The 115,343-nt window shown below is 36.6% G+C and carries 110 protein-coding genes and 2 tRNA genes (1 of these 112 cut by a window edge); 48 read left to right on the top strand and 64 right to left on the bottom strand.

The genetic code is table 11. The annotated features are described in order from the left end of the window. The 4 genes from FW781_RS15405 to FW781_RS15390 form a co-directional block, all read left to right on the top strand. Positions 1-256: the final stretch of a PfkB family carbohydrate kinase gene (locus FW781_RS15405; protein WP_149388236.1), read on the top strand. It extends 668 nt beyond the left edge of the window; the window shows 256 of its 924 coding nt (coding positions 669-924); its start codon lies off the left edge, out of view; it ends in the stop codon at positions 254-256. Between the two features lie 86 nt (positions 257-342). Continuing rightward, on the top strand, positions 343-1,710 hold the full coding sequence (locus FW781_RS15400; RefSeq protein ID WP_149388235.1) for a peptidylprolyl isomerase: 1,368 nt from the start codon (positions 343-345) through the stop codon (positions 1,708-1,710). 123 nt (positions 1,711-1,833) lie between these two features. Continuing rightward, complete coding sequence (locus FW781_RS15395) at positions 1,834-2,823, top strand: NAD(P)H-dependent flavin oxidoreductase (RefSeq protein ID WP_228720208.1); 990 nt, start codon at positions 1,834-1,836, stop codon at positions 2,821-2,823. 15 nt (positions 2,824-2,838) lie between these two features. After that, complete coding sequence (locus FW781_RS15390; RefSeq protein WP_149388234.1) at positions 2,839-3,615, top strand: alpha/beta fold hydrolase; 777 nt, start codon at positions 2,839-2,841, stop codon at positions 3,613-3,615. Between the two features lie 92 nt (positions 3,616-3,707). On the opposite strand, the gene FW781_RS15385 is transcribed toward FW781_RS15390, so the two are convergent. After that, positions 3,708-4,325, bottom strand: a complete 618-nt coding sequence (locus FW781_RS15385) for an HD domain-containing protein (protein ID WP_149388233.1) — start codon at positions 4,323-4,325, stop codon at positions 3,708-3,710. A 28-nt stretch (positions 4,326-4,353) separates the two neighbouring features. Continuing rightward, positions 4,354-4,653: a rhodanese-like domain-containing protein gene (locus FW781_RS15380; protein ID WP_149388232.1), complete on the bottom strand. Its 300-nt coding sequence runs from the start codon at positions 4,651-4,653 to the stop codon at positions 4,354-4,356. A 175-nt stretch (positions 4,654-4,828) separates the two neighbouring features. Between FW781_RS15380 and queG the strand changes: the two genes are divergently transcribed. The 8 genes from queG (at position 4,829) to FW781_RS15340 (ending at position 14,305) form a co-directional block, all read left to right on the top strand. Next, positions 4,829-5,767: a tRNA epoxyqueuosine(34) reductase QueG gene (queG, locus tag FW781_RS15375; RefSeq protein ID WP_149388231.1), complete on the top strand. Its 939-nt coding sequence runs from the start codon at positions 4,829-4,831 to the stop codon at positions 5,765-5,767. Positions 5,768-6,125: 358 nt separating this feature from the next. Then, a complete protein-coding gene (locus FW781_RS15370) occupies positions 6,126-6,809 on the top strand; it encodes a TIGR02117 family protein (RefSeq protein WP_149388230.1) in 684 nt (227 codons plus the stop codon). 3 nt (positions 6,810-6,812) lie between these two features. Beyond that, positions 6,813-7,460 (top strand): murein L,D-transpeptidase catalytic domain-containing protein, encoded by a 648-nt coding sequence (locus tag FW781_RS15365; RefSeq protein ID WP_149388229.1) that lies wholly within the window; start codon positions 6,813-6,815, stop codon positions 7,458-7,460. 51 nt (positions 7,461-7,511) lie between these two features. Then, a complete protein-coding gene (locus tag FW781_RS15360) occupies positions 7,512-7,964 on the top strand; it encodes an SRPBCC family protein (RefSeq protein WP_149388228.1) in 453 nt (150 codons plus the stop codon). 280 nt (positions 7,965-8,244) lie between these two features. Further along, positions 8,245-8,577 carry a hypothetical protein gene (locus tag FW781_RS15355; RefSeq protein WP_172625736.1) on the top strand — a complete coding sequence of 111 codons (333 nt, stop codon included), beginning with the start codon at positions 8,245-8,247 and terminating at the stop codon, positions 8,575-8,577. Positions 8,578-8,636: 59 nt separating this feature from the next. Then, positions 8,637-9,725, top strand: coding sequence for an efflux RND transporter periplasmic adaptor subunit (locus FW781_RS15350; protein WP_149388226.1), 1,089 nt, complete (start codon positions 8,637-8,639; stop codon positions 9,723-9,725). 28 nt (positions 9,726-9,753) lie between these two features. Next, positions 9,754-12,876 (top strand): efflux RND transporter permease subunit, encoded by a 3,123-nt coding sequence (locus tag FW781_RS15345; protein WP_149388225.1) that lies wholly within the window; start codon positions 9,754-9,756, stop codon positions 12,874-12,876. Then, entirely contained in the window at positions 12,857-14,305 is a 1,449-nt protein-coding gene (locus FW781_RS15340) for a TolC family protein (protein WP_149388224.1), read from the top strand. The genes FW781_RS15345 and FW781_RS15340 overlap by 20 nt, the downstream gene beginning before the upstream one ends. Positions 14,306-14,542: 237 nt before the next feature. On the opposite strand, the gene FW781_RS15335 is transcribed toward FW781_RS15340, so the two are convergent. Then, positions 14,543-14,965 carry a cold shock domain-containing protein gene (locus FW781_RS15335; protein ID WP_047432903.1) on the bottom strand — a complete coding sequence of 141 codons (423 nt, stop codon included), beginning with the start codon at positions 14,963-14,965 and terminating at the stop codon, positions 14,543-14,545. A 738-nt stretch (positions 14,966-15,703) separates the two neighbouring features. Here FW781_RS15335 and FW781_RS15330 point away from each other — a divergent pair. After that, positions 15,704-16,459 (top strand): SDR family oxidoreductase, encoded by a 756-nt coding sequence (locus FW781_RS15330; protein ID WP_149388223.1) that lies wholly within the window; start codon positions 15,704-15,706, stop codon positions 16,457-16,459. A 72-nt stretch (positions 16,460-16,531) separates the two neighbouring features. Here the strand turns inward: FW781_RS15330 and lgt are convergent, their stop codons facing one another. Further along, positions 16,532-17,524 carry a prolipoprotein diacylglyceryl transferase gene (gene lgt, locus FW781_RS15325; protein ID WP_449386659.1) on the bottom strand — a complete coding sequence of 331 codons (993 nt, stop codon included), beginning with the start codon at positions 17,522-17,524 and terminating at the stop codon, positions 16,532-16,534. A 62-nt stretch (positions 17,525-17,586) separates the two neighbouring features. Between lgt and FW781_RS15320 the strand changes: the two genes are divergently transcribed. After that, a complete protein-coding gene (locus FW781_RS15320; RefSeq protein WP_149388222.1) occupies positions 17,587-18,282 on the top strand; it encodes a VIT1/CCC1 transporter family protein in 696 nt (231 codons plus the stop codon). A gap of 148 nt (positions 18,283-18,430) precedes the next feature. Beyond that, complete coding sequence (locus FW781_RS15315; protein ID WP_172625735.1) at positions 18,431-20,068, top strand: S41 family peptidase; 1,638 nt, start codon at positions 18,431-18,433, stop codon at positions 20,066-20,068. 108 nt (positions 20,069-20,176) lie between these two features. Here the strand turns inward: FW781_RS15315 and FW781_RS15310 are convergent, their stop codons facing one another. The 3 genes from FW781_RS15310 to FW781_RS15300 all read right to left on the bottom strand — a co-directional run bounded on the left by FW781_RS15310 (position 20,177) and on the right by FW781_RS15300 (position 22,427). Beyond that, the gene (locus tag FW781_RS15310; RefSeq protein ID WP_149388220.1) at positions 20,177-21,247 is read right to left on the bottom strand and encodes an acyltransferase family protein; all 1,071 of its coding nucleotides are present in this window, start codon (positions 21,245-21,247) and stop codon (positions 20,177-20,179) included. Between the two features lie 239 nt (positions 21,248-21,486). Further along, a tRNA-Leu gene (locus FW781_RS15305) sits at positions 21,487-21,566 on the bottom strand. Between the two features lie 93 nt (positions 21,567-21,659). Next, positions 21,660-22,427 carry an MBL fold metallo-hydrolase gene (locus FW781_RS15300; RefSeq protein ID WP_149388219.1) on the bottom strand — a complete coding sequence of 256 codons (768 nt, stop codon included), beginning with the start codon at positions 22,425-22,427 and terminating at the stop codon, positions 21,660-21,662. 54 nt (positions 22,428-22,481) lie between these two features. Between FW781_RS15300 and FW781_RS15295 the strand changes: the two genes are divergently transcribed. After that, positions 22,482-23,909 carry a nicotinate-nucleotide adenylyltransferase gene (locus FW781_RS15295; RefSeq protein ID WP_105683909.1) on the top strand — a complete coding sequence of 476 codons (1,428 nt, stop codon included), beginning with the start codon at positions 22,482-22,484 and terminating at the stop codon, positions 23,907-23,909. A 12-nt stretch (positions 23,910-23,921) separates the two neighbouring features. Continuing rightward, complete coding sequence (locus FW781_RS15290; RefSeq protein WP_149388218.1) at positions 23,922-24,371, top strand: GAF domain-containing protein; 450 nt, start codon at positions 23,922-23,924, stop codon at positions 24,369-24,371. A 53-nt stretch (positions 24,372-24,424) separates the two neighbouring features. On the opposite strand, the gene FW781_RS15285 is transcribed toward FW781_RS15290, so the two are convergent. The 8 genes from FW781_RS15285 to FW781_RS15270 all read right to left on the bottom strand — a co-directional run bounded on the left by FW781_RS15285 (position 24,425) and on the right by FW781_RS15270 (position 29,092). After that, positions 24,425-24,892 carry a cupin domain-containing protein gene (locus FW781_RS15285; RefSeq protein WP_149388217.1) on the bottom strand — a complete coding sequence of 156 codons (468 nt, stop codon included), beginning with the start codon at positions 24,890-24,892 and terminating at the stop codon, positions 24,425-24,427. A gap of 55 nt (positions 24,893-24,947) precedes the next feature. Next, positions 24,948-25,688 (bottom strand): ABC transporter substrate-binding protein, encoded by a 741-nt coding sequence (locus FW781_RS15280; RefSeq protein ID WP_149388216.1) that lies wholly within the window; start codon positions 25,686-25,688, stop codon positions 24,948-24,950. A gap of 26 nt (positions 25,689-25,714) precedes the next feature. Continuing rightward, a complete protein-coding gene (gene mgtE / locus FW781_RS15275) occupies positions 25,715-27,037 on the bottom strand; it encodes a magnesium transporter (RefSeq protein ID WP_149388215.1) in 1,323 nt (440 codons plus the stop codon). Between the two features lie 346 nt (positions 27,038-27,383). Beyond that, positions 27,384-27,533 carry a bacteriocin-like protein gene (locus FW781_RS22495; RefSeq protein ID WP_156121080.1) on the bottom strand — a complete coding sequence of 50 codons (150 nt, stop codon included), beginning with the start codon at positions 27,531-27,533 and terminating at the stop codon, positions 27,384-27,386. 147 nt (positions 27,534-27,680) lie between these two features. Beyond that, a complete protein-coding gene (locus FW781_RS22490; protein ID WP_172625734.1) occupies positions 27,681-27,827 on the bottom strand; it encodes a bacteriocin-like protein in 147 nt (48 codons plus the stop codon). Positions 27,828-27,866: 39 nt separating this feature from the next. Beyond that, positions 27,867-28,007: a bacteriocin-like protein gene (locus FW781_RS22485; RefSeq protein ID WP_172625733.1), complete on the bottom strand. Its 141-nt coding sequence runs from the start codon at positions 28,005-28,007 to the stop codon at positions 27,867-27,869. A gap of 161 nt (positions 28,008-28,168) precedes the next feature. Continuing rightward, positions 28,169-28,324 carry a hypothetical protein gene (locus FW781_RS22480; RefSeq protein WP_172625732.1) on the bottom strand — a complete coding sequence of 52 codons (156 nt, stop codon included), beginning with the start codon at positions 28,322-28,324 and terminating at the stop codon, positions 28,169-28,171. Positions 28,325-28,543: 219 nt separating this feature from the next. After that, positions 28,544-29,092 (bottom strand): pyruvate decarboxylase, encoded by a 549-nt coding sequence (locus tag FW781_RS15270; protein ID WP_149388214.1) that lies wholly within the window; start codon positions 29,090-29,092, stop codon positions 28,544-28,546. Between the two features lie 173 nt (positions 29,093-29,265). Between FW781_RS15270 and rpsO the strand changes: the two genes are divergently transcribed. Further along, positions 29,266-29,535 (top strand): 30S ribosomal protein S15, encoded by a 270-nt coding sequence (rpsO, locus tag FW781_RS15265; protein ID WP_045494446.1) that lies wholly within the window; start codon positions 29,266-29,268, stop codon positions 29,533-29,535. A 325-nt stretch (positions 29,536-29,860) separates the two neighbouring features. Here rpsO and FW781_RS15260 read toward each other — a convergent pair whose 3' ends face one another. Further along, on the bottom strand, positions 29,861-30,220 hold the full coding sequence (locus FW781_RS15260; protein WP_149388213.1) for a DUF4260 domain-containing protein: 360 nt from the start codon (positions 30,218-30,220) through the stop codon (positions 29,861-29,863). Between the two features lie 123 nt (positions 30,221-30,343). Further along, the gene (locus tag FW781_RS15255; RefSeq protein WP_149388212.1) at positions 30,344-31,765 is read right to left on the bottom strand and encodes a sugar MFS transporter; all 1,422 of its coding nucleotides are present in this window, start codon (positions 31,763-31,765) and stop codon (positions 30,344-30,346) included. A 430-nt stretch (positions 31,766-32,195) separates the two neighbouring features. Between FW781_RS15255 and FW781_RS15250 the strand changes: the two genes are divergently transcribed. Next, positions 32,196-34,454 (top strand): polyribonucleotide nucleotidyltransferase, encoded by a 2,259-nt coding sequence (locus FW781_RS15250; RefSeq protein ID WP_149388211.1) that lies wholly within the window; start codon positions 32,196-32,198, stop codon positions 34,452-34,454. Between the two features lie 138 nt (positions 34,455-34,592). Here FW781_RS15250 and FW781_RS15245 read toward each other — a convergent pair whose 3' ends face one another. From FW781_RS15245 to FW781_RS15220, 6 genes are all read right to left on the bottom strand, one after another. Beyond that, a complete protein-coding gene (locus FW781_RS15245; protein WP_149388210.1) occupies positions 34,593-37,010 on the bottom strand; it encodes a TonB-dependent receptor in 2,418 nt (805 codons plus the stop codon). Between the two features lie 5 nt (positions 37,011-37,015). Beyond that, positions 37,016-37,456 (bottom strand): MarR family winged helix-turn-helix transcriptional regulator, encoded by a 441-nt coding sequence (locus FW781_RS15240; RefSeq protein WP_149388209.1) that lies wholly within the window; start codon positions 37,454-37,456, stop codon positions 37,016-37,018. Positions 37,457-37,575: 119 nt separating this feature from the next. Further along, on the bottom strand, positions 37,576-40,800 hold the full coding sequence (locus tag FW781_RS15235) for a M1 family aminopeptidase (protein WP_149388208.1): 3,225 nt from the start codon (positions 40,798-40,800) through the stop codon (positions 37,576-37,578). 2 nt (positions 40,801-40,802) lie between these two features. Continuing rightward, positions 40,803-41,675 (bottom strand): ABC transporter ATP-binding protein, encoded by an 873-nt coding sequence (locus FW781_RS15230; RefSeq protein WP_149388207.1) that lies wholly within the window; start codon positions 41,673-41,675, stop codon positions 40,803-40,805. A 157-nt stretch (positions 41,676-41,832) separates the two neighbouring features. Then, positions 41,833-42,036: a helix-turn-helix domain-containing protein gene (locus FW781_RS15225; protein ID WP_002980904.1), complete on the bottom strand. Its 204-nt coding sequence runs from the start codon at positions 42,034-42,036 to the stop codon at positions 41,833-41,835. 1 nt (position 42,037) lies between these two features. Continuing rightward, a complete protein-coding gene (locus FW781_RS15220) occupies positions 42,038-42,553 on the bottom strand; it encodes a DUF2975 domain-containing protein (protein ID WP_149388206.1) in 516 nt (171 codons plus the stop codon). A gap of 166 nt (positions 42,554-42,719) precedes the next feature. Between FW781_RS15220 and FW781_RS15215 the strand changes: the two genes are divergently transcribed. Next, a complete protein-coding gene (locus FW781_RS15215; RefSeq protein ID WP_149388205.1) occupies positions 42,720-43,061 on the top strand; it encodes a TfoX/Sxy family protein in 342 nt (113 codons plus the stop codon). 86 nt (positions 43,062-43,147) lie between these two features. On the opposite strand, the gene FW781_RS15210 is transcribed toward FW781_RS15215, so the two are convergent. The 5 genes from FW781_RS15210 to FW781_RS15190 are packed head-to-tail and all read right to left on the bottom strand — an operon-like array spanning position 43,148 to position 46,907. Beyond that, complete coding sequence (locus tag FW781_RS15210) at positions 43,148-44,221, bottom strand: nucleotidyltransferase domain-containing protein (RefSeq protein WP_149388204.1); 1,074 nt, start codon at positions 44,219-44,221, stop codon at positions 43,148-43,150. A 5-nt stretch (positions 44,222-44,226) separates the two neighbouring features. Then, positions 44,227-44,754, bottom strand: a complete 528-nt coding sequence (locus FW781_RS15205) for a hypothetical protein (RefSeq protein ID WP_149388203.1) — start codon at positions 44,752-44,754, stop codon at positions 44,227-44,229. A 5-nt stretch (positions 44,755-44,759) separates the two neighbouring features. After that, positions 44,760-45,491: an ATP-grasp domain-containing protein gene (locus FW781_RS15200; RefSeq protein WP_149388202.1), complete on the bottom strand. Its 732-nt coding sequence runs from the start codon at positions 45,489-45,491 to the stop codon at positions 44,760-44,762. Between the two features lie 19 nt (positions 45,492-45,510). Further along, entirely contained in the window at positions 45,511-46,146 is a 636-nt protein-coding gene (locus FW781_RS15195; RefSeq protein ID WP_149388201.1) for a hypothetical protein, read from the bottom strand. Between the two features lie 11 nt (positions 46,147-46,157). Beyond that, entirely contained in the window at positions 46,158-46,907 is a 750-nt protein-coding gene (locus FW781_RS15190) for a nucleotidyltransferase domain-containing protein (protein WP_149388200.1), read from the bottom strand. A gap of 233 nt (positions 46,908-47,140) precedes the next feature. On the opposite strand from FW781_RS15190, the gene cobT reads away from it, so the two are divergent. After that, complete coding sequence (gene cobT / locus FW781_RS15185) at positions 47,141-48,148, top strand: nicotinate-nucleotide--dimethylbenzimidazole phosphoribosyltransferase (protein WP_149388199.1); 1,008 nt, start codon at positions 47,141-47,143, stop codon at positions 48,146-48,148. 58 nt (positions 48,149-48,206) lie between these two features. Here cobT and FW781_RS15180 read toward each other — a convergent pair whose 3' ends face one another. After that, positions 48,207-49,223 carry a hypothetical protein gene (locus FW781_RS15180; RefSeq protein WP_149388198.1) on the bottom strand — a complete coding sequence of 339 codons (1,017 nt, stop codon included), beginning with the start codon at positions 49,221-49,223 and terminating at the stop codon, positions 48,207-48,209. 180 nt (positions 49,224-49,403) lie between these two features. On the opposite strand from FW781_RS15180, the gene FW781_RS15175 reads away from it, so the two are divergent. Together FW781_RS15175 and cobC are read left to right on the top strand one after the other, a co-directional pair. Next, positions 49,404-50,186: an adenosylcobinamide-GDP ribazoletransferase gene (locus FW781_RS15175; RefSeq protein WP_149388197.1), complete on the top strand. Its 783-nt coding sequence runs from the start codon at positions 49,404-49,406 to the stop codon at positions 50,184-50,186. After that, on the top strand, positions 50,171-50,725 hold the full coding sequence (gene cobC / locus FW781_RS15170) for an alpha-ribazole phosphatase (RefSeq protein WP_149388196.1): 555 nt from the start codon (positions 50,171-50,173) through the stop codon (positions 50,723-50,725). The genes FW781_RS15175 and cobC overlap by 16 nt, the downstream gene beginning before the upstream one ends. Positions 50,726-50,783: 58 nt before the next feature. Here the strand turns inward: cobC and FW781_RS15165 are convergent, their stop codons facing one another. From FW781_RS15165 to FW781_RS22820, 4 genes are all read right to left on the bottom strand, one after another. Continuing rightward, positions 50,784-51,989 carry a DUF1566 domain-containing protein gene (locus tag FW781_RS15165; protein ID WP_149388195.1) on the bottom strand — a complete coding sequence of 402 codons (1,206 nt, stop codon included), beginning with the start codon at positions 51,987-51,989 and terminating at the stop codon, positions 50,784-50,786. Positions 51,990-52,141: 152 nt separating this feature from the next. Then, the gene (locus FW781_RS15160; RefSeq protein WP_149388194.1) at positions 52,142-53,896 is read right to left on the bottom strand and encodes a hypothetical protein; all 1,755 of its coding nucleotides are present in this window, start codon (positions 53,894-53,896) and stop codon (positions 52,142-52,144) included. A 241-nt stretch (positions 53,897-54,137) separates the two neighbouring features. Then, a tRNA-OTHER gene (locus FW781_RS15155) sits at positions 54,138-54,248 on the bottom strand. Between the two features lie 157 nt (positions 54,249-54,405). Next, positions 54,406-55,206: an RtcB family protein gene (locus FW781_RS22820; protein ID WP_394349734.1), complete on the bottom strand. Its 801-nt coding sequence runs from the start codon at positions 55,204-55,206 to the stop codon at positions 54,406-54,408. 750 nt (positions 55,207-55,956) lie between these two features. Between FW781_RS22820 and FW781_RS15145 the strand changes: the two genes are divergently transcribed. The 3 genes from FW781_RS15145 (at position 55,957) to FW781_RS22475 (ending at position 57,580) form a co-directional block, all read left to right on the top strand. After that, positions 55,957-56,292, top strand: coding sequence for a HopJ type III effector protein (locus FW781_RS15145; RefSeq protein WP_172625731.1), 336 nt, complete (start codon positions 55,957-55,959; stop codon positions 56,290-56,292). Positions 56,293-56,360: 68 nt separating this feature from the next. After that, positions 56,361-57,380: a helix-turn-helix transcriptional regulator gene (locus FW781_RS15140; protein ID WP_149388192.1), complete on the top strand. Its 1,020-nt coding sequence runs from the start codon at positions 56,361-56,363 to the stop codon at positions 57,378-57,380. A 62-nt stretch (positions 57,381-57,442) separates the two neighbouring features. Then, positions 57,443-57,580, top strand: coding sequence for a hypothetical protein (locus tag FW781_RS22475; RefSeq protein ID WP_164723343.1), 138 nt, complete (start codon positions 57,443-57,445; stop codon positions 57,578-57,580). Between the two features lie 379 nt (positions 57,581-57,959). On the opposite strand, the gene FW781_RS15135 is transcribed toward FW781_RS22475, so the two are convergent. After that, entirely contained in the window at positions 57,960-59,144 is a 1,185-nt protein-coding gene (locus FW781_RS15135; protein WP_149388191.1) for a DUF1501 domain-containing protein, read from the bottom strand. 174 nt (positions 59,145-59,318) lie between these two features. After that, positions 59,319-60,701 carry a DUF1800 domain-containing protein gene (locus tag FW781_RS15130; protein ID WP_149388190.1) on the bottom strand — a complete coding sequence of 461 codons (1,383 nt, stop codon included), beginning with the start codon at positions 60,699-60,701 and terminating at the stop codon, positions 59,319-59,321. Between the two features lie 331 nt (positions 60,702-61,032). Between FW781_RS15130 and FW781_RS15125 the strand changes: the two genes are divergently transcribed. The 6 genes from FW781_RS15125 to FW781_RS15100 all read left to right on the top strand — a co-directional run bounded on the left by FW781_RS15125 (position 61,033) and on the right by FW781_RS15100 (position 66,394). After that, on the top strand, positions 61,033-61,596 hold the full coding sequence (locus FW781_RS15125; RefSeq protein ID WP_047377098.1) for a membrane protein: 564 nt from the start codon (positions 61,033-61,035) through the stop codon (positions 61,594-61,596). A gap of 116 nt (positions 61,597-61,712) precedes the next feature. Then, positions 61,713-62,762, top strand: coding sequence for a glucokinase (locus FW781_RS15120; RefSeq protein ID WP_149388189.1), 1,050 nt, complete (start codon positions 61,713-61,715; stop codon positions 62,760-62,762). A gap of 143 nt (positions 62,763-62,905) precedes the next feature. Next, entirely contained in the window at positions 62,906-63,472 is a 567-nt protein-coding gene (locus FW781_RS15115; RefSeq protein ID WP_149388188.1) for a YceI family protein, read from the top strand. A gap of 78 nt (positions 63,473-63,550) precedes the next feature. After that, positions 63,551-64,177 (top strand): YceI family protein, encoded by a 627-nt coding sequence (locus FW781_RS15110; RefSeq protein ID WP_149388187.1) that lies wholly within the window; start codon positions 63,551-63,553, stop codon positions 64,175-64,177. A gap of 124 nt (positions 64,178-64,301) precedes the next feature. Then, positions 64,302-64,952, top strand: a complete 651-nt coding sequence (locus tag FW781_RS15105) for an alpha/beta hydrolase (protein WP_149388186.1) — start codon at positions 64,302-64,304, stop codon at positions 64,950-64,952. Between the two features lie 98 nt (positions 64,953-65,050). Continuing rightward, on the top strand, positions 65,051-66,394 hold the full coding sequence (locus tag FW781_RS15100) for an ammonium transporter (RefSeq protein WP_149388185.1): 1,344 nt from the start codon (positions 65,051-65,053) through the stop codon (positions 66,392-66,394). 191 nt (positions 66,395-66,585) lie between these two features. On the opposite strand, the gene FW781_RS15095 is transcribed toward FW781_RS15100, so the two are convergent. Continuing rightward, positions 66,586-67,209 carry an FMN-dependent NADH-azoreductase gene (locus FW781_RS15095; RefSeq protein WP_149388184.1) on the bottom strand — a complete coding sequence of 208 codons (624 nt, stop codon included), beginning with the start codon at positions 67,207-67,209 and terminating at the stop codon, positions 66,586-66,588. Positions 67,210-67,268: 59 nt separating this feature from the next. Next, complete coding sequence (locus FW781_RS15090; RefSeq protein WP_149388183.1) at positions 67,269-67,847, bottom strand: Crp/Fnr family transcriptional regulator; 579 nt, start codon at positions 67,845-67,847, stop codon at positions 67,269-67,271. A 180-nt stretch (positions 67,848-68,027) separates the two neighbouring features. Here FW781_RS15090 and FW781_RS15085 point away from each other — a divergent pair, with 180 nt between their 5' ends. Next, the gene (locus FW781_RS15085; protein ID WP_149388182.1) at positions 68,028-69,446 is read left to right on the top strand and encodes an L-serine ammonia-lyase; all 1,419 of its coding nucleotides are present in this window, start codon (positions 68,028-68,030) and stop codon (positions 69,444-69,446) included. A gap of 111 nt (positions 69,447-69,557) precedes the next feature. On the opposite strand, the gene FW781_RS15080 is transcribed toward FW781_RS15085, so the two are convergent. From FW781_RS15080 to FW781_RS15050, 7 genes are all read right to left on the bottom strand, one after another. Further along, positions 69,558-70,400, bottom strand: a complete 843-nt coding sequence (locus FW781_RS15080; RefSeq protein ID WP_149388181.1) for a prephenate dehydrogenase — start codon at positions 70,398-70,400, stop codon at positions 69,558-69,560. Between the two features lie 310 nt (positions 70,401-70,710). Continuing rightward, complete coding sequence (locus FW781_RS15075; protein ID WP_149388180.1) at positions 70,711-71,181, bottom strand: hypothetical protein; 471 nt, start codon at positions 71,179-71,181, stop codon at positions 70,711-70,713. Positions 71,182-71,276: 95 nt separating this feature from the next. Further along, the gene (locus FW781_RS15070) at positions 71,277-71,870 is read right to left on the bottom strand and encodes a hypothetical protein (RefSeq protein WP_149388179.1); all 594 of its coding nucleotides are present in this window, start codon (positions 71,868-71,870) and stop codon (positions 71,277-71,279) included. Between the two features lie 2 nt (positions 71,871-71,872). Then, on the bottom strand, positions 71,873-72,613 hold the full coding sequence (locus tag FW781_RS15065; protein WP_149388178.1) for a hypothetical protein: 741 nt from the start codon (positions 72,611-72,613) through the stop codon (positions 71,873-71,875). 11 nt (positions 72,614-72,624) lie between these two features. Beyond that, entirely contained in the window at positions 72,625-75,372 is a 2,748-nt protein-coding gene (locus FW781_RS15060; protein ID WP_149388177.1) for a hypothetical protein, read from the bottom strand. Between the two features lie 3 nt (positions 75,373-75,375). Next, entirely contained in the window at positions 75,376-76,227 is an 852-nt protein-coding gene (locus FW781_RS22470) for a DUF4280 domain-containing protein (RefSeq protein WP_172625730.1), read from the bottom strand. A gap of 1 nt (position 76,228) precedes the next feature. Further along, on the bottom strand, positions 76,229-77,248 hold the full coding sequence (locus tag FW781_RS15050; protein WP_149388176.1) for a LysM peptidoglycan-binding domain-containing protein: 1,020 nt from the start codon (positions 77,246-77,248) through the stop codon (positions 76,229-76,231). A 457-nt stretch (positions 77,249-77,705) separates the two neighbouring features. On the opposite strand from FW781_RS15050, the gene FW781_RS15045 reads away from it, so the two are divergent. Further along, the gene (locus FW781_RS15045; RefSeq protein WP_149388175.1) at positions 77,706-78,350 is read left to right on the top strand and encodes a hypothetical protein; all 645 of its coding nucleotides are present in this window, start codon (positions 77,706-77,708) and stop codon (positions 78,348-78,350) included. Between the two features lie 7 nt (positions 78,351-78,357). Here the strand turns inward: FW781_RS15045 and FW781_RS15040 are convergent, their stop codons facing one another. The 8 genes from FW781_RS15040 to tsaE all read right to left on the bottom strand — a co-directional run bounded on the left by FW781_RS15040 (position 78,358) and on the right by tsaE (position 85,636). Continuing rightward, positions 78,358-78,882, bottom strand: a complete 525-nt coding sequence (locus FW781_RS15040; protein ID WP_317133404.1) for a hypothetical protein — start codon at positions 78,880-78,882, stop codon at positions 78,358-78,360. A gap of 49 nt (positions 78,883-78,931) precedes the next feature. Continuing rightward, positions 78,932-79,417 carry a hypothetical protein gene (locus FW781_RS15035; RefSeq protein ID WP_149388173.1) on the bottom strand — a complete coding sequence of 162 codons (486 nt, stop codon included), beginning with the start codon at positions 79,415-79,417 and terminating at the stop codon, positions 78,932-78,934. A gap of 104 nt (positions 79,418-79,521) precedes the next feature. Further along, positions 79,522-81,810, bottom strand: coding sequence for a cation:proton antiporter (locus tag FW781_RS15030; RefSeq protein ID WP_228720206.1), 2,289 nt, complete (start codon positions 81,808-81,810; stop codon positions 79,522-79,524). Positions 81,811-82,125: 315 nt separating this feature from the next. Next, on the bottom strand, positions 82,126-82,836 hold the full coding sequence (locus FW781_RS15025) for a LytR/AlgR family response regulator transcription factor (RefSeq protein ID WP_149388172.1): 711 nt from the start codon (positions 82,834-82,836) through the stop codon (positions 82,126-82,128). Next, positions 82,811-83,584, bottom strand: a complete 774-nt coding sequence (locus FW781_RS15020; RefSeq protein WP_149388171.1) for a histidine kinase — start codon at positions 83,582-83,584, stop codon at positions 82,811-82,813. Before FW781_RS15020 ends, FW781_RS15025 begins: the two co-directional genes overlap by 26 nt. A 15-nt stretch (positions 83,585-83,599) precedes the next feature. Continuing rightward, positions 83,600-83,971, bottom strand: coding sequence for a DUF4258 domain-containing protein (locus tag FW781_RS15015; protein ID WP_077415436.1), 372 nt, complete (start codon positions 83,969-83,971; stop codon positions 83,600-83,602). Continuing rightward, entirely contained in the window at positions 83,971-85,161 is a 1,191-nt protein-coding gene (locus tag FW781_RS15010) for an alanine dehydrogenase (RefSeq protein ID WP_047381225.1), read from the bottom strand. Before FW781_RS15010 ends, FW781_RS15015 begins: the two co-directional genes overlap by 1 nt. A 67-nt stretch (positions 85,162-85,228) precedes the next feature. Next, positions 85,229-85,636: a tRNA (adenosine(37)-N6)-threonylcarbamoyltransferase complex ATPase subunit type 1 TsaE gene (gene tsaE / locus FW781_RS15005; RefSeq protein ID WP_149388170.1), complete on the bottom strand. Its 408-nt coding sequence runs from the start codon at positions 85,634-85,636 to the stop codon at positions 85,229-85,231. 103 nt (positions 85,637-85,739) lie between these two features. On the opposite strand from tsaE, the gene dnaG reads away from it, so the two are divergent. The 3 genes from dnaG (at position 85,740) to FW781_RS14990 (ending at position 90,246) form a co-directional block, all read left to right on the top strand. Further along, complete coding sequence (gene dnaG / locus FW781_RS15000) at positions 85,740-87,728, top strand: DNA primase (RefSeq protein ID WP_149388169.1); 1,989 nt, start codon at positions 85,740-85,742, stop codon at positions 87,726-87,728. A 112-nt stretch (positions 87,729-87,840) separates the two neighbouring features. Next, positions 87,841-88,527 (top strand): ATP-dependent Clp endopeptidase proteolytic subunit ClpP, encoded by a 687-nt coding sequence (gene clpP, locus FW781_RS14995; protein ID WP_034726592.1) that lies wholly within the window; start codon positions 87,841-87,843, stop codon positions 88,525-88,527. A 450-nt stretch (positions 88,528-88,977) separates the two neighbouring features. After that, entirely contained in the window at positions 88,978-90,246 is a 1,269-nt protein-coding gene (locus FW781_RS14990; protein WP_149388168.1) for an esterase-like activity of phytase family protein, read from the top strand. 77 nt (positions 90,247-90,323) lie between these two features. Here the strand turns inward: FW781_RS14990 and tpiA are convergent, their stop codons facing one another. Genes tpiA through FW781_RS14965 form a run of 5 tightly spaced genes read right to left on the bottom strand, consistent with a single transcriptional unit; the run spans position 90,324 to position 93,845 of the window. Further along, positions 90,324-91,082: a triose-phosphate isomerase gene (gene tpiA / locus FW781_RS14985; RefSeq protein ID WP_149388167.1), complete on the bottom strand. Its 759-nt coding sequence runs from the start codon at positions 91,080-91,082 to the stop codon at positions 90,324-90,326. Positions 91,083-91,120: 38 nt separating this feature from the next. Beyond that, positions 91,121-91,468: a TerB family tellurite resistance protein gene (locus FW781_RS14980; RefSeq protein WP_149388166.1), complete on the bottom strand. Its 348-nt coding sequence runs from the start codon at positions 91,466-91,468 to the stop codon at positions 91,121-91,123. A gap of 4 nt (positions 91,469-91,472) precedes the next feature. Next, a complete protein-coding gene (locus FW781_RS14975; RefSeq protein ID WP_149388165.1) occupies positions 91,473-92,153 on the bottom strand; it encodes a DUF6058 family natural product biosynthesis protein in 681 nt (226 codons plus the stop codon). Positions 92,154-92,167: 14 nt separating this feature from the next. After that, on the bottom strand, positions 92,168-93,277 hold the full coding sequence (locus FW781_RS14970; protein WP_149388164.1) for a BT_3928 family protein: 1,110 nt from the start codon (positions 93,275-93,277) through the stop codon (positions 92,168-92,170). 1 nt (position 93,278) lies between these two features. Then, positions 93,279-93,845, bottom strand: a complete 567-nt coding sequence (locus FW781_RS14965) for a DUF1599 domain-containing protein (RefSeq protein WP_149388163.1) — start codon at positions 93,843-93,845, stop codon at positions 93,279-93,281. Between the two features lie 293 nt (positions 93,846-94,138). On the opposite strand from FW781_RS14965, the gene folP reads away from it, so the two are divergent. The 7 genes from folP (at position 94,139) to ilvA (ending at position 102,497) form a co-directional block, all read left to right on the top strand. Further along, positions 94,139-95,005, top strand: coding sequence for a dihydropteroate synthase (folP, locus tag FW781_RS14960; RefSeq protein WP_149388162.1), 867 nt, complete (start codon positions 94,139-94,141; stop codon positions 95,003-95,005). Positions 95,006-95,372: 367 nt separating this feature from the next. Then, positions 95,373-96,245, top strand: a complete 873-nt coding sequence (gene ilvE, locus FW781_RS14955; protein WP_149388161.1) for a branched-chain-amino-acid transaminase — start codon at positions 95,373-95,375, stop codon at positions 96,243-96,245. A 180-nt stretch (positions 96,246-96,425) separates the two neighbouring features. Next, complete coding sequence (gene ilvD, locus FW781_RS14950; RefSeq protein ID WP_149388160.1) at positions 96,426-98,108, top strand: dihydroxy-acid dehydratase; 1,683 nt, start codon at positions 96,426-96,428, stop codon at positions 98,106-98,108. Positions 98,109-98,114: 6 nt separating this feature from the next. Further along, positions 98,115-99,839: a biosynthetic-type acetolactate synthase large subunit gene (ilvB, locus tag FW781_RS14945; protein WP_149388159.1), complete on the top strand. Its 1,725-nt coding sequence runs from the start codon at positions 98,115-98,117 to the stop codon at positions 99,837-99,839. 10 nt (positions 99,840-99,849) lie between these two features. Continuing rightward, a complete protein-coding gene (locus FW781_RS14940; RefSeq protein ID WP_052184688.1) occupies positions 99,850-100,131 on the top strand; it encodes an ACT domain-containing protein in 282 nt (93 codons plus the stop codon). Between the two features lie 45 nt (positions 100,132-100,176). Further along, positions 100,177-101,223, top strand: coding sequence for a ketol-acid reductoisomerase (ilvC, locus tag FW781_RS14935; protein WP_149388158.1), 1,047 nt, complete (start codon positions 100,177-100,179; stop codon positions 101,221-101,223). 11 nt (positions 101,224-101,234) lie between these two features. After that, positions 101,235-102,497 (top strand): threonine ammonia-lyase, encoded by a 1,263-nt coding sequence (ilvA, locus tag FW781_RS14930; protein WP_149388157.1) that lies wholly within the window; start codon positions 101,235-101,237, stop codon positions 102,495-102,497. A gap of 102 nt (positions 102,498-102,599) precedes the next feature. On the opposite strand, the gene FW781_RS14925 is transcribed toward ilvA, so the two are convergent. The 4 genes from FW781_RS14925 to alaS form a co-directional block, all read right to left on the bottom strand. After that, complete coding sequence (locus FW781_RS14925; protein ID WP_149388156.1) at positions 102,600-104,069, bottom strand: M20/M25/M40 family metallo-hydrolase; 1,470 nt, start codon at positions 104,067-104,069, stop codon at positions 102,600-102,602. An 8-nt stretch (positions 104,070-104,077) separates the two neighbouring features. Beyond that, the gene (locus tag FW781_RS14920; protein ID WP_149388155.1) at positions 104,078-104,314 is read right to left on the bottom strand and encodes a hypothetical protein; all 237 of its coding nucleotides are present in this window, start codon (positions 104,312-104,314) and stop codon (positions 104,078-104,080) included. 74 nt (positions 104,315-104,388) lie between these two features. Beyond that, a complete protein-coding gene (locus FW781_RS14915) occupies positions 104,389-106,716 on the bottom strand; it encodes a hypothetical protein (RefSeq protein WP_228720205.1) in 2,328 nt (775 codons plus the stop codon). A 688-nt stretch (positions 106,717-107,404) separates the two neighbouring features. Further along, the gene (gene alaS / locus FW781_RS14910) at positions 107,405-110,008 is read right to left on the bottom strand and encodes an alanine--tRNA ligase (RefSeq protein WP_149388153.1); all 2,604 of its coding nucleotides are present in this window, start codon (positions 110,006-110,008) and stop codon (positions 107,405-107,407) included. A gap of 281 nt (positions 110,009-110,289) precedes the next feature. Between alaS and FW781_RS14905 the strand changes: the two genes are divergently transcribed. The 4 genes from FW781_RS14905 to msrB all read left to right on the top strand — a co-directional run bounded on the left by FW781_RS14905 (position 110,290) and on the right by msrB (position 112,757). Continuing rightward, positions 110,290-110,844, top strand: coding sequence for an RNA polymerase sigma factor (locus FW781_RS14905; protein WP_149388152.1), 555 nt, complete (start codon positions 110,290-110,292; stop codon positions 110,842-110,844). 5 nt (positions 110,845-110,849) lie between these two features. After that, positions 110,850-111,119 carry a hypothetical protein gene (locus FW781_RS14900; RefSeq protein WP_149388151.1) on the top strand — a complete coding sequence of 90 codons (270 nt, stop codon included), beginning with the start codon at positions 110,850-110,852 and terminating at the stop codon, positions 111,117-111,119. A 79-nt stretch (positions 111,120-111,198) separates the two neighbouring features. Further along, positions 111,199-111,642 (top strand): DUF417 family protein, encoded by a 444-nt coding sequence (locus tag FW781_RS14895; RefSeq protein WP_149388150.1) that lies wholly within the window; start codon positions 111,199-111,201, stop codon positions 111,640-111,642. Between the two features lie 17 nt (positions 111,643-111,659). Further along, on the top strand, positions 111,660-112,757 hold the full coding sequence (gene msrB, locus FW781_RS14890; protein ID WP_149388149.1) for a peptide-methionine (R)-S-oxide reductase MsrB: 1,098 nt from the start codon (positions 111,660-111,662) through the stop codon (positions 112,755-112,757). Positions 112,758-112,798: 41 nt separating this feature from the next. On the opposite strand, the gene FW781_RS14885 is transcribed toward msrB, so the two are convergent. From FW781_RS14885 to FW781_RS14875, 3 genes are all read right to left on the bottom strand, one after another. Beyond that, a complete protein-coding gene (locus FW781_RS14885) occupies positions 112,799-113,428 on the bottom strand; it encodes a hypothetical protein (RefSeq protein WP_149388148.1) in 630 nt (209 codons plus the stop codon). A 118-nt stretch (positions 113,429-113,546) separates the two neighbouring features. Next, positions 113,547-114,392, bottom strand: a complete 846-nt coding sequence (locus tag FW781_RS14880; RefSeq protein WP_149388147.1) for an ABC transporter permease — start codon at positions 114,390-114,392, stop codon at positions 113,547-113,549. A gap of 2 nt (positions 114,393-114,394) precedes the next feature. Further along, on the bottom strand, positions 114,395-115,297 hold the full coding sequence (locus FW781_RS14875) for an ABC transporter ATP-binding protein (RefSeq protein WP_149388146.1): 903 nt from the start codon (positions 115,295-115,297) through the stop codon (positions 114,395-114,397). Between the last annotated feature and the right edge of the window lie 46 nt (positions 115,298-115,343).

Genomic DNA, 115,343 nt, shown 5'->3' with positions numbered 1-115,343 from the left:
GCTTCCATTAGAAGATGTTTTCGATCCAACAGGAGCAGGAGATACATTTGCGGGAGGTTTCGCGGCTTATCTTGCCAAAAAAGGGAAAATAGATTTCGAAACAATGAAATCGGCTCTTATTGTAGGATCTGCTATGGCTTCATTCACTGTAGAAAAGTTTGGAACAGAAAGAATAGAGGAAGTAAGCGAAGCAGATATGTTCAGCAGATTGAGACAATTCAAAGAATTAACGACTTTTGATGTTGAACTGCAGTAAATAAGTCTTTTTAAGAAATATTTATAATAAAAAATTGAGTGAAATTCGTTAAGAATTCTAAATTTGCAACTTGTTAAAATAGTAAAATGACAAATAAACTAAAAATCACTTTTCTTCTTGGGATTTTCATCATGATATTCTCTTCAAATATGATGAATGCCCAGCTAAAACAAGGAGATTTGGTGGATGGTATTGCAGCTGTTATCGGGGATGAGATTGTTTTGGAATCTGATGTACTTGAGCAAATGAATTATGGGAAACAGCAGGGAGCTGCCAACACAGACAAATGTGAGTTCCTGGAAAACCTTATCAGCAACAAGCTTCTTGTATACGAAGCAAAAAAAGATACCTTAATTGAAAACCGTTCTGCAGCAATCAAAGAACAGGCTAACGCAAAATACCGTCAGTTGCTTTCTCAATTTCCGGATGAAAAAACATTGCTTGCCGCTTATAAGTTCAGAAATGCTTATGAAATGAAAAATGCTATCGAAAAGATAGATACTGACCAGTATTACGGACAGGCAAAATACCAGAGAGTTACAGAGAAAGCTGATGTAACGCCAAATGAGGTAACTGACTTTTATAATATGTATAAATCACAGCTGCCACAGGTAAAAGACGAAGTTACTTTAGCTCAGATTATGATCTATCCTACATTAACGGAAGCTCACAAACAAGAACTTATCAACAGATTGAAAAAGATCAAGCAGGATATTCTTGGAGGGGAAACTTTTGAGAGCCAGGCTAGAATTTATTCTGAAGATGAAGGATCGGCTGCTAACGGAGGATTGTATAAAAATATTAATAAAGGGCAGATGGTGAAGCCATTTGAGGCCGCTGCACTGAACCTTCAGGAAAATGATATCTCAGATCCTATTGAATCAGAATTCGGATTCCACATTATCCAGTTGCTGAAAAGATCAGGTAAAGTGTATGATGCAAGGCATATCCTGCTAAAAGGAGTACCTACTGATGATGAGCTTAAAACTGCAAAAGCAAAATTAGACAGTATCAGAGGTCTTATCGTGGATGGTAAAATGACTTTTAAAGATGCTGCCTTTAAATTCTCAGATGATAAAAGAACAAAATTCAACGCAGGGATAATTCCTGGAGCAGATGGTTCTGATAAGATTGAAAGAGAAAGTATTCCGGGAACAATCAGCTACGAATTAGCAGGATTGAACAAAGGAGACATCACTACAGCTTTTGAAGATGAAGAAAACAAGAGAAAGGAGATCAAAATCATCAAAGTGGAAGATGTGATTCCTTCTCACCAGATTACACTGGAAACAGACTTCAGCAGAATCAAGCAGATGGCACTGAATAAAAAGAAAAGTGAAATGGTTGAAAAGTTTGTCAACTCTAAGTTACCGACAACTTTTATCTCTATTGACGGACGTTACGACAGCTGTAGCTTTAAGTCAAACTGGAAGAAACAATCCATGGCAAAATAAAATGAAAACCTTCAGAACTTCTGAAGGTTTTTTTTATGCTAAATCCTTTGAAACTTCAACTTTTTTGATAGAAAATATTGGCAAATTTTTCCCGGAAAACCGTTGTTTTTAGTATTTTTACGCATGAGCAATTTTATAGATTTTAACGCTGCAAAAAAACTTCATGATATGGAGGCTACCCAAAATAGAATTTCACACCTTTTTAATATTAAATATCCCATTATCCAGGCAGGTATGATCTGGCATTCCGGATGGAGGCTTGCTTCCGCGGTTTCCAATTGTGGTGGTTTGGGCTTAATTGGAGCAGGAAGTATGTATCCTGATATCCTGAGAGAAAATATTCAGAAATGCAAACAGGCTACAGATAAACCTTTTGGAGTAAATGTACCGATGTTATACCCTAATATTGAGGAGATCATTCAGATCATTCTTGAAGAAGGAGTCAAAATTGTATTTACATCAGCAGGTAATCCCAAAACTTATACAGAAACCCTGCAGAAAGAAGGAATAAAAGTAGCTCATGTAGTTTCCTCTACCAAATTTGCTGTAAAATGTGAAGATGCAGGAGTAGATGCTATCGTTGCAGAAGGTTTTGAAGCAGGCGGCCACAATGGAAGAGATGAAACAACAACGTTCTGTCTTATTCCAAACGTAAAGAAGCATATTTCTAAGCCGTTAATTGCTGCAGGAGGCATTGCTTTAGGCTCACAGATCAAAGCAGCAATGATTCTTGGGGCAGATGGGGTACAGATTGGGTCCCGTTTTGCTGCCACTACAGAAGCAAGTGCCCATGAAAACTGGAAAAAGAAAATCACAGAACTCCAGGAAGGAGATACTCATCTTACCCTGAAGGAACTGGCACCTGTAAGAATGGTTAAAAATAAATTTTTCAGTGAACTGGAAGATATCTATCAGATCGGAAGAGATAAAGATGCATTAATGGCTTCATTAGGAAGAGCCAGAGCAAAACGCGGAATGTTTGAAGGAGATATGGAAGATGGCGAACTGGAAATAGGTCAGGTTTCTGCCTTAATTAATGAAATTCTTCCGGTAGAAACTGTTTTCAATCACTTATTAAAAGAATTTGAAGAAACGAAAATACCTGTTTTTTAAAATATAATTGATCTAATGGAAGGGAGAATAATTGATGTAAAGGGTGAAAAATTATATATAGAACACAATAATCCGTTTGAAGGCAGACCTACCATTGTTTTTCTGCATGATTCATTAGGTTCGGTACAGCTTTGGAGAGATTTTCCAGCGAAGCTTTCTGAGTCTACAGGTTGTAATGTTCTTGTCTATGACCGTTTAGGCTATGGAAAATCATACCCGATGCTTACTCATAAAAGGCCGATAAATTATATGGAACAGGAAGCACATTTGCTGAATGATCTATTGATGGAAATTGAACCTGAAATTGAGGATGTTATTTTATTCGGACATAGTGATGGAGGAACGATAGCTTTGATTATGGCATCGGTTTATCCGGAATGGGTTAGAGCCGTTATCTGTGAAGCAGGTCATATTTTTGTTGAAGATGTAACTTTAAAAGGAGTATATGATGCCTGGGACGCTTACAAAACAACCAATCTTGCGGAACGTTTACAGAAGTATCACGGAGATAAAGTAGAAATGCTTTTCAGAGCCTGGACGGAAACCTGGACACGTGAAGACTACAGAACATGGAATATTGAACATCTGTTGAAGCACATTTCTTGTCCATTATTGTTCATCCAGGGAGAAGCCGATGAATACGGTACATTGGATCAGGTAGAAAAAACCATTACTCAGGTGAGCGGAAGTGCTGAAAAATATATTATTCCTAATATCGGACATACACCGCATAAAGAAGTTCCTGAGCTCGTGTTAGAAAAAGCAGCAACGTTTATCAGAGAAAATTTTTGATCAGAAATTTTCTGCACAATATTAAATAAGGCACCTTTTCAATGGGTGTCTTGTTTGTGTAAAAAGGAAAAAATTAAAATAATTTCTTTCAATTACAAGAATTGGAGTTCCTTAGTAATATTTTCCCTTGCCTGAGCCTCATATTTATCCTTAAAATAATTTGTTTTAAAGATGCTTTCGAGTTCCAGAAAATGCCTGAGTACCTTTTTTCGTCCAGGTTTGTAAAGAAAGTCAGGATAAATGGAGTACTCTTTTCTTATATTCTGAGTATATTCTGAATAGGTTTTAAAATCTTTTCCCAACACAGAAAGATCAGCATCTAAAAGATAATTGGTATCCTTATAATCAGACTTCTGGTGCAGTTTTGTGGCAAGAATCTGCTCTGAAATCAATGAAATTTTGTCTTTAGCAAGATGGAGTTCAGCAAGTCTTTTCTCTGCCTTAACAGCACTTTTTTCCTCATTAGACTTTGAAGTGGCATCATAGATAATGTCATGGTAAAATACTGAAAAACAAATAGCCGTAAAATCTGAGATATTTACCCTCATCGCTTCAAGCTCTCGAAACATATTTGCAAGATGAAGCAAGTCATGATAATGTCTGCCTTTTTCAGAATATTTGGTTTCAATCTCATTCCATAGATCACAGATTAGCTGATGATCTTCTGTAAATGGAGAGCAAAGCTGCTCAAATTGATTTTTCAGATTCATAGAAATAATGGTATAAAAAAAGGAACTTTTAAAAAGTTCCCTGATTTGCTTCCAGAACAGCCTTCAGCTCAGCCCAGCCTCCGCCGTTATAACCGTCCTTTAATCCTTGATTGTTAAGATAATCCAATGCTTTTCCGCTTCTGTTTCCGCTTCTGCAGAACAAGATTACCGGCTTTTCAATAGATAGAATCTCACCCTGTCTATCTTCTACTTCACCTAGGGGAATATTCTTAGCACCGTCTATATTACCGTCCATTTCAAGCTCCATTGGCTCACGAACATCAATTAATTCATAGTTTCCGGATTGTATTACTTCTATTAAAGACATAGTTGTTGGGTTTAAACATTAAATCAGAAACGAAATTACGCAATTTTTTTTTGAAAAAAATCCTAATTAAAACATAATTTTTCAGAAAAGAAGCAGGATAGAAACAGGAGTTCAGGTGAACCTCCAGGGAAATCAGTAGATTGATAAAATAATCTTAATTTTGCAGTGTGAAATTATGAATGTAAGCGCTGAAAAATATTCCCAACTGATAAAATCCAAAGCAAAAAGTTTTGGATTTCAGAACTGTGGTATTTCCAGAGCTGAATTTCTGGAAGAAGAAGCGCCGCGCCTTGAAAAATGGCTCAAGAATAATTATAACGGCGAAATGAAGTACATGGAAAATCATTTTGATAAAAGACTTGATCCCCGGCTTTTGGTAGAGGGTTCTAAATCTGTTATTTCACTTTCATATAATTACTTTCCCGAGGAAAAAATTTCAATATTAGAAAATTACAAGATCTCAAAATATGCCTATGCAGAAGACTATCATGAAGTAATCAAAGAAATTCTCCGTGAAATGGTGGCTGAACTTCAGGAAGAAATAGGAGAATTTGGATTCCGTGTTTTTGTAGATTCTGCGCCGGTTTTAGAAAGAGCCTGGGCTAAAAAATCAGGAATAGGCTGGGTAGGAAAGAATGCCAATCTTATTACCAAACAAAGCGGTTCTTTTTATTTTCTGGCCGAGATTATATGTGATCTGGAGCTCATTGCCGATCATGCAACCACAGACCATTGCGGAAGCTGCAGAAAATGTATTGATGCCTGTCCTACAGACGCTATTGTCTCTGAGAAAATTATTGATGGAAGCCGTTGTATTTCTTATGCAACCATAGAACTCAAAAATGAGATTCCGGATTACTTTAAAGATAAAATGGAAGACTGGATGTTCGGCTGTGACATCTGCCAGGATGTTTGCCCGTGGAACCGTTTTTCAGCCCCCAACAAGCAAAGCCGTTTCAAACCCAATGAAGCCTTGAAAAACTTTAAAAAAGGAGAATGGAAGGAAATTACCCAGGAAATTTTCTCGGAAATCTTCAGGAAGTCTCCCGTGAAAAGAACCAAATTTGCAGGGCTGAAGAGAAATATTGAGTTTTTGCAGCGGTCTTCTGACTGATTTTTCTCTGAACTTGTGGTGACAATTCCTCTTTTGGAATTTTTTATAGTTCCAAACCAGAGCTGATAGTCGACCATTCCTTAAATTTTTAGCTTTAAGGAGGTAAAGATTTACATCAATAAGTTTCTTGAAAAGCCTTTCCTATAAAGAAAAATTGATTTTCAGGAGATCAGAATCTCACCGAAAATCAACGTTTTTTTTGTATTCTTTTAGGAGCAGTTTTTACTCTTACTTTAAATCTTTTTTGGGATTTGATAGTTTTACGCATATTTGTGAATATTTCGTAACTAAATATAGCCATTTTTTCGATTAAAACAAATACTTTTACTAAAAATTAAAGATTAAATTTTATTAAAACATGACTGTGAAAACTATATTAATGTATCTCCTGAAAGTGGTAGGAATTATTTTAGGAATTGTAGTGATTTATGTAATCCTAGGGTTACTCATTCCCTATATTCCGGTGTCTGCTAAAAATGATGGGCAGAAGAAGGAGGTTCCGATTTATATTTATACCAACGGAGTACATACCGATATAGTAATGCCTGTAAAAAATGATCTTCAGGACTGGAGTCAGAAAATTCCTTTTGCCAATACAAAATCAAAAAAAACAGATTATCAGTATATCGGAATAGGCTGGGGCGATAAAGGATTCTATCTTGATACACCTACCTGGGCTGACCTGAAATTTTCAACCGCTGTGAAAGCTGCATTCTGGCTAAGTGATTCCGCCATGCACTGTACTTATTATAATACAATGAAAGAAGGAGACGACTGTAAAATGATTATGATCAGCAGAAGCCAGTATGAGAATTTGGTAAAATTTGTAGAAGATAAATTTGACAGAGATCGGAACGGTAACTTCATGCTGATTCCTACAAACGCTGTATATAGTGATAATGATGCCTTTTATGACGCAAAAGGGACCTACAGCTTTCTTTACACCTGCAATACATGGTCAAATAATGCTTTAAAGGCTGCAGGGCAGAAAGCTGCACTTTGGACTCCGTCAGATTTCGGAATTTTTCAGCACTATAAATAATTCATGAAGAATATTTTTCTGTTTTTCATTGTGCTTTGGTTATGTTCATGTTCGCAGACAAAAAAAGACAGTATCATCCATACTGCTGAAATACCTGTGGTGGCCGAGAAGAAACCTGATGCTGACCTTTCCAGGATGAGAATAAAAGTTGGAGAAGCGTTGACATTCTGTAATTCAAAGAATCTTAACAATGATTTCTGTATTCTTATAGATATGAGCCTCCACTCCGGAGTAAAGCGCTTTTTTGTCTGGGATTTTAAAAATAATAAGATCTCCAAAAAATATCTGGTGGGCCATGGCTGTGGTTCCAATTCATGGAGTAAAGACGATTCTAAAGCAAATCCGGGATTCAGTAATGAGGATGGAAGCCACCTTTCTTCTTTAGGAAAATATAAGCTTGAAGGAAGAGGGTACAGCGACTGGGGAATCAATATCAAATACCTGATGCACGGCCTTGAAGAAACCAATAGCAATGCTTTGAAAAGATTTATTGTCTTTCATTCCTGGAATATGATGAGTGATGATGAAGTCTTTCCAAAAGGATCTCCCGAAGGATGGGGCTGTCCTACCATTTCCAACAATGCCATGAAAGAAATTGATCCGATGATTCAATACTCAAAGAAACCCGTTCTGATGTGGATATATAATTAAATCTTTGTTATACATTTGTTTTGTAACCATCATGTAAATTGATCTCACCTTATGAAACATACGCTTTTCCGCGAACAACAGCTCAATTGTGATATAGAAACCGCCTGGAAATTCTTTTCTTCAGCCAACAACCTTTCAGAAATTACTCCGAAAGACATGGGCTTTATTGTATTGACGGAAATGGAAGAAGATGAAATCTATGAAGGAATGCTTATCGACTATTACGTTTCCCCATTGTTTGGGATTAAAATGAAATGGCAGACAGAGATCACCCACGTCGATTTTCAAAAAAGCTTTATTGATTTCCAGAAAAAAGGCCCGTACAAACTATGGAACCACCATCATGAATTTATTCCCAATGAAGAAGGTGTTCTGATGAGAGATACCATAGATTATGAACTTCCGATGGGTATTTTAGGTGAAATTGCACATCGTCTTTTCGTTAAAAAGAAACTGGAACATATCTTTGATTACCGTTTTCGGGTACTTAGTAAATTGTTTTAATCATTCAATAGGAACGGGCTTTAGCCCGTTTAAAATAATAATCAAAATTTCATTGACTTTAGCCTAAACCTAATTTTATCCAGATTTCCACAAATGACAAAAACTATGGATAAGTCTAACATTCTGTTTGTCATCCCATAGGAATCTAAATTCCAACAATTGGAATTATTCATCTATTGTTTAAGTTTTTTTAACAGTTCAGTGACCAGATTTCCCAGTAGAAATCCCTATTTTTGCAGGAATATCGTTTTTACTAAAAAACTAATGTGTTCTGGTTGACATGGCAGGTCTGAGGTCATTTTTCTTATTTTATATCATGCTGGTTTTTACCCTTTTCAATTCGAATTGGGCGGAAAAATCGTTGCAGAATATCCCTCATGTTCCCCATGTAACCAATATTCATCTTCTGGATGTTTATGAAGAGGCAGACATGAACACGCATGCATTGCCTGCTGCTGCCAAAATTGTAAAACACTCCGTCAAAAAAAATGATCCCGCAATTGCAGATTTTTCAGGAATTTTAAAAGTTATTCCAAAAATCACCCTTCCGGAGATTGCTGTATCTACTATTTGTGGAGTTAAATCCTTTCTCCATCTCCTCCAGCTATACTAGGTTTAAGTTTCTGAATACCAAATCATTTTAACGGAAATTTATAACTTAAACATTTAAAAATGTATTTTAAAACTGTAATAATTTGCCTTATGGCAACATTATTCGCTGTGTCATGCAGTAAAGACAAGGAGAAAAATAATAAAAAAGACAAAGAAGTTCCCGTACTGGAAATCAAAGAAAAAGATACATTGGTGAGCAATCAGTTTGTCACCGATATCCAGGCTAAAAAGAATGTTGAAATGCGTTCCAGAATCGGAGGTATTATACAGCATATTTATGTAAACGAGGGACAGTTTGTGCACCAGGGACAGGCTTTATTTAAAATCAATGATGCTGAACTTCAGATGGAACTTCTGAAAGCCAATGCAACATTAAAGCAGACTGAAGCAGATGTCCGTATTGCAGAAGTGGAACTGAAACAGATTCAGAGTCTTCATGCTAAAAAATTTGTTGCCAATAATGAGCTGGAAATGGTGAAGGCAAAATTGTCTTCCGCTAAAGCAAAACATGCTTTTGCCGATGCAGAAAAGAGAACGGTTCTTCAGAAAATAAGCTTTACAAAGATCACGGCACCCTTTGATGGGGTAATTGACGTGATTCCCCATAAAGACGGAAGTCTGGTAGAAAATGGTACATTATTAACCACGCTTTCCCAATTGAATGAAGTATATGCGTATTTCTCCATTCCTGAAAATCTTTATTTTGAGCTTTTAGCCAATGATAAGATCGGAAGTCATCAAAAGATCGAACTGACTCTACCTAACGGAGTTAATTATCAGTTCAACGGAGCTTTGAAAACTGCTGAAGGGGAAATTGACAGAGCCACGGGTTCCATTCGTTATAAAGTACTGTTCCCGAATCCGGACCGTCTGATCAAGCATGGTACTTCCGGGAAACTTATTATTTCTGAACAACAGAATAATGCTATTCTTATCCCACAAAAATCTACCTTCTCCATCCAGGATAAGACCTATGTTTTTGTTGTGGATAAACAGAATAAAGTGAAAATGACCAGTATTAAGATCGGAACTACCTTAAGGGATTCTTATATGGTAGAAAACGGTCTTAAAAAAGGAGATTTAATCATTTATGAAGGGACTCAGTCTTTGAAAGATGGTGATATCATCAAAATCAAAAAGAAGTATTAACCTTTCATAATCTTTAAATCTATTGACTATGGTAGAAATGTTTATAAGACGAAAGGTTCTTTCGTTGGTTATTTCCATATTATTTGTATTACTGGGAATAATGGCTTTATTAAAGATGCCTATTACCCAGTTTCCGGACATCGTACCGCCTTCAGTAACCGTTACTGCAAAATATACAGGAGCTAATGCCGAAGTATCTGCCAATGCGGTAGCTCTTCCTCTGGAAAGGGCAATCAATGGAGTGCCGGGAATGACGTATATGTCTACAGTTACTTCCAATGATGGGCTTACCCTTATTCAGGTATTCTTTGAAGTAGGAACAGATCCTGATGTAGCAGCGGTAAACGTTCAGAACAGGGTTACAACCATTCTTGACGAACTTCCTGAAGAGGTAATCAGGGCCGGAGTTACCACTGAAAAAGAGGTGAACAGTATGCTGATGTACCTCAATATCACGAGTACAGATCCGGGCCAGGATGAACAGTTCATCTATAACTTTACGGATATTAACGTCCTTCAGGAGTTGAAACGTATTGATGGAGTAGGCCGTGCCGAGATCATGGGACAGAAAGAATACTCAATGAGAGTATGGCTGGATCCGCAGAAAATGGCGGCTTACAATATTTCTGCGGATGAAGTGATCACATCCCTGCAAAAACAGAATATTTCTGCAGCACCGGGAAAAGTGGGAGAGACATCCGGAAAAACTTCCAGCCAGCTTCAGTATGTGATCAAATACAAAGGGAAGTTTTTTGAGCCTAAACAATACGAAGAAGTTCCCATCAGATCTGATGTTGACGGAACAATTTTGAAGCTTAAAGATATTGCTAAAGTTGAATTCGGAGCGATGAACTACGGAATGGTTTCCAAAACAGACGGAAGACCATCTGCATCCATTATGATGAAACAACGTCCCGGTTCCAATGCTTCCGAGGTTATTGAAAGCGTAAAAGCTAAAATGGAAGAACTAAAAATCACATCCTTCCCACCGGGAATGGAATATAATATGGCCTATGATGTTTCCAGATTCCTGGATGCTTCCATCAGTGCGGTACTGACAACTCTTATCGAAGCCTTTATTCTGGTAGGAATTGTGGTATTCATTTTCCTGCAGGACTGGCGCTCCACCTTGATTCCTGTGTTGGCTGTTCCGGTAGCATTGGTAGGAACCTTTGCCTTCATGAATATGCTCGATTTCTCAGTTAACCTCTTGACTCTTTTCGCATTGGTTCTTGCCATCGGAATTGTGGTTGATAATGCCATTGTCGTCGTTGAAGCCGTTCACGTGAAAATGGAAGAAGGGATGAATGCCATGGATGCAACGATTAGTGCAACCAAAGAAATTGCGGGAGCGGTAGTGGCAATTACCATTGTAATGTCTGCCGTATTTATTCCAGTAGCCTTCCTTGATGGTCCGGTAGGTGTATTTTACCGTCAGTTTTCATTAACGTTGGCAATCAGTATTGTGATTTCCGGAGTGAATGCATTGACACTTACTCCGGCGCTTTGTGCAATTATTTTAAAACCTCACAATCACGATAAGAAGAAAACAATTATCGACAGGGCTTTCCAGAGTTTCAATACAGGCTTTGAAAGGTTGACCAATGGCTATGTAGGTATTTTATCAAAATTTGCGACAAGAACTACAGTTACTTTTGGGCTGCTGTTTTTATTTGTTGGATTGACTTTTGTGACCAGCAAATTCCTGCCAACCGGGTTTATTCCCATGGAAGATCAGGGAATGGTATATGTAAGTGTGACCACTCCACAGGGAGCAACGGTAGAAAGAACTGAAAAAGTGCTGGATGAAGTGACCGTTATTGCAAAGAAGATTAGTGGAGTAGAAAACGTGACCACCCTGGCAGGCTATAGTATTGTAACGGAAATTGCAGGTTCATCCTACGGAATGGCGATGATCAATCTTAAAGACTGGAAAGAAAGAAAAATTTCAGTGAATGATCTGATCACGGAGCTTTCTGACAAAACAAAAAGCATAGCAGATGCCCAGATTGAGATTTTTGCTCCGCCAACAGTTCCCGGGTTTGGTAATACCAGTGGTTTTGAACTGCGTTTGCTGGACAGAACCGGAGGAACCATTGAGAACACGGATAAAATCACCAAAGATTTTGTTAAAAAACTAAATGAAGCTCCTGAATTGCAGAACACTTTTACCAGTTTTGATGCTACTTTCCCGCAATACATGATCAATGTGGATTATGATATGGCAGCGAAGAAAGGAGTTTCAGTGGACAATGCGATGTCTACATTACAGACCATGCTGGGATCTTATTATGCCACAAATTTTATCCGTTTCAGTCAGATGTATAAAGTGATGGTACAGGCAAGTCCGGAGCACAGAGATACCCCTGAAAGCATTCTGAATTTATATTTAAAAAATGATAAAGGCGAAATGGTTCCGTTCTCTACCTTCATCACGATTGAAAAAGTGTACGGACCTGAAGTACTGACGAGATACAATATGTATATGTCAGCGATGATCAATGGAGAGCCTGCGGACGGCTATAGCTCAGGAGATGCTATTGCTGCCGTAGAACGTGTTGCCAAAGAAACGCTGCCAAGAGGATTTGATGTTGAGTGGTCCGGGATGACAAGAGAAGAGATCTTATCAGGAAACCAGACCGTTTACATCTTCGCGATCTGCCTTTTGTTCGTTTATCTTTTACTGGCGGCTCAATACGAAAGTTTTCTTCTTCCGATGCCGGTATTATTAAGCCTTCCAACGGGAATTTTCGGTTCCTATATCGCATTGGTACTTATGGGATTGGATAATAATATTTATGCACAGGTAGCATTGGTAATGCTGATTGGGCTTTTGGCTAAAAATGCTATTCTGATCGTAGAATTTGCGGTGGCAAGAAATAAACAGGGATATGATATCGTTCCGGCAGCGATTGAAGGAGCCAGACAGCGTCTGAGACCTATATTGATGACCTCTTTTGCGTTCGTAGCAGGGCTTATTCCGTTATGTATTGCTTCAGGAGCTGGAGCAATCGGTAACCGTTCCATTGGTACAGCAGCTGCAGGAGGAATGCTGATAGGAACAATCTTCGGATTGATAGTGATTCCGGGACTGTATATATTCTTTGCAAAACTTGAAAATAAGAAGAAAGATGAAAAGATTAAATCATAGAAATATATTGTATGGAATTGCATCTCTGAGCCTGGTTTCCTGTGCAATTCCCAAAGTAACCGAACTGAAAAAAGCTCAGGAATTACCAGGGGAAGTTATCAAAACAGATAAAAAAACTTCGGATGAGTTTCAGCAGATCAACCTGAAGGCTTATTTTACAGATCCGCAGCTGCTTGAACTTTTTGATAAAGTGGTTCAGGCTAATCCCGATTTTCAGATTGCCCAGCAAAGAGTGGAAATTGCGAACAGTTTTCTTCAAAGATCAAAAATGGACTTACTTCCATCTCTTGAAGTAGGAGTAGAGGCTTCCGGCAACCGTTACGGGAAATATACGATGGAGGGCGTTGGAAATTATGATACCAACCTTTCGCCTAATATTACAGAAAATCAGAAAATCAACAGGGATTTTACCCCTAATTACTGGGTAGGGGCAAGAAGCAGCTGGGAAATTGATGCATGGGGAAAACTTAAGAATAAAAAGATTGCTGCCCAGAAAAGGTTTCTGGCTTCAACAGAAGGACTGAGATTATTACAGGTAGAGCTTTTTACGGATATTGCCAATCTGTATTATCAGCTGGTTGCTCTGGACAATCGTCTTGCGATTTATCAGAAAAACTATAAGCTTCAGCAAAGAGCCTTTGAAATTGTTCTGGCACAACGGGAAGTTGGTAAAGCTACTGAATTGGCAGTTCAGCAATTCAAAGCTCAAAATAACAATTGGCTGGCAGAAATTGAACACATAAGGGTAGAAATTGTTACTGTAGAACAGGCCATTACTACACTAACGGGAAGCTACGGCGGAGATGTAAAACGCGGGAAAGCACTTATGCCTACCAATATGGAAGTTTTGAATAAAACCATCAATGTAGAAAACGTCATTCATTCCAGACCGGATGTAGCTGCCAACTATTATGTTCTGGAAGCTTCTCAGGCGGATGCGAAGGCGGCAAGAGCTGCTTTTTATCCCAAGATTGATCTTGGAGCAGGTTTCGGACTGAATTCTTTTTCCGTCGAAACATTCTTTAAACCAAGCTCACTGGCGGGTCAATTATTAGGAGGATTAATGGTTCCCGTTTTTAATAAAGGGCAGCTCAAATATGAATTCAAGATTGCAAGTAAAGAGCAGGAAATTGCTTTTTTAAATTATCAGAAAAGTATCACAACTGCTTTTAACGAACTGCAGTCGATTCTGAAACAGACTAAGATCTATGAACGAGTTTTGAAACTTAAATCAGAAGAAGTAGGTTTTCTTGATCGTGGCGTGGAGGTTTCCAACGATCTCTACCTGACAGGATATGCCAATTATTTTGAATTGATCAACTCTCAGAAGAGCAAACTGACTGCTGAATTGGATTTATTACAGTTCCAGCATCAGAATACCAGAAATAACGTCCTGCTGTTTAAAGCACTGGGCGGGAAACTGGATTAATTTTTACTTTTTTTACGATGAAGGAAGCTGTCTTTTGGACAGCTTCTTTTATTTTTTATCGTGTTGTACGGATTCCCGTAATCATCATTGAAATAATTCAAGGATATTGCGTTAGAATCTGACTTTTTATAAGTTGAGTTTATATGTCCAAAAAAAGAGACTGTCTCAATGAAGCAGTCTCTTTCTGTATTTTTTAAAACATAGCTGCTGTAAAGCAGATCGTTTTATGCGTAAGTATTATTTAACAAGCTGAATTTCAACAGCGGAGAATCCTTTAGGAGACTTTTCTTTTTCAAAAGATACTTTGTTTCCTTTTTTTACCGGCTCTGCACAGTTGTTGTTGTGGAAGAAGATATTTTCTTTAGAATTATCTTCAGTGATGAAACCATATCCTTTTTCACTCAGGAAAGTAACAATTCCCGTTTTTCTTGGATCTTCCTCAATAATAGGAGCAGCACCCAGTTGAATATCATCAAGGTTTACTTCCTGTCTTTGTTCAGGTGGAGTAGAAGTTAATCTTCCGAATTCGTCTACATACATGAAGACATCCTCCGCTCCTTTGTTGTTGTTCGTTTTACGTTCTTCGCGTCTTAGCGCCTTTTCTTTTTGCTTTTGAATTTTTTTCTTGAAATTTTCCTTTTTAGAAAAAGAATCTGCCATAAATTATTTTTAGTATTTAGTTTCTATAAATTAATTGGTTCAATCTGGTCCGTTTTAGACCCCTATAAAGCCTGGCTATGTTTTCTGTTTTGGATAATCCCAATCATACAGAGCTTTAAAATTCCGACAAGTATTGTTCTTAGTAGAAAAATAAAAGTTTAAAATATGGCTGCTCAAAAAGCAAAGACTGAATAAAAAATATTCAGGTCGTTACAGAAAACAAAGTATAGACTTGGTTATTTAATGTACAAATATACAACAATAAAATGAATTATCAGGTTTTAAATGATTGATTATCAGAAATGGTTTTACAGCAGATTTGCAGGGATACCTTTATAGTCTGAGTGTAAGACGATAATGAGAGCTGGAATAAGGGCATAAAAAAAATCCTCAGAACACTGAGGATTATAAAAAAATATATTATAAAAATGAAGTGGTGTATAATACGGCTGGAAAAGCATCAAATGTTATGCCTAAAACTGATGCGCAATAGTGAATTATATAACTTTGTTTAATAGGAAAGGGGTGTTTCAGGTCATATCTGGCTGGTAAATAGCATTCTATTAAAAAATGTTGTTTATATAAAAAAATATAAATGTTTCTGTCTTAGTTTACATTTAGAATCAGAATATCAGCAGATAGTCACTCTGCAGTTTTATAAAATTCCCGAAAACTTCACCATGCTGAGACCATTTTTATTATCCATCTTTGTCTCATTAACATTTAAAAATAAAATCGATGTCAACACAAAATGTAAAAGGAAAAGTTGTTTTAATTGCCGGGGGAGGTAAAAACCTTGGAGGACTTTTAAGTAGAGATTTTGCTGCGAAAGGAGCAAAACTGGCAATACATTATAACAGTGAAAGCTCAAAAGCAGATAGCGAAAAAACACTGGCTGAGGTACAGGCATTAGGAGCAGAAGCATTTCTGTTCCAAGGAGATCTTACCAAAGTAGACAATATTACAAAATTCTTTGATGAAACAATTTCCCGTTTCGGAGGGATTGATATTGCAATCAATACCGTAGGAATGGTACTGAAAAAACCATTTTCAGAGACTACAGAAGCAGAATACGATACCATGTTCAATGTCAATTCAAAATCAGCTTACTTCTTTTTGCAGGAGGCAGGTAAAAAACTGAACGATCACGGAAAAATCTGTACTATTGTCACTTCGCTGCTTGCCGCTTACACAGGATTGTATTCTACTTATGCGGGAGCAAAAGCACCTGTAGAGCATTTTACAAGAGCTGCTTCTAAAGAATTCGGAGCAAGGGGAATTTCTGTAACGGCTGTAGCACCTGGCCCAATGGATACTCCTTTCTTCTACGGACAGGAAACGGATGATGCCGTTGCTTACCATAAATCAGCCTCAGCATTAGGAGGACTTACAGATATTAAAGATATCGCTCCGCTGGTAGAATTTCTGGTAACGGAAGGCTGGTGGATTACCGGGCAAACCATTTTTGCTAACGGAGGATATACAACAAGATAATCTATCGGGTAATCTATAAAAAAACTCACTGAAAGCGTTTTCAGTGAGTTTTTTTATAGAAGAAATCAGGAATTAAGTGGTTTTTACCTTTCCTTTTTCCATTATACTTTTGATGATAAAGAATAAGCCGAGAAGAATAAAAGGAATACTTAGCAGCTGTCCCATATTCAGAATCATTCCGTGCTCGAATTCTACCTGGTCTACCTTGATGAACTCGATCAGAATTCTCATGATGAAGATCAGCAGAATACTGATTCCGAAATAAAATCCTTTTCCGATTTTAAATATGTTTTTTTTGTAAATAAAATACACAGAAAGGAAAATAATAAAATAAGAGATCGCTTCATAAAGCTGGGCAGGATGTCTCGGAAGATCATCTACCTGATGGAATATAAAAGCCCACGGAACATCCGTAGGAACTCCTATGATTTCAGAATTCATCAGATTGGCAAGCCTTATAAAAGTACCTCCCAGCGGAAGTACAATGGCTATAGCGTCTAAAACTGTCATGAATGGGATAGAAAATTTTCTCGCATAGATGAGAAGCATGATCACCAATCCGATACCTCCACCATGGCTGGCAAGTCCTGCAAATCCTGTAAAGTGGTAGGTTCCGTCCACTCCCTTCTGAATGGGCAGCAATATTTCAAGCGGATGCTGGGAATAATAATCAAAATCATAAAAAAGACAGTGTCCCAATCTGGCACCCACCAAAATTCCTATAAGTGCATAAGAGAATAAAGCTTCATGAGCCTGCGAACTAAGGCCTTCTTTTTTATAAATACGTTTTAAAATATTTAAACATAAAACCAGCCCTGCAAGAAATAGCAGCCCGTAATATTTTAAAGGAAATCCTAAGATATTGACGATTTCGGGATTCACATCCCAGTTGATATATAATAAATTCATTCCTGCAAAGATAAGAAAATAGGAATTTCTGAATTGAATGGAGGTGTTATGGTATTTTTTAATTTGATTTTCAGAATGCTGTGGGTTGGTTTTGTACATCAGATAAAATTCTGCTTCTGAGCATACGAAGTCTTTATCTTGAGTAAGAATGAACATAATTTAAAATGATTCTTGATGAAACATTTGGTAACTTTAGGGTGCCACCAAAACAAAAAACTATGCATCATCAGCTGGAGAAACATTATGTAAACAGGGTAGGCTGGCTTCGGGCAGCTGTATTGGGAGCGAATGACGGGTTGCTATCCACTACCAGCATTGTCATTGGAGTTGCGGCTGCAGAACCAGACCGGCATATCATTATTCTTGCGGCACTGGCAGGGATGATTGCAGGGGCTATGTCTATGGCAGCTGGGGAATATGTTTCCGTGAGTTCACAGGAAGATACCGAAAAAGCAGATTTGCTTCGTGAAAAACGTGAGCTTGAAGAAATGCCTGAAATAGAACTTAGAGAACTTGCCAAAGTGTATGAGAAACGAGGCTGCACCAAAGAAACAGCCATGCAGGTGGCCATTGAACTTACAGAACACGATGCATTGGGAGCACATGCCCGTGATGAATTAGGCATTAATGAAATAACGCAGGCGAAACCATTGCAGGCAGCGATGGCTTCATTCAGCTCATTTGCGGTAGGTGCCTTATTGCCGTTTAGCGTTTCTCTTTTGGCACCACTTAAACAAATGGTGTATTTCCAATACGGATTTTCAATTATATTTTTAATGCTTTTGGGAGCAATCTCTGCCAAAGCGGGAGGTTCCGGTATTAAAGTAGCCGTGTTGAGGATCTGTTTCTGGGGAACTGTTGCAATGGGAATTACAGCATTTGTAGGGCATGTTTTTGGGGTTAATATAGCGTAAAGTTTGTGAAAATTATGTACATTTTATATGCCTTAAAAAGTGTATTTTACATCACAAATTCAGATAAATGAAGAATATTTTTATTTTGTTTTTTGTGGTTGTTATGAATGCAATTGTTTGCGCTCAAAAAAATAGCTACACCTATTTTATGAAGACCTGGAATTTCATAAAATATTATCATCCTGATGTTGCCAGCGGAAAAAAAGATGCCGACAGCCTGTTTTTGATGACCATCGGAAAAGTGAACGAAAAAACAGATGAAAATACAATCATTAATCTTCTGTCAACAAACCTTAAAAATAAATTTTCCAGCGCTCCTGTTATTGATCATCCGAAAGATGTACTCTCTGTCAATCAAGACTTCAGATGGTATCAGAACAATAAAAAGGTCAGTTCAGAAAATAAAACTTTGCTGAATAATATCTACAGCCATAGATTCATTGCTGAAAATGAGCAGAAAGAGAAAGTTTCGGATTCTAAAATAGAAAAATTTAAAAAAGATGAAAATCTGCCGTTAGCATACCGTTTACTGGCATTGGCTAAATTGCAGGGTGCAATTGATTATCTTTATCCGCATAAATATCTGATGAATAAAAATGCTGAAGCTTATTTTTCAGATTTAACAGACCAAACTATTAGCTGTACTTCAAGAAAAGACTTCGAGATTATTCTGGCAAAAATAGTTTCTAAAATGGAGGATACCCATTCCTTCAGGTTTTATGATCAGCTGAATTATAAAAATGAAATTTTTCATAGATCATATTTTCCTCCTTTCGATTATGTGATATTCGATGATCATTTGCTGGTAACCTATCTTCTTTTGCCTGAGATCTGTTCCAAAGCTAATATTCATGTGGGAGATAGAATAACGGAGGTTAATGGTAAAAGTATCCGCCAGATTATTAAAGAAAAGAAAGAGTTACTGTCTGCTTCAAATTCTGAAACACTGTTGTACCTGATATCAGATTACCAGAGAAATCTGATCTGGCCTGATGATCAGCTCCGTAAAGATTTAAAAGTCGTGTCAAAAGATCATAAAACCTATCAAGCAGATACAGAGTTTATTAATTTTACAGACAAACAACAGCTAGCGATAGTAACAGAGTACATTCAAAATAAAATCCGCCTGAAGCAGCAGTACAAAATAGATCATAAAGATATCGCTTATTTTAAAATCAATGATGTTTTTGCTCTTACAAAGAATATTCCTGATGATAAACTGGATGATCATATGGATGCTGTCTTTAAAGAAGCTTCATCAAAAAGGGCTATTGTCTTTGACATGAGAGGATATCCGGATTGGGGTGGATTTGTATTCCATTATGTCTACAAATACTTCTCGCCTGTAGAGAACCATTTTGGAAAATACTATAAACCAAATGTAAAAAATACCGGAACCTATATTCCAATCAGTTATAAAGATTTTGGGACTTACTATTCTGATATTAAAAATAAAACCGTTCATCCATACAAAGGAAAGGTCTTCATGATTGTCAATCCCGAAACCTTAAGTATGAGCGAATGGAATACGATGAACCTTCAGAATGTTTTTCCTCAGGCCAAGACTATCGGCCAAAGAACAGCAGGAGCAGACGGTGATATCAGAACGTTGAAATTGCCTGCCGGATATAATCTGGAATTTACCGGCAATGGGATTTTTTATTATGACAATTCCCAAACTCAAAAAGTAGGTGTAAGGATCAATGAATTTATTAAGTATTCTGACGATGATATTATTCAGCAACGGGATCTGGAGCTTGAAACAGTTTTAAAAGTATTGAATTAGTTAAAAAAACAGATATTAGTTAAATAAAGAATAAACCACCTGCAAAATGCAGGTGGTCTTTTTGTATTAATAAATTAACCTCACATTTTATTTCATTAGAGGTCGTTATTACTTATTTAGAAATCTCTTTTCAACCAGGTGATAAAAAATGGTGGTTATAGGAATGATGATGATAAAAATAAATGCAAAAATCACCCATTGCCGGGCATCATTTGTGAGTTCAAAGTTTTTTAATAAATACAGGTTTATTAGTGCGAGGAAAGGACCATGTATAAGATATAGACTGTATGATATTTTTCCTAAAAATTCTAATGGTTTGCTTTCAAGGATAATGATTGATTTTCCTGTTGCTTTTTTGTAAGTGACTAATGAGTACAATAAAAAAGAGAAAGTGATCCCTGTAATTAATATCATTAAAAAGCCATTAACTTCTAACAGCGCGAATATTGCTAAACTTCCTATGAAAAGAATTACAGCTAACGGAACTAAAAATTTATTGATTGTTGTCTTTTTAAATGATAAATAACAACATATAACTCCCATGAAAAATAGAATTATAAATTCAGGTTTTGCCATTGGAATCAACTTTTTTAAGAATAATGCCAATAAAGCAAATATAATAAACGAGATATATTTATTAGTTCTTTTCCAAAGTATAAGCATGAGAGGAAAAAGCCAATAAATCTGCCATTCTGTAGCTATAGACCAATGTGCTCCATTGATCTTATAAACCCATGAAGAATTTAAATTATGAAATAATCCGATATGACTGATAACAGACCAAAAAGTGACAGGTATTTTACTATCCCAAGCTGTATTTTGTGCTGTTTGTAATAAGGGGAAACATAAAATCATTAATCCTGATAACAATAAAGCGATATAATAGGGCGGAATTAATCTTTTAGCTCTTCTACTGATATATCTTTTAAACCCTCCTTTTATTTCCATATTATTGTTAACCACTGGAATGGCAAGGCAAAAACCGGAAAGAACTATAAATATAGATACTGCCAAATGGCCAATTGATGTAGCTTTTTGTATAGAATGTAGAACCAAATCATCAGACCATTTAATATCGTGAGCTGCAGAATAGCCATTAAATAATAAAGAATGATACAAAACTACCCATAGCGCAGAAATTCCTCTTATCCCATCAAGAAACTCAAATCTTATCTTCATAAATAAACTTTCCGCAAAAGTAAATTAAAATCCTAAGCCGTGAAAAAATAATATTACTCTTAACTTTATTAATGATTTTGTTAGGCACCAAATCCGGAAGTATTTATTGTATGAATTTATAATGGTAAAATTGAAGAAGTTATTAATCTCGAAACGAGCAGAGTAGTGTAAAAAGTTATCCTTTTGACTATTATAAAATCAAAAACCTCTGAAAATCTAAAGATTTCAGAGGTTTTTTGTACCCAGGACCGGGATCGAACCGGTACTCCTAAGAACTGGTGTTTGAGACCAGCGCGTCTACCAATTCCGCCACCTGGGCTTGATGTTGAGTTCAAACGTGATGTTTGTTTCAAATTGGTGTGCAAATATAGGAACTTTTTTCAATGTTCAAAAGCTTTTTGAAGAAAAAAAATTAAAAGTTGAGTTCCAAACCATCGTAAGCAAGGTGTATTCCGGCCGGAAGCTGCTTATCTTCAATGTCATGCAATCCTAAATGATGGCTGATGTGTGTTAAAAATAATTTTTTCGGTTTTAGCTCTTCAAATAGTTTAATAACGTCCGGGAGAATAAAATGGGCAGGATGGGGATCAAATTTTCTTATACAGTTTAATATCAGGACATCCAGATTTTTCAGTTTTTCCTTTTCTGTTTCGGAAATGAATCCGGCATCTGTAATGTAGGCAAGGTTTTTAAATTTGTATCCAAAGACGGTAATTTTATAGTGAATCACTTCTACAGGAATGATTTCCGTATCAAGCACCTGAAAAGGTTTATTTTCAATTTCATGAAGTTCAAAAGCGGGTGCTCCGGGATACCTTACATCAGCAAAAGCATAAGGAAATCTGCTTTTAATTTCATGAGCAACCCTTGAGTAGCAGTAGAGGGGGACATCTTTTCCACTCTTAAAAATCAACGGACGCATATCATCAAGCCCGATTACATGATCATTATGTTCATGAGTAATCAGCGCAATATCTACGGTATGTTCGTGGTTGGTAAGCATTTGCTGCCTGAAATCCGGACCGCAGTCGATCAGTATTTTTTTATTTTCCTCCGTAGTCACCATCACGGAAGAACGCAAACGTTGGTCTTTGGGATTTTCAGAAGTACATACTTCACATGTACAGCCTATAACGGGTACACCTTGAGAAGTACCGGTTCCTAAAAATTTCAACTTCATTTTGTTTTGAGGTTGGTTTAATTTTGGTAAATTTACAAAAAATTTCATGTCCTAATGTATCAGAAACTAACTCCTAAACAAAAAGCATTAACAATTAATCTAGATCCTACTATTTATGGTACTTTCGCAGAAATTGGAGCAGGGCAGGAGACTGTTCGCCACTTTTTTAGAGCAGGGGGAGCTTCCGGTACGATTGCTAAGGCGATGTCTGCTTATGACAAAGATTTTAGTGATGCCATCTACGGAAAGGAAGTAAAAAACAGGTACGTTACCCAAAACAGGCTTCGCAAAATGCTTCGGTATGAAGTAGCTTTGATTGAAGAGAGAATTTCAAGAGATAATAATCCCGATAGAAAATTCTTTTCTTATGCCAATACGGTAACAACCATCAATTTTGACAAGACTGTAAAGGGCCACGGCTGGGTAGGAATTCGTTTTCAGACCAAAGAAAATGAAGATTACAATGAAATCGTGATTCATGTAAAATTCAAAGAAAATGATGCCACTCTTCAGCAGGAAACCTTAGGAAACCTTGGAGTGAATCTTATTTTCGGGGCTTTCAATTATTTTGACAATCCAAGAACTTTAGTAGAATCTTTATACGATGATGTTGCAAAAGACAACCTGGAAATTGATATGATCGATTTCAGTGGACCTGCCTTTGCTTATGTTGACAACAGACTGATGTCACTTCAGTTAGTGAAAAATGGAATGACCGATGCGGTGATTTTCAATTCTCAGGGCAGTAATATGCTTCCGGCAGATGTATTATATAAGAAGAATATTTTCGCGGTAAGAGGAAGTTTCAGACCGGTAACGAAAGTAAACATTGATATGCTTAAAAATGGGATGGATATGTTTTTCAAAGATGCTATCTGTACCCATGAAGAAACAGAAGTTCTTATTGAGATTACTATTTCCAATCTGAGAGCGGACGGAGATATTGACGAAAGAGATTTCCTTGACAGGGTTGATATTCTGGCTAAGCTGGGATACACCGTTATTATTTCGAACTTCTCTGAATATTACAGACTGATCGATTATTTCGCATCTTATACAAGTGGAGATATTGGTGTAGCGATGGGGGTAAACAACCTTTTGATGGTATTTGATGAGAAATACTATAAAGATCTGTCAGGGGGAATCCTTGAAGCATTCGGGAAATTTTTCAGAAACGGGATGAGAGTGTATCTGTATCCGTATAAAGATCCTGAAACGCATCAATTACTAGATTCTTCAAACCTGAAAGTAGAAGAAAACCTGAAAGAACTCTATAAATATTTCAAACACAACAATCGTATTGTAGATATCACGAACTATAATCCGGAGTTTTTGGAAATCTACTCAAGAGAAATATTGAGAAAAATAGCATGTTGTGTGAAAGGCTGGGAAACTCAGGTTCCGGAAGGCGTAGCAGAAATGATCAAAGAGCGTGGAATGTTCGGATATAAAGAAGAACTTTCCCTAAAACAATTCTCTTAAAATATAAATACAATGTCAGAATTAAAGAAAAGACTTTCCTCAATTCTTGAAAGTCCTAAACATAATACAGAAGAAAAACTAGAAAAAGTTTGCCACTTGTTGGATCAGGAAATCTCTTACTTCAACTGGACGGGTTTCTATTTCAAAAACGGTGATAAGGAAGAATTGATTTTAGGTCCTTACGTTGGAGCTCCTACTGATCATACCATTATTCCTTATGGTAAAGGAATTTGCGGACAGGTTGCAGTTTCCAATGAAACGTTTGTAGTGCCTGATGTGAACGAAGAAAGCAATTATTTAAGCTGCTCCATTGATACAAAAGCCGAGATTGTAGTTCCTATCTTTAAAGAAGGAAAGAACATCGGTCAGATTGATATTGATTCCCATACTGTAGATCCTTTCACGAAGGAGGATCGTGAACTATTAGAGTGGCTTTGTAATGAAGTTTCTAAAGTTTTATAATAGAATTTCAACCCAAATATAATATAGACTCCGGCTTTTATAGTCGGAGTTTTTTATGGATTATAAGTGGTAATGACAAACATGATTAAGGGTTCATCTCCTGTGTTTTCAATAGAATGATACCCGATAGAACTGATGGCTGTAATATCTCCTTTCTGAAGAACTTTCTTTCGTATGGATCCCTCAAGTCCGGTTCTTTCACGATATTCTCCAGTTCCATGGACGACAACATACAATTCCTGTTCATTTCTTTGATTGTGCGTATGAAACCCGGATTCATCACCCTTTTTCAATAAAACCATATACGCTGCCAGGCGATTGTTGGCTAATTCTTTCTGATCAAACATCTGCAGCATATATACAGTTCCTTTTCCACCGTACATATTTTGACGTTTATCCATTTGTATGATGGCTCGCTCATCCTTTTCAAAAGCCATTACATAAAGATTGATGTATTTTGAAACTTCCTGAATAACTTGATTGAATTCTGCTCCTTCAGATAATATAACGGTATCGGACATGTGAGTTTAATATTTAAAGTTTAATGTTTTAAAGTTTGAAATTGACGGTAAAAAATCAGCTTTGCTGCATCGGGTGAATCTCAGCCAATAATTCTTTAAAGTAATTCTCACATTTTGCAATATGAGTCCCATACCAGGAAAATGCTTCACCATCTACGATCATAATCTTTTTCTCGGGGTAAAAGGCCTGCAGTTCCTCAATATGTTTTTCTTTAAATGGAAACGGTTCAGAAGATAGCATGATCACATCTGCATCCGCAAGATCTTCAGTAGTGATCTGAGGATAACGGGTTTTGTCTTTGAAAATATTCTCAAAGCCAATCTCTGATAAAATTCTGTGAATAAAAGTATCTGAACCAATGGTCATATAAGGATTCCTCCATATCAGATAAGCTGTTTTTACAGGATTTTCTAACTTAGACTGACTCAGAATTTCATATATTTTAAGATTGAAAAGCTGGGCTTTCTCTTCTTTTCCCAAAAGTTGTCCGAGATTTTTAAGCAGGTAATAATTGTCCTCAATCGTTTCCACATTGGTCACGGTAACTTTAAATTCACCCATTAAAGCTTCTACCTGGTCTTTTACATTCTCTTCCTTATTGGCAAGAATGAGATCCGGCTGCAGCGCTTTTATTTTCTCGATATTGATATTCTTGGTGCCGCCGATTACTGATACATTTTTTATTTTATCCTGAGGATGAATGCAGAATTTTGTTCTCCCGATAACTTCATTTTCGGTGAGTCCAAGGTCAAATAAAGCCTCAGTAATAGAGGGTACAAGTGAAACGATTTTCATATTGGCATATTAGATGATGCCTAAAATTACAAAAGTTTTCCGGTTAAGAAAGCTCCGGCTACACTAAAATAGATAATAAGTCCTGTCACATCCACTAATGTTGCTACAAACGGAGCAGAAGAAGTGGCTGGGTCAAGATTTAATTTCTTTAAGACAAACGGGATCATAGAACCTGATAAGGTTCCCCACAGCACAATAGCAATCAGGGAAACGGAAACACTTAGTCCTACGTAAACCCAGTACTGGCCATAATCAAAAAGACCAATCTGCTGCCAAAGCATAATTCTTATAAACCCGATAACTCCCAAAATAGCCCCAAGACATAATCCGGAGATAATTTCCTTTTTCATGACGTACCACCAGTCTTTAAGACTGATCTCCTGAAGCGCCATTGCACGGATAATCAGCGTTGCTGCCTGCGATCCGGAGTTTCCTCCACTGGAGATAATCAAAGGAACAAATAATGCCAGTACAACAGCTTTTTCAATTTCTTTATCAAAATATCCCATTGCAGAAGCAGTCAGCATTTCCGAAACGAATAAGATAATCAGCCAGGTTGCTCTCTTTTTGATCATCTCAGTCCATGAGGTCTGGATATAAGGAAGATCCAATGCTTCCAATCCCCCGAATTTCTGAATATCTTCCGTATTCTGTTGCTCAATCTGATCCAGAATGTCGTCAATCGTAACAATTCCCACCAGCACGCCGGCTTCCGTAATAATGGGAAGAGCGCCACGGTCATACTTTTCAAAATAAGTTACCGCATCTTCTTTGGAAGTTGTAGTGGTAATCGCCACGAAATGATTGTCTGTGATATCAGAAACCAGTGTGTCTTCCTCTTCCAGCAATAAAGTTCCGATAGCAAGGTCATCAATCAGGCGGTTTCTTTCATCCACCACATACAGATAGTTCATGGTTTCTACTCTTTTCCCTACCTTTTTGATCTGCTGAAGACATCTCTTTACCGTCCATTCCTTACGGATCTGAATATAATAAGGAGTCATCAGACGGGCAATAGAGTCTGAATTGTACCCAAGAAGCTTCAAAGCGATTCTTCTTTCCTGAGGGTTAAGATGATTGATAGAATATTTGATAAGCTCATCCGGGAAATCCTCAAAAAGAGCAGTCCTGTCATCCGGAGTCATGGCATTCAGGATCTCAGAAACTTCATCGCTTCCGATACTTCTGATGGTATCTTCCTGAAAGTCAGGGTCCAGGTGTGAAAAAACCTCTGCTTTGTATTCTTTCGGAACCTTCAGGAACGCGAGCAGCCTCTCATCAGCAGGAAGTTCGCTGAGAGTTTCGGCAATATCGGCAGGGTTGAAGATAAGTTCGTCTCTAGAATTCAAAACGTGAAATTTTTTGGATATGCAAAAATAATTCAAATTTTTAAGACTGAGCAATAAAGTAGCAAAATTAAGGATTAATTAAAGTTTATCACTCCAGGATAAGGCCAAAAAAAACATCCGCCGAAGCGAATGTTAAAAAATTAAATTTTAAATTCCAATATTCTTTAAATTGGTTCACATTCCGAGGTAGGGATGTACGTGCAGACAGCATTTGTACAGCACTGGTAGGGTCCGCAATCTGAGTTGTCCCCACACTTTTTTATTCCGCTTCCTTTAATATTTTTTTGCTGCAGTCTGTTGAGCTTCTTAAGATTTGAATTTTTCATGGTAATCAAATATAGTAAGATTAAGGCTCTATCGGACAGTCATGATCCCAACATTCTCCGTTACAGCAATATCCCACAGAACATGGTCTGGTTATACTGCATCTGAAGGGGCCGATACCACCATTGATTTCTTTAGCAGCTTGTCTGCTGAGTTTCTTTAAATTTTTCATATAGTATAGATTTAATGTTAAACTAAAATAGTAAATATTTTCATATTATTCATTTGTAAGTGAAAATATTTTGATATAAATCAATGTTTTGTTTAATTTTTTAAATAAAAAACACCTGCGAATGCAGGTGTGTGTAATGATCATATATTATTCCAGAGGACACGGATTCACAACACAGATGTTATGACAACATGATCCGCCCGGACATTCGTAATGTTCTGTACATTTTTTGAAAGGTCCGCTGCCTTTGATTTCCTTTTGTACTTGTCTGCTGAGTTTTTTTAGATTTTTCATGAGTTTTGATTTTATGTGAGTTAGTTAAGTTTTTATATTCTATTCAAGACAGATGAACGGTGAACAAATACCATAGTAGCAATATCCTACAGTACACGGGTTGCTGTCACTGCATCTTTCAATGGATCCTCCATTGATTTGTTTTACTTTTTCTCGACTGAGTTTCTTTAGATTTTTCATAGGGTTTATATTTTAATTTTGAACTAAAATAGTAAAAAATATTTAATAATTCCTTATTTGGTGAAAATATTTAATTGTTATTCAGTTGTTTATGATGTATTTAAAGTAAAAAGCACTTATTTCATAGGTGTGAAAAAGTGCTTTATTTAACATGAAAATATTTATAATTCAGGGCATGGATATACTACACATACTCTGTGACAGCATGATCCGCCCGGACATTCAAAATGATATTGGCATTTCTGAAGACGTATGATACTTCCTGAGATTTCTTTCAGGCTGCTTCTGCTCAGTCTTTTTAAATTTGAATTTTTCATAATAATTTAGATTTAAGATCAAACTAAACTAATGAAAGTATTCAAATTGTTGATATATAGGTAGATATTCTGCAGGATAAAGGCTATGAAAGAATTATGAATTGTGAATTTTTCTGATCCAGCTAATTGATCTGAAGAGTAAAAATTCACAATTGACTTGCGAAGCAAAATTGACCATTGATTATCAAAGGTCTTATATTCCAACTTTAAACTTTAAACTCAAAGCACTGCTTCCGTTGACTTCAGCTTTCTGAGCTTTTTTATGATTCCCTTTATGGCTCCTTCGGTTCCTATTTTAACAGAGTTTACTGTTGAACCCAGCAGGCGCATATTTTTTCGGTAAGTATCATAGTCTGTTTCCGTGACAAGATTTCCGTCGGGGCCAAAAAGTTTCATGCTGACAACTACCTGATTGGAGAAAACATATTTTCCCAGGCCTACTTTGAAATATCGTACTTTGGAAACAATCGCAAAATCAGCATCATTATTGAGGCAGTAATCTGCGATAGTCTGTTTATCTATGCTGTCAAAGGAAACCTGAACTTCTGCCCGGAGCATTTTATTTTTTCTGCTGCTGAAATTATCGGAAACAGCATCAAAAAATGCATTGTTGGTGGGATCTTTTATCTCATCAACATCAGGCTCTACTTCGGGATTGAAGTACAGAACTTTTTTTATTTTGTCATCAGCCGCTTTCTGAGCTTTTACCGAAGTAATGCCGATCAATAAAAAAGTAGTAACCGCTGTAAAGAATATAATTTTTTTCATTTGTAATTCGAATGCAAAATTACTGCCTTTTCGTTGGATTGCATAAAATTTATTAAGAAATTTTTAACATTTTTTTCTATCAAATTTGATTTATGAAATCAATAATGTTTGCAGAATCAAAAAATAGTCGTAATTTTGCACCCGTTACATAATAATCATTAAACAATATTGGAATGTACTTAACAACAGACAAAAAGCAGGAAATTTTCGCACAACATGGAAAATCTGCACAAGACACAGGAAGCGCAGAAGGACAAATTGCTCTTTTCACTTTCAGAATCAATCACTTATCTCAGCACTTAAAGGCTAACCGTCATGATTTCAACACAGAGAGATCTCTAGTGAAATTGGTAGGTAAGAGAAAAAGTTTACTAGATTACCTTAAAAAGAAAGATATCGCAAGATATAGAGCTATTATTGCTGCATTAGGTTTAAGAAAATAATCTATAAAGATTTTCAAAATAAAAAGCAACTTCGAAAGAGGTTGCTTTTTTATTTTAATGTACCCACACTTAAGTTTTTGAAAGCCTTTGATTTTCATGTGATAATAAAAGAGTATTTAGATTCCTGCGGAATGACACAATTCAAATAGAGTTTTATCCATTCAATGGGTCATTCCGTAGGAATCCAGCCCTTGTTATCCGTAAATAATTTTAGAATAGGTTCAACGACAACAAATATTACAGTTAAAGGTGCAAAATTCCCATCCTCTGGAGAGCGGCGAAAATTCTTTGAATTTTTGACGGGATGGTTTATAGAAATAATAATTTACCCAGATTTCTTTCCAATCTTCCCCAAATGGGTATTCTGAAAGCTATCCGGATACTTCAATCCATAGCCCAGAATTCTGTCAAAAGCTGAATGAGAAAATAAAATAGCTCCTGTTACCTGCAAATAGGGTAGAGATAGAGCTGTTCCAACCAAATAAACAATGACAGCTACTCCAAAATGATGGAAGAGATTATAGAAAAATGCTCCAACTTTGGTATTCACCGTATATCCCAGCATTGAAATGTCCGGCGCAAGGAATAGCCCTGCAAACCACCACCATGAATATCCCGTTTGGGCAAAAGCATAGATCCCTAATAACAGAAATGCTGCGTATTCAAGCTTTAATTGTATTTTCATAATAATTTTATGTTAATCCATTAGATAAGTTTCTTTTTACAATGAAAAGTTACATTTTAAGATCGAAAAAGAAAGCGGAACACCTTTAAGATATTCCGCTTATATATTTTGATATAATTGATTTTAATGTCCTGATTTGGCTTCAGTACTTTCCACATGACCCAGATATTTGGTGCAGTAAGCTCCAAATATGAGAATTACCAGATAGCAGAATACAGGGATGATAAACGAATGCTGTACTCCAAACTGATCTGCAAGATATCCCTGAAAAATAGGAACAATAGCTCCTCCTAAAATAGCCATTACAACCAGTGAAGAACCTTGGCTCGTATATTTCCCCAATCCTGAGATTGCCAGGGTATAAATATTCGAGAACATAATAGAGTTGAAAATTCCGATTCCTAAAATGCTATACATAGCCAATTCTCCATGATTGACCATAGCTGAAATCAGTAATACGACATTGATTGCTGCGAAGATGGATAAAGTTCTTGCCGGAGCCGCTTTACCCACGAAAAAGGCAATGAAATTCAGAACGATAAATACAAGGAAAAAGCTGATCTGAGAGAAGGTAAGGTTCACTATGCTAAAGATAACAAGGAAAACTGCTCCTGCTGCCCCCAGCATATAAACGGCCTTTTTACTCTGGCTTAAAGATTGGTTCAAAGAAATGGCTCCAAGAAAACGGCCGATCATGGCTCCGCCCCAATACAGAGAAAGATAGTTTTTGCTGATAATTTCATTAAATCCCATAATCTGCGGCTGTTCCAGGAAACTGATAATAAAACTTCCTACAGCAACTTCTCCGCCTACATAGCAGAACATTGCAAATACTCCGAATTTCAGGTGGCTGAATTCAAGAGCTCCCCAGCCTTTTACGACTTCTTCTTCACCCATCTGGAATGAAGGAAGTTTAACTCTTGAAATCAACAGAGCTACCAATAAAAGAATTCCTGCGAAAATAAGGTAAGGAATTCTCGTTGCTACTGCACTGAATGACCCATCCGGAGAAGAGAAAAATTCAAAAATAAGGTGACCCCCAAGCACAGGAGCAATCGTAGTTCCGAATGCATTGAATGCCTGTGTCATATTCAGCCGGCTGGAAGCAGATTCTTCACTTCCCAATAACGAAACATACGCATTGGCAGTGATCTGCAATACCGTAAAGCCAAGTCCTAAAATAAATAAAGCTCCTAGAAATAATGGATAATACGAGAAAGTAGCTGCCGGATAAAACAGGACGCAGCCAAAAGCCGCCAGAAAAATTCCGAACAGAATTCCTTTTTTATACCCTAATTTATTGATAGGATCTCCCTTCGTAATAGAGATCAGGAAATAAATAAGCGATCCGATAAAGTAAGCCCCGAAAAAACAGAACTGTACCAGCATGGATTCGAAAAAGGTAAGATTGAAAAGTTGTTTCAGATAAGGGATCAGGATGTCATTCATACAGGTGATGAATCCCCACATAAAAAACAGCAGGGTGATGGTAATGAGTGGTACCGTATAATTCCTGCTTTGCGATTGTACTTCTTTATTAATCATAAACATTTATTTATCTGTATAAGGATAAGTCCTTAACTTTTTTTGCCTACAGCATTGTATTTTGTGAAGTAAGGCAAATATAGGGATCAACCTATGTTTTTGCAATAATTTTAATGGTTTTTATAATGAAATGTATACTTTTTTTAAATTCAGAATACTATTTTCATTTTTTGAGACAATAATACAAAAACAACAGCATTTTTCAATACATTATCTTCAGAAAAACGCATTTAAATAATGAATAAGTTGAGAGTACAGCTAGAAATTTTGAATCTTTCATCAACTGATAGCCAATTTTTTGTATTTTGACAGCCTATTTATGCAAGTGAAAAATTTAATATTTCATTATTATATAGTACCTTTGCACACGAAATTTAAAGAGTTTAAATATTAATTCATACTCAATACGGAGTATTAAGAAGACAAATTTATGAGTATACCTCAAGCGTTTACAGAAATGATTACTCTTGCAGATGGCAGAGAAATCACTATCGAAACAGGGAAATTGGCCAAGCAGGCTGACGGATCTGTGGTAGTAAAAATGGGTGGAACAATGCTTTTAGCAACCGTTGTAGCCAATAAAGAAGCAAATCCTGGTGTAGATTTTTTACCATTAACAGTTGATTACAGAGAAAAATTCTATGCAGGTGGAAGAATTCCTGGAAACTTCTTCCGTAGAGAAGCAAGACCTTCTGATCAGGAAATTTTAACGATGCGTTTGGTGGACAGAGTTTTACGTCCGCTTTTCCCAGAAGATTTTCACGCTGAAGTTCAGGTGATGATTTCATTAATTTCTTATGACGGAAAAACAATTCCTGATGATTTAGCAGGTTTGGCAGCTTCTGCAGCCATTGCTATTACAGATATTCCTTTCAACGGACCAATGTCTGAAGTAAGAGTGGTAAGATTTGACGGAGTGCTTTCTATCAATCCAAGTTACGAAGAATTGAAAAATTCTGAACTGGATATCATGGTAGGAGCTACTAAAGACTCTATCGTAATGGTAGAAGGTGAAATGAAAGAAATTTCTGAGCAGGAAATGTTGGAAGCTATCAATTTTGGTCATGCTGAAATTAAAAAGCAAATCGAAGCTCAGGAGAGATTAGCAGAAAAAGTAGGAAAAGCTTTCCCTAAGAGAGAATATTCTCATGAAAATCACGACGAAGAAATTCGTGAAAAAGTATGGAAAGAAACTTATGATAAAGTATATGAAGTAGCAAGAACTCCATCTGGAAAAGAGGAGAGAGGAGAGAAATTCAAAGCCGTTCGTGAAGAATTCCTTGCTCAATATGCTGATAATGAAGAAGAATTGGAAAGAGTAACACCTTTCGTAAAAGTATATTATCACGATGTAGAGAAAGAAGCAATGCGTCAGATGATTCTTGAAGACAATATCCGTCTTGATGGCCGTGATCCTCAAACGATCCGTCCTATCTGGTCAGAAATTGATTACCTTCCGGGAGCTCACGGTTCTGCAGTGTTTACAAGAGGTGAAACTCAGTCTTTAACAGCCGTAACTTTAGGTTCTGTGAAAGATGCAAACATGGTAGACAGCGTAATCACGCAGCACGACGAAAAATTCTTCTTACACTATAACTTCCCTCCGTTCTCTACAGGTGAAGCAAGACCTTTAAGAGGAACTTCAAGAAGAGAGGTAGGACACGGTAATCTTGCTCAGAGAGCATTACAGGCTGTAATTCCTGAAGAAAATCCATATACCATCAGAATTGTTTCTGATATCCTTGAATCAAACGGTTCATCATCAATGGCAACAGTTTGTGCAGGAACACTGGCACTAATGGATGCCGGGGTAAAGATTACAAAACCTGTTTCAGGTATTGCAATGGGATTGATCACGGATGCAAAATCTGGTAAATTCACTGTACTTTCTGATATCTTAGGAGATGAAGACCACCTTGGAGATATGGACTTTAAAGTAACAGGTACTGCAGATGGTATCACTGCTTGTCAGATGGATATTAAAATTCAGGGACTTTCTATGGATATCATGGAAAAAGCTTTGATGCAGGCTAGAGATGGAAGATTACACATCTTAAATAAAATCACTGAAACAATCTCTGAACCAAGAGCAGACGTGAAGCCTCACGCTCCGAAAATGGTAGTAATGGAAATCTCTAAAGACTTCATTGGTGCTGTAATCGGGCCTGGAGGAAAGATCATTCAGCAGATGCAGAAAGATACGGATACCGTGATTGCTATTGAAGAAGTAGGGGAAATCGGACGTATCGAGATTGCAGGAACAGACAGAGAGAAAATTAATGCTGCTGTTGCTAAGATTAATGAAATTACTTTCGTACCGGTTGTAGGTGAAGTTTACAAAGGTAAAGTAGTGAAAGTAATGGACTTCGGTGCATTTGTAGCGATTGCTAAAGGAACAGAAGGGCTTCTTCACATTTCTGAAATTGAATGGGCTCGTCTTGACAAAGTTCCTTATGCTGAAGGTGATGAAGTAGAAGTGAAGTTCATGGGTTATGATGACCGTAAGAAAATGAAACTTTCAAGAAAAGTTCTTTTACCAAGACCTCCAAGACCGGAAGGACAAGGGAGACCAGAAGGGCAAAGAAGACCTGAAGGACAAGGAAGACCTGAGGGACAGAGAAGACCTGAAGGACAAAAGCCACAAGGTGAAAGACCAGTGGAAAACGAAACTCCTTCTAACGAAGCTTAATAAGATTCATTCTTAAACATAAAAAATCCCTCAATTTTGAGGGATTTTTGCTTTTTATGTCATTGCGAAATGCAAAGCATTGAAGCAATCTCACTTTTTAAAATTCAAAGATTGTTTAGCTTGCAATGACTGTGGTTATTAACTTCCAATTCTCTGTTTCAGATCCTCAGCGCCTCCCGTTTTTCTGGGCTGCCCGTTTTTAGAAGATCCGAAATTGTAGGTGTAAGAAAGTGTTACCACACGCGTATCTCTTTTTACTGCAAAGTTTTCAAGATAATCATTATAAACGGTTTGTCCTTTTATATTGCTGGTAAAGAACATATCGGTGAAGGCCAGCTTCAGCGTACTATTGTTTTTGAATTTCTTCTGCGCTCCGATATTCAGATACCAGTTAGGACTTACATTCAGATAAGCGTAAATTTCTCTTGCTTTGTAATTTCCGGTAAGCTCAGCAGTGAAGCCATTTCCCAGCTTGAATGAATTGATGCTGTTGATACTAAAGGTAAAGTTTCCTTTGTTATTGATCTGTGTTCCTGAAACATTTCCGGTATATGATCCATAGTAGAAATTAGCACTGTTGTTCATATCCCACCATTTGGTCACCTTTACAGGCGCAATAAGATTTAACCCGAAATAAGATACAGAATTTAAATTTTCAATGGTTTGTACCGTAACTACCTGTCCGTTTTCTACCACAGGTTTAAGGATATCTGTGATATTATTAGAGGTCTTGCTATAGCTCAATGTTGCAAAATATTTGTTGCTCAGGCTGTAAGTCAGTTCATAGTTCATTGTGGTCTGTGCATTCAGGTCAGGATTTCCTGCCTTAAGAGTGGTGGGGTCAAGATAAAACTTAAACGGATTCAGCTGGTTGTAGCTGGGTCTTGTGATTCTTCTGCTGAAATTAACTTCAAGGTTGCTTTTATCGGTCAGGTCATAAGAAAAAACAGCGCTTGGAAATAATTGTGTATAATTTCTTTTGTTAATTTGGTTCGTGGTAATCTGAGTTCCTTTTACATTGGTGTTTTCCATTCTTAATCCTGCTGTCGCTTTGAATTTTTCCCATTTTTTAGAGACATTTCCATATACCGCATTAATATTTTCTTCATAAATAAAATGATTGGTTTTAGAAAGATCCGGGATCAGAATTCCGGAACTTGCATTGAAAAACTTAAGATCATTGTCTGTTTTTACAAAGCTGGTTTTAATGCCCGTTTCCAGCTTCCATTCATGTTTAAAATTCTTGGTAAGATCAGATTTTAAGGAATAGATATTCAGTTTTCCATCCATATCACCTTTTATGATGTCCAGATTATCCGTTCCGCTGGCTATTTCATGCGTTTGGGTATCAAAACTTTGGAGTGAGGAATTTGCATAGTTAATGTAATCAAAGTCCGTAGAGATTTCAGAGCCTAAAGAATCAATGGTGTATTTATGATTAAGGTTAAATGAAAGATTGGTCCAGCGGTCATTTGACCTGTTGACAGTGGTGAATGAGCTTTCGGGAAGATGATTGCTTCCCAGTGTCACATTGGAATTATCTCCGTTCACATTGAATTTGTTTGAAACCAACCCTACAGAAAAGCCAAGCACATTTTTATCATTCAGATAATAATCCATTCCTGCTTTGGCCACATGGCTGTTGAATTTAAATTTCAGATAATTATCCTGTACATATGCTTTTTTGAAACTGTTGGCTTCATAGAAGTTTCTGTCCAGTACCAGACCATTGTAAGCTTCCCTGTAGGCAAAGCTGTAATTTCCGAAAATATTGATTTTCTTATTTCGGTGGTTAATGCTGAAACTGTTATTATTCTTGATATATTTACCCGTTCCTAAAGACGTGGAAACACTTCCGTTGGTTCCTTTTCTCTGTTCCTTTTTAAGCTTAATATTAATGATGGCAGATCCCGCTGCATCATATTTGGAAGATGGGTTGGTAATGAATTCTATCTTTTCAATCGTGGAGGATGGTATTCCCTTAAGGTAATTGGCAAGATCAGTTCCGGTCATTGGTGTATTTTTGCCGTCAATCTGTATCAGAAGATTTCCCTTTCCGCGCAGGCTTATATTATCATTATTGTCAATACTCACTCCCGGAGCTTTTTCCAATACTTCAAAAGCGGAGTTTCCGGTGCTGGCAATGCTGTTTTCAACATTCATGATCATTTTCCCATCCTGTCTTTCAATAAGAGGTTTGGTTTTGGTGATGGTTACGCCTTCTATAGATTTTACATTCAGGTCTATGGAAGGGAGCGCCATGTTTTCAGCCAATGAAATATTTTCTGAATGATAGACTTCAGTACCGTTTCTGTTGATCTTTATCTGATAAGTTCCTTGTTTTAAGTCATTAAAATTAAACTTACCATTACTATCTGCAATTTCTGTTTTGATTAACCGATGTTCTGAATTAAAGAGACTGATCTCCATCTGCTCGGCTTTGCCGGATTGTATATTTCCTGACAAAGACAAACTCTGTGCGGTTTGCTGGGCAGTATATCTGCTGCTGAACGAGGTCAGTATGCAGATAAAAATAAATGAGAGTATTCTGGTCATAGCGTTTACTTTTTAGGGGTAAGACAGTTTTCTGAAATTTTCAGTAAAGCTGAATACATGACTTCCAGTTCCTCATTTTTAATACCCTTTAAAGCCGTTTTACGGTTCTTTTCCACAATATTCTGAACCTCTCTGATCACTTTTACTCCAGAATCTGTTACTTCCAGGTTAGTTTTTCGGCGGTCTTCAGGATGAACATGTCTTGTAATGTATTCGGATTTTACCATTAAATCAATAATCCTCGTGACAGAAGCATTGTCTTTAAAAACAAGGTCACCAATCTCGTTCTGGGTAATTCCCGGGTTTTCCAGAATCGCTTTGATGATAAGCCACTGATCAATTGTGATCGTATAACCATGTGCTTTCAGCTGCCGCTGAGCATAGTTTCTGTAGGCTCTGATTGCTTTGTCTATGTTGTAGAATATAATTGAATTTAACTTTTCCATATTTCAGAATTTAAAATGATTTATCAATTATTGATATATCAACTAATTGGTAGAATCCTTTTTTATTTTGTTACAATTCCTGAAAAATATTTTCAAAAAAAATGAAAACGGCCTGTAAATTATTTCTGTTTTGTCTTTGTAGAGGCGTTTTTCGACCCTGAAGTAAAAGTGATATTTTCTGTGGTTTTGAACAATCTGTCGATCTGTTTTCTGGCTGAGACATCAGGTGCAGCATTGTAAAACTCATTGATTAGATCCAGTGAAGTGGGCTTCCTGGGATATTGATTATTATTCAGAAAGCTTTTTAATGCCTTGTTCACGCTCTCTTCACCGATTAGACTGCTCAATTCTACCATGGCTGCAGCACCTTTGGAATAAGAAATATGAGGAACATCTCCCGTAGCTTTATAGATAGGAACATTTTCAGACAGTCCCTTTTCATTGTCATAGATCTGTTCATGGACTTTGATTCTTTCCATCATTTTTTCTCTGCCGTGCATTTTTTTGTAAAGCATCATTTCCGTATACATCGCCAGTGTTTCGGTAAGCATTACAGAACCCTCTCTGTCGTCAGGATTGATCTGGCTGTTTCCCCACCACAGATGTGAAAGTTCATGTCCGGCCAGTTCATTGATGACATCCTGTTTTTTGTCTGCCTGTATATTGGCATGGAACACCATATCTTCAGGCATAAAGACTGCAGAAGGATAGGCTGTTGCGGCAAAACCTCTGGTAAAAGAAGAAATCTCAGCAAAATTGATGGTTTTAAAAGGGTATTTCCCGAAGTTCTGCTGGCAGTAATCTAAAGTAAGCTTTGCATTTTCCAGAAGGTGATCTACATTTTCAAAATGCTTTTTATGATAAAAAATATTGATGATGACTCCTTTATAGCTCTTACTTTTCATTTCATAGTCAGCTGAAGAAACAGCAAAACGCAAAGGAATCTGATCTGCTTTATACCGGAAATAGCGACGCCCGGATGCAGTCCATTGCTTTACCAGATCTCCTGTGCCTATGGCAGTTTGATTCCCTTCTGTGGAAACAATCATAGTGAGATTGATAAAATCCTTTTTTACCACTTCAGGAGCTTCAGGTTTCTTCAGTTCCATAAGTTTTCCCAGTTTGAATTGGCTGCGTTGCTTTTCATCCTGAACTTCATAATCTTTTTGATAACCAACTGTGGGATAATATCTACTGATCCGCATAAAAGAACCGTTTTCAATAATGGCATTAAAGGATTGATGACCATTGACGGCAAACCATTGATAAGATAGTTTAAAATCAAGTGAAGCTGTTTTACCAGGCAACAAAGCTTGCTTTAATAAAACTTCTGTAATGTTTTTATCAATTTTCATGGTTTCAGGACCTGATGTCAATACAGCAGACTCAAGCTTTAGATCTTCATTAAAATTGATAAGTATTTTATTGATGGGCTGACTGGTTTGATTTACAAGGGTGTATTTTCCTATGATCTGATAGGCATTTTCTGAAGGATAGAGTTTGATTTCCGTGGTAATATCAGTAATGTCAGGCTGTGGAAGATTTTCATATTTCCTGAAGCTTTTTTCATATTTTACGGAACTTAATAGGGTCTGGTCTTCGTTTTTAGGAACATACCCTTTCATAAAAAATATTCCGGCAAATATTCCTGAAATCAGCAGAAGAATACTGAAGACATAAGGAATGACAGCGATTTTTTTAATCCTTATTAAATGATTCAATATCCATAAGGTACAGATGATACCCGCTCCGAACAGAAGCCTTTGTGCAAAAGCTTTTTCATAGATTCCGTAGCTGTTAAAATCACTGTAAGCCCCTTTGAAATCTGAAAATATTATAAAAAGAGGATAAGAGATGATTTTCCCGGAAACAGGACCGGACAATACAAAAACTGCAAGAATGGAAATACCCAGCGCAATAAATTTATGAGAAATTCTGTCATTGATCAGCAGGATCAATCCTGAAAATAAGATCAAAGGGAAAGTATTGAAAAGGAAAACCCCGAGATATGCCTTCCAGTCGATATGAAAATACTGATAAGCGGCCTGGAAAATAATTCCCTGAGCAATTAAAATCCCTGTAAAGAAAAACAGCAGAAGACTGATGGAGATAAAGTGCCCGGTTACTCTGTTTTTTGAGAAATAAGTACTGTTTTCAATCAGGAAAAATCCGGAAGATTGGCTTCTCCAGAATATGTCATTCAGGAAATAGGCTGAAATAAGAAGACCAAGCAGATGAAAGTTCTCTGAAATAGTTGTCGCCATAAGTCCCGAACCGGCATATTTCTGCGGAAGACGGATTCCTTTTTCAATCTCTGCATACATTTCCATGCCGACACAAAATAACAGGAGGATAGAAACAGCAGGAACAGCAATACTTTTGAATAGATAAGTAAGATCCGTTTTCACAAATGAAAATACAGCCCGAAAAGAAGCCAGTCCGCCAAAATCAGCGGAAACAGTTGAATATTCGGATCTATTCGTTTCAGATAATGACTGATTCATTCCAGATGTTTTTACTTTCCTTCCGGATACATTGGAGAATGAAAATAATCTGAGTGAAAGAAAAAGAAATCCAAATGATATCAGGATAAATAAAAGTCTGTTGAACAGCAGATAGCCCATAAAAGGAACGACCTGAATATTCTTCTGATGTGAAGTCAGATCGCGGGCCTGCATGAAATAAGCAGACAGTCCGAAAGGATCAATCAAAGCGGAAAACTGCTGTGTTTCCAAAGACTGTGGCAAGCTTCCCGCCATAAAAGGTGAGTTGGAAAACAGTAAAACAATCATATACAATACATACAGAAGCAGCCCGCCCACTACAACCAGCAGTTTTTTCCTGGCAATCAATGAGATGAGAAACAGGAAACTGCAGACAAATAAGCTGTTGATAAGGCCAAAGATCAACAGTGGGTAGAGGTAATGGATGATAGTAAAACCTTCCTTCATTTCACTTCCGGTACGCATGATCTGTCCTATGAGAAATCCCGTCATCAGAAATGAAAAGCTTACAAATGTCTGAAGAAAATAAACGGTAAATTTCCCTTTCAGATAAGTGGATTTTGAAAACGGAAATGAAAACAGAATATGTTCAAATTTTGAATCCTGATCTTTAAACAACAGCTGTAAGGCATACACGGTGGCGAAAAAAATAACGGCAAGACTCAGCATCCCGCTCATAAAACCGATGGTATAAGGGGAGTTTAAATAAATTCCTTCTCCTACTGAAAGATTGAACTGACTTCCGCAAAAAATACCGAGCGCTACTAAGAGTAAGGCCACCAGATAGGTGAGCCAGTGCTTGGTAGTGCGTCCGGCTTCAAATAAAAATAGAGTGTTCATGATTAAGGTTTTTGGGTGAGTGTATGGAAATAAACGTGTTCCAATAAAGGAGTTACGGAACTGAAATCTTTGGGAGATTCTTCAGAAAATACGGTAATATGAAGCTCTCTTTCGAGAAGCTGTCTGCTGATGATCTCATAGCTGGAACCATAGGTCTCCAGCTCGGTTTTATCAATAGGTTTTGACCAGATTTTATTGTCCAGTTCTGCAATTAATTTTCCGGGATTTCCTTTTCTGAGAATCTGTCCGTGGTTCATTACCGCCATTTCTGAGCAAAGATTTCTGACATCCTCCACAAGATGAGTTGACAAAATAACAATCACATCCTGGCTGATATCATTGAGTAATGTATTAAAACGGTTACGCTCTTCAGGATCCAATCCTGCAGTAGGTTCATCCACAATGATGATTTTCGGATCTCCCAATAATGCCTGCGCTACGCCAAAACGCTGTTTCATCCCTCCTGAGAAGGTGTGCACTTCTTTTTTAGTGAAATCAGATAAGTTGACCTTTTCAAGCAGACTCAGAATTTGATTTTTACGTTGGTTTTTATCGGTGATACCTTTCAATAGGGCAATATGTTCCAACAGGTCATAGGCTGAAACTTTCGGATATACCCCGAAATCCTGCGGAAGAAATCCCAGATTCTGTTTAATATAATCGGGATTTTTAATAATATCTACTTCATTGAAAAGCAATGTTCCCGATGTTGGTTTCTGAAGCCCTACAATAGTTTTCATCAAAGAAGATTTTCCGGCTCCGTTGGGACCAAGCAGTCCGAACATTCCGTTTTTGATATCAAGTGAAATGTTCTTAATAGCTTGAAAACCATTTTTGTAGGTAAGACTAAGGTTGTTGATAGATAATGTGTTCATAACGTTGTGTTTGGGGAATAGAATGACAGGCGGCCTTTCGGCAACTAGTTTAGGTTTAAAGTTTAAAGTTTAGGGTTTTGAGTTATTAGCTGAAAGTTAAAAGTGGAATTTTTACACACCTACCCTCAAACTCTCCAACTCGCACCCCGAATCTCGACTACTCTTTAAATTCAAGAATATCTCCCGGCTGGCATTCCAGGATTTTACAGATGGCTTCAAGCGTATCGAAGCGGACTCCTTTGGCTTTTCCGGTTTTAAGGATAGAGAGGTTGACGGGTGTGATCCCCAGTTTTTCTGCCAATTCTTTACTCTGCATTTTTCGTTTGGCAAGCATCACATCTAAGTTGACTATAATTGGCATTTTAAATAAATAAGTCTTGTTCGTTTTGCAAATGTAGTCCTTGCTTAAAGATATTCGCAAGAAACAAACAGAAAATTCCAAGCATAAAGTGAATAAACACCAGTCCCCATATCATACTTTCTACTTCCACAAAGAAACTCGCGATTATCACCAGTGGAAGCGGGATGAAAATATTATACAGGTAAAATTTCTTAAGCTGATCGATATTTTCCTGCGTAAACAGTTTCTGCTGGAAAAATACTTTGAAAACCCTGGCAGATAACCAGAAAAAAATTCCATAAGTGATAAGTACAGACATGAAGGAAAAAATCATATAGGGATAATTGTTTTCGATATTCAGAAACGGCTGCTCTGTAAACGGATAATTGATGTGAAGGAATTTTTCCTCTTTATAAGGCGTAACCGCAAATCCGGTGATAAGACAGGATAAAGAATATACAAAAGTAAGTAAATATCCGGCTGACAATACAGAACAGATATAAAATAAAATCCTTGAAATAATTTTGGTCTGATTCATGGTATGAATAGTAATTACTATTGCAAATGTATAATTAATTATCGTAAAACAATAATTAATTTAAATAAAATTTTATTTTTTTAGATTGAAATCTCTCATAAAGCTGAACAGAATAGTGTGATAATCAATGTTTTTAATTAATTTTAAATAACAAAAAATTGAAATCATGGCTTACAGTACTGAACTTGCCGACCGCGTACGTGAACGGCTTTCAATAGTAGATAATATTGAGATTGAAGAGAAGAAAATGTTCAGCGGACTGTCTTTTCTGGTGAACGGGAAAATGTGCATCAATATCAGTCATGACAACCTGATGTGCCGCTATGATCCCGAAATTGAAGATGAGGTTTCCGAGAAAAAAGGTTTTCTGCCCATGATTATGAAGGGAAAACAGTTAAATGGATACTGCTATGTAGAACCCATTGGTTTTAAAAAAGCAGATGATTTTGAATATTGGATCAAAATCTGTCTGGATTATAATCCGATGGCAAAGGCTTCGAAGAAGTGAGTTTTTGGGTTTGAGGGTAAGAGTGTCGAAGAGTTTGAGAGTGGGAGCGCTTGAATTCAACGGTCCCACCATTCATAACTCATCATTCATAATTCATCATTATCTCCGTACAGTTTTTCTCTTATCTTAATCAAGATTTTTGTTGTTTTTTCTAAATCCGGATACTCAGGAAGACTGGAGGCAGAATAATGTTTTTCTATTGATTCTATAAGGTTTTCTGCCTTTTGCATTACGTTTTCATATGACTGATTGCCTGCTTTGATATCTAACAGTTCGTCACGGTTTTCTACGCGAATGGTCAATGAACCGGTTTTAAAGATCTGTTCACAGGACTGTAGCAGCCGGATGGTGTGCATCATGTTCTTGCTGTCGTAATTCTGTCCGTGAGTCTGATTTACATTGTAACGGTCTTCATTACGCTCAGCTACCCATTTCCAGTATTCCCTGTAGTCTTTGCAGTACACAGAGTACGCATCAAGGTTGCAGAACAGATAAGCGACTGGTTTTTCATGTTTGGGAACAGATGATAAGGAAACCTGATTAGCTTCTTCATTCTGGATAACACCTTTATACCCCAACGCTCCGGATTCATCATAAAATAAAGCATACATTCCTTTTGTATGATCAATGCTTATCAATCCGCAGTTTTCCTGTGATAAACCACCTTCGTTCATCCATCTTTTCAAGAGTACAGAACCCTGTCCTTCAAGAATACAACAGAAATCCAGAATCGATTTTCTCTCTTTATCAACAGGATTTAAAATCTTTTTGTTGAGACCTTTTGCCTTTTTAATCTGGGAAATAGCATAGCCGGCAAAGGTATCTTTACATAGTTTTGATAGAAAATCTTCAGTTTTCAGAAGATCCATCAACGGATGTCTATATTGAATACAATCCTCCGGGCTGGCCAGTATTTCCAAAATATTGGGGTTGTTTTTCTGCAGCAGTTCTACAAATCTCCCGATTTCATAATATGTAATGTCATTCGTCTCATTGGAAATCTGCGGAATATAGTTCAGCCCAAAGAAATCTTCCTTCGGCAGATAATACACTCCACGGATATCCGTATCAGAATTCTCCGTTGCCAGCCCAAAAGCCCGGCTTCCGGAGATGGCTTCGAAGAGGAGGAGGTTTTTATTTTTTAGATCTGAAATGGTCATTTTAATTATTTAAATTGTAGCTTTTTGATGAAATCTATTTTTTGATATTTAATGGAACTCGTATTAATTTCAATTTTTTCAAAATCATAATGAGAACGCCCTGCAATATACCCGGTTTTATCATCATTAATTATTAGGAATTCTTCACCTCCACAGGTTTCAAATGTATAAATTCCAATATAAAAAGGAATTGAATCATATTCCTGAAGACATGTATTCAAAAAAGAAAAATCAATATTTTCAGAGACGAATTTTTTTTCAAGCAATGAATATTCATAATTCCCTTCATCAATACTATTTTGGAGAAATTCAAAATCTATAGCAGCATCTGCATATTTCCTGATAATAAATTCAATAAATTCTTTAGTATAAAATATTTTATAATCATCAGCTTTTTTAAGTGCCTGATAATAAAAATTGTCGGAATCTTCTGAAAATTTGGCAAAATAAGTCTGTATATTTTCTGGTATTACAATTCCATACTTTGACTGTATGATATTACAATGTTTAATAAAAGAGTTTTCTTTTTCCATGGATATTAATTTTTAATACAACTGTTCACAATTACCTCCAGTGCTTTCTCTGCATCACAGGCATATAATCCTGAACACCATCCGGGATTGGCTTCAATTAAAGCCCAGCCTTTTCCTTTTATAATTCCAAAATCCAGCACAATACCAGTGGGAAGAGTAGAAGAATACTTTTGAATAAAGGATTCAAAGAATTGAAATAGATCTTTCTTTTCTTTCTTTGAAAGTTCATTGGTATCAAAAGAATCGTTTCTCCAATAAGAAGAATACGTTTTAATTTCATTATTGAAAACAAAACATCTCACTTCAAGCTCCCATTCCACAACTTCAGAGGTGAAAACCATGCTTTCCGGATCCAGTGTTTCAAAGCCTTTGATATCTGTAACTTTATCGAAAACTCCTGCTTTAAAACTTTTAAAATCCGAACATTTGATGAAAATATTTTCTTCATGTACGAAATCTTTCAGCCTTCCGTAAACAATTTTCCGTTTTGTAAACTCTTCTGAAATTTTTGAAAGCCAGTCATCATCGGGTTTTGTTAATGTTAAATTACATTGTTCAGCAACAATTTCCGCATAAATATCCTCACCATACACTCCAATTACATCCTGACGAAATTCTTCGGGAACATTCCATTTGGCATTGAAGCGGCTCAGTTCATAAGATGAGTTGAGCGATGCTTTTTTCAGATTGTTGCTGTCTTCAGTATACATGGGGGAGAGTGCGATTATATTTCTCATTTGATTTTATTTAATAAGATTAATAATGGTTTTGCTGACTGTCTAAAGTTTCTTTGATGACTTCCGGCAAAGGTCTGAATTGTGTAAGAAATTTATATTTTATTCCTGCAGTTGTTTTATAAGATGATAAATTATACCCCACATTGCCTTTTTCTTCTTTATTAAGAACGAGATTGTCATAATTTCCCAGATCCATGGTGATAATCAGTTCTTCTCCAGACTTTTTGAACTCTTCATAACAGTTGTTGACAAAGTCAAAAGAAGGATTTGTTCTGTCAAAACAATCTTCTTTTACACGGAATTCATAAACTGCATCATCAAGCTGCTGTAACAATGTAGCCAAATCTGCATCATTTCCGTGAATTTCTTTGTATCGGGTAACAACTAATTCAATAAAAGCTTCTGTATAGAAAATGATAAAACTATCATGATCAACATTCCAAAAAATACTATAAAAATAATTGTGTTTTGGAAGATCATACCTTTTGAAAGTTTCAATCACTGACAGGGGGACTTCAATTCCCATTTCTTCCTTTAAAAATTGACACCTTTCAATAAATTCATGTATTTTTTCTTTCTCTTTGGGAATCAATTTTTCAATCTCTTTTTGAAGGGGTTGAATATACTTCTTTTTGAAGAAGTTAAATATTTTCATGTTATCTTTCTTTAAAGTTTTAATATCTCCCTAAAAACCCTCTCCATCTCACCTTTATCCGCCTTTCCTCCTGATAAACCTTTCGATTTTTCTTCATTTTCCGCGACTGTTTTCTCCAGAAAATCAAATAATTCCCAATCGTTCGGGTGGTAATAAGATTCTCCTTTGGTGGCTTTTAAAGCAACAAGATCTTCTATTTTTCGTCTGGTTTCTACATCGGTTAAAACAAGCAGTTCACTGAACAATACAGGAGGAACTGTTCCTTTTTCTATGATCCATTTTCCCGTTAATGTGGTTCGTAAGCAATAAAAGTAACTTTTTAATTTTACTTCATCACTTCTGCAGGCTTCCAGATATTTCTTGCTCATGCTCAAATAATGATAAGAAACTGCGACCGGAGAAAAGCAGGCATCGGCCAAAGGTCTGAAGAGTTCCACAAACTTTTCATCTGCTTTATAAACGATAGGAGAATAGAACCAGCTCAGCAAGGCAGCATTTGACTTTAGCAAAAGGTGAAAAGTCTTCCGCAGATCCCAACCCGAACCATCCAGGTCGTCTTCTGTCATAAATTCTATCGTTTCATCCTTATCCCAGGGAGAAAGATACCAGTCTTTTTCATGGCGGTATATAAAACGTATGTCATAATCACTGTCAGGAGAGGCAAACCCCCAGGCTCTGCTTCCTGATTCTACTGCAAGAAGGACTTCTACGCCCCGGCTTGCTTCAACTTCTTTTATTTTTTCAAGTATTTTTGGTGTCATTGTTTTCGATTTATAATGCAAAGTAAAGAGTGAAATGCGCAATGTTCTTACGTAGAATTTTTTATGTTGGAGAGTCCGAGGGTAAGAGAGTGAGAGAGTTTTAGGGTGCGTGTCTAACTTCCAGCCCATATATCATCAATACATTTTACTTTTTACATTGTGCACCATACAAAATCCTCCTCATTTCACTAATATTGCACTTTCTCAATTTAACATAACTACATTTAATACCCATGTTATCATCAGAATTACAGCATAAAATTGATTTTAAAACGAAACCATTAGGTGCATTAGGAAACCTTGAACATATTGCCCACAAAATCGGAATGGTTCAGAAGACCACTTCACCACGGCTATCGAATCCTCATATGGTGGTTTTTGCGGCCGATCACGGAATTGCAGCAGCAGGGGTAAGTGCCTATCCACAGGAGGTAACCTATCAAATGGTCATGAATTTCCTGGGTGGAGGTGCTGCCATCAATGTTTTTTGCAGACAGAATGGAATTAAAATTAAAGTAGTAGATGCCGGAGTGAATTTTGATTTTCCGGAAGGGCTGAATCTGGTAGACAAGAAAGTCAGAAAATCCAGCCGTAATATTCTGGAAGAACCGGCGATGACTTCTGAAGAATATCATAAGGCCCTTAAAAATGGGAAGTCTGTGGTGTCTGAAATTGCAGGAAAAGGCTGTAATATCATTGGTTTTGGTGAAATGGGAATCGGGAATACTTCAGCTTCTTCATTGATGATGAGCAAACTGTTTGACATTCCGATTACCAATTGTATCGGTCGCGGAACAGGTTTGAATGACCATCAATTACAAAGTAAGATCCATATTTTAACACAAGCGATAGAGAAATATCCGTCTGAAATGACTGAAGATGAAATTGCTCAAACCTTTGGTGGATTAGAAATCGTACAAATGATTGGGGCCATTGAAGAAGCTTATCATTATAACATGCTGATCATGGTAGACGGATTTATTGCAACGGTAGCGGTAGCCACGGTCTGGAAAAAGAATCCTGAAATCCTGAACAACTGTATTTTCTGCCATGTAAGCAATGAAAATGCCCATCCTCAATTGTTGGGATTGATGAGAGAACAAGCTATTCTCAATCTGAATCTGCGTCTTGGGGAAGGAACAGGTTGTGCATTAGCCTATCCGATTATTCAAAGTGCAGTTAATTTCCTGAATGAAATGTCAAGCTTTGAAGATGCTCATATTTCTAATAAATCATCTTAGCTATAGAAAATAATAAAGGGGCAGTAAAGCCCCTTTTATGGTATAGAAATGTAAACGATTAGTAAGTTTTAGCAATATCCTTGCCTGTAAACATCATACGCACAGGTTTGTGCTGAATAGCATCTTCATTGAAGTTATACAATTTAAATATCAGGTCAGTAGGAATATATCGGTATAAACCATCATCAACCAAATATATTTTACCGTCGTTGGTGTTTTGTACCAATTGATTTGCTGAAGTGATATCTGGTCCTCTTTCTCCGGTATAGTCATTGATATTATTAACTTTCAAAATCTTCCAGTCTTTAGGTTTTCCTGTTCTTGGATTGGGTTTGAAATCAAATAATCCATTCACAACAGACCAGGATTCAATACGTCTTAAAGTACTTTCAAAGACAATGTACACCGCTCCTGTACTGTTATCCTGGAAAAATTCTCCGTCACGGATTCTGAAAGCTTTAGGTTCTGATTCTTTCAGGTAGAAGGAAATACCTTCGTAAACAAATCCGTCTTTTCCGTCTCCCAGTTCATTCTTATCTCTCGTATAAAAGTGAGTCTTTTTGTCAGAATTAAAATACCTGTAAATCGGAAAACTTCCTGGCTCATCACCGTTATAGCTGGTACCAAGATCTCTTTTCTCCCAGTAGCTTTGTCCGGCAAATTCATTAGGATTGGTTGTTAATACCAAATCATTGCTGCCTGTGTGAAACCAACTTGAGATAACTGCACCAGGCCCATCTGCAGAACCTAATAATCTCTCCTGAAAATAATAGCTCAGTCCAGGATAGGATTTTGGAAGTTCGGATGGCAATGGAGAGGTATTATACAGGTGTTTTTTGGTAAGATCACTGTAGAAACCGTAAATAGGATGGGTTAAGTAAAAAGACTTGGACCAGATTCCCGCAGGTGGAGGAGTTGGTGTATCAGGATTGTCTCTGAAACCTCCTTTTGCCAGCATATTTTTTCCGGATGCATTTAAGGCTTGTGATTCATTTACATTTTCCAGCTCATCATCGGGAGCTGAACAGCTTACTATGGATATAAGACATAATCCAACGAAATACGCTTTTTTCATTTGTTTTTTTTCATGGTTATTAATGGCGCAAAAGTAAAAAAAACACTGTATTTAAAGGAAAAATATTAAAGTGATAACATTCATGTTTTTCATTTTTCCCATTTATCTTTTGATCATATCTGAAAGCTTTCCTAATTTTACTGAAATTGATTAATGCAGTTTTTTATATCTAAAAAAACAATGAAAGTCTTCAAGAATGAACTGATCTACTTTGCAACAGCGCTGATGTTTTTCACAAGAATCCCGGTTCCGTTTACCATTCCATATTCCAGTGAGATTATGAACAAATCCCAAAAGTATTTTGCCTGGGTTGGCTTGGTAATAGGACTGATCAATGCGGTAATTCTTTATCTTTCTACGATGCTCTTTAATCTTGAAATCGGGATTGTTTTAATGATGATTTCCAGTGTTTTACTTACCGGAGCGTTTCATGAAGATGGTTTTACAGATATGTGCGACAGTTTCGGAGGCGGATATGGAAAAGAGAAAATCCTGACCATTATGAAAGACAGCAGAGTAGGAGCATATGGAACGATAGGGATTATCCTTCTTTTTGCTTTAAAATTTTACAGTATTCAAGCCTTGGGAGTGGCTGCACCAATGAAGGTTTTAGGTATTGTTATTGTAGCCCATACAGCAAGCCGTTTTATTTCAGGAACGATGATTTATACCCACCAATATGTCACTGATATTGATGTCAGCAAATCGAAACCTTTAGCGAATAAACCATTGGATAAAATGGCTTTAGTAGTAGGGTTTATAAGCGTTTTAATTGCTTTTACCTTGATTCCGGACTGGCGTTTGATTTTAGCTTTCGCACTGGCGTATCTTGGGAAAGTGTATATGGGCTGGTATTTTAAAAAACATATCGGAGGCTATACAGGCGATTGTCTGGGATCTGTGCAGCAGGTTTGTGAAGTTTTATTTTATTTAGGAACAATCATCACATGGAAATTCATTTAATTCGCCACACGGCTGTAGAAAATCCTGAAAACCTGTGTTACGGTTTTGCCGAAATGCCTTTAAGGAAAGATTATATTGAAGATTTTAAAACATTGAACATAGATAAGGATTATGATAAAATTATTTCAAGCCCTTCCAAGCGATGCCGCCTCTTAGCGGATTATTTTACATTGGATTATCATACAGATGAAAGACTTCGTGAAATGAATTTCGGGAGTTGGGAGATGAAAAAATGGACGGATATTCCGGAAGAAGAAATCAATCCGTGGTACAATGATTTTATTCGTGTAAAAGCCTCGGGAGGAGAAAGTCTTTTAGAGATGCAAACCCGCGTTCTCACTTTCTGGCAGGAATTAATTCAGAAAAAAGATATCAAAAAAGCCTTAATTATTACTCATGCCGGAGTTATCCGCCTGATTATTCAGTCTGTGCTTCAGTTTCCGCTGGAAAATATGTTCAGTATCCAGATTGATTATGGAAAGAAAGTCATCATCAATGTGAATGAAGGAATTTTTTCTGTTAAAAAGGTGAATGTTTAAAATCATTCTGTATTCTTATTACAATAAAAAAAACCGCTAAAAGTAGCGGTTTTATATTTTAGAATCTTCTGAAAGGTCTTACCCTTACCATGTTGTAATCTTTGTTATATTCCCACATATAACCAGCATATCCGTCCAGAATTCTTGCTGAGTTACCACCTGGTATTTCGGTAGAACTCCAATAATACTTTTGAGAAACATCATTCCATGGGTTGGATGCAATATTGTAAACATTCTTGGAACTTTTATAGAATGCCATTAATTCTTCTTCAGAAGGTAAAAACCAGTTACCAACGCCATTTACAGTATAATTGGCACATAATCTGGCGGCGCAATTGGCATCTGAACATTGGGAAATAATTCTTGTGGTATTAGCAGGACCTGATCCCATTACAGCCTGAGTCTGGTTGATGATATTAAATGTACATCCCCATTTGATCTTATCAGAACCATTATAAGTAAGGTTGGCAGGCGCAGCTTCCAGATATCTCCAGCCGTCCGTAAACTCCCCTTTATCATAAAAAACATATCCTCCTGAAGCACCAATGGCACCAGCTGTTTTAAATGTTTTTTCGTCCGAATAATATATCTGTGCACCTTCTTTTACATAAGATCTTACATAATATGTGGTGTTCGGAAGTAATGCCGTAGCTTCCAGTTCGTACGCTGAATAATTATTAGGATTTGATATTTTGATGATTTGACCGTTTGAGATATTCACTCCGGCACTCGTTCTGTAGCAGAATCCTTTTTCATCAGGAGAGAATGCTTCAAGATAATTTACCGTAATATCATCCGTGCTTAAAGTGGCTGAAGTAGTATATATTGCTTTAGCCATTTTGAATGTAATATCCATCTTTGCAGGCGTAACGAATATTACGTTATCTCCATAAATAATATCACCATTATTAGCTGCAACATATGCTCTTACATAATAAGTAGTTGATTTTTCAAAATCAGTACTGTAAGTTGCCATAAGCTGATAATCTCCTGTAGTGTTAGTATACTCTTCAATCATTTTGGAATTGCTGATGGTAGGATTAATATTCTTTGCCCAGCAGAATCCACGTCTTGAATATCCCGATCCGGAAGAGGTTACTGTTCCTGCAAATTTGAACTGTGCATTGCTGAAAGTAGGTTTACCGGTTACCACTTTTGGAGAAGCATTGACATTGTTGGTTGTACTGTTTTCATCATCTCTGCCGCCGTCTGAACCACATGATGCCAGCGTAAGGGATAAGAATAGAAATAATAATTTCTTCATGATTATGTTATTAGTTTTTAATTAAGCCGGCAAATATATAGAAAAAGATGATTACTTTAAAAAAAAAAATAAATTGCCTGTCATTGAGACTGTTGCAATAGATATAATCCAAAAACGCCACCCAATATAACAATCAGATGGCGTAATGGAATTTATTTAAAAATTCTGATAAAACTATCTTTTTCCAGGCTTTCCAGCGAGAAATCAAAATCAGCTTCCGCCTTTTCTGTTGTGATCTCTGCTCCAAGCTCTTTTAAAAGCTCATTGAAAGACATTGCTTCGTACCACTGCTGGTACAAGGCACTGGTTGCCATTACAGAAACTTCATTATTTCCTGAAACATGAGAATGTCCAGCTCCGAAATTCAATAGTACGAAACATTGTTTTTCGTTCTTTGTCGTCAGCATTCCCAGAATCATTTGCTTTTGTACAGAATTACATCTGGCTTCAGCAAAGAGATGATTAGGATTCATCATATATTCATAAGAAATGTTATCTCCTTTTCCGATCACGATTTTATATCCACAATTAGCATCTCCACTGAAAACGTTATTCATGACAAGCGTTGGTGTACAATGCCCTTTATTGGCATAAAGATATTCAACAGCACCGTTAGGAGCAGAAGTCATATCTCCTGAATACATCAATTGTCCGTCACCATGATTATAAGCTGCATTCCAACCTATTTTTCCGGCGATATTCAATCCCGAAAGGTCAAGGTCATTCGCACCCCATTTGTCTTCCCAATAAATACCTACAGCCAGTCTGTCACCATAAAAACGCGTTCCGGTAGGAATATTTCCAACAAACATTTTTTCAGAAGTTGGCAATGCAAATTCTACATTCTCTGGGAAGTAGAATTTCTTTCCGGAAAGGTCTTCATATTTCAGTTTCAGATAATCTAAAATAAATTCATAGTTGAACTGATTCACATAAGTTTCCTTACCTTTTTTAGTCCATGATTTTCCGTTTCTCACTCTGTAAACAAAAGTATCCTGTCCATACATTCTTGAGTAACATGCTGACAATGCTTTAAATAATGCAAATGGAGTTGCATTTTCAAGCCAATGCCAATCACTGTTTTCCAATAATGTATTGGTTGCGTCATTCAATGGGTTTGAAATCAGTGGTTTGTGGTGTACTTTAGAAAGCTTCGAAATTTTATTAATGGCTTTTGGAGCTCTGTTTTTATAAGCAAGAAATAAAGGCTTAAATCTGTTGAAAATTTCAGCCATTTTTTCCTGTCCAAAACTTTCAAACAGATAGCTTGGATTAAAATTACTTTGCTTAATTAAATCAATCAGCTCATCATTTTTGATTAAAAGCGTTGTATTGGTCGTTTTATAAATGACATAACGGAAAAACTCAACAGGATTTTCAGGATAAATGTCATACAGATCAGCTATTTTTATAATGGCTTCCTTATTTCTGATATTTTCTTTTCCTGAGAAATCATATTCCAGTTCCGTATGCATAATATGCAGCAGGTCATCTATGGTTTCTTCTTTCAAAGCAATTCCGGACTTCAGAAGAGAAAGGCATTTTTCCTGCATTTCTTCTATGGTATAAGCCTTGATTATTTTAAAGGTCAACTTTGTACCAGGAACATTCAGTACTTCATCAGGAATATAAATTTCACTCTGAAAATTACTTCCATAGGTTGAAATATAATGTCTGATCTGTTCAAAAAGCAATTCAATTCTGGAAGTATTTTTTATTTTCTCCCAGGATTTATGAAACGTTTTATTCAAATCATTTCCATTCAGTTTTTCCTTGGCATAATAAGAGATGATTTCATTCTTTGCCCAAACTGCATTTGGTTCAATAATAAAACCGTCATTAGAAATAAATGGCTCTGCATTTGATTCTTTGGCCAATACCGCATTGAATAATTGTAGTGTTTTCATTGTTTTAAGTTTAAAAAATAAGTGAGGAGTAGATTCATTAAAAGTGAAGGGTATAGGAACTCCTTTTACCTATAGTTTATAAAAAGCGGGGAGTAATTTATCCAAAAAATATAGGAACTCCCTGTGCCTGATAATGTATAAAAAGGCGGAAAGTAAATCTGGAAATATAGGAACTTTCTTTGCCTTAAATTTTTTAACTAATGAAAATAAATAGGTTAATTTAAGCATTTTCATTGTATTGAGGAACAGACAGGACTCGAACCTGTGACCCACAATCTTGGCGATTTATAGGAACTTTAGTTGCCTGCAGCGAAAAGTAATTTTGTTGCTCTACCATCTGAGCTACTGCCCCTGCCATTATGATAAAAGTTTTCATCAGCCTTACAGGTTTTTACAGTGTAAGGTTTGGTTATTATTTTTTGATAGTCTTATAAAAAGATTGTGTTATTAGTTCTTTATAAACCTTATAGGTTTTTAAAATCTATAAGGTTTAAATATTAAATTAAAAATTATGCTTTTCTGAATTTCTTTTTTCTCTTCCATGGAGCATTCTTCTCAACATCTCCGGCCATGATACATCCGTAAGGCATCACTTCATCCAGAACCTCGCAAAGTCCGTATTCTTCAATCTGTGCTCTTACATTTTTAGCACTTTTATAAGCGCTAGGAAGCTCAGAAATATCTACTTCATTGGAGTAGAAACGGATATCTAATCCTTCTGTTTCCTCATTGAAGATTTCTTCAGTTGTTTTATGAGCCAAAGATCTTTTATGCTGGCTTCTGCTGAAATTTCTTCCGGCTCCATGCGGTGCAAAACCTAAGTTTCTTTCATTCGTTTTTCCCTGCACAATCAGTACCGGTTCCGCCATATTCAACGGAATCAATCTTGGTCCCGTGATATCAGGCATAAATTTATCATCCAGTGGAGTTGCCCCTTTTGCATGATAGAACAGATCTCCATCTTTGAAAACGAAGTTATGCTCATTCCAATATCTGTTTTCCTTCTCCATTTCCAGCTTATTCAAAACGGCATCATGAAGGGAAGTATGGTTTTCTTTTGTCCATTGTCTGATCAGCTGAAGTGCTTCCCAATAGGATTTACCTTCTTCAGTATCATAAGGAATCCAGGCGTTTTCTTTCAATGTTTCAGGAGAAAGTTCCTGTCTGAAACGGTTGGCCGTCTTCATTCCTTTATCATATAAAGCCGCTCCCGGTGCTCTTGAACCATGATGAGTTATCATCATCGTATTTCCGGTATTTTTAGAGATCCCAACAAAAAGGAAGTGATTTCCGTCTCCCTGAGTTCCCATATGAGAACGGGCAATGCTGATCAGTTTTTCATCATTTAAGAATTCATTTTCTCTGAAAGCATCCATCAGTTCCTGAGACATCGGCATTTGCTCACCTCTTGGTCTTCCTCCGTATCCGAAGTGCGTTACAGAATGTGCAGCATCCAGTACCTCTTTAGGATTTGTTTTTCCAAAATCTGTCAGCATTACTGAACAGCAGATATCAGCGCTATGGAATCCCGGATGAATTGCATTCTTGGCAATGACCACACCTCCTACGGGAATCTGGCCTTCAGGACCTGTAGGGCAGGCATCAGGCATTATGGCTCCGCCAATTAGTGTTGGTGTTTTCATCAGGACCTTCATGGTTCTGATTACTTTTTCAACATTATCATTCTCACTTTCGTGTTCTGCTCGTATGTTGATCATAAAATCTTTAGCTGTTTCGTGAAGCGGAATAATATCCGGCTGCTTGAACTGTACCAGATATTCTGCGATCTGATGTTCATTCAGGTTATTCTCGTTGATATAGCTAATGGCATCTTTAAACCATTTTGCTGGTCTATATCCTAATTCGATTAAATGATTTCCATTAAATTCCATTTTGTTTCATTTTGATGATGCAAAGTAATATCATTATTGCGCAATAGTTTTGCGTAGATAAAGAAATTTTAATTATTTTTACAAAAAGTTATAATAAAGGGCGAAAGCTGATCCGTGATTGGCATATAAGCCTGAAACAATATAAAAACAAAATTAAAATCTGCAGTTATGATACTATTAGAACAATTAAAACATTTTCCGGAAACAATTCAGTTTGGTGATGTTATCGCTTATATTGATGAACATTATGAGTTTACTCCTACTGCTTTTCAAAACGGAGACGCAACCAACCAGGCAGGGCAGAATAATGGTTCTTGTAAAGTGTTCAGCTTCGCAAGCATTCAGGATCTGCCGAAAGAAGAGACCTTATGGCTTTTTGGTGAATTCTACAGGGAGGATGTGTTGAAAAACCCTGAAGGAAATGATCATCAGAATATCCGAAACTTTATGAAATTTGGATGGGAAGGAATTACTTTTGACGAAAATGCTTTAAAGGAAAAATAATTTAAAAAAGAGCAAAAATGAATAGGCTAATAGCTTATTTAAAAACACCAATCATTAAACACTAAGGTATGTCATCCAATAAAAATGCTCTGATCCGGTATAAAACATTAGATAAATGTCTTAAAAACAAATACAGGAAATATACGCTGGAAGATCTCATTGATGAATGTTCGGAAGCATTATTTGAATTTGAAGGAAAAGAATCTTATGTAAGTAAACGGACAGTTCAGCTTGACCTTCAGAATATGCGGAGCGAGAAATTCGGATATGAGGCTCCTATTGAAGTCTATGAAAGAAAGTATTACCGTTACAGTGACCCTGATTACAGCATTCATAATATTTCTGTGAATGAAAGTGATCTGAAGGCCATGAACAATGCGGTCCAGATTTTAAAACAGTTCAAGGACTTTTCCATGTTCAAAGAGATGAATGGTGTTATTCAGAAACTGGAAGACTCAATTCATGCAACCAATCAGAAATCAATTATTCACCTGGATAAAAATGAACAGCTGAAAGGACTTGAACATATTGATATCCTATATGAAAGTATTGCCAATAAAAAAGTGCTGAAGATTCTCTACAAAAGCTTTACGGCAAGAGAATCCAATGTATTTACGGTACACCCGCAGCTGTTGAAGGAATTCAACAACCGCTGGTTTCTGATCTGTCTTTATAAACAGAAAATGTATAATCTGGCGTTGGACAGAATGGAAAGTATTGAAACAGATGAAAGTCTTCCCTATATTGATAAAGAGCTTGATGGAGATGAATACTTCAAAGATATTGTAGGAGTTACCGTTTCAGAGTCAATGGATCCGAGAAATGTGATTTTCTGGGTAGATGCAGGAAATGCTCCTTATGTGAAGACCAAACCGCTGCATAAAAGCCAGGAGATTATTAAAGAAGATCATGAAGGGACACTCTTTAAAATTTGTGTTCAGATCAATTTTGAGTTAGAAAGACTGCTGCTTGGGTTTGGGGACAGTTTGATTGTTCATAAGCCCCGAAAATTAAGAGTGAAAATGGAAGAAAAATTCAATGCCGGAATCAAAAACTATCAGAGCCTGACTGTTCCTGATGAGAATTAAATTTCCTGTTCATTTTATCTTGGCTTGGATATTGCATTATTTAAATACACAAAATTATGTTTATGAAATCAAGAATATTTAAAGCATTAATTGCGATCCTGGCACCCATAGCGATAGAATATATTGTTAAAAAAATATCTGAAAAACTTGATAAAAAAGAAGATCAGAAAGAAAAAGAACCAAAGCAGATTACGGCTTAAACGTAAAAGTAGTTAAAATTTGAAATTATTGAAAAGAGACTGTCAGAGTTATGTACAGTCTCTTTTTTTTTTGTTAATGGATATTTTTGTTGAACGCCTAAACCACCCCGTCAAAAATTCTTTGAATTTTCGCCACCCCTCCGGAGGAGGGGAATTGTTATGACTCTCGTTGAGATATTGGTCAGGATTGTACTTTTCCTGCGAGATTTTGACTGGATTCCTACGGAATGACAAACTGTATGGATAAACTAAGCGTTGTAATTGTCATTCCGTAGGAATCTAAACAGTTTTATTATAATTTTAAGATAAAAACTTAAGCGCACTTCTTAAGCATTTAGTAGTATTTCAAACACTTTTGTGACTTTTGTGGATCGATATATCACACAAAATCATAAATCCCATCTTTCCATCCCAAAACTTTAGTAGAATCTGCTTTAAGCCAGTTTTTCAGGATTGTAGCATATACTTTTCTGAAATCTTCTTTGTAAATCAGATCGCCGTCATTCAGGTTCTGTAAATCAGGTAGTGAATTCAATAGTCCTTTCTTTTTAAGGTTTCCGCTGATAAAAAACATTTGATTAGCTGTCCCGTGGTCTGTTCCGTTGCTGGCATTCTGTGCAACACGGCGTCCGAACTCCGAAAATGTCATCAGCAATATATTTTTAAATAGCCCATTACTTTTCATATCAGCAACAAATGATTTTACGGCTTCATTGATGTCGTTGAATAACTTCTTTTGTCTGTCATTCTGATTGACATGCGTATCAAAACTTCCGACAGAAAGATAATAAACCTGTGTGTTGATATCAGATTTTATTAAAGAAGCCACGGTCTTAAAATCTTTCCCTAACTGAGAATTAGGATATATTTGTTCTGTCTTTTTAGCTTTACTTTTTTCAAAAATATAATCAGCATTATTGATAGTTGAGCCTAAAGTCTGATAAAGATAAGACACCGTTTCATCATCGTGATGATGATCGTACAGCGATTTAAAATACTTTTCCTGGCTGGTTTGGTAGAGTCTTTTAGGATCTTTAAAGGCAAAAGCCTTATTATTTTCTCCTTTTAAAGCTAAACTTAGCATATCATCTACTTCAAGTGCCTGAGTAGGGTGATCACAGCGGTAGCACTCTTCATCCAGAAAACGCCCCAGCCAGCCTGTTTCCAGAAACTGATCACTTCTGCTTGCCGACTGCCAGATATCCATACTTCGGAAATGAGATTTGTCCGGGTTGGGATAGCCTACATTATTCATTACAGAAAGTTCTCCATTATCAAAAAGTTCCTTAAAGTAGGAAAGAGACGGATTGATCCCCGCTTCATCAGTCAACGGTATTGAATCCTGAATAGCCAGTGTTTTTCTTTCCCTGAAATAAATATCATTTTTAGCCGGAATAATCGTATTCAGACCGTCATTTCCTCCTGTAAACTGAAGAACGACCAGAATGTTCTGATTGGGATTCAGAGCCTCGTCCAGCGTCATGGCTTTTAAGAAATTGGGCATCAGCATAGAAGCGGTTGCCAATGAACTTATTTTGAGGAATTCTCTTCTTTTGATTAACATAATTTTGTTTTTAGGGTAAAGGAGATAATAGGTGGCAGATGATAGGTTGAAGGTTGTAGAACTGTACTGTATTTTTACTCATATTTGTTTTTTATAAAATTAAATAGCAAATAAAAGGTTGTAAAGCTAAACTGTGCCCGCTATTACTATTACCTGCAACCTAAAACCTTTTATCTAGCTTAACTGGTATTCCGGTGTAGACATCAGGTTGATGACATTCATTTTTATACTCTTATCAGAAAAATTCTTTACAGAGTTCATATCGAGGCTTTGAGTATTCTGGAGAAGATAATCTTCACAGTTTTTATGGGCGAAAAGTTTTTCAATACGACCCCAGTCGATCGTAATATTAGGGTTTTTAAAGCTTTTGTTTAAAGCTGTTTCACGGGATTTCATTCCCATGTCGATATCATCATCCTGTCGCGGACTGTATTCCAAAGGGCGGAGCCCTGACCAAATTTGAGGAATCTGAAGCCTCAGCATCAGGGTAGAACTGTCGATCCAGGCTTTCCCATTCGGCCATCCCGCGACATTAGGCGGATACAGCAGCATCTGTCCCAGTAATTTCTGGTAGACGATGAGGTTTTCAGGGTTCTGAATATGCATAGGAAGAATTCTCATTATACCAGCCATCAGTTCTACAGGTGATTTTATCCGGTTGCCGATATTTTTCTGATCATAGAACCATGAGCTTGAAAATATTTCAGTCATCAGCTTTTTAATATCATATCCTGAATTATAGAAGTTTGTACTCAGTTTGCTGACGATATCCTGATCTGGTTTTTCATTGACGAAGAATTTATAGATCTTAGTTGTTATAAACAGTGCGGTTGCCTTCTGTTCCAAAATGATGTTGAGTACATCGCTTCCGTCAAAGTTGCCCGTTTTACCTAAAAAAGTCTTTGAGCCTTCATCATGGAGGTTTTTCCTTTCTCTGAAATTTCCTTCCTTGTCATAGCTCCATCCTGTAAAAGCTCTGGCGCCTTCTCTTACGTCTTCTTCAGTATAGTTTCCTCTGCCCATCGTAAACAGCTCCATCACCTCACGCGCGAAGTTCTCATTAGGATGATCCTTTTTATTCTGCTGATTATTCAGGAAATTAAGCATAGCCGGCGATTGGCTCACTTCAAAAAGCAGATCTTTGAAATTTCCCAGTGCATTCTTTCGGATGGTATTTAAAAGTTGTTTATTGAATCTCGGATTTATTACTCTTGAAGCAAAATGCCCATGCCAGAAAAACGCCATCTTTTCCCTCATCTGTTCCTTGCTGTTTACAATAGTATTCAGAAAATTGAGATTTAGCTCATTATTTTGTTCCCTGTTGAGTCGCTGCATTTCTTTTTTCTTTTCCGCAGGAGCCGTGCTGTTCATATAATCGGCTGCCGAAACCGGATCAGGCGTGTCATAGGTAATCTCACTGAAGCTGTCCTCGTTCAATAATTCATTCATTAACGTTTTAATGTTTTTATTTTTCAAATCATCAATCTGATGAATGCCAACACCAAAACCAGCCCGCCAAAGAAGATGTTTGTTTTTTAATAATGAATCAGCTATCATGAGGAATTTATTTTTTTGATACGCTTTGAAGAAAAAGGTTAAAATAATAACGGGTTAAGGTTTGTTAATATTGTTGTTAGAGCTGGAAGCTAGAAGATGGTGTCTGGAAGTAATATGCTGCTATATAATAGCTCCCGGCCTTTTTTCTTTAATTCACTTTTTGAGGTCAGTTTTTTGATAATTTTTGTTAAATAAATATTTAAATTTTGTTAAAAATAATATATTGATATTCATTGTTTTATGATTTTTAAGGGTGTTAAAATCAAAGAAAAACCCTTGGTTGGCATGATTTTTACATCCTCTTGTTTAGTAAAATTTAAAAATTAGAGTTATGAAAATGTTTAAACAAGCAATAGTACTGGCTGGTATTTTAACAGCAGGTATAGCAAGCGCCCAAAGTTCACAGATGAATAATATGATCAAAGTAGGTGCAAATGTTGGTTTAGCAGTTCCCGCAGATAATCTTTCCGCTGCAGTAGGAGTGGATGTAGCTTACCAGAACCTGATTACACCAGGATTTGGACTGGGTATCGCATCAGGATATACTCACTACTTTGGAAAAGAGAACAACGGATATAAAAATAATGATGTAGGGGTAGTTCCTGTAGCTGCTTTAATCAGAATTTATCCTAAACAAACCGGTTTCTATTTCGGAACAGACTTAGGATATGGTTTTCTGGTAGGAGACAAAACAGTGGCCTCCAACACCAATGTTGAAAGAGCAAGCGGAGGTTTCTACCTTAAACCGGAGATCGGTTACCACAACAGAGACTGGAATTTCTTCGTACAATACCAAAAGGTTTTTGTAGGAACAAAAGGAGATTTACCGGGTCAGGACTATAATGTGGGGAATATCGGTGTAGGATTCGGTTACAATATTCCATTAGGAAAGTAGTTAGATTTAATATATAAACAATTATTAACCAAAACCTTTTCACGAAAGTGGAAAGGTTTTTTTGTTCTGTGCAGGATTTACAAAAACAATTATTATATTTGGTAAAATTTGAGGTTATGATTCTGAATCCAAAATTTCCACTTTATTTACCAGGAGTAGAGAACAGTAATAATGATAATGTTTCTATCATCGGGGCAAGTCTCCGTGAAGATATAACGATCTTAGGCTATTTCGTTTCCGGGAACGGAGGTCTTGAGATAAAAGTACAAAATAAATATGCAACCAAAGAATACACTTCTTTTTCAGATATTTTAAAGAAGTTTATTCAGGATAACCAATTGCAAAATGTAAAACGTCTGGGAATGGCAGTGCCAGGTCCTGTACTTGACGGAAAAAGCAGTCCTGCAAGATTGGGCTGGAATTTAGATGTTGAAGAATATGCCCGTGATTTTGGGTTTGAAAAAGTAGACATGCTGAATGACCTTGAGGCTTCTGCCTACGGAATGGCTCTTCTTGAAGATAACGACCTTGAAGCTATCTATACAAGCGGACATCTTGAGAAAGGAAATGTAGCGGTTCTTGCTCCCGGAAACGGATTGGGTGAAGCCGGATATTTCTTTGACGGAAAATACCTGAGACCTTTCGCAACAGAAGGAGGACACTCAGAATTTTCACCAAGAACCAATGTAGAGGTTGAATTTTACCAGTTCCTAAACAATATTTACGGTATTGTAAGCTGGGAAAATGTACTTTCAAAGTCAGGGTTATTCAATATCTATAGATTCTTAAGAGATGTAAAAAGACATCCTGAACCGGAATGGTTGGGAGAGCGCCTTGCAAAAGGAAATTTTGTAGAAGAACTTTATAAAGCGGCCATCGAGGAGAATGTATTAATCTGCAAAATCGCTTTAGATACTTTCCTTGAGTTTCTGGCAAGAGAAGCCAACAACTTGACATTAAAGGTAAAAGCTACCGGAGGATTACTGATTGCCGGAGATATTCCTCAGATGGTCAGAGAATATATCGACAAGGCGAAATTCTATGAAAAATTCAAGATCAGTGATAAAATGGAAGGAATGCTTAAAAATATTCCAATCTATCTGGTCAAGCAAAATCATACAGCATTAAATGGTATAGCGCTTTATACAGCTTACTATCAAGTATAAAACAAAGCTCCGAAGAAATTCGGAGTTTTTTTATGAGATGATATTATTCATGAAAATAATAAATTTTATTGATGTACATCAATGAAATCTATTGAATAAGATACCTACCTTTGTGTCATTAAATAAGTAAATAACTCTATTCAATGAAAAAAATATTTTTATTAGCAGTTTTAGCTGGTGGTTTAGCTTTCGGACAGTCAAAAAAAGTAGTAGCATCTGATGTACACTGGTGGGGATACAAAGTGGCAAAATCTGAGGCAAGCTCTCATGATGGTACTGTAAAAGTAAAATCCGGAGATATGGTAATGAAAGGTAACCAATTGGTAGGCGGAAGCTTCGTGTTGGATATGACTTCTATCAGCTCAACTGACCTTACAGGAGAATATCAGCAAAAATTAAACGGACACCTTAAGAATGGTGATTTCTTTGAAGTTGAAAAATTCCCTACTGCAAGCTTCAAAATTACAGGAGTAAAGAAAAATAACGATAAAGTTTACAACTCTCTTGTAACAGGAAACCTTACTGTAAAAGGAAAAACAAGCCCAATTACTTTCCCTGCTAAGATTTCTTACAGCAAAGGAGTAGTAAGTTTGGTATCAAACAAATTCTCTTTCGACAGACAAAAATTTGATGTGGCTTACAAGTCTACAATGCAGGATGTTTTTGTGAAAGATGATATTGATATGCTTGTAAAGGTAACTGCTCAATAAATTAATCAAAAAAAGATTGTTAAAAGTGTAGAAGTTCTACACTTTTTTTTATTTTTGTTGAATTGTAAATAAAAAAGAATGAAAAGATTACTATTGTTTGCTATGGTGTGCGCAAGCATGTCATTTGTTTCTGCCCAAAAGAAATTTGATAAAGTGTCAAAAGTGACTTCATCAGAGATCAGATGGTGGGGGTATAAGGTGGTAAAAACCGAAGAAACTTCCCACTCAGGAACAGTAAAGCTGAAAAGTGGAAAATTTAACTTTGACCATACGGTCCTGGTAGATGGAGAGTTTATTATAGATATGAGAAGCATGATGGCAGGAGATGTTTCTGATGAAGATCAGATCAAACTTACCAACGATCTGAAAAGCTCCAACTTCTTTGAGGTAAAAAAATTCCCTATTGCAAAATTCCATTTGACTAAAATTATTCCTTTAGCAAACAGTGAATACAATTCTACAGTATACGGAGATCTTACCCTTAAAGGAGTAAGAAAAACAATTTCTTTCCCTGCAAATGTATATGTTACTCAGTTTACAACATCTATTGAATCTGCGAAGTTCTCTCTGAACAGAAGAGATTTTAAAGTATTCTACCAGTCTTCACTGAAAGATTATTTCATCAAGAACGAAATGGATATCCAATTCAAGGTTACTACAGAAATGCTGGATAACGAGAATAGAGCTCCAAAGAAGAAAAAATAAGATTAATATACGATCAATATAAAAATGAGCAGTTCATCAGAGCTGCTCTTTTTTTATGCCTTTGTTAAATCAAAGATTTGATCTAATCATTCCCTGTTCCCTGTATTTTTTATAAATTCGTAGTATGAAAATTTATATTGTCAGTGGTCTGGGAGCAGACTTTAAAGTCCTTGAAAGAATAGAGTTTCCCAAACACTATGAATTAATTTTTATAGATTGGCTTATCCCCGAAAAAAATGAGCCATTTGATGCTTATGTTAAGAGAATGGCAGATAAAGTGGATGATTCTGAGCCGTTCTGCCTGTTGGGATATTCTTTCGGAGGAATCATTGTACAGGAGATTAATTTATTGAAGCCTGCGGAGAAAGTAGTTATCCTTGGAAGTATAAAATCCGATAAAGAAAAGTCCAGATTCATAAGGACCGGTGAGGTAACCAAAATTCCGAGAATACTTCCGGTGGGTCTGTTCAACGATAAGGCTGCAAATGTTTACGCTGTTATACGAAAGCTTTTTGATCCTAAAAATCCTAAACTCCTGCAATATTTTAAAGTAAGAGATCCGTATTACCTGAAATGGTCTGTAGAAAAAGTTTCTGAATGGAAGTTTGAAGAAAATCCCAATGTGATTCAGATCTTAGGGGATAAAGACATTGTTTTTCCAATTCGTTATTCCAATCCGGATTATGTAATAAAAGGAGGAACTCATCTTTTTCCAGCAACCAAATCCAAAGAAGTTTCAAAAATATTGAATGAGGTGTTTTGTGAAAAACAGTAAATATTGTTATTAAAATATTTTTTTAAGGGGTGTTTGTTTTAAAAATGTAATTTTTATAGAATTTATGTTTAAATTTGATAGGGTTAAATATAAATTTTATGAAAATAGGATTAAAATGGATCGTTTCGTTCTCAGTGATCACACTCGTTGCCATTGGTGGTTTATTCTGGAATCCGGCTGCTGATATTCCTGATACCGGAGAATTTTTAAGTGAAGATAAAATTGTAGGTGCAGATGTTGCGTGGATCCTGGCTGCAGCAGGGCTTGTCCTGTTGATGACACCCGGGCTGTCTTTCTTTTATGGAGGAATGGTTGGCAGAAAAAACGTGATTTCTACCATGTTACAGAGTTTTATCGCCTTAGGAGTTATTTCTATGGTCTGGGTAGTAGTAGGTTTTTCTTTGTCTTTCGGTGAATCTCTGGGGATTACCATTTCCGGAAAACATTATGGAATCATTGGAAACCCGCTCAGCTATCCCTTTTTTAGCGGAGTAGGAAATCTGCCTCATAAAATGATGGCTCCTACGATACCTTTTATCCTTTTTGCTTTATTTCAGATGAAATTTGCCGTTATTACCCCTGCAATTATTACCGGGTCATTTGCAGAAAGAGTTCGTTTTATCTCTTATTTATTATTCATTGTCCTTTTCAGCATTTTTATTTATACACCGCTTTGCCATATGGTATGGCATCCTGATGGTCTTTTAAACAAATATTTTGGAGTAAAAGACTTTGCAGGGGGAACAGTAGTACATATGAGTGCCGGTTTTGCCGCACTTGCCGGAGCTTTGGTGGTAGGAAACAGAAAAAATCCGCATCATGAACCTTCCAATATTCCCTATGTGCTTCTGGGAACAGGAATGTTATGGTTTGGATGGTTCGGATTTAATGCAGGATCAGCCTTGAGTGCTTCTGCTTCTGCGGCTACAGCATTTGGAACGACTACCATTGCCTCTGCTTCCGCGATGATGACCTGGATCTTTTTTGACAGAATCAATGGCAGAAGTGTTTCTGCTTTGGGAGCCTGTATCGGTGCTGTAGTTGGACTTGTAGCCATCACTCCCGGATGTGGTTTCGTAAGCATTCAGGAAAGTCTTTTTATAGGATTTATTACCGCTATAGTTTCAAATATAATGGTCAATTGGAAAGGATTAAAGAAAATAGATGATACGCTGGATGTTTTTGCCTGCCATGGAGTAGGGGGAATTATGGGAATGATTCTGACCGCTATTTTTGCGCATGGTGAAAAAGCAAGCTTACTGCATGGAGGGTTAGAGGTTTTTCTTCATCATATGGCTGCCTTGGTTTTGGTTTCTGTTTTTACCTTTTTTGGTTCATTCATTTTATATAAACTTACCGATTCAATGATTACCTTAAGAGTTTCCGAAGAGTCTGAAAACAAAGGACTTGATCTGTCTCAGCATGAGGAAAGTTTCAGTTGATAAAAAACAGGAGGCTTTCTCAAAAATGTCATTCTGAATGAAATGAAGAATCTCATGTGTCTTATTACTCATTATTAATAAGATTCTTCCTTCGTCAGAAATCGAAGATTCGACGTAGTCAATGACAAAAAGCAATTCATTGGACTTTTAAGAAAAGTTTCTTGAGTGATATATTAAAATCAAGAAATGATTTATTGAATAGAATGTATCGTTTCAAAGATTTTATTTTTAGAATTTTCAAAGACTTCACCGCCAAATTCTTCATTATCTAAGGAATGAATAGTGACATCGTTTACACCCATAATCCCGAAAATATGTTTCAGATAAGTTGTTTGAAAATTGATGTGTCCGTTCTTTTCATTTTCTCCATATCCGGTATCACCGCGGGTTGAGAGAATAAAGAGCTTTTTGTTTTCAAGAAGTCCCACATAATCTCCGTCCGGAACTCCGGATCTGAATTTCCAGGTTTCATTGATCCTCATTACCTGGTCAATATAAGCTTTTAAGCCGCTTGGAATAGACCAGTTGTACATTGGGGTTCCGATAACATAGATATCATGTTCTTTGAGTTCTTTGACCAGTTCATCACTCAGTTGTAAAGGTTTTTGGTTTTCTTCAGTTTTGTCTGCCGGTTTTTTAAATGCTCCCGCGATCCAAAATTCATCAATATTGGGAATAATGTCAATTCCGGCCTCCCGCCAGGTAAATGTATCCTGAGGGTATTTGGTCTTCCAGTTTTCAACAAAGAGCCTGGTCAGTTTTCTGCTGTAAGATCTTTCGTTTCGTACACTTGCATTGATAATCAGTATTTTCATTTGCTATAATTTATAACAGCAAAATTCCTGATTATTTATACCAAAGAAATTGATCTAGTTCAAGAGGATTTATTTTTTTTCCGGATTCTGCTTATAAATTCGGCAGATACTCCCAGATAAGAAGCGATAAGGTATTGGGGAACTCTGGATGCAATATTGGGATAAGTTTCCAGGAAATCATAATACTTTTGTTCAGCTTTGTGCATATGGTTAAATACCACTCTTTTCTCGAGTGTTCCGAGGTAGCCTTCCAAAATAATCCTGAAGTATTTTTCTAAAGAGGGAATTTCCTTCAGCATTTTTTGAAAAGACGGATGGCTGATCTGTAAAAGGCGGGTTTTTTCAACAGCCTGGATATTGTAAATAGAAGGTTTTTGTTTTGAAAAACTGGCGATATCTGTCGCCCACCAATGATCAATGGCTAAAAAAAGAATTTCTTCATTTCCATTATCAGCATTGATACAGAAAGCTTTTAATACGCCCGAAACAATATAACTGTCATGACGGCAGATTTCCCCGTTTCGTAACAGAAAATCACCTTTTTCCAATGTTTTTTCTGTCCAGAAGTTTTTGCAGGCTGCAATTTCTTCCGGAGTTAATGGGATATGTTGCAGGATACTCTTAATTAATGTTTCCATTTAAAAAAATAATTAAAAAGAACAATATAATGATAGATCTGATTGACATTCATACAATCAGCTCATTTACAAAAATACTTATTTTATGGGCTGCCAAAACCAAATAAATCTAGGATTTTGCTATGCTTTTATTAGGATTTATCATGTATCTTTGTTTTTGAGGAAAATGACGAATCATTTATGGAATCAATATCGGTTTTTGAAATTATTAAAGTAGGAATAGGTCCGTCCAGTTCGCATACGATGGGACCTTGGAATGCAGCAGCTGCATTTATCAGGATTATTAAAAGAGAAAGATCAATCGAAGAAGTTAAAGAGGTTTTTCTTGAATTTTTTGGCTCACTCGCAAAAACGGGGATTGGGCACGGAACTGATATTGCAGGAATGCTTGGTCTGAATGGGGAAGATTTTAAGACGATCAATACTTCAAAAATTGATGAGAAAATAGAGTATATCAAAAGTACTCAAACCATTAATCTGGGAGGGGAGAAGGTGATTCCATTTATTTATGGGCATCATTTGATTTTAAATATGAAAAAGAGCCTTGATTTTCACCCGAACGGAATGATCTTCAGAGCTGTTTTTGAAGACGGAACTGAGCTTGTGCAGGATTTTTATTCTGTAGGAGGTGGTTTTATTGCCAGCCAGGAAAAAAACTCTATTCAGAAACAATGTGTACGTACACTGTATCCTTGTCATAAAGCTTCCGATATTGCAAAGTATTGTGAGAAACTTGGGCTTAATAAGATTTCAGATTTGATTTTAATGAATGAGGAAAGCTGGAGGACTCAGGAAGAAACGAGACAGGAAGCGCTTTACATCTGGCAGCAGATTAAAGAATGTATTTATAAAGGGGTCAATAAAGAAGGAATTCTTCCTGGCGGACTGAATGTTTCCAGAAGAGCTGCTGGAATCAACAGAAAACTGTTAGGAGATAAAATCTATAAAAATAAGGACGAATGGTTCCAGCAGGTGGTAGATGCTGAAGAAAACTTTACGAATATCAACAAATGGATCGCCTGTTTTGCACTGGCAGTGAATGAAGAGAATGCAAGTTTCGGAAGAATTATCACCGCACCTACCAATGGAGCGAGTGGAGTAATTCCGGCAGTATTGATGTACGCTCAGGCATTTACACCATTTACCAGTGAAGATGACATTGTAAGATTCTTGCTTGTGGCAGGAGAAATAGGAACGTTATTCAAGAAAAATGCAACCATTTCTGCAGCGATGGGAGGATGTCAGGCCGAAATTGGGGTTTCTTCTGCAATGGCAGCAGCCGGGCTTACAGAAATTCTGGGTGGAAGTGTCGGACAGGTATTGATGGCGGCAGAGATTGCAATGGAACATCACCTTGGATTAACCTGTGACCCAATCAAAGGACTGGTACAGATTCCGTGTATTGAAAGAAATACAATGGGAGCGATGAAAGCCATTACCGCAGCGAATATTGCCTTGGAAAGTGATCCTACCAAAGCAAAAGTAACATTGGATGAGGTGATCCAGACGATGTGGGAAACCGCTCAGTCCATGAGTGACCGCTTTAAAGAAACTTCAGAAGGTGGATTAGCTATTGCGGTAAACGTTCCGGAATGTTAATAGAAATAAAGCTGTTTTAACAATATAAAACCCTTAGACATTACTGACTAAGGGTTTCTTAATAAAATAAAAGTAAAAACCGTTGGGCTTTTAGTATCGTATAAAGAGATTTTATCTTAGAATTCCTCTGATCCTGTTGGCATTGGTGATCAGTTCTTCAAGGTATTCATAATTCTCTTTTTCAAGGGCAGATTTGAATTTTCTAAGCTGGGAGATATGTTCATTCAGAACGTCCAGCACATTTTCTTTGTTTTGCTTAAAGATAGGAACCCACATTTCAGGATGCGATTTGGCAAGACGTACCGTACTTGAAAAACCGGAACTGGCAAGCTGGAAAATTGTTTCCTCCTCACGTTCCTTTTCCAATATGGTATTGGCAAGAGCGTAAGAGGTAATATGGGAAATATGGGAAATATAAGCGGTATGAACGTCGTGATCTTTTGCATCCATGTAAATCATGTGCATGTCAAGGGCATTGACCACCTTTTCAACGGTACTCAATGCATCGTCAGCCGATTCTTCTTTGTTGCATATTACGCCTGCTTTCCCGGAGAAACTTTCTGCAATAGCAGATTTCGGACCATTGTTTTCTGTTCCCCACATCGGGTGAAATGCCACAAACCTTGAACGTTTCGGATGGTCTTTTACAGCATTTATTATTCCAGCTTTGGTAGAGCCTGCATCCATTACCGTCTGCTGATCAGACACAAGGTCAAGAACAGAAGGCAGCAATTTTCTGGCAGCATCTACAGGAATGGCAAGAATAATCAGATCCGAATTTTTAATCCCATGCTCCAGATCTACACCGGCATCAATTATTTTCAGATCTAATGCGTCACTGATATGCTGTGTATTGTTATCGATTCCGTAGATGAAGCTGGCCAGGTTTTTCTCTCTTAATTTCAAAGCCATCGAACCTCCAATCAATCCTACTCCAATAATACTTATTTTCATCTTTTTACATTTTTTAAAATAAAAAAACCTCGTCCCTAGGACGAGGTTTTAAATTATATTCATAAGAATCCCTATCCCAGAGCTGAGGTAAAAATTCTATAATAATATGTTCCGTTGTTAAAATTCACAAGGCAAAGGTAAAAATATTTTTCAAATGAAACGAAATTTCTTTTCTAAATTATATATAGACGGTATTAATTGGTGTTCTTTTTTAACATTTTCCCATTCCTTTTTGTTCCTTTCTTTACAACTCCAAAAGACGAAGGATAATATTAAAGGGATTAAAAAGTTTTTCATCATTTGGTTTTAGTTATTGTTTTTCTAATTCCTGCCAATCTTTGTTTATAAATCTCTTACTTTTTATAAAATATTTTTTATTCTCATTTTTTAAGTAAAAATCATCGATATCATCTTGATCACATTTTCCTTTTGCATGTAAAATATTATCCTCCTTAATTAAACGATATTCTCCTTCACACCAATAATCTTCCACATTTTCTGCACTAATACTTAAAATTGCTTTCTGGTTTGATTCTACTGTTATTGAATAAAATACATTTGTTTCATTATTGTCAAATTGACTAATGGCTTTTGTTGAAATTTTATAAGAACCTATCCAATTGTTATTGTTGATTGTAACTTCTGTATTTTTAATTCTTTGATTGTCATCTGTATTGCTATCAATATTTCTTATTTCAGTTTCTTTTTCTGCTATTTTCTCTTCCTGCTTACCTGAACATGAAAAGAATACAAATGATAATAGAATTAAAAAGGATTTCATCAATGCGTGTTTATATAATTGTTTAAAAAGAACTATGCTTTCTGCATAGTTATAAATTTTAAAGAGATAATATAGAGATTGAAAATTTATTATTGCTAATAATAGACTTTATTGTTACTTAATTCTGTTTCTAATGACTCATCTAAATAAGTAATAGAGTCAAATTTGGTTATTGTACCGTCTTGATTAATTTTACTCGTTGAATAAGATATTATATCAAGAGATTGATTAGGAGAAGAAAAATATGAAACTTGCCATATTTTTTTATTTTTTAAGTCTAAATATGATAGGCAAGTATAGCGATCAGATTTATATCTTACATCATTAACTTTTCTATAAAATTGAATAGAGTCTATTTTTTTTGTATTTCTTAAAGTGTATAATACTAATTTATAATTCTTTTCATTAGAAATACTTTTATTTAGTATTATTGATAGCGATTCTTCTTTTGATACTTCTGTATTATGAATATTCGAATAATTTTTTTCATATATAGAGTTTTGGTTTTTTAAAATAGAATATCCTTTAGAACTAGTTAACAATTCAAAATATTTCTTTTCTGAAATTTTTTTATCTCCTAAAAAAAAATCTATATTTTTTTCTCTTATGTAAGTTTTATTATCCTTACAACAAATACTAAGAGTTATAAAAATTAGAAAAAACGAGAAAGTATAAATAGTCTTACTCATGGTTAATAACAGAAATTAAATTTGATTAATTTACATGAACCTTTCTTCCATTGGATCCATTTTGTGACATTCTTATATTCTTCTATATAATCACAATCAGCTTTGGGGATTGATTTTATTTGCATTGAATCACCTTTTATTTTTAGTGATTTATACCAGTATAATTGTTCTTCTTTTGATGTGTTTGAAATCTCCGGAGTTAATTGTATAAAAGCTGTTTTAATATAATTTTCCCATGAATTAAAAGCATAATCATTGTTTTTCTTTTCAATCAACTTTTTTTGTTTATTGATGTAAATGATGAGAAAATCCTTATCTGATCCTGGTTCTTCAGCATCGAAACTAAATATTCTATGTTCACTATCAGGAATTATTTCCCGGGCAATTACAACTTTAGGAAGCTTAACGTCATATACGTTTTCATCATCATTATTAACAAGTATTTTACCATAAGGAGTTTTATCCATATTGAAGATTTCTGTATTTTTATTGATTGATAAATTTATGACTCCGCTTCCCCTCAGATTATTTTCAGTATAAAATGTAGTTCCATTATATTCTGTAGTTTGCATTGCCAAAGAATCAATTGTACATTCATTATTCTTATTAGGCAACTCTTTTTTTATAATTGTTGTAGAGTCTTTTGAATGGTTAGCCAAAGTGGGTGCAACTGTATCTTTATTTTGCTTTTTGCAAGATACAAGCACCATAGAATATATTAATGCAGTATAAAATATTTTCATTGATTTTATATTTATTCTTTTATTTCTTTATATTTTGGGTTATATCCTTCCCTGCGGATATGAAGATGGTGATTATGATCTGCTAGATGGGTTGAGTTTTTTAATATAAATTTCTTTTTATTAACTACAATATTATAGCTGTAAAATTTTGAATAGCCAAAATTAACAAGAGCATCAATAAATTTTTCTTCCCTCGCAATATCAAAAGCCTCAGATTCTGTATCTATATGAATATTGTTGCTTGTTTTATCTTTCCTTAAATATCTGAAGTCGAATGATACTCCGTTGACATGAGTTACACTAGGAGCCCCAGTTCCATCAACAGATGTAGATCCATTGAACATGAAGTCAGTATAACCACATTCCGCTACAGCACCCAGCATAGAGGCAAATGCTTTTGGGTTAATATATTCTCGGTCAGTATTATCACCAATCTTAATCAGAATACCACTTTTATTATAATTAATAGGTAGAGGTACCTTAATCAGTTCAACCTGTCCACTGTCTTTCTGATAATATCTCGTTTTTTTGCCTACTGTCCTTTTTTCCCAGCCTTTTCCGCCGTTTACTTTAGAACCTACAACCCATTTTTGAGCCATTACTACTTTAACGGTACATATTTCATGATTTTTATTATTTTTGTCACAATAAATATATTTATATTTTTCTTCATATCCTTCCTTAATGTTTTTAGGAATATGCTTCTCGATACTTCCATTTGCATAGATATAGAAAGTAACTATATCTTTAGCATTTACAGGGGCATTACTTTTTTCATGAAATCTATCATACATGAAAAACCCTGTTTTTAATAATTTATAATTGCTTTGCCGGGTTCCCCAGCCATTTGGCATTTTAGTTTTTGTATTTCTACCATTCAACAAAACCGATATCAATTCTAAATACTTATCACCAAATATAGCTAATTCATTAAGTGATTTACCTAATGTTTCTTTCCCCCATTTTGTGATTGCTGCCGAATCAGGATCTGAAGTCATTCTTTTATTAATACTCCAAATCCAAGCTCCACTATCAATACAATAATCTACATTGTTGGCAACAATGCTAGGATTTTTTACAATATTTTGATCATTTTTATAATCAGCATAATCTTTATAAGGTCCTGGCTTATTAAATAAAGTTGTTAAATCTTTCTCATCAGTTCTGATACCGGTTAGCTGCAATAATCCGCGACCTTTATAAATACTTTGACTTGATAAGAAATCACTTTTGGTTTCTTCTGACAGAGCGAAGGTACCCGTTTCTTCACAAGCTTGAGCAAGGAAATGTATTTTTTGAATACACGTATTAATATTATATTTTTTAAATGCTGAGTTTAATGCTTTTGTAAGCGTAGCAAAAGATTTGTCACTGATATTACAAGGAGCTCTTTTACCTCCTTTTAATGCTTGTCCTTCCCAAATTGTTTCAGTTCCTTTTAGTAACTTAACAAGTTGTTTTACATCTTTTTCTTCAAAATCTCTATTACAGAAACATTCTCCTGTTGTTTTATTTTTCGGCTGTTTCTGTACCCCCGCCGCACTCTTCACCTTTTCCACTTCCATCAGGCCTTCCGAATTTACCCCAAATTTCTGAGATTCTGCGGAAAGATCTTTGGAGATAATTTCTATAAAATAATTTTGTGTATCGGAGTCCGGATCGCCAATAGGGGAGTCTATTCCTTTTTCAAAAATAGCTTTTGTAATGATAAATCCTGAAGTGTCATAGATATCCGCTGTAATTTTAATATTTCCACTTCTAAACACTTCATCATTGGAAGCGGTGTCATATTCCCAGACTACATACTGGATATGTTTTTCCACCATATTTTTGGAGTGGATTCTTATTCTTACTTTATCTCCTACAGCTACTTTGGAAAGCTCTTTTCCTGTATCATCAATGAAAACAGCTTCTATAATATTACCTTTAGGAGCAGGTTGTTTGGGACTACCTCCTTGTTGTGGAGGAAATTTTTGGGTGTGTGTACCGGGTTGAGGCTTAGGTTTGGGCTGGTTTTGGGGTTGTCCTTTATAATCAGGATTGGCTACATCTACATTCACCTGACTGGCTCCCTGGATTTTTCCTGAATAAGTGGCTGTAACATAATACTCATGATTGGCTCCTTCGTTTTTATCACCTTTCATCATAAACTGATTGGCTACCTGACGAAGAATTTTTTCATCAGACATCAGAGGAATTGGTACTTCCGCAATCCCTTTTTCATTGACAAGAGCCTTGTAACTTCTTGTGTGACGGTTGTTTTTATTAATGTTAGAATCGTGGCCTTTGCCCGGAGCATCATCTTCCCAAAGGTGAAATTCTATTTCCTTATTGAACATTGCAATGCAGTGAGCCTGCGCAATAAGAGTATCACGATAGCTGGCTTTATTAACATCTTTTCCTCCTCTGTTGAAAAGGATTACTTTATCTATTTTTGAAACCTTATCACTGGTAGGAATCAGTATAAAAGTGGCAGCCAATTCTTTGGTAGCGGGAAGTCCCGGGAAAATACCTTTTTTAGTTTCGTAGACTTTCATTTGAAATTCTATTCCCAGACCTATTTCTCCAAATCTATAGGTTACTTTTTCACCACTTTTGGGTTTTCCGGTGATATCTTTCCAGATTCCGTTTTTCTGTTTCTTGTATAGATACCATTCATACTCGCCTTTCAACCCGAATGAGAGGCCGGAAGGTTTTACTTCGTAGGTGTAGGTTTTTCCTATCAGAGGATTCTGATTCCCAATAATATTTCCTGTCATGGCTTAGCTGTAATAAAGTCCGTCTGTACCTTTTGTATCTTCCTTGAATTCATCAAAATCCACAACAGGGTTATAGACCTGCTGTTCCTGCGTATTGGCTTTTCCAACCTGGCTTTTGCTGGTCTCACTTTGCTGGCCATGTTTGAGAATGGTTATTTTCCCTCCTGTGCTGCACATCAGTTCTGAGATTTCTGTAAGGCAGCTCTTTCCCATGACTTTTACTTTCTCATAAGTTTTCTGCCATTTTCCTGCGGGAGCATAAGCGCAGGGAAGATATCCTCCTGAACTTGGCTTAAGCTTACATTGCCCAAAGGGCTGTGCCGCCGGATCAAGCTGAAGATCATCTTCTGTTACTGCCAGATAATCGGCATTTCCTTCTTCATCATTCCAGTAATGCTTTTGGTGGCTGGTTACTTTAAATTTTGGAAATTTAAACCCCTGATTACACTGTACAGTTCCTTTTTGCACAATGAAATATTTTCCTTCATGAGGACTGGAACCGCTGTCTTCTTTAGTATCTTTTTTTTCCTCTTTCTTGGATTGCTGATCTGTTTTTTCAGATGATTGCTCTTCGTTTTTTGCCTGTTGTTCCGGAGAATTTTCTTCGCTGGAACTCATCTCATCTGTAGATTCTTCCTGCTGAGAGGTTGAAATATCCTGAGACTGAATTTCATTTGCCATAAGCTGTGGATCTTCCGGAATAAAAATGGTTTTTCCAGGAACAGGTTCCTGCATGACATCTTCTGGCGGACAATGGAGATTGTGATAGGTTTTTAAAATGCCTTTATCTTTCAGCTTAAACTGCCGGGTCAGCGAACTGAATGTGTCGCCTTTTTGTGTGACATAATTTTTCATATTATCCTTGTGTTATATTGATATGGTGTTGATGAATAGATACTTCTTCATGACTCAGTAAAACCGAGGCTTTAGCCTGAAGAAGATTCTTATTTTTTGTGTGAGTGGTGTATTCTAATATAATATTTCCTTGTGCAGGTTCAGACGCAGATTCTTTAAGCTTAATGCCGCGCATGATCTCCTGTGAAGTACATTGTTCTGTGATTTTACCGTTTAAAATAGTCAAAACAGAGCCATCATCGTTGGACTGTTCAATATTAAGTTCACATTGTACAGAAAATGAATTTTGTAAAAGATAAAAAGATTCTGCCCATTTTGTTTTCCTTTGGAACCAATCAATTTTGGGAAACAATGTCTGAAACAGAAGCGTACTCTGAAATTGCTGTAATAAAAATACTTCATCGCTGATATTCCTTTCAAACGAATCCATGTAGTTTTGGGCAACTTCTCCTACATAAAACTCTTCAAGATCTTTACGCTTTTGGGTAAAGGTATCCTTGATTTTTTTATGATCCGCAAATCCCGTTATTCTGCCCTGTTCATTCAGAATAAATTCAAGAGGCATAATACTTTTCATACAGGCAATAGATAAACTGCTTACCTTATCATCAGGTGTATTTCCATTGGATTTAAAATCATTTTGACTGTAGCTCAGGATATGTTGGCCTGTGTTTCTGTCTTTGTGAAGATCAAGCTCAATGATATAATCGATGTTAACAGGAGATTCGAATGGACTTTTAAAAATTTCATTCACGGAATAGGATTTAGCAAAAAAAGACTCAGAAAATTTTGAAGGAAAACTGTTTTTTCTTTCCTGTTCTTTTTGTTTCTCCGTTTTAAAATTGGTAGGAACAAAGATATTTTTGACGTCATTAAGATTTTCAAACCAAACTTTATCCATTCTTTGGCAATGGGAATTGTGAAACAGCTTTAGCTCCTCGCCGGTCATACCCAGCCGGGAAGCAATAGAGGTCAATGTGTCTCCGTTTCGTACCTGATATTGTAAGAAATCAATTTCCATCCAATGTGAATTATAGGATAAAGCTATTAAAAAACTCTATTTGAAATTAATTTTTAGGGTTAAATTTCAAAAATTGTAGTAGAATTACGACATGAGATTGATGTTGTACAGAAAACCACCCCGTCAAAAATTCTTTGAATTTTTGCCACCCCTCCGGAGGAGGGGAATATTGCGTCTTCAGTTGTGATGCCTGTCAGGATTGGAGTTTTTGTTGAGGCTTTTCTTATTGTTTTAATACGGTTGAATTCCTACGGAATGACAGACTGTATGGGTAAGACTATCATTTCAATTATGTCATTCCGTAGGAATCTAAGCTGGTATATTTTAAAATTTATGTACTTTTAAAACAGTTCGTTGTAACTTACAATAAGCAGATAAGAAACTTTTGTGACTTTTGTGGTTTCATTATATACACAACCAAAAGTTATGATTACTTTTAAAGCTATAAACAACAGCCATGAAGAATAGATTTTTATACGGAGTTTTCATTGCATTGATCAGTATGGATTCATATGCTCAGGAATCGAATACTCAGTCATCTGTTTTTTTCACCACCAAAGCAAAGGATACTGTAAGGATTAACGAAACATTCAACGAAAAGGATACAACAAGCAGTAAGAGCTTACAAAACCGGCTGAAACCTATTCAGGCCAATTTTAAAAGGATTAATTCAATGACAAAATGGACTTCTGTCCAAAGGAAAAATATTGAAGGAGAATCGGCAGAAGGTGGAGAAGCAACATTTTATTATACAGATAAGCGTCTGGAAAAAGTCATCGCCAGGCATTATGGAGAAATGGGGCAGATGCTGATAGAATATTATCTGTTGAACGGACAACTATCTTTTGTTTTCGAGAAAGAGTACAGGTATAACCGTCCGCTTTTCTATGATGTTAAAGCTATGAAAGAGAATAACGATACGGAAGCCTTTGATTTGAAAAAATCAAAAATTACAATGACCCGTAATTATTTTGAAAACGGAAATATAATTCTGATCAATAACACTGCGGGACGCGGATTTAATATAAGTGCGGATTATCCGGATGAACAGGAGAAAAACATAACAGAGGATTTTAAAAGACTTCTGAAACTGGCTGATTAAATGGTTGTTATTGTTGATCTGCTTTGATGATGTTTAGTCTTTCTTCAACCTCATTAATTCTTTTGAGCCAATAATTAATTCCTTCCTGATTGGTTACCGTTTCTTTAAAAGCATTTCGATTCACAGCCCATAAATGACCGCTGTTTTTTTGATAATCAAGTTCGCGTTCCTTTTTATTCTCAGGTTCTATCCGGTATCTCCAGAATACCAGAGAATGCATATATTCTGAGCGTATTTTTTCGAGATAGGCAATAATAGCCTTTCGGTCCTGAGGAATATATCCGGGACCAGAGCATCCACAAGAATGGAAAGTGATTCCTACCGTATACAAATCACGGATGTGCGCCCATTGCTTATCGTCATTTTTTGGAGGAGATTTAAAATCAAGTCCCATATTGGCCATCAGATTTCCACATTCGGGGCATTTGGCTTCCACGGAAGTCTGAGCATCCCGGTCCACATCTTTTAAATGGCGGCGTTTGAAAGTTTTCTGGCAGTTGAAACAGGCATAATGTCCTTTGTAAACCATCATGGAGTATCGGCACATATTTAAAGTCTTGTTCTTTGGTTATAAGTTATTTTTATTTGTTTTTTTCCTCTTCATTACAATTGATTCCCATCAGACTGCTGGCGCTTCTCGGATCGTAGACCGACCATACATCTCCCCAGGGAAATTTGAAGGTACAGCTTGGGTAAGGGTTTTTCTTTTTTTGGGTTGGAAGCCTGTCAAGGATCTTAGTGAGAAAAGTATTGTTTCTGTGAAAAACTTTCATTTCTTTTTCCTCTGTCCATTCATCCCAGTCTTGGGCATCACCATTTTCCCATGTGCTCATATGAATGATGTCCAGCTGATCTCCGAAAAAGCACAGACTGAAAGATATCTGATATCCTTTTATTTCTATATGCTGAAAGTAATACCAAAAATATCCGGTTTTTACATCCCGGCAATTATGATACTTTTCTTTATAAAAACCAGTCTGCTTCAGCTGATCAAGACTCATTCCCTGATAAAGCTGTGTATTGAAGGATTTCAGCTCTATAACTCCATTTTCACTGTTAATCAGCATGTCCCAAAAAATTGAAGCTATAAATATACCCGTTTTTTCTTTACAGACAACGAATAATATTTACAGCTTCTTGTAGAAATAGAAATATCGGTGTGTTATTTGGGCTATGGGTTTGAAATTATTAATGTAGATGGAATATCAGAAAGCCATAGACTTTTTGTATCAATCAGATTTTTCCAGCTCTTACTGCTGATCAGCATCAGATCCTGGGAGTTCAGAAATTCTTTTTCAATCTTTTTCTCATTATACAAGGTGATATGATTAGGAGCTACCTGTTCAATACTTCTGATCAGCTCTTTTACCTCAATATTGTTTCTGATCTGCCCTGCAGCATCCAGAATGATAACCTGCGAATTGTTGTTATTAATCAATCTTTTCGCATATTCCAGAAGATAGAAATCACTCAGGTTAAAGATCGGAACAAAGATTTTATCCGCTGTTTTAAATTCTTTATCAACAAGAATTCCCACAGGGATGGTCGATTTATCCAAAACCTGAAGCGTAAGATCATCGTAAGGAGAGTTGTTGAAAATATTTCCTTTTCCTTTTACGGTGTTCAATAATTTTTCGGGATTAATGATTTTGGTGGTAAACCCTAATAATCTTCCCAGTAAACTTCCTTCATACATAGATTTTCCAAGCATAATAAGAAGAAGATCATAATTTCCTTTATTGGTAATATTCGTCAGATCGCTTTCAACATCTGTAGAAGCTTTGAAAAGAGTAGTTACTTCAAGCTGAAGCTCATGAGAGGTTTCAATGACATTTTTAAACTGTTCCTTTTCAAAGTTTTCGATGTCGAAGGCATGAAGTTCATCTACAGGAGCAATATTCATTGCAGTGACACTTTTGTTCCCGTTCATTTTATGAGTGAAGTTATCTGCCAGTTTCAGCAGTTTGCTTCCTGCTTTTGCCGTTTCAAAAGAGAGAAGAACCCTGTATTTTGTATCATCATCTTCCTTTTCATCATCTTCAATCATCGATTTTTTCCCTTTGAAAAGGTAATTGATAAAATCCAGACAAGGACCTGTCATAAACGTTGTAAATAAAGCCATGATCACAAGCATTGCGAAAAGTTCCGGACCTAATACTCCTAAATCATAACCGATATTCAGAACGATAAGCTCTGTAAGTCCCCGGGTATTCATTAAGGCACCTATTGTGAGACTGTCTTTCCAGCTTATTCTCAAAAATCTTGCAGTAAGGGCACTTCCAACGAATTTCCCTGTAACAGCTGTTAAAATAATCAGTCCGCCAATTTTCCAAAGGTGAGGATCATTCAATAGTCCGATCTGGGTTCTTAATCCTGTAAAGACAAAAAAGAGAGGCAGTAGTAAAACCAAGGCAACATCTTCTATTTTTTCTATGAAAAGATTCCTGAATTTTACGTTTTCCGGCATAATGGCTCCGGCCATAAATGCTCCAAAAAGTGCATGAATACCGATCACTTCTGTGGCATATGATGAGATGATAAGGATTAAGAAAAATACAGCAACCAGTGATTTGCTGATGAAACCTTTTCCCTTCTGTGATTCAGCAATTCTGTTAAGAAATGGCCTTACTGCTTTTATCATAATGAAAACATACAGAATAGCCATTAAGATAACGAATACTGATCCTGAAAAGGATCCTGCTTTTACTACAGCAATTACTGCTGCCAGAATACACCATGCGGTAATATCATCTGCCGCAGCACAGGTAATAACAACGGTTCCTATTTTCGTCTTGTGAAGGTTTCTTTCCTGAACGATTCTTGCGAGAACAGGAAAGGCCGTAATACTCATTGCAATAGCTATAAATAACGCAAAGGAACTGAACTGAATTCCTTCCGGTGCAAATTCTTTATAAATAAAATAAGATAGCCCAACCCCTAATGCAAAAGGGAAAATAATACTTGCATGGCTGATTACCACAGCATCATGGGCCTTTTTTCTAAGAACGCTCAAATCAAGTTCCATTCCCACAATATACATGAAGAGAATCAAACCGATCTGGCTTAAAAACTGAAGATTAGGAAGTGATTCTTTCGGGAAGATAAAGGCAGAGAGTTCCGGGAAATACAATCCGAAAAGTGACGGTCCCAAAACAATTCCTGCAATCATTTCACCAATTACAGAAGGCTGTTTCAGCTTTATACAGATCCATCCGAAAAGTTTAGCGACCAGAATAATGGTCACGATCTGGATCAGAAGAAGTGCCAGAGGGTGATGAAGATTTGCCAGAAAAGAATCTGCAAAATTGTCCCACATCGTAGCTCCCGTAGCTTTGCTGGGAGTAATATTTTCCCCTATTTCCAGTGTTTTCCCCTGGATGAAAAACCAGTACATAAGGCAAGAAAAGAATGCGATGGTACTGATGTAAAAGATAATATTTTTGTATTTCCCCAAATTCATGATTCCAATATTTTATGCAAATTTGATAAGAATATAGTTATGTTAAATATTCTTTTTTTTTAAATGTAATGAATGTTCTAAAAAATGTAATAAAATCTATTTGAATCAATCCCTATTCAATGATATCTTCATTTTTGAAGGTACTTCCTGAGAAAAGCACAAGCTGGATACGAGAAATTCTACAGCATAGAAACAATTTTTCATTATACAATCAATTAATTCTATGCAAAAATAAATGGATTGTATGTTGAAAAAGGGGAGTTGTAATAAAGGGCTGTAATTCTGTAACGAAACCTTAAAGATTTGAAAAAGGGCTTATTTCCCGAATAGCTCCATCAAGGAATTTTTGTAAGCATCGCCGATCTGAAGTTTCAGAAAAGTGTGGTCTTCCGTAGGAATAGTCGTGATAATTTCGTTCGTTGAAAATACCTTAATAGAAGACAGAGCAATGATCTCTTTTTTGTTGACCTGGGCAAAATCTTTGGCAGGAAGCATTTCAAGAAGGTTTTTGAAATTCAGGTTTTTTAATACGATTGTAGTTCCGTCGCTGAGGATGATATCTTTATCCCTGCTGTCTATTTCAGAGGTTTTAATATAAGAAATCTGCTCTGTAAATATGATGGTTTTCCCAATATTGGTATTCCATTCGATGAAATCTTTCTTAGGAGGATTTTCCACCAGTTCTTTAGCTTTTTCAAAGGCCTGGATCAGTCTTTCTTTTTTGATAGGTTTTCTTACATAATCTACCACATTCAGGTCGAAAGCTTCGGCTGCATATTCTTTATAAGCGGTAGTAAAGATGATTTTTTTTGAACCTGAAATAATTTCAGCCACCTGAAGACCTGTCATTCCGGGCATTTCAATATCCAGAATACACAGATTACAGTCAAGGTTATCTATTTCATTCAAAAAGATTTTAGGATCATTGAATGCTTTTACTACTTCTACATTGTCAATCTGTTCACATAGAAGTTTTAAATAGCTGATGGCCAGTAATTCATCATCCAGAATAACGCATTTTATCATAGAATTCTCCTAAATTGATTTTTAATTCTGCAGTGAAGACTCCGTTTTTTGAACTTCTTTCCAGCTGGTAGTATGTGCTGTAGATCATTTTAAGCCTTTGATCAAAAGACTGGCTTCCAAAACCGCTTTTTTCCTTTTCCAGAATATTCTTTAGCGAAGCTTTATTGCTTACTTTCATAGTAAAAATACCATTTTCAAGCTCCATATAAATGGAAATAAAAGAATCCTGAGCCAGGAAATCCGTATGTTTAAAGGCATTTTCAATAAGATCCACAGAAATCAGCGGAGCAAATACTTTTTCCTCATACAAAGCATCAGATTTATTAATCCTTGATTTGATTCTGAAGTCAAAAAGTGGATTGATCTTGATTTTATTAATTTCAATAAGGCTTAAAGCAAAATTGAGCTCCTCTTTCGGGCTTACGTACTTATTATTGCTTTCGTATAAAATATAATCCAGTACATTGGCCAGTTTATCCAGTGACATATATGTCTGATAGGCATGAGACTGAACCGAATTAAGAATGTTTTTAAACAAATGCGGATTCAGCTTTGTACCGATATGCTCCAGACGAACTTCATTCAGACGCTGTTCAATAAGTTTGTTGGTTTCCGATAATTTGGTATTTCTCTGATTCAGTTTCTGATTCTGGCTGAAAAGGTAAATACTGGTCGTCAGAAACAGGAAAATGGCAAAAACTCCGATGAATATCAGATAGTCATGAATCATGTAATAATTGCCGTCCATAATGTGGTAATAAAACTATTTAAGTTTTTTAAGACCGTTTACCATCACCGTTTCTTCACATTTTTCATACGTGATTTCGTAAGATGGATTTTTTTCAGGATAGGTTAAAAGATAGCTCGGACAAGGTTTCTTTTGTGCATGGCTGCGATCAAAATCTACTTTTCCTTTGGTAATGATACTGTCTTTTATGAATTTTTCATCAATCTTATAGGCTGCCATTGCACTTTTGGCCTCATCAGAATATTTGAATTCTTTGGAAAGACTTTCAGCAATAACCCGGCTGTTGGGTAGATAACCGCTGCAACTTGCCCCTTTTTTGTTTAAAATAAAAAATACGAGTAAAAGCCCCGGAATGAAGCCTATTGCATAAAATTTCAGTTTCTTCATTAGAAAATTAAAAGATTGATATCGTGGTATGTAAGTCCGAAACGGTCGCAGATGATCTTCTTGGTATGTCTTCCTTTGTACATATATAAGCTCTGCTTCATTTCGTTTTTGCGGATCAGCATGTTTTCAAAGCCGCCCTCTTCGTCATAATTTAAAATATAGGAAAGGAAGAAATTCGAGATGGCTTTCGTAGTGGTTCTCGGCATTCTTGAGGTAAGGTTCGGAAGTCCGCAGTGGATAACACCGTGTTTGATGACATAAGGATCTTCCATGGTAGTGAGTTCTGAAGTTTCAATAACTTTACCGTTGTCTATGGTAATATCAATAATGACACTTCCTTTTTTCATTTTCATCACCATATCTTCAGTGACAATAGGAGTCATATTCAATCTTGGCAGCGCTCCTATCACTACATCAGCACGTCTTAAACTTTTGCTGAGTTCTTTAGGATCAATAATAGAAGTCGGTACACGGCTGTCAACAATCGTATGAAGTCTTCTCAGTTTAGATAGAGAGTTGTCGAAAACTTTCACACTGGCTCCTAAACCTATTGCTGCTTTCGTAGCAAATTCCCCTACAATTCCGGCCCCGAGAATCACTACTTCTGCAGGTCTTACTCCTGTAATGCCTCCCAACATTAAGCCATTGGATAAGGCCAATAACTCTGAAGCATATAAAATGGAAACGGTTCCTGCAATTTCCCCAATTAATCTTACCAGTGCCAACTGTTTGTATTCATCAACGATAAATTCAAAAGCAATGGCATTTATTTTTTTCTCTGCAAGTTTTAAAAAATATTCCTTGTCTCTGAGGTTGATCTGAAGTGCTGAAACCAGATATGTATTAGGTTTCATGTACTCAATTTCGTCTTCAGTAGGAGGGTTAACTTTCAGAATAAGATCCTGCCCGAAAGCTTCTTTAGGATCATTCGTGATTTTTGCTCCTGATTCGGAATATTGTAAATCTGTAAAAAACGAACCTTCTCCGGACCCGGATTCTATAATGATCTCATGGCCGTGCTCTACCAACACCTGTACGGCGTCAGGAGTGATGCAGGTTCTCCTTTCGTTGAGACAGGTCTCTTTAGGAATTCCAATACTAAACTGTTTTCCCTTTTTAATAACCTCCAATTTTTCCTCTTTCGGCATCAATTCTTCTTCTGTGAAAGGAGTAAAAATATTTGTACTCATCCTTAAATTAAATTATGTCTTACAGATTGTTATTTACACTCAATTTATGAGCAAAGATACATAATATTTAATCGAATGAAACTTCTCTGTTTTCACCCGTATTCACAATGCTCATTGTGTGATAGTTGAGACCGTAAAGCTCCTCTTCATACACTTCCGGCCACTCGATGATGCATAAAAAAGAGTTGTCCAGATACTCTTCAATTCCGATATCATAGACTTCTTCAATGTTTTTTAAGCGGTAAAGATCAAAATGATATACTTTCCCTTTTTCCGTATTGTATTCATTCACAATAGAGTAGGTTGGAGAGTTTACTTCATCCTTGCTGCCCATATTTTTAAGCAGGAATTGGGTGAAAGTGGTTTTTCCTGCTCCCAGATTTCCTTTTAATAAAAGAATATTATGTTTTAATTCCGGAATGATGCTGTCAACAACTTCCTGCCAGTCTTTGATTGTATGTATAGTAAACTGCATATTATAGCTAATTTGTTTTGCAAAAATAATGATAAAACCTACTAAATAAAATGCGGATGTATTATATAATTGTAAGGTTTTTTTTTATGTGTATTTTTGTACTATGATTTCCAAACAGACCATTGATAAGATATTCTCCACAATCCGGGTTGAAGAGATTGTGGGTGAATACGTGCAGTTGAAGAGAGCAGGGTCTAACTTTAAAGGACTCAGCCCGTTTCATGAAGAAAAATCTCCGAGTTTTGTGGTTTCGCCAAGCAAACAGATCTGGAAAGATTTCTCGACGGGAAAAGGGGGAACTGCAATTTCTTTCCTTATGGAAATTGAGAATTTTACCTATCCTGAAGCGCTTCGCCATGCGGCAAAAAAGTACGGAATTGAAATTGAAGAAGATCTTCGTGAAATTTCCGAAGAAGCAAAAAATGCCCAGACTGAAAAAGATATTTTATATAAAATTCATGAGGTTGCCAATACGTATTTTCAGGAGATCCTCTGGGATGATCATGAAGGGAGGAGCATTGGGCTTTCTTATTTCAAAGAAAGAGAACTGAAGGATGATATTATTAAGAAATTCCAGCTGGGATATTCTCCGGAGAAAAAGAATGCCTTTACTGCTTATGCGCTGGAAAAAGGATATACTAAAGAAATTCTTGAAAAATCTGGACTTTCTATTTTCCCGGAAAACACTCCTGCGGGTGTTGACCGTTTCAGAGAACGAGTAATTTTCCCGATTCACAGTTTTTCCGGAAGGGTACTCGGTTTTGGGGCAAGGATTCTTAAAAATAATGTTAAGACGGCAAAATATCTCAATTCACCGGAAACGGAGATTTATCATAAATCCAATGTCCTTTACGGGCTAAACCAAAGTAAGCAGGCTATTTCAAGGAAGAATGGCTGTCTTTTGGTGGAGGGATATATGGATGTGATTTCACTTCATATGTCGGGAATTGAAAATGTGGTGGCCAGTTCCGGAACGTCTTTGACGACAGAGCAGATCAAATTGATCAAGAGGCTTACGGAAAACGTAACCATTCTTTTTGACGGTGATAACGCCGGTATCAAAGCCAGTTTCCGAAGTATTGACATGCTGCTTACTGAAGGTATGAACATCCGTGTCTTGCTTTTCCCTGATGGAGATGACCCGGATTCATTCGCCAGAAAACATCCGCAGGAATATGTAGAAAAGTATATCGAAAATGAAGCGATGGATTTCATCGACTTCAAAGCGGAAATTCTGTTGAGGGATGTTGGTAATGACCCTATTAAAAAAGCAGAAGCGATAAGGGATATCGTAAAATCTGTTTCTTTTGTACAGAATGCGCTGAAAAGGGAAGTTTATCTTAAAGAAGTTTCCAGTAAATTCGGACTTTCTGAGCAGAGCCTCTTCAATGAACTGGATGTTCAGAAGCAGCTTACACAGAACCAGACCCATCATGTTCAGCAGCAACAGAAGGAAAAGACCGCCGCTCCCAAAATGGAGATTGTTCCTTTGGATAAAGAAAAAGAAGATCCTTTCCTGTATGATGTATTGTTCATGGAGAATAAACTTGTAGAACATATGCTGGCATTTGGGGATATAATTCTGAAACGTAGAAATGAACAAGGTGAAGAATATCAGATTACCGTAATTGAGGAAATTCTTCATCATTTTGAAGAAGAGCAGTATGCATTTTTGGTCAAAGGGAATGAAATCATTATCACTCAGGTAAGAGAGGGGATTCAGAAAGATGAACTCAGAAGTGGAAACTTTTTTGTATCTTTTATGGATGAAGAGATTACCACAAAGGTTGTGGATGCTCTGATTCCTTTGGATGATCTTGAAAACTGGGCTTCCAGAAATATTTATCCTCCCAATTACGGGGATAAAGTGGCAGATCAGATCCAGGGAGATGTTTTATTGCATAAATACAGGTATATTGATTATTTAATCACAGAAACAGATAAAGAGCTGGATGTGTACAGGGATACTGATGAAGTAAAGTACTATGAGCTTATTAAAAAAATCACCTTATTGAAACAGGCTTCAATGCGATTGAGTAATATCATCGAATATTCGCCTATCAAAGGAATCTATGGAGATCGCAAAAGATAGTTTTTAAGTCAGTTTTTTAAATATTCTGTGACAAAAAGTCCTATAAAATTTTAGGAATAAATATTGTAATTTAAACTTCAAGAATAGTATAAAAATAATACATAATAGAAATATGGACATTAAAAAGGATTTCAGAGACTTCTCTGTAAAACATTTAGGAAACAACGGTTTGGTTACCGATCAGTATATGGGAATGTATGGCCCAACGAATCTTACTCCGTACATCATGGAAGAAAGAAGATTAAACGTTGCTCAGATGGACGTTTTCTCCCGTCTGATGATGGACAGAATTATCTTCCTGGGAACAGGTATTGATGATCAGGTAGCAAACATCGTTACGGCACAGCTTTTATTCTTAGAAAGTGCGGACCCGTCAAAAGATATTCAGATCTATATCAACTCTCCTGGTGGAAGTGTGTATGCAGGTTTAGGTATTTATGACACCATGCAGATCATTAAGCCGGATGTAGCGACTATCTGTACAGGTATGGCTGCTTCAATGGGAGCTGTATTATTGGTTGCCGGAGAAAAAGGAAAACGTTCTGCGCTTAAGCACTCAAGAGTAATGATTCACCAGCCTTCAGGAGGTGCTCAGGGAGTTGCTTCTGATATGGAGATCAACTTGAGAGAGATGCTGAAATTGAAGCAGGAACTTTATGAAATCATTGGTCACCACTCAGGACAAACTTACGAGTGGGTAGAAAAATCTTCTGACAGAGATTACTGGATGACTTCTGAAGAAGCTAAAGGCTACGGAATGGTAGATGAGGTTCTGCAAAGATCTACTGAGAAAAAATAATTGATTGTAAAATCATAAGAAACCGCACCCATCTGGTGCGGTTTTTTTGTTGGATTAATTATGGTTTTAAGCTGTATTGGCTGTTTGGATTCCTACGGAATGACACAATTGAAATGATGGATTATACATACAGTTTGTCATTCCGTAGGAATCCAGGCGCAATCATTCAAGAAGAAATCTACAATCCAGACCAAATTCCAACTGAAGACGTAAAAATTCCCATCCTTTGAAGGCGTGGCGAAAATTCAAAGAATTTTTGACAGGGTGGTTTTCCATGTCCACTTTCACTATTTCTTAACAACCTTAGGACAAATACTGAATTTTTTCTTTGCAACGGAAACACCTAAAGTTAGCTGTACTTCACTTTGGTTCTATTGTTAAAATACAATTATCATTATATTCAAGATCAGTTTATAATCAATCTCTATTTTCGCAGCCATAAAAGTGAATATGAAAAAATTACTATTGTCTGTTGTAGTGCTGGCAGTATTGGCTTCATGTAAAAGTGATGATGATGCTACAATAATTAATCAGGATATTAATTATTCCAAACTCCCTCAGGAATTTCCGTTTACAAAACTGGCTACGATAAACGGAGTAGATGTCATTAATGGCGGATTTGGTTCCGGAGCAGCAGCTCATCCTACAAGAAAAGGCGAATTCTATGTCATTACAGACAGAGGACCAAATACTGACTTTCAGAATGGTAAAAAATTTCTTGCTCCTAACTTTACTCCAACGATTATGCATTTTAAAATCAATGCTGAAGGAAATGTAGAGGTAATCAAATATATTAAGCTTAAAAATCCATCCGGGCAACCTATTACAGGGCTGCCAAATCCTGTAGGAATGGGAAGTACAGGAGAGATCGCTTATGATGCTTCCGGAAATGTTTTAGGTACTGATCAATATGGATTGGACAGTGAAAGTATTGTAGCAGCATCAGACGGTACATTCTGGGTTTCTGATGAATACGGACCGCATATTGTGCATTACAGTGCAGACGGAGTAGAAATGGAAAGAATAAGCCCGATAGGGGTAAATACCGGAACAAGGAAATTACCTGCTGTTTTAGCCAAAAGAAGAGCCAACAGAGGAATGGAAGGACTCTGCATTACTCCTGACGGAAGAACGCTGGTAGGAACCATACAGTCGATGATGCTGGTACCAACCAAAGCATTGGCTACCAATACCACTTTAATGAGAATTGTCACATTTGATATTATCACAGGGCAGACCAAACAGTTTTTATACAAGCAGGATGGGGGTGCTTCTGATTCAGTGTGTGATATTACAGCTTTAAGCAACAATGAGTTCCTGGTGATTGAAAGAGATGGAAATTTCGGATCTCAGGGGGGGATCAAGAAAGTATACAGAATTAACCTGACCAATGCTTCCGATGTGAACGGAACTGATATTGCTGCCGTGGATGGTATGAAAGTGAATGGAAAAGCTTTAGAACAATGCTCATGGGATGAAATTACGAACGCCGGGATAAAAGCTGTTACCAAAACATTAGCTGTTGATCTGGTTGCAAAACTGGGCTATGACCATGATAAGTTTGAGGGAATTGTTTATTTAGGAAATAATAAACTGGCTGTTTTCAATGATGATGACTTTGGAGTAGTGGATGATGGAAGCGGTAACCCAAAAGTTAAGATTCTTCCTAAAACAGGGAAGGTAGACAAAGGAACTATGTACGTAGTCGATATTCAATAATTAGATTTTTTTAACGGAAAACGGCGGAATCGAAGATTCCGCCGTTTTTATTATTTATAGATGATTAAGATCAGATCTTAATTAAAACCTTCGATAATTTTAGAGAAATCCTCTAATTTCAAGGCTGCTCCTCCAATCAAACCTCCGTCGATATCCGGCTGAGAGAAGATTTCTTTCGCATTGTCAGGCTTTACAGAACCTCCGTAAAGGATAGAAACCTCATCAGCTACTTCCTGTCCATATTTTGCAGCGATAATGTTTCTGATGTGAGCATGAATTTCCTGAGCCTGCTCTGGGCTTGCCGTTTCTCCTGTTCCGATAGCCCAAACCGGTTCGTAAGCAATCACTACCTTTTTGATTTCTTCAGCAGAAAGGGTAAAAAGAGCTGCTTCAGTCTGATTTTTTACTACTTCCAGGTGCTGGCCTGCCTTTCTCTGTTCAAGAGTCTCTCCATTGCAGTAAACAGGGATAAGACCTTTGTCAAGAGCTAATTTGATTTTTCTGTTGCAGTGAGCATCTGTTTCACCATGATACTGTCTTCTTTCAGAGTGCCCGATTAATGAACCGGTAGCATCGATAGATTCCAACATGTCTGCGGAAATTTCCCCTGTGTACGCTCCGCTTTCATACTCGCTCATATCCTGAGAAAATACTCCGATTTCATCCTTTTCAAAGATGTCTTTTGCCATCATCAAATACAATGCTGGTGGAGCGATCCAAACCTCACAGTTGGTAGCATTGTTGTTTTTATAGCTTAGTAACTGAATCATCAATTGTTGTGCATCAATTACATTTTTGTTCATTTTCCAGTTGCCTGCAACTATTTTTCTTCTCATAAGATTTAAATATAGATTTATTTACTTTTTTCGTTGTATTACAATCCCCAAAGATTTTTCAGCAGAACATAGAACGTGTGCTCCTCTTCGGTTACTTTATTATCAGCTTTAATCAGTGATTTTGCAAACTGAACAAACTTTATACGCTCATCTTCTGTAGAATCATCATGAAAACATCTTGCATGGAATTCAAAATGGTCTTTCCATTCTTCAGGCTGTAAAAGAGCTAATGTATCTAATTCATTGTCAAGGTTCATTCTGAACGGAAACTCATCTGCCAGATACTGCTGTACCAGCATTCCTTCTTCAGGAGCAAACTCTCCGTCTACAGAAGAAAGGATCATTAATAAGTGATATCCGGCAATTGATTTATTTGATTTTTGCATGTTTTTAATATTTTTTTACTAGATAGTCTAAGTTGTTTTCTTCTAAAATTTTATCGAGATATTTACCTCTGCTGCTTGATTTTCTTTGATAAGGAGCAAATTTCTGTGCTACTTCGTTGAATTCTTCGCTCAGCCTTATCAATTCTTCTGATTCATCTGTGGTAAGTTTTTTATCAGAAAAATTTGTATTGAAATGGATCAGTTTTTTTACTGCAATTTCCTTTTTTACAATTTCCTCCTCAGTAGAATGTAGTGTACAAATCCCATAAATTCCATTACAATAGGCAGCCCATTCACTTTCAAATATTTCATCTAGCTGTTCCTGTTCCGGAAAAGAAGTATTGAATATACTATCATAAGCAAAGGCTTTATCAGGATGGTTGATCAGATTTTGGATAAAGTTTTCTTTGAATTCTTCTTTGTATAGATGAATATTGCTCAGTTCTTTATTCTTTTTAACCAGTGAAATACAGCTTTTACTGAAATATTTTTCTGTAATCTCATTTTCAAACTCATCATTAAGAGGCGATATAATTCTGATGCTTCGGGAAATGGTATAAGAAGGCTGTGGTACTAATTGATTTTGAATAAGCGCAGCCAGATCATCCTTACTAATATCCGCTACAGTACACAATTCATCTTCTGTAATATAATTTTCATTAATATAATCGAAATTTTGGTCCATTACTGTCGAAGTATTTAGTTGATATAGTCCTTTGCAGGCTGTTTATCTATAATTTTTCCATTTTCAAGAATCAGTACAAAAGGATTGCTTCTCGCTATAGTTTTGATGGCAGTTCCGTCCATCATTGCATTTTTAATGGTTTTAAAAGTATTGGGATAGGTAGAAACGCCATAGATAAGAGATCCTTTCTGGGTATTTACTTTAGCTTCCACTTTCTGAAGAAGATCAGCAGGTACATCTTTTGGGTGATATGAAAACACCAAAACAGCTTTTGGAGCATTGATGATCTCGTTTGTAACCTCCATTCCTGTAGGATCTTCAATCTTAAATTTCACAATTTCAGATTTGTAACCTTCCTTGATCAGTACAGATTCATTTTTTCCTTCCTCAATTTTCCATGGAGAACCTTCTGCCCAGTATTCTGTTTTTTTGATATAATCATCCTGATTTACCTTTATAACAGCTCCTGTCTTCTGATTTTTCAGAGAATAAAAAGTCTTGTATTCAGAAGGATTTTTGTCAATTTTGACTTTTTCTCCTTTAATGTCCGTTCCTATTTTATAATCACGGAAATCAATGATTGGTTCGTGCATAATACCTTGTGCCATCACATAAATCATCCCCAGTGAAAAGACAGTTAAAAGGATATATTTAAATGTATTGGAAGACTCTTTCTTGGTCACTCCATACTCATCTTTTTTACGGAAATCTTTTCTGTACAAGACAAATAGTATGATCAATCCTGCCAGAAGCACAACATCCTTAAGGAAGCTCTGCCAGGGTGTAAATTTGATGGCATCTCCAAAACATCCACAGTCTGTTACCACATTGAAATAGGCTGAATAAAACGTAAGGAATCCAAAGAAAATACAAAGTGCAATTAATATGGATAAGGTAAATTTAAGCTTTAATTTAAGCAGTAACATGAATCCTAAGAAAAGCTCCAGTACCACAACGATAATGGAAAAAAGCAGGGCAAACTTTTCTAAAAACGGCATGTTGAAAACAGGAGGAGCAAAATATTCTTCCATTTTGAAAGAAAAACCTACCAGATCCACGGCTTTCACAAAGCCTGAAAGGATAAAAATAACAGCAATAATAAAGCGTAATAAACCTTTGAGCATATTAAATATTTTTGGGTTTGAATTGATTTTCTTTTTCCGAGAACTTGATCAGGCAGAAGACAGCATAATTCAGCATATCGAAATAGTTGGCGTCAAGCCCTTCCGAAACGATCGTTTTTCCCTGGTTGTCCTCAATCTGTTTAGTTCTTAATACTTTCTGATAAATAAGATCCGTGATCGAAGAGATTCTCATATCTCTCCATGCCTCACCATAATCATGATTTTTTCTTTCCATTAAAGCTTTCGCTTCGTTGGAATATTTGTCATAAAGACCTAAAATTTCTTCTTTATTTTCATTGAAATCATTGGAAAGGCCTTTTTCCAGCTGAATAAGTCCAATGATAGAGTAGTTCACAATGGCGATAAATTCATCTTCCTCACTCTCATCCACCATTTTTTTATCAGTCATCTGCAGTGTACGGATTCTGTTGACTTTGATGTAAATCTGATCCGTAATTGAGCTTGGTCTTAAAACCCTCCATGCAGCCCCATAATCCTGTAGTTTTTTACCGAAAAGATCACGACACTGACTGATAACTTTCTCGAACTGTACTGATGTTTTTAGCATAAATTTTCTTAATCTTCCAAATATACGAATTCGGTTTTAGATTTTTGAATTTGATGAGCTGAGTTTGTGTGAGAAGGTTTGAGAGTGGGTGAGTGGGAGAGTTTCAGGGTTCGGGGCTCGTGTTGCTGGGTTATGATAGGAAGATGTGAGAGTGTAGTAGGAGTCTAACTCATAATTCATAATTCATCATTTATAATTTCTAGCTTTTAACTTCTCATTAAACACCCACAAATGACTAATTTTGCAGAATACAAAATCATTTATCACTTATCATTCATCAATTATAAATTTCCATGCTCTCAAACTCTCAAACCCTCAAACCCTCCAACGCCCAAACCTACTCAATCAACTGTAACGGTCGTTTAGTACAGCTTGATACTCCAAAAATCATGGGAATCCTCAATCTGACCCCGGATTCTTTCTCTGACGGCGGAAAATTCAATACCGAAAAAGCAGCCTTAGAGCATGCTGAAAAATTATTGAAAGATGGGGCAGAAATACTGGATATCGGGCCTCAGTCTACGCGACCGAATGCTGAGTTTTTAAGCGCTGAAGAAGAAATAAGCAGGATCGGAAATATCATTTCTATGATTAAAAAAGAATTTCCGGAAGCCTTGATTTCTCTTGATACTTTTTATGCAGCAACCGTAAAATTTGGCTTCAATGAAGGAATTGATCTGATCAATGATATCTCAGGCGGCCAGTATGATACAGAAATGTTCAATACGGCTGCTGAAACAAAACTTCCTTATATTTTGATGCACGTAAACCCTTCCTACAAAACTATGCACGATAAAATAAAGTTTGAAGATATTACGCTGGAAGTAAACCGATATTTTGCTAAAAAGACAAAAGAACTTTTAGAAAAAGGAGTGAATGACATCATTCTTGATCCCGGTTTTGGCTTCGGAAAAACAGGAGAAGATCAGATGAAAATGATCCATGAAGTTGGATATCTCGGATTTGGAAAATTTCCCCTTTTAATAGGGATTTCCAGAAAGTCATTTATCTACAAACCTCTTGGGAAATCACCTTTGGATATCAATGAAGAAACACAGAAACTTCATATGAATGTTTTGGAGCAGGGAGCCAAAATTTTAAGGGTTCATGATGTCGCTGAAGCAAAGGAAACACTTGCCCGTTTTTTACGGAAAAAATAAAAAGTGTGAAAAAAACTTGTGAGTAATTAAAAAGTTTATACATTTGCAGTATGAATTTTACGAATCAGAAAAATATTATTGTCATTTCTATTATTGCTGCTGTCATTAACAGCAGGAAGGAAACGGCATTTTAGATAGATTTTAATTTAAATTATATATAGAACCGTTTCAAATGATGAAACGGTTTTTTTGTTTTAATTTTTTATAGTAAAAATATGTATCAGTTATTATCAGTAATTATTATCGTCATTATTATTCCCTTGCGTTTGTGAGAAGGAAGATGTATGACTGTACATATATTGAGCCCTCTCACATTGTGAGAGGGCTTTTTTTATTTCAATTTTTAAATTTTTTTAAACCTTATAACATGTATTATAACGACGACACGACGATCTACTTTGACGGAAAATTTATGAAAGCGAAAGATGCCGGAACAGACCTGTACGGACAATCACTTCACTATGGGTACTCTGTTTTTGAAGGAATTAAATCTTACAGCACTGATCATGGAGCGAGAATTTTCAAGGCAAAAGAACATTTTGAAAGACTGAGAAGATCAGCTGAATTAATGCATATTCCTTTCGATTATTCCGTAAATCAGCTTACAGAACTTACATATGAACTTCTGGACCGTAATGGTTTTACTGATGCTTATATCCGTCCGTTGGTCACGTGTTCACCCAATATGTCCCTTTCAAAAGGACAAAAATCTTATCTGTCACTTCTTGCCTGGGAATGGAACAACGGCTATCTGGCAGATAAAATGAAAATCATGACTTCTCCTTTTCAACGTCCTAATCCCAAAGCTTTCAAGGTTGAAGCCAAAGTAGGAGGACATTATGTAAACTCAATATTGGCCTGTCAGGATGCCAAAGACAAAGGCTACGATGAAGCGCTGGTATTGGATGAAAACGGATATGTTGCCGAAAGCTCGGGAGCCAATGTTTTCTACGAAAAAGACGGGGTTTTATTTACTCCGGCCAAAGGAAGCATCCTTCCTGGGATTACAAGACAAACGGTTTTTGAGATCTGTGAAGAACTTGATATTCCGGTTAAAGAAACCTTTTTCAAGCCTGAAGACATGCGGGGTGCGGATGCTGGCTTTTTCTGTGGGACAGCAGCAGAAATTGTTGCTCTGAATTCTCTTGATGATGTTCCTTTCACAAGAAATTGGGAAGAGACTGCGAGTGGAAGAGTACAGCAGGCATATTTGAAATTGGTAAGAGTTCTGTCATTGTAGATTTTTAGAATTTAAACATTTAACTATCAATTAAATACATCTGTTTTTAAAACGATTGAATATTGTAGTTTTTGTGAAAGTTGAAAATGAAAATAATATTACAAAATGTAGTTTTGGATCGAAATTTAGTAAAGAACTCTATTTTAAAGAAAGGAAAATAATAGAAAATGTAGAAAAAATATGTTAAATAAATATTCAAAAACATTCACGCAGAACAGCGAACAGCCCGCAGCCAAAGCAATGTTGTACGGTATAGGATTTACAGAAGAAGATATGCATAAGGCTCAGGTCGGAATTGCCAGTATGGGTTATGACGGAAATACCTGCAATATGCATTTGAATGATCTGGCTCAGGTTGTAAAAAAGGGAACATGGAATCATGGGTTAGCCGGATTAATTTTTAACACCATTGGAGTGAGTGACGGGATGAGCAACGGAACAGATGGAATGCGCTATTCTCTGGTAAGCCGTGATGTAATTGCTGACAGTATTGAAGCCATCTGCGGAGCCCAATATTATGACGGATTGATCGCATTGCCAGGTTGTGACAAAAATATGCCGGGAACTATTATTGCGATGGGAAGGCTGAACAGACCATCCATCATGGTCTACGGAGGAACTATTGCTCCCGGCTGCTACAAAGGTGAACAGCTTAACATTGTTTCTGCTTTTGAGGCTTTGGGAAAAAAGATTGCAGGAGAAATAACAGAAGAAGATTTTGATGGGGTTATAAAGAATTCCTGCCCGGGAGCAGGCGCATGTGGTGGAATGTATACCGCAAATACAATGGCCTCGGCGATAGAAGCATTAGGAATGAGTCTTCCGTATTCCTCTTCTAACCCTGCTCTGAGTAAAGAAAAACAGGAAGAATGTCATGAAGCAGGAAAATATCTGAAAATACTATTGGAAAAAGACATCAAACCATCAGATATCATGACCCGTAAAGCTTTTGAAAATGCTTTGCGCATGATTGTTATTCTTGGAGGAAGTACCAACGCTGTTTTACATTTTATAGCCATGGCAAAAAGTGTAGGGGTGCCTCTTACTCAGGATGACTTCCAGAAAATGAGCGATATAACTCCGGTACTGGCGGATCTGAAACCTAGCGGAAAATACCTGATGCAGGATTTGTATGAGCACGGAGGAATACCGTCAGTTATGAAATACCTTTTAAACCAGGGATTATTACACGGTGATTGTTTAACGGTAACCGGAAAAACATTAGCCGAAAATTTAGAAAATGTTCCGGATCTGGATTTTAATACACAGAAAATCATAAAACCATTGTCAGAACCTGTAAAAGAGACAGGGCATTTGAGAATATTATATGGAAACCTTGCTGAAAAAGGAAGCGTGGCAAAGATCACAGGCAAAGAAGGGGAGCGTTTTGTAGGAAAAGCCCGCGTATTTGATGGCGAAAAGAACCTGATCAGAGGAATACAGGATGGAACCGTACAGCATGGTGATGTTATCGTCATCCGCCATGAAGGTCCTAAAGGTGCTCCCGGAATGCCAGAAATGCTTAAACCCACGAGTGCCCTGATCGGTGCAGGGTTGGGAAGCAGTGTCGCTTTGATTACAGACGGAAGATTTAGTGGTGGAACCCATGGGTTTGTAGTTGGGCACATTACCCCGGAAGCTCACGAAGGAGGTCTGATCGCCTTTGTAAACAATGATGACCTGATTGAAATTGATGCTGTAAAAAACACTATACAGCTCAAAGTTTCGGAAGAAGAAATAGAAAGAAGAAAGGAAGGATGGCAAAAACCTCCTCTTAAAGTACAGAAAGGGTTGCTTTATAAATATGCATTAACAGTATCATCAGCGGCAGAAGGCTGTGTAACAGACGAAATCACTCAATAAAAGTATATGGAAAACCTGAATTTATCAACAGAAATACAACTTAGCGGAAGCCGGATCATTCTGGAAGCATTTCTTAATGAAGGAGTGAAAACCGTTTTCGGATATCCGGGGGGAGCTATTATTCCTATTTATGACGCTCTTTATGACTACCAGGAAAATCTGAAACATGTGCTTGTCCGTCACGAACAGGCTGCAGTACATGCAGCGCAGGGGTTGGCAAGAGTTTCGGGAGAAGTCGGTGTTGTATTGGCAACCAGCGGTCCCGGAGCCACCAATCTTGTAACAGGACTGGCTGATGCGCTGCTGGATAATACTCCTCTGGTATGCATTACAGGACAGGTTTTTGAACATCTTCTCGGAACCGATGCCTTTCAGGAAATAGATGTGATGAACGTTACAAGTCCGGTTACCAAATGGAATTATCAGGTGACCGATGCCAATGAGCTTCCCGAAGTACTGGCAAAAGCATTTTACATTGCAAAATCTGGCCGTCCGGGTCCTGTATTGATTGACGTTACTAAAAATGCTCAGCTGCAGTCTGTTGATTATAAAGGATATTCTCCATGTCACTCATTGAGAAGTTATAAACCAAATCCTGATCCATGTTTTGAAAGTATTGAAGAAGCTGCTTTGCTGATTAATGAGGCCGAAAGACCATTTATTATCGCCGGACAGGGGATTATGCTGGGAAAAGCTGAAAAAGAGTTTTTAGAGTTTGCCGAAAAATCAGGAATTCCGGTGGCATGGACGGTTTTAGGAATGAGCGCTATTCCTACCGATCATCCACAAGCTGTTGGAATGGTAGGAATGCACGGAAACTATGGACCCAATATATTAACCAATGAATGTGATGTTTTGATTGCTGTCGGAATGCGTTTCGATGACCGCGTAACAGGAAGGTTGGATCAGTATGCGAAACAGGCGAAAATCATTCATCTGGATATAGATAAGGCAGAGATCAATAAAAATGTAAAAGCGGATGTTCCGGTTCTTGGAAACTGTAAACATACTCTTCCATTTCTTACAAAATGGATTACAAAAAGAGAATATCCGGAATGGCATGAGAGATTTAGAAGCTGTCATGAAATTGAAAATATCAGCCTCATCAATACAGAGCTTTATCCTGAAGAAGGAGAAATTACAATGGGAGAAGTCATCCGTTATCTGAACGAGATGACAGAAGGAGAGGCCGTCATTGTAACTGATGTGGGGCAGCATCAGATGGCGACATGCCGTTATTCTAAATTTAAGAATTCCCGTACCAATGTAACGAGTGGCGGATTGGGAACCATGGGATTTTGTCTTCCTGCCGCAATAGGAGCTTCTTATGCAGAGACTGGCCGTCCTGTAATTGCTGTCATGGGAGATGGAGGCGCTCAAATGAATATTCAGGAATTAGGAACCATTATGCAGTATCATCCGGAGGTCAAAATATTAATTCTTAATAATTGCTACCTCGGTATGGTAAGACAGTGGCAGGAATTGTTCCACGAAGAAAGATATTCTTCGGTAGACATTCAGAGTCCTGATTTTGTTCAGGTAGCCAAAGGTTATAATATATCTGGGAATAAAGTGTCTGAAAGAGAAGACCTGAAATGGGCTATTCGTGAAATGCTCGATCACAAAGGATCTTTTCTTCTTGAGGTAATGACAGGAAAAGAACATAATGTATTTCCAATGATTCCCCAAGGGAAAAGTGTTTCGGAGATTGTGTTAAATAATAAAACTTAAAAATAAAAAGATGAAAACAGATCATAAAGAATATACGATCACTGCGTATACAGAAGATTATTTAGGATTGATCGGCCGGATCAATGCTATTTTTTCAAGAAGAAGAATTTCTATGGTGACCTTTAATGTAGGTCCTTCAGAAATAGAAAAAGTAAAAAAGTTTGTCATCGTGATCAGAGAAACGGAAGATTCTGTTCAGAAAATCAGCAGACAAATGGAAAAACAGGTAGATGTTCTGGAAGTACATTATCACAGAAATCCATACCTGACAGCTGTAGAATATGCAAGCTAAACATAAATATTAAACATCATAATCAATAATTATAAAATCAAAAAAATGGCAAAATTGAATTTTGGAGGCGTAGAGGAGAACGTAGTAACAAGAGAGGAATTTCCGTTGGAACAGGCTCAGGAAGTATTAAAAAATGAAGTCGTGGCAGTAATCGGATATGGAGTACAGGGGCCCGGACAGGCTTTAAATCAGAAAGACAACGGAATTAATGTCATTATAGGGCAGAGAAAAAACTCCAAATCATGGGATAAAGCAGTAGCAGACGGATTTGTACCCGGAGAAACTTTATTTGAAATTGAAGAAGCATTAGAAAAAGGAACTATTATCTGCTATCTTCTGAGTGATGCTGCACAGATTGAATACTGGCCAAAAGTGAAACAACATCTTACCCCAGGAAAAGCTCTGTATTTTTCTCATGGCTTCGGAATCACGTTCAGCGAGCGTACAGGAATTGTTCCGCCAGCCGATGTAGATGTATTTTTGGTAGCGCCCAAAGGTTCAGGAACGTCGTTGAGAAGAATGTTTCTGCAGGACAGAGGACTGAACAGCAGTTTTGCCGTTTATCAGGATGCTACAGGAAAAGCCAGAGAAAGAGTAACGGCATTGGGTATCGCGATAGGAAGCGGATATCTGTTTGAAACCGATTTTAAAAAAGAAGTATACAGTGACCTTGCCGGAGAAAGAGGAACATTAATGGGAGCTGTACAGGGAATATTTGCTGCTCAGTATGATGTACTGAGAAAAAATGGACATAGCCCTTCCGAAGCCTTTAATGAAACGGTGGAAGAACTTACTCAGTCATTAATGCCTTTAGTTGCAGAAAACGGGATGGACTGGATGTATGCTAATTGCAGTACCACAGCTCAGAGAGGAGCTTTAGACTGGTGGAAACGTTTCAGGGATGTCACTTCTCCTTTATTTGAAGAATTGTATGATAATGTAGCGAAAGGAAATGAAGCACAACGTTCGATTGACAGTAACAGCAAGCCGGACTATCGTGAAAAACTGGAAGTCGAACTTACTGAGTTGAGAGAAAGCGAAATGTGGAAAGCTGGTAAGACGGTACGAAGCCTGAGACCCGAGAACAATTAATTACCAAACAGATGATGAAAGAGGGAGTAAGTTCCTCCGTTTTAGAGAATGTCTATAAAGCGGAGGAGCGATTAAAAAATGTAGTGGTAAAAACACCTTTGGCGGTCAATAATAATTTGTCCGCCATTTATGGAGCGAATATTAATTTTAAAAGAGAAGACCTTCAAAGGGTAAGATCCTATAAAATAAGAGGTGCCTATAATAAGATGGCAACAATGTCCGGGGACGAACTTTCCAAAGGAGTGGTGTGTGCCAGTGCCGGAAATCACGCACAGGGAGTAGCGTTTGCATGTCAGAAAATGAAAGTGAAAGGTACTATTTTTATGCCTTTGCCAACACCCGGACAAAAACTTGAGCAGGTGAAAATGTTTGGTGGAGGATACATAGACGTTATTTTGTACGGAGATACCTTCGATGCTGCTAAAGACGCTGCGATGAGGTTTTGCAAAGACCATAACAGTGTGTTTATTCATCCTTTTGATGATCCTGCGATTATTGAAGGACAGGCAACAACAGCGCTGGAAATTCTGGAGCAGGCTGAAGGTGTTGTTGACTACCTTTTCGTTCCGATTGGCGGTGGCGGACTGGCTGCAGGAATCTGTACGGTGTTTCAACATTTGTCTCCTCAAACAAAGATTATTGGTGTAGAGCCCTCCGCAGCAGCAAGCATGAAAAAAGCCCTTGAAAAAGGAAAACCTGTTCTTCTTGAAAAGATAAGCCGTTTTGTAGATGGGGCAGCAGTACAGCAGGTAGGTGATCTTACTTTTGAACGCTGTAAAAATATCCTGTATGATATGGCTGCTGTAGATGAAGGACTCGTCTGTGAAACGATATTGTCGCTTTATAATAAAGATGCTATCGTGGTAGAACCTGCGGGAGCTCTTTCAGTGGCTGCACTGGAAAAATACAGAGAGGAAATAAAAGGTAAAAATGTAGTCTGTATCATCAGCGGAAGCAATAACGATATTACCCGCATGGAAGAGATTAAGGAAAAAGCACTGCTTTATGCAGGATTAAAGCATTATTTCCTGGTCAGATTTCCACAGCGTCCCGGGGCATTGAAGACTTTTGTAATGGATGTACTCGGACCTGACGATGATATTACTTATTTTGAGTACACCCAGAAAAACTCAAAAGAAAAAGGAATTGCAGTGGTAGGAATTGCTCTGAAGCAAAACAAAGACTTTACCCCTTTGATTGATAAGATGAAACAATATGACTTTTTTGTCAACTATCTAAACAATGATCCTTCGCTGATGAATTTACTTATTTAAAAAATGGTTAAATACATATTCAATATTAAATTATTTCGTACTCAATCAGATTCTAAAAACACAACGATGAAAAAAGCTTCACAATCTGTGAAGCTTTTATTTTTATCTTTCAAGCGAAAAATTTGAAATTATTTTCGGACGTTCAGCTTCATTAGCTACTTTCCAGGATGTTCTGTACATCCATTCGGTCATTTTAAAAAGCTTTTTGTAATTGATATTTTCGGATTCATCCTGTGGGGTGTGGTACTGATCATGCAGTACACTGGTGAAAAATATAGCAGGAATCCCGATTTTAGCATAAGGAAGGTGATCACTTCTGAAATAGAAATATTCAGCATGGCTCGGAGAATCCCAATCCTTTAGATATTTGAATTTTGTACTCTCATTATTGGCTTCTTCAGCCATTTTTACTAATTCTTCAGAGTTTTTATGAGGAGTGTTTCCTCCCAATAAAGCGGCTTCATTATTATCATTTCTTCCAATCATATCACCATTCAGAACAGCTACAATTTTCTCTTTCGGAACAACCGGATGTGCTGCATGCCATCTGGAACCCAGCAGTCCTCTTTCTTCAGCTCCATGGAAAACAAACAGAATGCTTCTCTTTCCCGGCTGTTTTTTATAAGCTCTCGCCATTGCCAACATTGCAACGCAGGTGCTTGCATTATCATCAGCACCATTGTAGATCGTGTCATTCTTTACAGGGTGTCGGATTCCGTCATGATCCTGATGCCCGCTTAGCAAAACATATTCATTTTTAAGAACCGGATCAGTACCTTCTATTTTCCCGATGATATTCACTGATGGATATTTGTAGGTTTCAGTGATCAGGTTCAGAGAAGCTTTAGGATTGTTTTTTACCCATCCTGCATTTTCTTTTTTAATCCATAAAACAGGAATATTATTCGTGATCTTTTCTCTCAATCCTTCCACACCGTAGCTTCCTCTTGTCATTTGAGGAAGTACTTCTACCCAGCTTTGTTCTGAGGTATCATCGGTAATGAAGATAATGGCTTTTGCTCCCAGTTCTGAAGCTTTATTGTAATATTTATTCCTTACAAATCCAGGATATCTTCTTACAAAAAGAGTCATATCTTTTGAGATATTTTTGTCGGAAGCATTTACAGCAAGTACTTTTCCCTGGATGTTTAATTTAGCAAGATCTTCAGGTTCAGCGTTTCCGGCATATACAATTTCGGCATCTATAAAAGCATTCACAGGCTCAGCAACCAGGAAATCTTTCCATAGTTTCAAACTGTTGTCTCCAATTTTCAGGCTGCTTTGAGGGATTACCTGATGTCTGTACATATCAAAGAACTGGAAAAAAGTTCCGTTATCACCTGCAGGTTTCATTCCGGCTTCTTTGGCTTTGTCAGCCAGCCACATGGATACTTTCAATTCATCCAGAGTTCCTGCTTCACGGCCCCAGAACTGATCTGCTGCAAGTTGGTACATGTCGGTACGAAGATCAGATTCTTTGATGGCGGAAACCAAAGGCTTTTTATAATGCTGAGCATTTCCAATGGTAAAAAGGAAAAGACCTATCAGAGAAAAAACATAATTTTTATTCATAGAAACTTTTAATTAAAGTTAGCTAATTTCTCTGAAAACTGTTTTGAAAATTCCTTTCTGTCCTCTTCCAGTTTTTCCTTTGTAGAAGGAAGGAAATAATTAAAAAGGATCTTATCTTCATTATCTAAAAAGATGATTTCCTTTTCGTTTCCATCAATCATCTGTGAGAAAATTTCCCACATTGGAGTGTCTTTTAATTTTAATAGTTCAAAAAACTGTTCTGCTTTGATTTCGATTTTCTGCATGCTCTTTTTATATAGTATCGTTGGATATTTCTGAATTCTGATTCAAAAATAAAGATTTTGTATTTCACAGACGATTAAAACTCAAGAAACTTAAGCTTAAACTGGATCGCAAAATTTTCTCTGAAATGCGGTGTTGCATAATAACCTACCCTGTAGAATAGACCCAGATTAAAATAGCTGGAAAGGAAGTTATTCCATTCCAAACCTACTTCCTGATACAGATGATCAAGCTTTCTGAACTTAAACTGATGGTATTCCGGATGTTTCATATCTCCGATAGTTCCTCTCAGAACAAAATCAAAGCTGGAAACATTGTGCCCAAAGCTCTTGAAATACAAAGGAAGTTTATGAGTGAAATAATATGCTATGAACTTATCGTTATAATATTTTCCTCCCTCAAGTGTAGCAAATCCCAGATAAGAGGTAAGGTTAAAATTGAAATCCTTACCCGGAGAAGCAAGCCCATTCATCGTAAAGTTTTTCCAGATTGGTGCTTCACCCAAAACAACACCTCCGTACAGCCTGAAACCGGTAGTCCCGATGGGTGTCTTAAAATTATGAACAAAAAGGGCGTCAAAACGGGAATAATTAAAATTACCCTGCAGCAATTTGTAGCTCTGCTCATAATTAAAATACAGCTCAGGATATTTCTGGTCAATCAGAGATTTTCCCTGAGGAGTCATAATATTGGTAGAATTCGGAGAATATTTTAAGGTAAAAAGTGTATTGAAATTCCTGTACGAGGTACCTCTGTCCCTGAACTGGTAATCAAACTCTGCCGCTTCTGTGTTTCGTCTTACGGCAAGGGCAAGGGTAAGACCGTTGGTCACATCGTTCAGATAAGATAAAGAGGTTCCTTTGAAATGAAAATATTTGTCATTATTCAGGTTATTCCCGAAATTCATCGTCCTCATCTTGAAGTTCCAGAGTTTTCTGTTGAATTCTCCTGATGCCGTTACATCATCATACACCTCAAATCTGAAAATTGAATTTTTTTCCAGCGAGGTTTTCATATCAAGCCCCATTCCGTATTTCCATCTTCTGTCTTTTACACCATATGCAAAATAATAGTCCGGTGAAAAATAAGGATTGAAATTTTCATTCAGTTTGGCCTTTAAACCTAGTCTGAAGCCTTCATAAGAGTTATAATTGACAATTTCATCCACAGCGAAATCTACAGAACCTACTCTGATCTGCCCGTTCAGTAATCCGGATAAGATCTGGGCTTTGCTGTCGATTTTATATTTTTTACCTAAACTGTCGATGGTCTTATAGGTATTTTGTTCTCTTTCAGTAAGAGGTTCTGTTCTGTAACGGTCAAGAGAATGCCCGTCAATATTTTTTACAGAAAAAGTATAACCTTTGAAATCTTTGGGATCCTCTTCAATGGGAGCTTCAAAGTCAAAATATTTTGAAGTAAGAAATGCGTAGGTTCCAAAGCTTTTTTTAGCTTTCTTATCGTCAGCATGCTCCTTGTCGTCCATTGCCATCTTACCCATTTTAAGCTTTGTTTTTTCATGGGCAAGAAACCATTTGTTATTGTAGAATACCCATGTGCTGGTGATGATCCCGTCGTTTTTATTTTTACTGAAATTTTCAATCTTTTTGATTCCGTAGGTCTCTGTATCTACATAGATGGCACCGTTATACTTTCGTTTTCTGTCCGGCTTTTTGTAATTGACTTCACGGAAACGGATCACAAAGTTTTTTCTCCCGTCAAGAGTAACGGTGTCCGAAAGAAAGAACCTGTACAGACCTCTGTTCTCGGGCTTTACCTGCTCAGGAACAATATCTCTGTTACTTTGCTGGAGTGCAATCATTTCATAGATAGGCTGCTTCAGACCAGAAATTCTGTTGTCCAGAATGTTGATCTTTTCGCCATATTTTTTAGAATATAAAAACTCCTGTGCTCTTTCCCAGAGAAAGAGTTTACTTTTTGAAAATACTTTTCTTGCGGAAATATTATTCAACGAGTCTTTTTCCCTTTTCTTCTTGAAAATATTTAAATCATTGAAATACTGATTAAACTGTGAAAGGCTGTCCTCATCAATATCCAGAGATATTTTTTCGTAGGATTTATAGGAATAAGAACCTAAGCTTTTTGGAGAGTTTTCGTTAAAAAGTTTATTCACTTTTTTCAGAATTTCCAAAGCCCGGGGATCACTTTTATCTTCAATAATTACAGCTTCAATGCTGGTGGTTTTTGAAGTTTTCTTGAGCAGGGAAATTTCCATACTGCTCTCAACGGATATGGTTTCTTTCTGGTAAGAATCGGCATCAATATCAATGCTTTTGCATTCTGTTTTAAATTCCAGAATGCCCTGCTCATTAGTGTAGCCAATGATTGTATTATCACATGAGATTTTTGCATTAAAAACAGGTTTTTGACTGGCGTCATCCACAATTTTAATCTTTGATTGTGAATACCCCAAAAAGCAGATCAGAAAAAATAATAAAAGTAAACCCCTTTTCATGTAAAAAAACTATGTCAAAATTAATGATATTTATTGTTGTAAAAAAGTTTTTTAACAGAGTATAACATTGATTTAACCTAATGTTTTTATGGGCTTTCTCAGGAAAAAATCAAACATAGAAAATGTTCAGATAGTCTTTCTGGATTTTACGGGGATTTCCAAATAAAAAAACTTCTGATTACTTCAGATTCAGGAGTTTTAATTGTTTTCTCTGTTTTGTGTTTTAGAATTATTTTTTATTTATTATTGAGGGCTTTCATGAACTTAATAATATCTGTTTCCTTATCGTTAAGCTGTAGAGCTGCATCAGAAATTGTCTGGTCTTTTATCTTAAATCCAAGAGTTTTCACCTTTCATTATTAGGAGTTCATTACCTCTTGTATTGTTTTGTATCGAACATTATATAGCTTTCAAAATTATTTTAATCTCCTGCTGATTTCACGATTATGCATGTGTTTATGGGAAAATCTGCATGATCGGTGAGAAGTATAAATATTACATCTGCTTCGTTCAACATAAAATTTTACTTTAAAAAACATTATTCACCATAAAAGCAACTCCGGCTGTCTCAATTCTGAGACAGCCGGAGCTAAAATTTATAATAGATGTTTCTATTTTAGATATTCAAAGCTTTTTGATAAGCGTTTTCCAGACCTTCAAGGTTTTTACCACCTGCTGTTGCAAAACCTGGATTTCCGCCGCCACCGCCTTGGATTTCTTTTGCAAGATCTTTTACAATAGCGCCAGCCTGATAATCTGCAGCCAGATCGTCAGAAACTCCAACGGTGATCATTGGTTTTCCGTCTGCATCAGAAAGAATAATCGTTACCGAAGAAGGGATTTCTCTCTTCAACTGGAATACGATGTCTTTTACAGAACCTGCATCCAGAGAAGTTTTCTTCACAAGAAGCTGCTTGTTGCCTTTCTGCTCATAAGCATTCTTCCATTCACCGATTTCTCCTTTTGCCTTTTCCTTTTTAAGAGCATCTACTTCAGCTTTCAATGAAGCGTTTTCTTCCATCAGTTTTTCGATAGATCTTACAACATCTTTAGACTTTAATAATTGAGAAAGCTCAATGATCTGTTTTTCAAGATTGTTGAAATATTCTTCAGATTTATCTCCTGAAATAGCCTCAATTCTTCTGATTCCAGCTGCTGCAGAACCTTCAGAAGTGATTTTGAAATGACCAATTTCGCTGGTGTTTTTTACGTGAGTTCCCCCGCAAAGTTCTTTTGAACTTCCAAACTGGATCATTCTCACACTGTCACCATATTTTTCACCAAATAAAGCCATTGCTCCTTTCTCCAGAGCTTCCTGAATCGGAATGTTTCTGAATTCCTGTAACGCAATACTTTCTTTGATTTTTTTATTTACTTTTTCTTCAATTAATGCCAGTTCTTCCTCAGTCATTTTGTTGAAATGAGAGAAGTCAAAACGAAGATAATCCGGACCTACATAAGAACCTTTCTGTTCTACGTGAGTTCCTAAAACATCTCTTAAAGCTTCATGCAGAAGGTGAGTCACAGAGTGGTTTGCCTGAGAATTTTTTCTGTCAGAAGCGTTTACTTTAGCATAGAAAACAGCACCTGCATCTTTCGGAAGCCCACTGATCAAAGAAATAATCAATCCGTTTTCTTTTTTAGTTTCCAATACTTCAAAGCTTTCAACAGCATTCTCAAGAACACCCTTGTCTCCAACCTGTCCACCTCCTTCAGGGTAGAAAGGAGAGTTGCTTAGCACCACCTGGTAAAATTCTCCGTCTTTGTTTTCTACCTTTCTGTATCTTGTAATATACGTTTCAGATTCAGTTTGGTCGTATCCTACAAATGTTTCAGGTTTTGATTCAAGGTTTACCCAGTCATATACTTTCTGAGCAGAATCTTGCTGAGAACGCTTTCTCTGCTTTTCTCTTTCAGCTTCGAATCCTTCCTCATCAATAGTTAATCCTTTTTCTTCCGCAATGATTCTTGTTAAATCATCTGGGAATCCATACGTGTCATACAATTCGAAAACCTCAAGAGTAGGTAAAACTTTTTGATTGTCTGCAATCGTTTGCTGAATTAATTTTTCAACTCGGATTAATCCTGTTTCGATCGTATTTAAGAATGAATCTTCTTCACTTTTGATAACCTCAGTAACCAGTTTTCCTTGCTTTTCAAGTTCCGGGAAGAAAGGTCCCATTTGTTCCTGAAGAACGGCTACAAGTTTATAAAGGAAAGGTTCTTTCATTCCTAAGAATCTGTAAGAATAAGAGATTGCTCTTCTAAGGATTCTTCTGATTACATAACCCGCACCTCCACTTGAAGGAAGCTGTCCGTCTGCAATAGCAAAAGAAACCGCTCTGATGTGGTCTACCACAACACGGATGGCAATATCTTTTTCGTCTTCTAAAATGCCTGTATATTTCTTGCCTGAAAGTTCTTCAACTTTAGCAATAAGCGGAGTGAAAACATCCGTATCATAGTTGGAAGATTTCCCTTGAAGCGCCATACAAAGACGCTCAAAGCCCATTCCTGTATCTACATGCTGAGCAGGAAGCTTCTCCAACGATTTGTCTGCCTTTCTGTTGAATTCCATGAAAACCAGGTTCCATACTTCAACAACCTGAGGGTGGTCGTTATTTACCAGTTCAAGTCCTGAAACTTTAGCTTTTTCTTCCGGTGTTCTCAAGTCAACATGGATTTCTGAACACGGTCCGCATGGTCCGCTTTCACCCATTTCCCAGAAGTTATCTTTTTTATTTCCGTTGATGATTCTGTCTTCTGAAATGTGGGATTTCCAGAAATCATAAGCATCCTGGTCTCTATCCAGATTTTCTGAAGCATCCCCTTCAAAAATCGTTACGTATAAATTTTCTTTTGGAATTCCGTATACTTCAGTCAGTAATTCCCAGGCAAAAGCAATAGCCTCTTTTTTGAAGTAATCCCCGAAAGACCAGTTTCCCAGCATCTCAAACATAGTGTGGTGATAAGTATCTCTACCTACATCATCCAGGTCATTGTGCTTCCCTGAAACTCTCAGACACTTTTGTGTATCGGCAATTCTAGGGGCGGTAGGTGTTTTGTAGCCAAGGAAAAAATCCTTGAACTGCGTCATTCCGGAGTTGGAAAACATAAGGGTAGGGTCGTCTTTCAGCACAATAGGAGCTGAAGGAACGATTAAATGCTCCTTACTTTTAAAATAATCTAAAAATTTTTGACGTATCTCTTGTGATGTCATAGTATTGCTTTTGCTTTTTTTAATATCAAATTTTGATAAGATGCAAATTTAAGATTTTTAAGCGATTTGTAATAATTTTATACTATGTTTTGAATGGGGCATGTTTTTGATATGGGAAGGCAGATTAGAATTTTTTAATTTCTTTTTTATGAAACTTTATAGGTTTTCAAAATCTATAAAGTTTGTCGTGGCTGTAATCAATAATAATCTTTCTAATTTTGCAGTTTTCCGTTTAACTTATTACCTTCGCTGTGATCTGAGATAAGACAAAAAAACTTCCAATGACAAAAGATGAAGAACTGAAAAGCTGGATAGAGCAATATTCAGGGCCACTTTTGAAGCGGGCACTGTATGTACTTTCTAATAAGGAAGATGCACAGGATGTTGTTCAGGATGTTTTTCTCGCAGCATATTCAGCTCATGATTCTTTTGAAGGGAAAAGTAATCCTCTGACCTGGCTGATGGCTATTCTGAATAGGAAAGTAGCCGATTTTTACCGGAAAAAGTATAAATCTGAACCTAATGTCAGACTTGATCATTTTTTTGATGAAACAGGATCCTGGAAACAAAATGATGTTTTAAATGACTGGAATGTATCGGGTGAAGGAGATGAGCTTTTAGACAGTGCAGATTTTAATAAAACGTTGGAGGAATGTATTGAAGAATTGCCCTCCAGATGGAAGATCCTGCTAAAAATGTATTATATCGAAGAAAAAAAAGCGCCGGAAGTAAGTCAGGAATTGAATGTTTCTCCGACTAATCTTTGGAAGATTTTGCAAAGAAGCCGCATGCAGCTCAGAGAATGTCTGGAGTTTAACTGGTTTTCAAAATCATAAGAAAAATGATAAGAAGAATACTACATATATTATTTTTACCATGCAGTGAGGCTACTTTACTGATGGAAAAAAGGAATGCCCAATCCATTTCTGCCAGAGAAAACCGGATGCTCAGCATGCACCTGATGATCTGCAAATGGTGCAGAATGTACAATGAAAAACTGGCACTTCTGGATAAAGTGTTTAAAAAGACATTTTCTGAACAGAAAACTGAAATAAATGAGTCTGAAATTCAGGACTTTAAAAATAAAATGATCAATAAATTAAATTTCTAAGAAAAATTCTGTCAGGATTGTAAAAAGGCTCCGACTATACTATTGAAAACAATAAAGTATTCAATTAAAATCTTAAAATATGGTCGGAACAGTACAGGAATCTAAAAATCAATTAGCCCGAACCGGGTATTATATCTCGCTTTTCGGAGCAGCACTTATTTTATTGTGGATTGGTATTTTCAAATTTACCCCTACAGAAGCTGCTGCAATAAAACCCTTGGTGGAAAACCATTTCTTAACTTTTTTCGTATATAAGATTATAAGCGTCCAGGCAGTGTCAAATCTTATCGGAGCGATAGAAATTATCATTGCATTACTCCTGGTATTTAGTGCGAAATTTGCTGTATTGAAAAAGTATGCAGGAGTAGGAATGATTGTGACTTTTCTGGTAACATTAAGCTATTTGTTTACAACACCGGGAATGTGGAAAATAGTGGATGGAGTGCCTGTGACGGATTTCTTTATTCTTAAAGATCTTATGCTTTTAGGATTTGGATTCATGATCGTTCAAAATAATAAGTAATGAATAAAAAGGTAAAAATGAAAAATATATTAATTGTACTCGGAATCATTCTGGGTATAGCAGTGTTTGCTGCGGGATCAGGGCTTTTTAAGAAAAACAAGTCCAATGCAGTGGAAGTAAAAAAAGAAAATGAGAAAATTATGGATAATAAAAACGTTAAAGAGATTTATTTTGCAGGGGGATGTTTCTGGGGAACCGAGCATTTTTTTCAACAGATTCGTGGAGTTGTAGGAACAGAAGTGGGCTATGCCAACGGAAATACCCAAAATCCTACTTATGAAGAGGTGGTAAGCCATACAACAGGTTTTGCTGAAACCGTGAAAGTGAAGTATGACCCTGAGCAGGTAGATCTGAAACTGTTAATTGACCTTTATTTTAAAACCATTGACCCTACCAGCAAAGATCAGCAGGGAAATGACAGAGGAAACCAATACAGAACCGGAATCTATTTTACCAACAAAACAGATGAAGCTATTGTAAAAGATGAAGTTCAGAAACTGGCGAAAAACTATAATAAACCTTTATTGGTAGAAACTATTCCATTGAAAAATTTCTACAGAGCAGAAGATTATCACCAGGATTATCTGGATAAAAATCCGGGCGGTTACTGCCATATTGAACCGGGACTTTTTGAAATGGCTAAAAAAGCCAATCCGCTTCCAAAGCCAGCCTACCAAAAACAGGATAAGAAAGTTTTAAAAGAAAAACTCACTGCTGAACAATATAATGTTACTCAGGAAAATGGTACAGAAAGACCTTTTCAGAATGAATACTGGAATGAAACCCGTGAAGGAATTTATGTAGATATTACCACAGGAGAACCTTTGTTTATTTCTACAGATAAGTTTGAGTCCGGCTGTGGATGGCCAAGTTTCTCAAAACCGATTACAAAGGCTTTGATTGATGAAAAAATGGATCGTACCCACGGAATGACCAGAGTAGAAGTAAGAAGTAAAACCGGTGATGCCCATTTAGGACATGTCTTTACAGATGGGCCACAGGATAAGGGAGGACTTCGCTACTGTATCAACAGTGCTTCGCTGAAATTTATTCCAAAAGCTGAAATGGAAAGTAAAGGATACGGAAAATATCTTCCGTTGTTAGATAAAAAGTAATGTGAAAGGAAGGCTGCCATCTGGTAGCCTTTTATTTTGGATTAATGTTGCGTTTGAAATCTTTCTTTGATGCTGAGCATAGATACATGCATGAATAGTAAAAAACCAAAGATTATATAATAACTTTCTTTGGGTAGTTTGGTTAAAAATTGTTGTGTTTTTTCAAAAAATGAAGGATTATATTCTTCTCCGGTAAATACATAACATGAAAAAGAAGTATAATCAAGTTGTTGGATTTTGGGATCAACATAGTCATAGACAGCAAAAATATGCCCTGTTTTTTCCAGATCAATGGCATACTGCGCTTGCTGCGCTATTTCCATATCATTCAAAACTGCGACAAAATCACCATAGGTATTATTTTGATCAAAAATAAACTCAATACCCGACTCTTTCTCATTTCTTTTCTGGAGATTTTTCAGTTCAGAAACATATAATTTTGAGTTCTGTTCTGCTGTTCCGGGAGCAACTTTTATTTTCCTGTAATCCCAGTTTCTGTAAGGTTCAAAACTTGCAAAGGTATTTGTGATTCCTTTTTTTTCTTTGGCAGGAAGTCCAATGTCTATAACAGAAATGTTAATCTCTTCAAACTTTTGATTTCCATAATACCAAAAAAGAACAGGAATCAGTATAGCACTAATTAATCCGGGTACGTAGAATATTTTTTTCATGGTTAGTTTTTGAAAAGAATGAAAATATTAAGCCAAAAAAAGTGATCCGAAAACGAACCACTTAAAAATAATCTTTAAATATTTTAATGATAAAATCTTTAATTCTAATCATTGAGATCTACCAATCTCTTTTTCTCAAAATCCAGTATGATCCGAATATAAAAATAGCACACCACACAAGACAGGCAATAAGGCTTTCTGTAGGGTAGTGAAATTCATATTTTACCCCCATCATTTTCATCATATTTAATCTCATCATCGGATTAGGAATAAGGTTAGACATACTTTCCAATGGCAAAAGATGTGTTATAAAAAAGTCATTCTGAATAATTTCATTTCTTTGTGGCCCCTGCATTCCTTTTACTTTAGTGAAAACTTCAACAGCTGATAAAACTCCTTCGCCAATCCAGAAAACAAATAGAGCAAGAAATACAAAAACTGATTTTCTCAATAAAACGGAAAGGAACATTAAGAAACAGAAAAAGGTAAACAGTTTTATAAAGTAGTTTCCAATGAAGAAAATCTCAGCAAAAACCTTTGCAGATTCTTTGGTATTTGAATATTGATAGCCAAGGAATATAGTAATACCAAATACAATCACTGTAGAAACAATGGTGAAAATGCTTATGGTCAGTAATTTTGAACTGATAAATTCTTTTCTGCTCAATCCGTCAATTGTATTTTGTTTGAACATCCGGTTGCTGAATTCCTGTGAAATGGAGAAAACAATAATCAGTCCCAGGAAAATTTTCAATAAGGCAACAATCCATGTAGTAAAGTTCCAGATTTCCGGAAAATTATAGATTCCCTGTTCCTTTAAATTGATGGTATTTCCGAAAAGATCAAAATCAACCAGTCCAATGAAAAGTAAAGCAATAAGAATGGCGAAATAAAGTATCGTGAAAACCTTAAATGGCTTGTAATTCAGGTTTTTGTAATATTCCAGTTTTAATAATTTTATCATGACTAATGGGTGTTTTTTACAAGTTCAAGGAATTGAGATTCAAGAGATAATTTTTTCTTGGTCAAATGAGAAAGATAGATTCCTTTCTCTGCCAGTTTCTGGTTCATTGCCGAAGCTGAAATAGAAGCATCATCACGGATCTGAGCTTTGATAAGATCACCTTCCTGATTGATGGAAGAGAACCATTGAAGCTCATTCAAAGCATTCATAAGTAAGGTGTTGTTGTCTGCTTTCAATTCAAAATATCCGTTGTTGGAAGTCATTTCATCTACTCTTCCACAGTAGATGGAGTTTCCTTCTTTCAATACAATCACATGGCTGCATATTTTTTCAATTTCATCCAAAAGGTGGCTGGCAATAATGATCGTGATTCCCTGCTTGGCAATATCGCTAATGATTTCTCTGATCTGAATAATTCCCTCAGGATCCAGTCCGTTGGTCGGTTCATCCAATATCATTACTTCAGGATTGTTCAGCATAGCTGAAGCAATGGCAAGACGCTGTTTCATTCCCAAGGAAAAGGTTTTGAAAGTATCTTTTCTCCTTTCATACAGATTAACGGTTTTCAGTACTTCATCAATCCTTGAATAAGGTGCTTTTTTTATTTCAGCTACAATTTTAAGGTTGGTTTCTGCACTTAGATAAGGATAAAAGTTAGGCTGCTCAATAATAGCTCCTATTTTTTTTAATGTTTCCGGATCTGTTCCTTTTTTGCCAAACCAGAACCAATCCCCGCTGGTAGGATTAATCGTTGAAAGCAGCATCCCGAAAGTGGTGGATTTTCCACTTCCATTAGGACCCAACAGTCCGTAAACATTTCCTTTTTCGACATCAAAAGATATATTGTTGACTACAACTCTCTTGAATTTCTTTGTCAAATTTTTTACTGATAAAATCTTTTCCATGTAATTTGTTTTACATAGTAGTAGTCTATATAAATTAGAGAATGTT

Source organism: Chryseobacterium panacisoli (assembly GCF_008274625.1).
Lineage (GTDB): Bacteria > Bacteroidota > Bacteroidia > Flavobacteriales > Weeksellaceae > Chryseobacterium > Chryseobacterium panacisoli.
This window is presented reverse-complemented; position numbering and strand designations above follow the sequence as displayed.

Bases quoted from the DNA above. Each gene is read 5' to 3' on its own strand.
- FW781_RS15245 (WP_149388210.1), bottom strand. From the start codon at position 37,010: ATGACCAGAATACTCTCATTTATTTTTATCTGCATACTGACCTCGTTC.
- FW781_RS15165 (WP_149388195.1), bottom strand. From the start codon at position 51,989: ATGAAGAAATTATTATTTCTATTCTTATCCCTTACGCTGGCATCATGT.
- FW781_RS15025 (WP_149388172.1), bottom strand. From the start codon at position 82,836: ATGATAAAATGCGTTATTCTGGATGATGAATTACTGGCCATCAGCTAT.
- FW781_RS15290 (WP_149388218.1), top strand. From the start codon at position 23,922: ATGTCAGAATTAAAGAAAAGACTTTCCTCAATTCTTGAAAGTCCTAAA.
- FW781_RS14970 (WP_149388164.1), bottom strand. From the start codon at position 93,277: ATGCTCAAAGGTTTATTACGCTTTATTATTGCTGTTATTTTTATCCTT.
- FW781_RS15300 (WP_149388219.1), bottom strand. From the start codon at position 22,427: ATGAAGTTGAAATTTTTAGGAACCGGTACTTCTCAAGGTGTACCCGTT.
- FW781_RS22820 (WP_394349734.1), bottom strand. From the start codon at position 55,206: ATGGGAACTCAGGGAGACGGAAATCACTTCCTTTTTGTTGGGATCTCT.
- FW781_RS15060 (WP_149388177.1), bottom strand. From the start codon at position 75,372: ATGACAGGAAATATTATTGGGAATCAGAATCCTCTGATAGGAAAAACC.
- FW781_RS15235 (WP_149388208.1), bottom strand. From the start codon at position 40,800: ATGAACACTCTATTTTTATTTGAAGCCGGACGCACTACCAAGCACTGG.
- FW781_RS14990 (WP_149388168.1), top strand. From the start codon at position 88,978: ATGAAAAAATTACTATTGTCTGTTGTAGTGCTGGCAGTATTGGCTTCA.
- FW781_RS15130 (WP_149388190.1), bottom strand. From the start codon at position 60,701: ATGATAGCTGATTCATTATTAAAAAACAAACATCTTCTTTGGCGGGCT.
- FW781_RS15145 (WP_172625731.1), top strand. From the start codon at position 55,957: ATGATACTATTAGAACAATTAAAACATTTTCCGGAAACAATTCAGTTT.
- FW781_RS15330 (WP_149388223.1), top strand. From the start codon at position 15,704: ATGTCAACACAAAATGTAAAAGGAAAAGTTGTTTTAATTGCCGGGGGA.
- FW781_RS15390 (WP_149388234.1), top strand. From the start codon at position 2,839: ATGGAAGGGAGAATAATTGATGTAAAGGGTGAAAAATTATATATAGAA.
- FW781_RS14940 (WP_052184688.1), top strand. From the start codon at position 99,850: ATGAAAACAGATCATAAAGAATATACGATCACTGCGTATACAGAAGAT.
- FW781_RS15365 (WP_149388229.1), top strand. From the start codon at position 6,813: ATGAAGAATATTTTTCTGTTTTTCATTGTGCTTTGGTTATGTTCATGT.
- FW781_RS15105 (WP_149388186.1), top strand. From the start codon at position 64,302: ATGAAAATTTATATTGTCAGTGGTCTGGGAGCAGACTTTAAAGTCCTT.
- FW781_RS22475 (WP_164723343.1), top strand. From the start codon at position 57,443: ATGAAATCAAGAATATTTAAAGCATTAATTGCGATCCTGGCACCCATA.
- FW781_RS15240 (WP_149388209.1), bottom strand. From the start codon at position 37,456: ATGGAAAAGTTAAATTCAATTATATTCTACAACATAGACAAAGCAATC.
- FW781_RS14905 (WP_149388152.1), top strand. From the start codon at position 110,290: ATGACAAAAGATGAAGAACTGAAAAGCTGGATAGAGCAATATTCAGGG.
- FW781_RS14875 (WP_149388146.1), bottom strand. From the start codon at position 115,297: ATGGAAAAGATTTTATCAGTAAAAAATTTGACAAAGAAATTCAAGAGA.
- FW781_RS14900 (WP_149388151.1), top strand. From the start codon at position 110,850: ATGATAAGAAGAATACTACATATATTATTTTTACCATGCAGTGAGGCT.
- FW781_RS15035 (WP_149388173.1), bottom strand. From the start codon at position 79,417: ATGCTGATTAACAGTGAAAATGGAGTTATAGAGCTGAAATCCTTCAAT.
- FW781_RS15190 (WP_149388200.1), bottom strand. From the start codon at position 46,907: ATGACACCAAAAATACTTGAAAAAATAAAAGAAGTTGAAGCAAGCCGG.
- FW781_RS14925 (WP_149388156.1), bottom strand. From the start codon at position 104,069: ATGAATAAAAATTATGTTTTTTCTCTGATAGGTCTTTTCCTTTTTACC.
- FW781_RS15385 (WP_149388233.1), bottom strand. From the start codon at position 4,325: ATGAATCTGAAAAATCAATTTGAGCAGCTTTGCTCTCCATTTACAGAA.
- ilvC (WP_149388158.1), top strand. From the start codon at position 100,177: ATGGCAAAATTGAATTTTGGAGGCGTAGAGGAGAACGTAGTAACAAGA.
- FW781_RS15030 (WP_228720206.1), bottom strand. From the start codon at position 81,810: ATGAATTTGGGGAAATACAAAAATATTATCTTTTACATCAGTACCATC.
- FW781_RS15070 (WP_149388179.1), bottom strand. From the start codon at position 71,870: ATGAGTAAGACTATTTATACTTTCTCGTTTTTTCTAATTTTTATAACT.
- FW781_RS14895 (WP_149388150.1), top strand. From the start codon at position 111,199: ATGGTCGGAACAGTACAGGAATCTAAAAATCAATTAGCCCGAACCGGG.
- FW781_RS15175 (WP_149388197.1), top strand. From the start codon at position 49,404: ATGAAAGTCTTCAAGAATGAACTGATCTACTTTGCAACAGCGCTGATG.
- ilvD (WP_149388160.1), top strand. From the start codon at position 96,426: ATGTTAAATAAATATTCAAAAACATTCACGCAGAACAGCGAACAGCCC.
- FW781_RS15040 (WP_317133404.1), bottom strand. From the start codon at position 78,882: ATGATGGTTTACAAAGGACATTATGCCTGTTTCAACTGCCAGAAAACT.
- FW781_RS15255 (WP_149388212.1), bottom strand. From the start codon at position 31,765: ATGATTAATAAAGAAGTACAATCGCAAAGCAGGAATTATACGGTACCA.
- FW781_RS15310 (WP_149388220.1), bottom strand. From the start codon at position 21,247: ATGAAGATAAGATTTGAGTTTCTTGATGGGATAAGAGGAATTTCTGCG.
- FW781_RS15095 (WP_149388184.1), bottom strand. From the start codon at position 67,209: ATGAAAATACTGATTATCAATGCAAGTGTACGAAACGAAAGATCTTAC.
- FW781_RS15340 (WP_149388224.1), top strand. From the start codon at position 12,857: ATGAAAAGATTAAATCATAGAAATATATTGTATGGAATTGCATCTCTG.
- folP (WP_149388162.1), top strand. From the start codon at position 94,139: ATGCTCTCAAACTCTCAAACCCTCAAACCCTCCAACGCCCAAACCTAC.
- FW781_RS22495 (WP_156121080.1), bottom strand. From the start codon at position 27,533: ATGAAAAATTTAAAGAAACTCAGCAGACAAGCTGCTAAAGAAATCAAT.
- FW781_RS15160 (WP_149388194.1), bottom strand. From the start codon at position 53,896: ATGAAAACACTACAATTATTCAATGCGGTATTGGCCAAAGAATCAAAT.
- tpiA (WP_149388167.1), bottom strand. From the start codon at position 91,082: ATGAGAAGAAAAATAGTTGCAGGCAACTGGAAAATGAACAAAAATGTA.
- FW781_RS15280 (WP_149388216.1), bottom strand. From the start codon at position 25,688: ATGAAAATCGTTTCACTTGTACCCTCTATTACTGAGGCTTTATTTGAC.
- FW781_RS14980 (WP_149388166.1), bottom strand. From the start codon at position 91,468: ATGCAAAAATCAAATAAATCAATTGCCGGATATCACTTATTAATGATC.
- FW781_RS15120 (WP_149388189.1), top strand. From the start codon at position 61,713: ATGATTCTGAATCCAAAATTTCCACTTTATTTACCAGGAGTAGAGAAC.
- FW781_RS15080 (WP_149388181.1), bottom strand. From the start codon at position 70,400: ATGAAAATAAGTATTATTGGAGTAGGATTGATTGGAGGTTCGATGGCT.
- cobT (WP_149388199.1), top strand. From the start codon at position 47,141: ATGTTATCATCAGAATTACAGCATAAAATTGATTTTAAAACGAAACCA.
- FW781_RS15110 (WP_149388187.1), top strand. From the start codon at position 63,551: ATGAAAAGATTACTATTGTTTGCTATGGTGTGCGCAAGCATGTCATTT.
- alaS (WP_149388153.1), bottom strand. From the start codon at position 110,008: ATGACATCACAAGAGATACGTCAAAAATTTTTAGATTATTTTAAAAGT.
- FW781_RS15335 (WP_047432903.1), bottom strand. From the start codon at position 14,965: ATGGCAGATTCTTTTTCTAAAAAGGAAAATTTCAAGAAAAAAATTCAA.
- FW781_RS15355 (WP_172625736.1), top strand. From the start codon at position 8,245: ATGGCAGGTCTGAGGTCATTTTTCTTATTTTATATCATGCTGGTTTTT.
- FW781_RS15115 (WP_149388188.1), top strand. From the start codon at position 62,906: ATGAAAAAAATATTTTTATTAGCAGTTTTAGCTGGTGGTTTAGCTTTC.
- FW781_RS15045 (WP_149388175.1), top strand. From the start codon at position 77,706: ATGAAGAATAGATTTTTATACGGAGTTTTCATTGCATTGATCAGTATG.
- FW781_RS15210 (WP_149388204.1), bottom strand. From the start codon at position 44,221: ATGACCATTTCAGATCTAAAAAATAAAAACCTCCTCCTCTTCGAAGCC.
- FW781_RS15140 (WP_149388192.1), top strand. From the start codon at position 56,361: ATGTCATCCAATAAAAATGCTCTGATCCGGTATAAAACATTAGATAAA.
- FW781_RS15380 (WP_149388232.1), bottom strand. From the start codon at position 4,653: ATGTCTTTAATAGAAGTAATACAATCCGGAAACTATGAATTAATTGAT.
- FW781_RS15315 (WP_172625735.1), top strand. From the start codon at position 18,431: ATGAAGACCTGGAATTTCATAAAATATTATCATCCTGATGTTGCCAGC.
- FW781_RS15135 (WP_149388191.1), bottom strand. From the start codon at position 59,144: ATGTTAATCAAAAGAAGAGAATTCCTCAAAATAAGTTCATTGGCAACC.
- cobC (WP_149388196.1), top strand. From the start codon at position 50,171: ATGGAAATTCATTTAATTCGCCACACGGCTGTAGAAAATCCTGAAAAC.
- ilvE (WP_149388161.1), top strand. From the start codon at position 95,373: ATGTATTATAACGACGACACGACGATCTACTTTGACGGAAAATTTATG.
- FW781_RS15215 (WP_149388205.1), top strand. From the start codon at position 42,720: ATGGCTTACAGTACTGAACTTGCCGACCGCGTACGTGAACGGCTTTCA.
- FW781_RS15180 (WP_149388198.1), bottom strand. From the start codon at position 49,223: ATGAAAAAAGCGTATTTCGTTGGATTATGTCTTATATCCATAGTAAGC.
- FW781_RS14975 (WP_149388165.1), bottom strand. From the start codon at position 92,153: ATGGACCAAAATTTCGATTATATTAATGAAAATTATATTACAGAAGAT.
- FW781_RS15050 (WP_149388176.1), bottom strand. From the start codon at position 77,248: ATGGAAATTGATTTCTTACAATATCAGGTACGAAACGGAGACACATTG.
- queG (WP_149388231.1), top strand. From the start codon at position 4,829: ATGAATGTAAGCGCTGAAAAATATTCCCAACTGATAAAATCCAAAGCA.
- FW781_RS22485 (WP_172625733.1), bottom strand. From the start codon at position 28,007: ATGAAAAATCTAAAGAAACTCAGTCGAGAAAAAGTAAAACAAATCAAT.
- clpP (WP_034726592.1), top strand. From the start codon at position 87,841: ATGGACATTAAAAAGGATTTCAGAGACTTCTCTGTAAAACATTTAGGA.
- ilvA (WP_149388157.1), top strand. From the start codon at position 101,235: ATGATGAAAGAGGGAGTAAGTTCCTCCGTTTTAGAGAATGTCTATAAA.
- msrB (WP_149388149.1), top strand. From the start codon at position 111,660: ATGAAAAATATATTAATTGTACTCGGAATCATTCTGGGTATAGCAGTG.
- FW781_RS15345 (WP_149388225.1), top strand. From the start codon at position 9,754: ATGGTAGAAATGTTTATAAGACGAAAGGTTCTTTCGTTGGTTATTTCC.
- ilvB (WP_149388159.1), top strand. From the start codon at position 98,115: ATGGAAAACCTGAATTTATCAACAGAAATACAACTTAGCGGAAGCCGG.
- FW781_RS15250 (WP_149388211.1), top strand. From the start codon at position 32,196: ATGAGTATACCTCAAGCGTTTACAGAAATGATTACTCTTGCAGATGGC.
- FW781_RS15225 (WP_002980904.1), bottom strand. From the start codon at position 42,036: ATGCCAATTATAGTCAACTTAGATGTGATGCTTGCCAAACGAAAAATG.
- FW781_RS15230 (WP_149388207.1), bottom strand. From the start codon at position 41,675: ATGAACACATTATCTATCAACAACCTTAGTCTTACCTACAAAAATGGT.
- FW781_RS15400 (WP_149388235.1), top strand. From the start codon at position 343: ATGACAAATAAACTAAAAATCACTTTTCTTCTTGGGATTTTCATCATG.
- FW781_RS15010 (WP_047381225.1), bottom strand. From the start codon at position 85,161: ATGAGTACAAATATTTTTACTCCTTTCACAGAAGAAGAATTGATGCCG.
- FW781_RS15320 (WP_149388222.1), top strand. From the start codon at position 17,587: ATGCATCATCAGCTGGAGAAACATTATGTAAACAGGGTAGGCTGGCTT.
- FW781_RS15065 (WP_149388178.1), bottom strand. From the start codon at position 72,613: ATGAAAATATTTTATACTGCATTAATATATTCTATGGTGCTTGTATCT.
- dnaG (WP_149388169.1), top strand. From the start codon at position 85,740: ATGATTTCCAAACAGACCATTGATAAGATATTCTCCACAATCCGGGTT.
- FW781_RS15350 (WP_149388226.1), top strand. From the start codon at position 8,637: ATGTATTTTAAAACTGTAATAATTTGCCTTATGGCAACATTATTCGCT.
- FW781_RS15360 (WP_149388228.1), top strand. From the start codon at position 7,512: ATGAAACATACGCTTTTCCGCGAACAACAGCTCAATTGTGATATAGAA.
- FW781_RS15125 (WP_047377098.1), top strand. From the start codon at position 61,033: ATGAAAATGTTTAAACAAGCAATAGTACTGGCTGGTATTTTAACAGCA.
- FW781_RS14965 (WP_149388163.1), bottom strand. From the start codon at position 93,845: ATGCTAAAAACATCAGTACAGTTCGAGAAAGTTATCAGTCAGTGTCGT.
- rpsO (WP_045494446.1), top strand. From the start codon at position 29,266: ATGTACTTAACAACAGACAAAAAGCAGGAAATTTTCGCACAACATGGA.
- FW781_RS15195 (WP_149388201.1), bottom strand. From the start codon at position 46,146: ATGAAAATATTTAACTTCTTCAAAAAGAAGTATATTCAACCCCTTCAA.
- FW781_RS22490 (WP_172625734.1), bottom strand. From the start codon at position 27,827: ATGAAAAATCTAAAAAAACTCAGCAGACAAGTACAAAAGGAAATCAAA.
- FW781_RS15260 (WP_149388213.1), bottom strand. From the start codon at position 30,220: ATGAAAATACAATTAAAGCTTGAATACGCAGCATTTCTGTTATTAGGG.
- FW781_RS15100 (WP_149388185.1), top strand. From the start codon at position 65,051: ATGAAAATAGGATTAAAATGGATCGTTTCGTTCTCAGTGATCACACTC.
- FW781_RS14885 (WP_149388148.1), bottom strand. From the start codon at position 113,428: ATGAAAAAAATATTCTACGTACCCGGATTAATTAGTGCTATACTGATT.
- FW781_RS15220 (WP_149388206.1), bottom strand. From the start codon at position 42,553: ATGAATCAGACCAAAATTATTTCAAGGATTTTATTTTATATCTGTTCT.
- FW781_RS22480 (WP_172625732.1), bottom strand. From the start codon at position 28,324: ATGAAAAATTCAAATTTAAAAAGACTGAGCAGAAGCAGCCTGAAAGAA.
- FW781_RS14880 (WP_149388147.1), bottom strand. From the start codon at position 114,392: ATGATAAAATTATTAAAACTGGAATATTACAAAAACCTGAATTACAAG.
- FW781_RS15370 (WP_149388230.1), top strand. From the start codon at position 6,126: ATGACTGTGAAAACTATATTAATGTATCTCCTGAAAGTGGTAGGAATT.
- FW781_RS15020 (WP_149388171.1), bottom strand. From the start codon at position 83,584: ATGGACGGCAATTATTACATGATTCATGACTATCTGATATTCATCGGA.
- FW781_RS15270 (WP_149388214.1), bottom strand. From the start codon at position 29,092: ATGAAAAAAATTATATTCTTTACAGCGGTTACTACTTTTTTATTGATC.
- FW781_RS15075 (WP_149388180.1), bottom strand. From the start codon at position 71,181: ATGAAATCCTTTTTAATTCTATTATCATTTGTATTCTTTTCATGTTCA.
- FW781_RS22470 (WP_172625730.1), bottom strand. From the start codon at position 76,227: ATGAAAAATTATGTCACACAAAAAGGCGACACATTCAGTTCGCTGACC.
- FW781_RS15295 (WP_105683909.1), top strand. From the start codon at position 22,482: ATGTATCAGAAACTAACTCCTAAACAAAAAGCATTAACAATTAATCTA.
- FW781_RS15205 (WP_149388203.1), bottom strand. From the start codon at position 44,754: ATGGAAAAAGAAAACTCTTTTATTAAACATTGTAATATCATACAGTCA.
- FW781_RS15015 (WP_077415436.1), bottom strand. From the start codon at position 83,971: ATGAAGAAACTGAAATTTTATGCAATAGGCTTCATTCCGGGGCTTTTA.
- FW781_RS15200 (WP_149388202.1), bottom strand. From the start codon at position 45,491: ATGAGAAATATAATCGCACTCTCCCCCATGTATACTGAAGACAGCAAC.
- lgt (WP_449386659.1), bottom strand. From the start codon at position 17,524: ATGTTCATTCTTACTCAAGATAAAGACTTCGTATGCTCAGAAGCAGAA.
- FW781_RS14920 (WP_149388155.1), bottom strand. From the start codon at position 104,314: ATGCAGAAAATCGAAATCAAAGCAGAACAGTTTTTTGAACTATTAAAA.
- FW781_RS15395 (WP_228720208.1), top strand. From the start codon at position 1,834: ATGAGCAATTTTATAGATTTTAACGCTGCAAAAAAACTTCATGATATG.
- FW781_RS15085 (WP_149388182.1), top strand. From the start codon at position 68,028: ATGGAATCAATATCGGTTTTTGAAATTATTAAAGTAGGAATAGGTCCG.
- tsaE (WP_149388170.1), bottom strand. From the start codon at position 85,636: ATGCAGTTTACTATACATACAATCAAAGACTGGCAGGAAGTTGTTGAC.
- FW781_RS15285 (WP_149388217.1), bottom strand. From the start codon at position 24,892: ATGTCCGATACCGTTATATTATCTGAAGGAGCAGAATTCAATCAAGTT.
- FW781_RS15090 (WP_149388183.1), bottom strand. From the start codon at position 67,847: ATGGAAACATTAATTAAGAGTATCCTGCAACATATCCCATTAACTCCG.